General features: G+C 72.5%; 104 protein-coding genes, 2 tRNA genes, 3 pseudogenes and 1 riboswitch (1 of these 110 only partly in view). Of the genes and pseudogenes, 71 read left to right on the forward strand and 38 right to left on the reverse strand.

Going from position 1 to position 104,732, the window contains the following annotated elements; all coding sequences use genetic code 11:
• The 6 genes from ACZ6R9_RS24700 to ACZ6R9_RS24725 form a co-directional block, all read left to right on the forward strand.
• A protein-coding gene (locus tag ACZ6R9_RS24700; protein WP_380483552.1) for an FAD binding domain-containing protein crosses the window boundary here: on the forward strand, positions 1 to 650 show its 3' portion. Its footprint begins 250 nt before the window's first position; the window shows 650 of its 900 coding nt (coding positions 251–900); its start codon lies beyond the left edge, outside the window; it ends in the stop codon at positions 648 to 650.
• Positions 647 to 1,795: a (2Fe-2S)-binding protein gene (locus ACZ6R9_RS24705; protein WP_465540397.1), complete on the forward strand. Its 1,149-nt coding sequence runs from the start codon at positions 647 to 649 to the stop codon at positions 1,793 to 1,795. The genes ACZ6R9_RS24700 and ACZ6R9_RS24705 overlap by 4 nt, the downstream gene beginning before the upstream one ends.
• Positions 1,792 to 4,089 (forward strand): xanthine dehydrogenase family protein molybdopterin-binding subunit, encoded by a 2,298-nt coding sequence (locus ACZ6R9_RS24710; protein WP_465540399.1) that lies wholly within the window; start codon positions 1,792 to 1,794, stop codon positions 4,087 to 4,089. The genes ACZ6R9_RS24705 and ACZ6R9_RS24710 overlap by 4 nt, the downstream gene beginning before the upstream one ends.
• A gap of 188 nt (positions 4,090 to 4,277) precedes the next feature.
• A complete protein-coding gene (locus tag ACZ6R9_RS24715) occupies positions 4,278 to 5,639 on the forward strand; it encodes a S8 family serine peptidase (protein ID WP_465540401.1) in 1,362 nt (453 codons plus the stop codon).
• 130 nt (positions 5,640 to 5,769) lie between these two features.
• Positions 5,770 to 6,099 carry a hypothetical protein gene (locus tag ACZ6R9_RS24720; RefSeq protein WP_465540402.1) on the forward strand — a complete coding sequence of 110 codons (330 nt, stop codon included), beginning with the start codon at positions 5,770 to 5,772 and terminating at the stop codon, positions 6,097 to 6,099.
• Between the two features lies 1 nt (position 6,100).
• On the forward strand, positions 6,101 to 7,669 hold the full coding sequence (locus tag ACZ6R9_RS24725) for a WXG100 family type VII secretion target (protein ID WP_465540404.1): 1,569 nt from the start codon (positions 6,101 to 6,103) through the stop codon (positions 7,667 to 7,669).
• 226 nt (positions 7,670 to 7,895) lie between these two features.
• Here ACZ6R9_RS24725 and ACZ6R9_RS24730 read toward each other — a convergent pair.
• Positions 7,896 to 7,967: transfer RNA gene (locus ACZ6R9_RS24730), tRNA-Cys, on the reverse strand.
• A 276-nt stretch (positions 7,968 to 8,243) separates the two neighbouring features.
• Positions 8,244 to 8,310: riboswitch (guanidine-III (ykkC-III) riboswitch) on the forward strand.
• Between the two features lie 33 nt (positions 8,311 to 8,343).
• Between ACZ6R9_RS24730 and ACZ6R9_RS24735 the strand changes: the two genes are divergently transcribed.
• Positions 8,344 to 8,658, forward strand: coding sequence for a DMT family transporter (locus ACZ6R9_RS24735; RefSeq protein ID WP_465540406.1), 315 nt, complete (start codon positions 8,344 to 8,346; stop codon positions 8,656 to 8,658).
• 101 nt (positions 8,659 to 8,759) lie between these two features.
• Positions 8,760 to 10,202, forward strand: coding sequence for an MFS transporter (locus ACZ6R9_RS24740; protein WP_465540408.1), 1,443 nt, complete (start codon positions 8,760 to 8,762; stop codon positions 10,200 to 10,202).
• 521 nt (positions 10,203 to 10,723) lie between these two features.
• On the opposite strand, the gene ACZ6R9_RS24745 is transcribed toward ACZ6R9_RS24740, so the two are convergent.
• Complete coding sequence (locus ACZ6R9_RS24745) at positions 10,724 to 12,034, reverse strand: polysaccharide deacetylase family protein (RefSeq protein WP_380483566.1); 1,311 nt, start codon at positions 12,032 to 12,034, stop codon at positions 10,724 to 10,726.
• 285 nt (positions 12,035 to 12,319) lie between these two features.
• Here ACZ6R9_RS24745 and ACZ6R9_RS24750 point away from each other — a divergent pair, with 285 nt between their 5' ends.
• Together ACZ6R9_RS24750 and ACZ6R9_RS24755 are read left to right on the forward strand one after the other, a co-directional pair.
• Complete coding sequence (locus ACZ6R9_RS24750) at positions 12,320 to 14,854, forward strand: phosphatidylglycerol lysyltransferase domain-containing protein (RefSeq protein WP_465540410.1); 2,535 nt, start codon at positions 12,320 to 12,322, stop codon at positions 14,852 to 14,854.
• An 89-nt stretch (positions 14,855 to 14,943) separates the two neighbouring features.
• Positions 14,944 to 15,564 carry a class F sortase gene (locus ACZ6R9_RS24755; protein ID WP_465540412.1) on the forward strand — a complete coding sequence of 207 codons (621 nt, stop codon included), beginning with the start codon at positions 14,944 to 14,946 and terminating at the stop codon, positions 15,562 to 15,564.
• A 35-nt stretch (positions 15,565 to 15,599) separates the two neighbouring features.
• Here ACZ6R9_RS24755 and ACZ6R9_RS24760 read toward each other — a convergent pair whose 3' ends face one another.
• A complete protein-coding gene (locus ACZ6R9_RS24760) occupies positions 15,600 to 16,082 on the reverse strand; it encodes an SsgA family sporulation/cell division regulator (protein ID WP_380483571.1) in 483 nt (160 codons plus the stop codon).
• Positions 16,083 to 16,355: 273 nt separating this feature from the next.
• Between ACZ6R9_RS24760 and ACZ6R9_RS24765 the strand changes: the two genes are divergently transcribed.
• From ACZ6R9_RS24765 to ACZ6R9_RS24790, 6 genes are all read left to right on the forward strand, one after another.
• On the forward strand, positions 16,356 to 17,417 hold the full coding sequence (locus ACZ6R9_RS24765) for a cellulose binding domain-containing protein (protein WP_380483573.1): 1,062 nt from the start codon (positions 16,356 to 16,358) through the stop codon (positions 17,415 to 17,417).
• A gap of 184 nt (positions 17,418 to 17,601) precedes the next feature.
• Complete coding sequence (locus ACZ6R9_RS24770; RefSeq protein ID WP_380483793.1) at positions 17,602 to 19,425, forward strand: DEAD/DEAH box helicase; 1,824 nt, start codon at positions 17,602 to 17,604, stop codon at positions 19,423 to 19,425.
• A 226-nt stretch (positions 19,426 to 19,651) separates the two neighbouring features.
• Positions 19,652 to 19,885: a TM2 domain-containing protein gene (locus ACZ6R9_RS24775; protein ID WP_380483575.1), complete on the forward strand. Its 234-nt coding sequence runs from the start codon at positions 19,652 to 19,654 to the stop codon at positions 19,883 to 19,885.
• A gap of 80 nt (positions 19,886 to 19,965) precedes the next feature.
• On the forward strand, positions 19,966 to 20,343 hold the full coding sequence (locus ACZ6R9_RS24780) for a DUF2752 domain-containing protein (RefSeq protein ID WP_465540547.1): 378 nt from the start codon (positions 19,966 to 19,968) through the stop codon (positions 20,341 to 20,343).
• Positions 20,344 to 20,694: 351 nt separating this feature from the next.
• Positions 20,695 to 21,345, forward strand: a complete 651-nt coding sequence (locus ACZ6R9_RS24785; RefSeq protein WP_043914174.1) for an IclR family transcriptional regulator — start codon at positions 20,695 to 20,697, stop codon at positions 21,343 to 21,345.
• 49 nt (positions 21,346 to 21,394) lie between these two features.
• Positions 21,395 to 22,210, forward strand: coding sequence for a S16 family serine protease (locus ACZ6R9_RS24790; protein WP_465540415.1), 816 nt, complete (start codon positions 21,395 to 21,397; stop codon positions 22,208 to 22,210).
• A 24-nt stretch (positions 22,211 to 22,234) separates the two neighbouring features.
• Here the strand turns inward: ACZ6R9_RS24790 and ACZ6R9_RS24795 are convergent, their stop codons facing one another.
• From ACZ6R9_RS24795 to ACZ6R9_RS24805, 3 genes are all read right to left on the reverse strand, one after another.
• Positions 22,235 to 23,002, reverse strand: a complete 768-nt coding sequence (locus ACZ6R9_RS24795; RefSeq protein WP_380483579.1) for a helix-turn-helix domain-containing protein — start codon at positions 23,000 to 23,002, stop codon at positions 22,235 to 22,237.
• A 189-nt stretch (positions 23,003 to 23,191) separates the two neighbouring features.
• On the reverse strand, positions 23,192 to 23,686 hold the full coding sequence (locus tag ACZ6R9_RS24800) for an Lrp/AsnC family transcriptional regulator (RefSeq protein WP_380483581.1): 495 nt from the start codon (positions 23,684 to 23,686) through the stop codon (positions 23,192 to 23,194).
• Positions 23,687 to 23,779: 93 nt separating this feature from the next.
• Positions 23,780 to 24,373, reverse strand: coding sequence for a hypothetical protein (locus tag ACZ6R9_RS24805; protein ID WP_465540417.1), 594 nt, complete (start codon positions 24,371 to 24,373; stop codon positions 23,780 to 23,782).
• A 167-nt stretch (positions 24,374 to 24,540) separates the two neighbouring features.
• Between ACZ6R9_RS24805 and ACZ6R9_RS24810 the strand changes: the two genes are divergently transcribed.
• From ACZ6R9_RS24810 to ACZ6R9_RS24820, 3 genes are all read left to right on the forward strand, one after another.
• Positions 24,541 to 25,245, forward strand: a complete 705-nt coding sequence (locus ACZ6R9_RS24810) for a response regulator transcription factor (RefSeq protein ID WP_465540419.1) — start codon at positions 24,541 to 24,543, stop codon at positions 25,243 to 25,245.
• Between the two features lie 17 nt (positions 25,246 to 25,262).
• Positions 25,263 to 26,645: a sensor histidine kinase gene (locus ACZ6R9_RS24815; RefSeq protein ID WP_465540549.1), complete on the forward strand. Its 1,383-nt coding sequence runs from the start codon at positions 25,263 to 25,265 to the stop codon at positions 26,643 to 26,645.
• A gap of 277 nt (positions 26,646 to 26,922) precedes the next feature.
• Complete coding sequence (locus ACZ6R9_RS24820) at positions 26,923 to 28,338, forward strand: glycosyltransferase 87 family protein (protein ID WP_465540421.1); 1,416 nt, start codon at positions 26,923 to 26,925, stop codon at positions 28,336 to 28,338.
• A 116-nt stretch (positions 28,339 to 28,454) separates the two neighbouring features.
• Here ACZ6R9_RS24820 and ACZ6R9_RS24825 read toward each other — a convergent pair whose 3' ends face one another.
• Positions 28,455 to 28,874, reverse strand: coding sequence for an SsgA family sporulation/cell division regulator (locus ACZ6R9_RS24825; protein WP_380483589.1), 420 nt, complete (start codon positions 28,872 to 28,874; stop codon positions 28,455 to 28,457).
• A gap of 367 nt (positions 28,875 to 29,241) precedes the next feature.
• Between ACZ6R9_RS24825 and ACZ6R9_RS24830 the strand changes: the two genes are divergently transcribed.
• Together ACZ6R9_RS24830 and ACZ6R9_RS24835 are read left to right on the forward strand one after the other, a co-directional pair.
• Entirely contained in the window at positions 29,242 to 31,014 is a 1,773-nt protein-coding gene (locus ACZ6R9_RS24830) for an RDD family protein (RefSeq protein WP_465540423.1), read from the forward strand.
• Between the two features lie 120 nt (positions 31,015 to 31,134).
• Positions 31,135 to 31,827, forward strand: coding sequence for an RDD family protein (locus ACZ6R9_RS24835; RefSeq protein WP_380483593.1), 693 nt, complete (start codon positions 31,135 to 31,137; stop codon positions 31,825 to 31,827).
• 83 nt (positions 31,828 to 31,910) lie between these two features.
• Here ACZ6R9_RS24835 and ACZ6R9_RS24840 read toward each other — a convergent pair whose 3' ends face one another.
• Complete coding sequence (locus tag ACZ6R9_RS24840; protein WP_465540424.1) at positions 31,911 to 32,327, reverse strand: hypothetical protein; 417 nt, start codon at positions 32,325 to 32,327, stop codon at positions 31,911 to 31,913.
• 232 nt (positions 32,328 to 32,559) lie between these two features.
• Here ACZ6R9_RS24840 and ACZ6R9_RS24845 point away from each other — a divergent pair, with 232 nt between their 5' ends.
• The 8 genes from ACZ6R9_RS24845 to ACZ6R9_RS24880 all read left to right on the forward strand — a co-directional run bounded on the left by ACZ6R9_RS24845 (position 32,560) and on the right by ACZ6R9_RS24880 (position 41,033).
• A complete protein-coding gene (locus ACZ6R9_RS24845) occupies positions 32,560 to 33,249 on the forward strand; it encodes an endonuclease V (RefSeq protein WP_380483596.1) in 690 nt (229 codons plus the stop codon).
• Between the two features lie 139 nt (positions 33,250 to 33,388).
• Positions 33,389 to 33,847, forward strand: a complete 459-nt coding sequence (locus ACZ6R9_RS24850) for a hypothetical protein (protein WP_465540426.1) — start codon at positions 33,389 to 33,391, stop codon at positions 33,845 to 33,847.
• 73 nt (positions 33,848 to 33,920) lie between these two features.
• The gene (locus ACZ6R9_RS24855) at positions 33,921 to 35,366 is read left to right on the forward strand and encodes a WXG100 family type VII secretion target (protein WP_465540552.1); all 1,446 of its coding nucleotides are present in this window, start codon (positions 33,921 to 33,923) and stop codon (positions 35,364 to 35,366) included.
• 146 nt (positions 35,367 to 35,512) lie between these two features.
• Positions 35,513 to 36,868, forward strand: coding sequence for a S8 family serine peptidase (locus ACZ6R9_RS24860; RefSeq protein WP_465540427.1), 1,356 nt, complete (start codon positions 35,513 to 35,515; stop codon positions 36,866 to 36,868).
• A 103-nt stretch (positions 36,869 to 36,971) separates the two neighbouring features.
• Positions 36,972 to 38,384, forward strand: coding sequence for a type VII secretion-associated serine protease mycosin (gene mycP / locus ACZ6R9_RS24865; RefSeq protein WP_465540554.1), 1,413 nt, complete (start codon positions 36,972 to 36,974; stop codon positions 38,382 to 38,384).
• 157 nt (positions 38,385 to 38,541) lie between these two features.
• Positions 38,542 to 39,879, forward strand: a complete 1,338-nt coding sequence (locus ACZ6R9_RS24870; RefSeq protein WP_465540429.1) for a S8 family serine peptidase — start codon at positions 38,542 to 38,544, stop codon at positions 39,877 to 39,879.
• A gap of 83 nt (positions 39,880 to 39,962) precedes the next feature.
• Complete coding sequence (locus ACZ6R9_RS24875; protein WP_465540431.1) at positions 39,963 to 40,418, forward strand: HIT family protein; 456 nt, start codon at positions 39,963 to 39,965, stop codon at positions 40,416 to 40,418.
• A 75-nt stretch (positions 40,419 to 40,493) separates the two neighbouring features.
• Positions 40,494 to 41,033 (forward strand): DinB family protein, encoded by a 540-nt coding sequence (locus tag ACZ6R9_RS24880; RefSeq protein ID WP_465540433.1) that lies wholly within the window; start codon positions 40,494 to 40,496, stop codon positions 41,031 to 41,033.
• Positions 41,034 to 41,039: 6 nt separating this feature from the next.
• Here ACZ6R9_RS24880 and ACZ6R9_RS24885 read toward each other — a convergent pair whose 3' ends face one another.
• Positions 41,040 to 42,134, reverse strand: coding sequence for a DUF2332 domain-containing protein (locus ACZ6R9_RS24885; RefSeq protein ID WP_465540435.1), 1,095 nt, complete (start codon positions 42,132 to 42,134; stop codon positions 41,040 to 41,042).
• A gap of 218 nt (positions 42,135 to 42,352) precedes the next feature.
• Positions 42,353 to 42,805, reverse strand: a complete 453-nt coding sequence (locus ACZ6R9_RS24890) for a hypothetical protein (protein ID WP_380483611.1) — start codon at positions 42,803 to 42,805, stop codon at positions 42,353 to 42,355.
• Positions 42,806 to 43,329: 524 nt separating this feature from the next.
• On the opposite strand from ACZ6R9_RS24890, the gene ACZ6R9_RS24895 reads away from it, so the two are divergent.
• Together ACZ6R9_RS24895 and ACZ6R9_RS24900 are read left to right on the forward strand one after the other, a co-directional pair.
• Positions 43,330 to 43,488, forward strand: a complete 159-nt coding sequence (locus ACZ6R9_RS24895; RefSeq protein WP_465540437.1) for a hypothetical protein — start codon at positions 43,330 to 43,332, stop codon at positions 43,486 to 43,488.
• Positions 43,489 to 43,855: 367 nt separating this feature from the next.
• Positions 43,856 to 44,188, forward strand: a complete 333-nt coding sequence (locus tag ACZ6R9_RS24900) for a hypothetical protein (RefSeq protein WP_465540439.1) — start codon at positions 43,856 to 43,858, stop codon at positions 44,186 to 44,188.
• A 129-nt stretch (positions 44,189 to 44,317) separates the two neighbouring features.
• Here ACZ6R9_RS24900 and ACZ6R9_RS24905 read toward each other — a convergent pair whose 3' ends face one another.
• On the reverse strand, positions 44,318 to 44,863 hold the full coding sequence (locus ACZ6R9_RS24905) for a hypothetical protein (protein WP_465540441.1): 546 nt from the start codon (positions 44,861 to 44,863) through the stop codon (positions 44,318 to 44,320).
• A 316-nt stretch (positions 44,864 to 45,179) separates the two neighbouring features.
• On the opposite strand from ACZ6R9_RS24905, the gene ACZ6R9_RS24910 reads away from it, so the two are divergent.
• The gene (locus tag ACZ6R9_RS24910) at positions 45,180 to 46,205 is read left to right on the forward strand and encodes a hypothetical protein (protein ID WP_465540443.1); all 1,026 of its coding nucleotides are present in this window, start codon (positions 45,180 to 45,182) and stop codon (positions 46,203 to 46,205) included.
• A gap of 63 nt (positions 46,206 to 46,268) precedes the next feature.
• On the opposite strand, the gene ACZ6R9_RS24915 is transcribed toward ACZ6R9_RS24910, so the two are convergent.
• Together ACZ6R9_RS24915 and ACZ6R9_RS24920 are read right to left on the reverse strand one after the other, a co-directional pair.
• Positions 46,269 to 46,859, reverse strand: coding sequence for an isochorismatase family protein (locus ACZ6R9_RS24915; RefSeq protein WP_380483618.1), 591 nt, complete (start codon positions 46,857 to 46,859; stop codon positions 46,269 to 46,271).
• 116 nt (positions 46,860 to 46,975) lie between these two features.
• Positions 46,976 to 48,289, reverse strand: coding sequence for a nicotinate phosphoribosyltransferase (locus ACZ6R9_RS24920; protein WP_380483620.1), 1,314 nt, complete (start codon positions 48,287 to 48,289; stop codon positions 46,976 to 46,978).
• A gap of 144 nt (positions 48,290 to 48,433) precedes the next feature.
• Between ACZ6R9_RS24920 and clpS the strand changes: the two genes are divergently transcribed.
• The 9 genes from clpS (at position 48,434) to ACZ6R9_RS24965 (ending at position 54,540) form a co-directional block, all read left to right on the forward strand.
• The gene (gene clpS, locus ACZ6R9_RS24925) at positions 48,434 to 48,727 is read left to right on the forward strand and encodes an ATP-dependent Clp protease adapter ClpS (RefSeq protein WP_043914156.1); all 294 of its coding nucleotides are present in this window, start codon (positions 48,434 to 48,436) and stop codon (positions 48,725 to 48,727) included.
• A 43-nt stretch (positions 48,728 to 48,770) separates the two neighbouring features.
• Positions 48,771 to 49,346, forward strand: coding sequence for a DUF2017 domain-containing protein (locus ACZ6R9_RS24930; protein ID WP_465540445.1), 576 nt, complete (start codon positions 48,771 to 48,773; stop codon positions 49,344 to 49,346).
• Between the two features lie 159 nt (positions 49,347 to 49,505).
• A complete protein-coding gene (locus tag ACZ6R9_RS24935; RefSeq protein WP_380483624.1) occupies positions 49,506 to 50,945 on the forward strand; it encodes an amino acid permease in 1,440 nt (479 codons plus the stop codon).
• A gap of 20 nt (positions 50,946 to 50,965) precedes the next feature.
• Entirely contained in the window at positions 50,966 to 51,397 is a 432-nt protein-coding gene (locus ACZ6R9_RS24940) for a M67 family metallopeptidase (protein ID WP_387647455.1), read from the forward strand.
• 140 nt (positions 51,398 to 51,537) lie between these two features.
• Positions 51,538 to 51,651, forward strand: a complete 114-nt coding sequence (locus ACZ6R9_RS24945) for a putative leader peptide (RefSeq protein WP_338015809.1) — start codon at positions 51,538 to 51,540, stop codon at positions 51,649 to 51,651.
• Positions 51,652 to 51,767: 116 nt separating this feature from the next.
• Positions 51,768 to 52,046 (forward strand): MoaD/ThiS family protein, encoded by a 279-nt coding sequence (locus tag ACZ6R9_RS24950; protein WP_402507652.1) that lies wholly within the window; start codon positions 51,768 to 51,770, stop codon positions 52,044 to 52,046.
• Positions 52,047 to 52,236: 190 nt separating this feature from the next.
• On the forward strand, positions 52,237 to 53,205 hold the full coding sequence (locus ACZ6R9_RS24955; RefSeq protein WP_380483629.1) for a PLP-dependent cysteine synthase family protein: 969 nt from the start codon (positions 52,237 to 52,239) through the stop codon (positions 53,203 to 53,205).
• A gap of 234 nt (positions 53,206 to 53,439) precedes the next feature.
• The gene (locus ACZ6R9_RS24960; RefSeq protein WP_380483631.1) at positions 53,440 to 53,628 is read left to right on the forward strand and encodes a MerR family transcriptional regulator; all 189 of its coding nucleotides are present in this window, start codon (positions 53,440 to 53,442) and stop codon (positions 53,626 to 53,628) included.
• Between the two features lie 159 nt (positions 53,629 to 53,787).
• Positions 53,788 to 54,540 (forward strand): MBL fold metallo-hydrolase, encoded by a 753-nt coding sequence (locus tag ACZ6R9_RS24965; protein ID WP_380483633.1) that lies wholly within the window; start codon positions 53,788 to 53,790, stop codon positions 54,538 to 54,540.
• Here the strand turns inward: ACZ6R9_RS24965 and ACZ6R9_RS24970 are convergent.
• Positions 54,528 to 54,761, reverse strand: coding sequence for a hypothetical protein (locus ACZ6R9_RS24970; RefSeq protein ID WP_465540449.1), 234 nt, complete (start codon positions 54,759 to 54,761; stop codon positions 54,528 to 54,530). The two genes, ACZ6R9_RS24965 and ACZ6R9_RS24970, sit on opposite strands and share 13 nt — an antisense overlap.
• A 197-nt stretch (positions 54,762 to 54,958) precedes the next feature.
• Between ACZ6R9_RS24970 and ACZ6R9_RS24975 the strand changes: the two genes are divergently transcribed.
• Entirely contained in the window at positions 54,959 to 55,225 is a 267-nt protein-coding gene (locus ACZ6R9_RS24975) for a response regulator transcription factor (RefSeq protein WP_465540450.1), read from the forward strand.
• 54 nt (positions 55,226 to 55,279) lie between these two features.
• On the opposite strand, the gene ACZ6R9_RS24980 is transcribed toward ACZ6R9_RS24975, so the two are convergent.
• Together ACZ6R9_RS24980 and ACZ6R9_RS24985 are read right to left on the reverse strand one after the other, a co-directional pair.
• Positions 55,280 to 56,524, reverse strand: a complete 1,245-nt coding sequence (locus tag ACZ6R9_RS24980) for a PTS transporter subunit EIIC (protein ID WP_465540451.1) — start codon at positions 56,522 to 56,524, stop codon at positions 55,280 to 55,282.
• Positions 56,525 to 56,720: 196 nt separating this feature from the next.
• Positions 56,721 to 58,013 (reverse strand): PTS transporter subunit EIIC, encoded by a 1,293-nt coding sequence (locus ACZ6R9_RS24985; RefSeq protein ID WP_380483639.1) that lies wholly within the window; start codon positions 58,011 to 58,013, stop codon positions 56,721 to 56,723.
• A gap of 363 nt (positions 58,014 to 58,376) precedes the next feature.
• On the opposite strand from ACZ6R9_RS24985, the gene ACZ6R9_RS24990 reads away from it, so the two are divergent.
• The 4 genes from ACZ6R9_RS24990 (at position 58,377) to rdgB (ending at position 60,623) form a co-directional block, all read left to right on the forward strand.
• Positions 58,377 to 58,610: a PTS sugar transporter subunit IIB gene (locus ACZ6R9_RS24990; protein ID WP_380483641.1), complete on the forward strand. Its 234-nt coding sequence runs from the start codon at positions 58,377 to 58,379 to the stop codon at positions 58,608 to 58,610.
• A 125-nt stretch (positions 58,611 to 58,735) separates the two neighbouring features.
• Positions 58,736 to 59,461 (forward strand): ribonuclease PH, encoded by a 726-nt coding sequence (gene rph / locus ACZ6R9_RS24995; protein WP_380483643.1) that lies wholly within the window; start codon positions 58,736 to 58,738, stop codon positions 59,459 to 59,461.
• 100 nt (positions 59,462 to 59,561) lie between these two features.
• The gene (locus tag ACZ6R9_RS25000) at positions 59,562 to 59,990 is read left to right on the forward strand and encodes a hypothetical protein (RefSeq protein ID WP_380483645.1); all 429 of its coding nucleotides are present in this window, start codon (positions 59,562 to 59,564) and stop codon (positions 59,988 to 59,990) included.
• 27 nt (positions 59,991 to 60,017) lie between these two features.
• Positions 60,018 to 60,623: an RdgB/HAM1 family non-canonical purine NTP pyrophosphatase gene (rdgB, locus tag ACZ6R9_RS25005; protein ID WP_380483647.1), complete on the forward strand. Its 606-nt coding sequence runs from the start codon at positions 60,018 to 60,020 to the stop codon at positions 60,621 to 60,623.
• Positions 60,624 to 60,686: 63 nt separating this feature from the next.
• Here the strand turns inward: rdgB and ACZ6R9_RS25010 are convergent.
• Positions 60,687 to 60,770, reverse strand: a tRNA-Leu gene (locus tag ACZ6R9_RS25010).
• A gap of 322 nt (positions 60,771 to 61,092) precedes the next feature.
• Here ACZ6R9_RS25010 and ACZ6R9_RS25015 point away from each other — a divergent pair.
• Positions 61,093 to 63,483 carry a chitinase C-terminal domain-containing protein gene (locus tag ACZ6R9_RS25015; protein WP_465540556.1) on the forward strand — a complete coding sequence of 797 codons (2,391 nt, stop codon included), beginning with the start codon at positions 61,093 to 61,095 and terminating at the stop codon, positions 63,481 to 63,483.
• Between the two features lie 78 nt (positions 63,484 to 63,561).
• Here ACZ6R9_RS25015 and bcp read toward each other — a convergent pair whose 3' ends face one another.
• Positions 63,562 to 64,035 carry a thioredoxin-dependent thiol peroxidase gene (bcp, locus tag ACZ6R9_RS25020; protein ID WP_465540454.1) on the reverse strand — a complete coding sequence of 158 codons (474 nt, stop codon included), beginning with the start codon at positions 64,033 to 64,035 and terminating at the stop codon, positions 63,562 to 63,564.
• Positions 64,036 to 64,185: 150 nt separating this feature from the next.
• Here bcp and ACZ6R9_RS25025 point away from each other — a divergent pair, with 150 nt between their 5' ends.
• From ACZ6R9_RS25025 to ACZ6R9_RS25070, 10 genes are all read left to right on the forward strand, one after another.
• Complete coding sequence (locus tag ACZ6R9_RS25025; RefSeq protein WP_380483651.1) at positions 64,186 to 64,527, forward strand: DUF3618 domain-containing protein; 342 nt, start codon at positions 64,186 to 64,188, stop codon at positions 64,525 to 64,527.
• Positions 64,528 to 64,665: 138 nt separating this feature from the next.
• A complete protein-coding gene (locus ACZ6R9_RS25030; RefSeq protein ID WP_380483802.1) occupies positions 64,666 to 64,968 on the forward strand; it encodes a GroES family chaperonin in 303 nt (100 codons plus the stop codon).
• A 285-nt stretch (positions 64,969 to 65,253) separates the two neighbouring features.
• Positions 65,254 to 66,057, forward strand: coding sequence for an ABC transporter permease (locus ACZ6R9_RS25035; RefSeq protein WP_465540456.1), 804 nt, complete (start codon positions 65,254 to 65,256; stop codon positions 66,055 to 66,057).
• A complete protein-coding gene (locus ACZ6R9_RS25040; RefSeq protein ID WP_465540458.1) occupies positions 66,050 to 66,883 on the forward strand; it encodes an ABC transporter permease in 834 nt (277 codons plus the stop codon). The genes ACZ6R9_RS25035 and ACZ6R9_RS25040 overlap by 8 nt, the downstream gene beginning before the upstream one ends.
• A 15-nt stretch (positions 66,884 to 66,898) precedes the next feature.
• On the forward strand, positions 66,899 to 67,867 hold the full coding sequence (locus ACZ6R9_RS25045) for an ABC transporter ATP-binding protein (RefSeq protein ID WP_465540460.1): 969 nt from the start codon (positions 66,899 to 66,901) through the stop codon (positions 67,865 to 67,867).
• 61 nt (positions 67,868 to 67,928) lie between these two features.
• Positions 67,929 to 69,131, forward strand: coding sequence for a glycosyltransferase family 2 protein (locus ACZ6R9_RS25050; protein ID WP_380483658.1), 1,203 nt, complete (start codon positions 67,929 to 67,931; stop codon positions 69,129 to 69,131).
• A 50-nt stretch (positions 69,132 to 69,181) separates the two neighbouring features.
• Positions 69,182 to 70,507, forward strand: coding sequence for a nucleotide sugar dehydrogenase (locus ACZ6R9_RS25055; protein ID WP_465540557.1), 1,326 nt, complete (start codon positions 69,182 to 69,184; stop codon positions 70,505 to 70,507).
• A gap of 68 nt (positions 70,508 to 70,575) precedes the next feature.
• Positions 70,576 to 71,859 (forward strand): DUF445 domain-containing protein, encoded by a 1,284-nt coding sequence (locus ACZ6R9_RS25060; protein ID WP_380483806.1) that lies wholly within the window; start codon positions 70,576 to 70,578, stop codon positions 71,857 to 71,859.
• 114 nt (positions 71,860 to 71,973) lie between these two features.
• Positions 71,974 to 72,768 (forward strand): hypothetical protein, encoded by a 795-nt coding sequence (locus tag ACZ6R9_RS25065; protein ID WP_380483660.1) that lies wholly within the window; start codon positions 71,974 to 71,976, stop codon positions 72,766 to 72,768.
• A 122-nt stretch (positions 72,769 to 72,890) separates the two neighbouring features.
• Positions 72,891 to 73,892, forward strand: a complete 1,002-nt coding sequence (locus ACZ6R9_RS25070; RefSeq protein WP_380483808.1) for an adenosine deaminase — start codon at positions 72,891 to 72,893, stop codon at positions 73,890 to 73,892.
• Here ACZ6R9_RS25070 and yidC read toward each other — a convergent pair.
• From yidC to ACZ6R9_RS25115, 9 genes and pseudogenes are all read right to left on the reverse strand, one after another.
• Entirely contained in the window at positions 73,862 to 74,572 is a 711-nt protein-coding gene (yidC, locus tag ACZ6R9_RS25075; protein ID WP_465540462.1) for a membrane protein insertase YidC, read from the reverse strand. The two genes, ACZ6R9_RS25070 and yidC, sit on opposite strands and share 31 nt — an antisense overlap.
• Before the next feature lie 256 nt (positions 74,573 to 74,828).
• Positions 74,829 to 75,113, reverse strand: coding sequence for a DUF6412 domain-containing protein (locus tag ACZ6R9_RS25080; protein ID WP_380483663.1), 285 nt, complete (start codon positions 75,111 to 75,113; stop codon positions 74,829 to 74,831).
• Between the two features lie 96 nt (positions 75,114 to 75,209).
• Positions 75,210 to 76,277 carry a Gfo/Idh/MocA family oxidoreductase gene (locus tag ACZ6R9_RS25085; RefSeq protein WP_465540464.1) on the reverse strand — a complete coding sequence of 356 codons (1,068 nt, stop codon included), beginning with the start codon at positions 76,275 to 76,277 and terminating at the stop codon, positions 75,210 to 75,212.
• A gap of 9 nt (positions 76,278 to 76,286) precedes the next feature.
• Entirely contained in the window at positions 76,287 to 76,547 is a 261-nt protein-coding gene (locus ACZ6R9_RS25090) for a hypothetical protein (RefSeq protein WP_380483666.1), read from the reverse strand.
• A 141-nt stretch (positions 76,548 to 76,688) separates the two neighbouring features.
• Positions 76,689 to 76,841 (reverse strand): annotated as a pseudogene (locus tag ACZ6R9_RS25095) (CGNR zinc finger domain-containing protein); the annotation flags it as partial.
• Between the two features lie 84 nt (positions 76,842 to 76,925).
• A complete protein-coding gene (locus ACZ6R9_RS25100) occupies positions 76,926 to 77,705 on the reverse strand; it encodes an HAD-IIA family hydrolase (protein ID WP_380483668.1) in 780 nt (259 codons plus the stop codon).
• A gap of 150 nt (positions 77,706 to 77,855) precedes the next feature.
• Positions 77,856 to 79,319 carry a type VII secretion-associated serine protease mycosin gene (gene mycP / locus ACZ6R9_RS25105; RefSeq protein WP_465540466.1) on the reverse strand — a complete coding sequence of 488 codons (1,464 nt, stop codon included), beginning with the start codon at positions 79,317 to 79,319 and terminating at the stop codon, positions 77,856 to 77,858.
• Positions 79,320 to 79,427: 108 nt separating this feature from the next.
• Complete coding sequence (locus tag ACZ6R9_RS25110) at positions 79,428 to 81,023, reverse strand: WXG100 family type VII secretion target (RefSeq protein ID WP_465540468.1); 1,596 nt, start codon at positions 81,021 to 81,023, stop codon at positions 79,428 to 79,430.
• Between the two features lie 37 nt (positions 81,024 to 81,060).
• Positions 81,061 to 81,585, reverse strand: coding sequence for a hypothetical protein (locus ACZ6R9_RS25115; RefSeq protein WP_380483674.1), 525 nt, complete (start codon positions 81,583 to 81,585; stop codon positions 81,061 to 81,063).
• A 184-nt stretch (positions 81,586 to 81,769) separates the two neighbouring features.
• On the opposite strand from ACZ6R9_RS25115, the gene ACZ6R9_RS25120 reads away from it, so the two are divergent.
• Positions 81,770 to 82,894 (forward strand): low temperature requirement protein A, encoded by a 1,125-nt coding sequence (locus ACZ6R9_RS25120; protein ID WP_465540470.1) that lies wholly within the window; start codon positions 81,770 to 81,772, stop codon positions 82,892 to 82,894.
• A gap of 86 nt (positions 82,895 to 82,980) precedes the next feature.
• Positions 82,981 to 83,688, forward strand: a complete 708-nt coding sequence (locus ACZ6R9_RS25125) for a uracil-DNA glycosylase (protein ID WP_380483678.1) — start codon at positions 82,981 to 82,983, stop codon at positions 83,686 to 83,688.
• A gap of 59 nt (positions 83,689 to 83,747) precedes the next feature.
• Here the strand turns inward: ACZ6R9_RS25125 and ACZ6R9_RS25130 are convergent, their stop codons facing one another.
• Positions 83,748 to 84,389 carry a 3-oxoacid CoA-transferase subunit B gene (locus ACZ6R9_RS25130; protein WP_380483680.1) on the reverse strand — a complete coding sequence of 214 codons (642 nt, stop codon included), beginning with the start codon at positions 84,387 to 84,389 and terminating at the stop codon, positions 83,748 to 83,750.
• Positions 84,389 to 85,156 (reverse strand): CoA transferase subunit A, encoded by a 768-nt coding sequence (locus tag ACZ6R9_RS25135; protein ID WP_465540472.1) that lies wholly within the window; start codon positions 85,154 to 85,156, stop codon positions 84,389 to 84,391. The genes ACZ6R9_RS25130 and ACZ6R9_RS25135 overlap by 1 nt, the downstream gene beginning before the upstream one ends.
• 263 nt (positions 85,157 to 85,419) lie before the next feature.
• Here ACZ6R9_RS25135 and ACZ6R9_RS25140 point away from each other — a divergent pair, with 263 nt between their 5' ends.
• The 6 genes from ACZ6R9_RS25140 to ACZ6R9_RS25165 are packed head-to-tail and all read left to right on the forward strand — an operon-like array spanning position 85,420 to position 90,935.
• A complete protein-coding gene (locus tag ACZ6R9_RS25140) occupies positions 85,420 to 86,658 on the forward strand; it encodes a substrate-binding domain-containing protein (protein ID WP_380483684.1) in 1,239 nt (412 codons plus the stop codon).
• A 6-nt stretch (positions 86,659 to 86,664) separates the two neighbouring features.
• Positions 86,665 to 87,423, forward strand: coding sequence for an ABC transporter ATP-binding protein (locus ACZ6R9_RS25145; RefSeq protein ID WP_380483686.1), 759 nt, complete (start codon positions 86,665 to 86,667; stop codon positions 87,421 to 87,423).
• Positions 87,420 to 88,157: an ABC transporter ATP-binding protein gene (locus ACZ6R9_RS25150; protein WP_380483688.1), complete on the forward strand. Its 738-nt coding sequence runs from the start codon at positions 87,420 to 87,422 to the stop codon at positions 88,155 to 88,157. Before ACZ6R9_RS25145 ends, ACZ6R9_RS25150 begins: the two co-directional genes overlap by 4 nt.
• Positions 88,154 to 89,020, forward strand: coding sequence for a branched-chain amino acid ABC transporter permease (locus ACZ6R9_RS25155; protein WP_380483690.1), 867 nt, complete (start codon positions 88,154 to 88,156; stop codon positions 89,018 to 89,020). The genes ACZ6R9_RS25150 and ACZ6R9_RS25155 overlap by 4 nt, the downstream gene beginning before the upstream one ends.
• The gene (locus ACZ6R9_RS25160) at positions 89,017 to 90,090 is read left to right on the forward strand and encodes a branched-chain amino acid ABC transporter permease (RefSeq protein ID WP_380483691.1); all 1,074 of its coding nucleotides are present in this window, start codon (positions 89,017 to 89,019) and stop codon (positions 90,088 to 90,090) included. The genes ACZ6R9_RS25155 and ACZ6R9_RS25160 overlap by 4 nt, the downstream gene beginning before the upstream one ends.
• Entirely contained in the window at positions 90,087 to 90,935 is an 849-nt protein-coding gene (locus ACZ6R9_RS25165) for an alpha/beta hydrolase (protein ID WP_380483693.1), read from the forward strand. The genes ACZ6R9_RS25160 and ACZ6R9_RS25165 overlap by 4 nt, the downstream gene beginning before the upstream one ends.
• Positions 90,936 to 91,019: 84 nt before the next feature.
• Here the strand turns inward: ACZ6R9_RS25165 and ACZ6R9_RS25170 are convergent, their stop codons facing one another.
• The 4 genes from ACZ6R9_RS25170 to ACZ6R9_RS25185 all read right to left on the reverse strand — a co-directional run bounded on the left by ACZ6R9_RS25170 (position 91,020) and on the right by ACZ6R9_RS25185 (position 94,066).
• Complete coding sequence (locus ACZ6R9_RS25170; protein WP_380483695.1) at positions 91,020 to 91,754, reverse strand: choice-of-anchor P family protein; 735 nt, start codon at positions 91,752 to 91,754, stop codon at positions 91,020 to 91,022.
• Positions 91,755 to 91,903: 149 nt separating this feature from the next.
• On the reverse strand, positions 91,904 to 93,244 hold the full coding sequence (locus ACZ6R9_RS25175; protein ID WP_465540475.1) for a glycosyltransferase: 1,341 nt from the start codon (positions 93,242 to 93,244) through the stop codon (positions 91,904 to 91,906).
• Complete coding sequence (locus ACZ6R9_RS25180; protein WP_380483699.1) at positions 93,241 to 93,822, reverse strand: archaeosortase/exosortase family protein; 582 nt, start codon at positions 93,820 to 93,822, stop codon at positions 93,241 to 93,243. The genes ACZ6R9_RS25175 and ACZ6R9_RS25180 overlap by 4 nt, the downstream gene beginning before the upstream one ends.
• Positions 93,823 to 93,859: 37 nt before the next feature.
• A complete protein-coding gene (locus tag ACZ6R9_RS25185) occupies positions 93,860 to 94,066 on the reverse strand; it encodes a hypothetical protein (RefSeq protein WP_380483701.1) in 207 nt (68 codons plus the stop codon).
• 931 nt (positions 94,067 to 94,997) lie between these two features.
• On the opposite strand from ACZ6R9_RS25185, the pseudogene ACZ6R9_RS25190 reads away from it, so the two are divergent.
• Positions 94,998 to 95,207 (forward strand): annotated as a pseudogene (locus tag ACZ6R9_RS25190) (UDP-N-acetylglucosamine 2-epimerase); the annotation flags it as partial.
• A gap of 591 nt (positions 95,208 to 95,798) precedes the next feature.
• On the opposite strand, the gene ACZ6R9_RS25195 reads toward ACZ6R9_RS25190, so the two are convergent.
• Positions 95,799 to 97,058 (reverse strand): polysaccharide deacetylase family protein, encoded by a 1,260-nt coding sequence (locus ACZ6R9_RS25195; RefSeq protein ID WP_380483705.1) that lies wholly within the window; start codon positions 97,056 to 97,058, stop codon positions 95,799 to 95,801.
• A 227-nt stretch (positions 97,059 to 97,285) separates the two neighbouring features.
• Positions 97,286 to 97,903, reverse strand: a complete 618-nt coding sequence (locus tag ACZ6R9_RS25200) for a DedA family protein (RefSeq protein ID WP_380483707.1) — start codon at positions 97,901 to 97,903, stop codon at positions 97,286 to 97,288.
• 496 nt (positions 97,904 to 98,399) lie between these two features.
• Between ACZ6R9_RS25200 and ACZ6R9_RS25205 the strand changes: the two genes are divergently transcribed.
• A complete protein-coding gene (locus ACZ6R9_RS25205) occupies positions 98,400 to 99,482 on the forward strand; it encodes an LLM class flavin-dependent oxidoreductase (protein ID WP_465540478.1) in 1,083 nt (360 codons plus the stop codon).
• Positions 99,483 to 99,486: 4 nt separating this feature from the next.
• On the opposite strand, the gene ACZ6R9_RS25210 is transcribed toward ACZ6R9_RS25205, so the two are convergent.
• Positions 99,487 to 101,388, reverse strand: coding sequence for a putative bifunctional diguanylate cyclase/phosphodiesterase (locus ACZ6R9_RS25210; protein ID WP_380483710.1), 1,902 nt, complete (start codon positions 101,386 to 101,388; stop codon positions 99,487 to 99,489).
• Between the two features lie 312 nt (positions 101,389 to 101,700).
• Positions 101,701 to 102,126 (reverse strand): OsmC family protein, encoded by a 426-nt coding sequence (locus tag ACZ6R9_RS25215; protein ID WP_380483712.1) that lies wholly within the window; start codon positions 102,124 to 102,126, stop codon positions 101,701 to 101,703.
• A 317-nt stretch (positions 102,127 to 102,443) separates the two neighbouring features.
• Here ACZ6R9_RS25215 and ACZ6R9_RS25220 point away from each other — a divergent pair, with 317 nt between their 5' ends.
• Together ACZ6R9_RS25220 and lepB are read left to right on the forward strand one after the other, a co-directional pair.
• Positions 102,444 to 102,800, forward strand: a complete 357-nt coding sequence (locus ACZ6R9_RS25220; RefSeq protein ID WP_380483714.1) for a chorismate mutase — start codon at positions 102,444 to 102,446, stop codon at positions 102,798 to 102,800.
• Between the two features lie 88 nt (positions 102,801 to 102,888).
• Complete coding sequence (lepB, locus tag ACZ6R9_RS25225) at positions 102,889 to 103,578, forward strand: signal peptidase I (RefSeq protein WP_465540480.1); 690 nt, start codon at positions 102,889 to 102,891, stop codon at positions 103,576 to 103,578.
• A gap of 7 nt (positions 103,579 to 103,585) precedes the next feature.
• On the opposite strand, the gene ACZ6R9_RS25230 is transcribed toward lepB, so the two are convergent.
• A complete protein-coding gene (locus ACZ6R9_RS25230; RefSeq protein WP_465540481.1) occupies positions 103,586 to 103,780 on the reverse strand; it encodes a hypothetical protein in 195 nt (64 codons plus the stop codon).
• A gap of 167 nt (positions 103,781 to 103,947) precedes the next feature.
• On the opposite strand from ACZ6R9_RS25230, the pseudogene ACZ6R9_RS25235 reads away from it, so the two are divergent.
• Together ACZ6R9_RS25235 and ACZ6R9_RS25240 are read left to right on the forward strand one after the other, a co-directional pair.
• Positions 103,948 to 104,380, forward strand: a pseudogene (locus ACZ6R9_RS25235) (response regulator transcription factor); the annotation flags it as partial.
• A 9-nt stretch (positions 104,381 to 104,389) separates the two neighbouring features.
• The gene (locus tag ACZ6R9_RS25240) at positions 104,390 to 104,689 is read left to right on the forward strand and encodes a YciI family protein (RefSeq protein WP_380483720.1); all 300 of its coding nucleotides are present in this window, start codon (positions 104,390 to 104,392) and stop codon (positions 104,687 to 104,689) included.
• Positions 104,690 to 104,732: the final 43 nt, after the last annotated feature.

The following is a 104,732-nucleotide window of genomic DNA, read 5'->3' on the forward strand; positions in this document are numbered from 1 at the left end:
GGATGGACCGCCCCGACTTCGCCGCGCTGATCCCCGCCCTCGCCGACGCCGCCCGCACCGCGGGACCCCCGCAGGTGCGCAACGTCGGCACCCTCGGCGGCAACATCGCCACCGGCGCCCCCGCCGGCGACACCCTCCCGGTGCTCGCCGCCCTCGAAGCCACCGCCACCCTCGTCCGGCCCGGCACCGTCCGCGACGTCCCGATCAGCCACCTGCTCACCGGACTCGACCCGCTGCGCCCCGGCGAACTGCTCACCTGGGTGCGGGTGCCGCTGCTGCACGCCCCGCAGGTGTTCCTCAAATCCACCGGCCGCAGCGGACCGTCCCGCGCCGCCGCCTCCGTCGCGCTGGTCCTCGACCCCGCCCGGCGCGGCGTGCGCTGCGCCGTCGGCGCCGTCGCCCCCGTCCCGCTGCGGCCCCTGGAGGCCGAGAACTGGGTGGCCGGCTGCATCGACTGGGACGCCCGCGGCCAGGACGGCGCGGTCCTGATCGACCCGGCCGCGCTCGCCGCGTTCGGCGAATACGTGGCCGGCGCCTGCGTCCCCGAGGGCGGGGCACCCGAGGAGGGGGCGGGCCCGGCGGCCGCCCGCCTGCGGCGTACCGTGGCCGTGCTGGCCCGCCGGGCGTTGGGAAGGGCGCTGAAGAAGTGACCGACGAACTGCTGAACCACCCCGGAGCGCTCACCGGCGACGTGCGCCCCACCACCTCGTACACGCTGCGCGTCAACGGCGTCGAACGGCCCGTCAGCGAGGCCTGGATCGGCGAGAGCCTGCTGTACGTGCTGCGCGAACGCCTCGGCCTGGCCGGCGCCAAGGACGGCTGCGAACAGGGCGAGTGCGGGGCCTGCTCGGTGCAGGTCGACGGGCAGCTGGTGAACGGCTGCCTGGTGCCCGCCGCGCTCGCCGCCGACAGCGAGATCAACACCGTCGAGGGCCTGTCCGGCACCGGCGGCGCCAGCGACGTCCAGCAGGCACTCGCCGACTCCGGCGCCGTCCAGTGCGGCTACTGCACCCCCGGCCTCGCGATGGCCGTCCACGACCTGCTGCAGCGCAACCACCGCCCCAGCGAGATCGAGGCCCGCCAGGCGCTGTGCGGCAACCTGTGCCGCTGCACCGGCTACCGGGGCGCACTGGCCGCCGTCCAAGCCGTCGCCGACGCCCGCGAGGCCGCCCTCGAAGCGGAACTCGACGCCGCCGAACAGGCCGCCGCCACCGTCGCCGAGACGCCGCCGCCCGCGCCCGAACCCGCCCGGGCCACCGAACAGTCCTTCGCCGACCTCGCGCTGGCCGGCGAGCTGCCGCTCTACGCCGACTCCGAACTCTGGCACGAGGCCGACCAGTTGATCCCCCAACAGGCCCCGCCGCCGACCCCCGCGCACGGCACCCCCGTGCCCGGCGGCTGGGAGCCCACCCCCGCCCACGGCACCGCCGCCGACGCCGCCGTCCACGGCACCCCCGCGCACGGCACCCCGTACCTGCCCACCCCGCCGCACGGCACCCCGCAGCAGGACGCGGGTGTCTACGAAGCGGCCCCGGCGCACGCCACCCCGGCGCACGGCTTCCCGCCGCACGGCACCCCGGCACACGGCACCCCGGCACCCGGCTTCCCGCAGCAGGACGCGGGTGTCTACGAAGCGGCCCCGGCGCACGGCACCCCGGCGCACGGCTTCCCGCAGCAGGACGCGGGCGCCTACGACGGCACCGTCTACGCCACCGACGGCTACGGACACCAGTACACCGGCTACGACGCCACCACCGCCCACGGCATCAGGCTCCCCGAGGACGAGAACGCATGACCTCCGCCACCGAGCTCCCGGCGGCCGCCCCCGCGGACGACGAGACCGGCTCCACCGGCCTCGGCAGCTCCCCGCTGCGCACCGACGCCCTCCCCAAGGCACTCGGCATCTACCCGTACGCCGCCGACCTGTGGGCCGAAGGGCTGCTCTGGGGCGCCGTGCTGCGCTCCCCGCACCCGCACGCCCGGATCGTCTCCGTCGACACCTCCGCCGCGCTCGCCGTCCCCGGCGTGCACGCCGTGGTCACCGCCGCCGACCTGCCCGCCGGCGCCGACGGCGCGCCCGTCGTCGCCGACCGGCCGGTGCTCGCCTCCGCCGTGGTGCGCCACCACGGCGAGGCCGTCGCCGCCGTCGCCGCCGACCACCCCGACACCGCCCGGCTCGCCGCCGCCGCGATCCTGGTCGAGTACGAGGTCCTGGAACCCGTCACCGACCCCGAAGCCGCCTTCCACGCCCCGCCGCTGCACCCCGACGGCAACCTGCTGCGCCACCTGCCGCTGCGCACCGGCGACCCCGACGCCGTCGGCGAGATCGTCGTCGAGGGCCTCTACCAGGTCGGCCGGCAGGACCCCGCCCCGATCGGCGCCGAGGCCGGCCTCGCCGTGCCCCGCCCCGACGGCGGCGTCGAACTGCACCTGTCCTCCACCGACCCGCACGGCGACCGCGACCGCACCGCCGCCTGCCTCGGCCTCGAACCCGACCGGGTCCGGCTCGTCGTCACCGGCGTGCCCGGCGCCGACACCGACCGCGAGGACCTGTCCTTCCAGGTCACCCTGGCGCTGCTCGCGCTGCGCACCGGACGCCCCGTCAAGATGACCCTCACCCGCGCCGAGTCCTTCCAGGCGCACGCCACCCGGCATCCCGCGCTCCTGCGCTACCGCCACCACGCCGACACCGAAGGCAAGTTGGTGAAGGTCGAGGCGCAGATCCTGCTGGACGGCGGCGCCTACGCCGACGTCTCCGCGGAGGCGCTGGCCGCCGCCGTCGCCTTCTCGGTCGGCCCCTACACCTGCCCCAACGTCTTCGTGGACGCCTGGGCGGTGCGCACCAACAACCCGCCCGCCGGACGGATGCGCGGCGAGGGCGCCCTGCAGACCTGCTTCGCGTACGAGTCGCAGCTCGACCAGCTCGCCAAGCAGCTCGGCGTCGACCCGGTGGAGATCCGCCGCCGCAACGCGATGTCCACCGGCGACCCGCTGCCCACCGGACAGGCCGTCACCTGCCCCGCCCCCGTCACGGCCCTGCTCGACGCGCTCGCCGAGTCCCCGCTGCCGGCGCTGCCCCTCGACGACCCCGAGGCCGACTGGCTGCTGCCCGGCGGCCCCGGCGGAGCCGGCGACCCCGCCGCGGTGCGCCGCGGCATCGGCTACGCGGTCGGCATGGTGCACATGCTCGGCGCGGAGGGCGAGGACGAGGTCTCCACCGCGACCGTCCGGGTCTCCGGCGACCACGCCACCGTGATCTGCGCGGCCGTTGACGCCGGGCAGGGCTTCGCCACCCTGGCCCGGCAGATCGTCCAGTCGGTGCTCGGCGTCAGCGAGGTGTACATCGCGCCCGTCGATTCCGACCAGTCCGCGGCCGGCCCCGCCGCCCGCGGCCGGCACACCTGGGTCTCCGGCGGCGCGGTCGAACGGGCCGCGCTGATGGTCCGCCACCAGATGCTGCAGCCGATCGCCGCGGACTTCGGGATGTCCGTCGAACTGCTCACCATCAGCGACGGGAAGATCACCTCGTACGACGGTGTGCTCGGCATGCCGGTCAGCCAGGCGCTCGAAGGCCGCGAACTCTGGGCCACCGCCCAGTGCCGCCCGCACCCCACCGAACCCCTCGACCCCGAGACCGGGCAGGGCGACGCCTTCGTCTCCATCGCCTTCTGCGCGATGCGCGCCGTCGTCGACGTCGACATCGAACTCGGCGCCGTCCGGGTCGTCGACGTGACGGTCGCCCAGGACGTCGGCCGCGCCCTGAACCCCCGCCAGATCGAGAACCGGATCGAGGGCGCCGTCGCCCAGGGCGTCGGACTCGCCCTGCTGGAGAACCTCCGCACCGAACACGGCATCCCCCTCAACGCCTCCCTCACCGGCTACCGGCTGCCCACCGCCCTCGACACCCCCGACATCCGGATCGCCGCCCTCCTCGAAGAACGCGACGTGGTCGCCCCCTTCGGCGCGAAGGCCGTCAGCGCGGCCCCCGCCGTCGTCGCCCCCGCCGCCGTAGCCGCCGCCGTCCGCGCCGCCACCGGCCTCCCGGTCGGCCGCCTTCCCATCCTCCCGGAGGACGCCATCCTCGCCTGACGGGCGATCAACATCCGCGCAGGCCCCTCATGTCCGACGATTTGCGGCGAGCCTGTGGCGGGTGTCCGGCGTGCGGACGAGCGCCGGACGGTACCATCGGATGGTCCTGTGTTCCGGGGGCGTTGCGAGAACGAACGGGCTGTCACTCGACCGACGGGGTACTGATGAGGCTGACGAGACTCACGCGCGTGCTCGGCGCGACCACGCTGACCGCAGGCTTCCTGCTGACTGGCTTGCCGACGGCGTCCGCGGACCAGGTGCGTGACGGGCAATGGGCGAACCAGTACTTCAACCTCGACAAGGTGTGGTCGATCACCAGGGGCGAGGGCGTCACCGTCGCGGTGATCGACAGTGGAGTGAACGTCAACCACCCCGACCTTGCAGGTCACACGCTGCCTGGGTACGACCCGAGCGGTGGCAACAACGAGGTGGGAGCTTCCAACCCGCACGGCACCGGAGTGGCGAGCCTGATTGCCGGCCAGGGTCACGGCAGCGGCAATGGCGACGGCGTGGTGGGGCTGGCTCCCGGGGTCAAGATCCTGCCCATCTACAAGGTTGGCGCCGGAGGCGGCAGCGGGATCGCCGAAGGCATCAAGTGGGCGGTGGATCACAACGCGAAGGTGATCAACATTTCGCAGGGTGGTGACACGCTCAACCCGCGCGAGAGCGATGCGATTGCCTACGCCTATCAGCACGATGTTCTGGTCGTGGCCGGCACGGGCAACTCCGGAGCTTCGGTGTCGTATCCCGCCAAGATCCCAGGGGTTCTCGCTGTTGGTGCGATCTCCCAGGATCTGAAGGTCTGGTCGAGGTCCAACTTCGGCCCGGAGGTTCTTCTTACGGCGCCTGGAGTGCGCATCGTTTCCGCAGGCAACTGTGGGGCCAGTCAGTACTGCATGGACGACGGAACCTCTTACGCGACTCCGTATGTTGCCGCTGCCGCGGCTCTGGTGCGAGCGAAGTTCCCGAAGCTGACAGCTGGGCAGGTCGCAGAGCGGCTGGTCAAGTCGGCGGCACGGCCCGCCGGGGTGAGCAAGCTCCCTGACGAGCACTATGGCTATGGCATTGTCAACCCGTACGAAGCGCTGACCATGGACATTCCAGCTGGGGCTGCCCAGGGGCCGCTGGCGCTTCCGGAAGGTGTGGACGGTGGGAACGCCGGTCCTTCGGCCAGCGCTGGGGCGACTGCCAGCAGCCAGAGTTCCGCTGATCCCGGCTCCGGAGTGGGAGATCCCGGAGCGGCACCGGAGTTGAAGCAGCCGACCAGCTCGACCATGCCGCTGATCCTCGGTGCGGTCGGTGGCGCGGTGGTGCTGCTCATCGTGATCATCGCGATCGTGGTGGCGAACAGCCGGCGGCGGAGTCGGTCGCAGAGCGTGCCCGGTCAGCCAGGTGGTCCGGCCCCTTACGGTGCTCCGCCGGGCTGGCCGCCCGCTCAGCAGCCGCCGTACGGCCAGCAGCAGGGAGCCCCGCAGTACGGTCAGCAGCCGCCGCCCGGCTACCCGCCCCAGCCGCCGACGTCCTATCAGAACCCTTATCAGGGACAGTAATCAGTCGCGTCGAGGGCGTGTCAATACACCCTCTGAACGCGATACGATCGAACGCTCTGAGTAAACGGTCAGCCCACCCACCAGAGCGCTACCACGGGGAAGTTTCGACACTCCAGGGGGAGAGGGCCTCGTGTCCAACGGATTCAGCGTTAACCCGGATGAGCTGGAGGCAGTGGTCAAGCGACTGCGGGCCCTCCAGCAGAACATCAGCACGTGCGGCACCAACACGAAGTACAAGACCGACATCTCCCGAGATGCCTTCGGCGGTGACTTCGTCGAGGCGCAGGCACTGTATGACGCGCACGGCAAGATGCAGGCGTTCCTGACCAAGACGATCGCGGATCTTGACGCCCTGATCAACGAGTACGGCGACAAGACCCAGACCGCTCATGCCAGGTACACCGGTGTTGAGCTCGACAGGCAGACGACGATGAACCAGCTGAACCCGAGGACGGTCTGACATGGCGTCGCACAAGACTCCGTTCGACACGTACGCCCTCATCCCGCTCAAGAACATGGTCGGACACTCCAGCCCGGACCGGATCCGCGAGGTCGGCGAGCACTGGAAGAGCGTTCACCAGGAGCTGACCGAGGTCGCCGCAAAGCTGCAGGAGGCCGTGCAGCACGCGACCTCGAACTGGGAGGGCGCTGCGGCCCAGGGCTTCGCGCAGAAGGGCGGTCAGATCCAGCAGAGTCTGACCAACACCGCTGCGCATGCGTCGAACACCTCGGTCGCCATGGACTACGCGGCGACCGCGCTGCAGCAGACCAAGTCGACGATGTCGCAGATCAAGGTTCCCAGCTTGTGGGACCGGGCCGTCAAGACCGTCAACGACGGCTTCGCGTCCTCCGACGAAGGTCTCAAGCGGGACCTCGCCTCGGGGATGAACCGCATCGACGCGGTGAACAAGAACGCGCACGAGCTGTCGGCGACCGAGGTTGCGCATCAGTACGCGATCGGCGTCATGGAGCACCTTGGTCCCCAGTACACGCAGGCGGCAAGTTACCTGGACAATCCGCTGGAGGGGGATATTGGTGGTGGGGGCGGCGAGGCCTACCCGCCCCCGCCCACGGTCTGCCCCCCGCCCGGGCACACCCCGCCCACCGTCCCGATGCCGAAGTACCCAGAGGGGCACCCCAAGGACCTGCCCCCGCCCGGGTATGTGCCGCCGAACGAGCCGCGGGTTCCGATGCCCGGGATTCCGGGGCAGGTGGAGCCGATGCCGCCCGGGCATGGTGGGACCGTTCCTCCGCCGGGGCAGCCCTGGACGCCTCCGAAGCCTCCGTCGACGGGGCTTGACGGGTGGACTCCGCCGGACACCGGGATCGGTGGGGGCGGGCACGGCGGCGGGTTGCCTGGTGGGGTGGGAACTCTGCCGGGGCCCGGTACTGGTGGCGGTGGGTCCGGTGGTGGGCTCGGCGGTGGCGGCGGGTACGTGCCCGGCGTCGGCGGCGGCGGGTACCTGCCTGGTGGTGGGTCCGGCGGCGGCGGCCGTGGTGGCGGCGGGCTCGGGTCCGGTGGCGGCCGTGGCGGCGGGCTCGGGACCGGCGGGCTCGGGACCGGTGGCGCCGGCGCGGGCAAGGCCGGCGGTGGCGGCGCGGCCGGTGGCGCGGGCAAGGCCGGTGGTGTCGGCGGTGCCGGTGCCGGCGGCGCGGGTGCTGCGGGCGGCCGTGGTGCGGCCGGTGCCGGTGGTATGGGTGGCGGCATGCACGGTGGCGGCATGGGTGGTGCCGGTGGCGCGAAGGGCGGTGCCGGCGCCAAGGGCGGCAGCGGCCTGGTGCGCAAGGCCGGTGGCACGATCGGTGGCGCCAAGGCCGGCGGTGCCGGTGGCCGCGCGTTCACCGAGGGCGGTTCGGGCATCGGCAAGGGCCGGGGCGCCGGACAGGGCGGTGCGGCCGGCATGCACGGCGCGCCGGGTTCCGGGAGCGCCAACCGGAAGAAGAAGAACGAGGGTCACCGTCCCGACTACCTGATCGAGGACGAGGAGACCTGGCGCGGTGGCACGGCGAACCCGCCGGTCATCGAGTAGCAGAGACAGTAGGAAGCGGCGGGCGCCGGTGATGGTCCTGAGGGATCGTCACCGGCGCCCGCTGTCATGCGGCGCCCGCTGTCATGCGGCGCCCGTGTTCAAGAAGTGCCCGCACCATGAAACGCCCGTTGGCGCGGCCCGGTGGCATGGAAAGGGGAATGAAAAAGGGCAGCGGAATTCACCGGGCGCGGCGGTGCATAAATTGCGCCCGGTGAATTCCGGGGAGAGACCGTGACGGGGATCGAACCCGTGTCAACCGTTTTGCAGACGGTTCCCTGAACCACTCGGGTACACGGTCGTGAAGGGGTGCGCGCAAGCGTCAAGTGGCCTGTCAGCGCGGGGAGTTGCGGTCAAGCGCAACAGGAGAGGGAACACCGGCAGCCGGGACAGGGGGCACAGGTGCGGGGCGCTGCGAGGGCCGCCGTCTTCCTGTTCATCGCCTTCTCCTGCCGTCGGGGGCTGCTCCGGTTCGTTCCGGTGAATTCACTATAGCGGGCGGGAGTCGGGCGGCGTCAACGGAAAGCGGGAATTCGTTGATGAATTCCGTGTGTCGGCGCTGTGCTACGGTCGGGACCGAGGCGGGTGCTGGTGGCCCGTCCCGGACGAGGTGCGTCGTACCCGGTATGACAAGACGGCGCGGTAGGTGGTTCGACTACTGCGAGGAGTCCGTCGTCATGACGTGGGTGGTTCTGATCGTCGCCGGTGTGCTGGAGACCGTCTGGGCGGTGGCCCTGGAGGCCAGCAGGGGGTTCTCGCGGCTGGTGCCGAGTCTGGTGTTCGTGGTGGGGCTGGCGCTGTCGATGGGCGGGCTGGCGTACGCGATGCGGTCGATCCCGTTGGGGACGGGCTACGCGGTGTGGGTGGGCATCGGCGCGGTGGGGACGGCGCTGTACGGGATGGTGGCGCTGGGGGACGCGGTGAGTGCGGCCCGGATCACCTGCCTGGTGCTGATCCTGGCGGGGGTGGTGGGGCTGAAGGTGCTGCACTGAGAAGAGGCGCGGTCCCAGGGCCGACGGCGGAGGTCCCGTTCCGCCGAAGGGCCGTCGCAAGGTCAGGATCAAAAGGCAATGACGGCACTTACCATATCGAGGTGACCACCACCTCCCCGGCCGAAACGGCAACACCGCAGCAGATATCCGGCGACGACGGCACGGGAGGGGTGCTCAGCGGGCCCTGGCGGGCGTTGACGCTGGGCATCGTCTCGGTGGTGCTGCTGCTGGCGTTCGAGGCGACCGCGGTGAACACGGCGATGCCGACGGCGGCCCAGCAGCTCGACGGCATCGGCCTGTACGCGTTCGCGTTCTCCGCGTACTTCACCACCACGCTGCTGGCGATGGTGGTGTCGGGGCAGTGGTGCGACCGGCGCGGGCCGCTGGCGCCGCTGTTCACCGGGATCGCGGTGTTCGCGGCCGGACTGGTGACGGCCGGCACCGCCGTGAACATGTGGATGTTCGTCGCGGGCCGGGCGGTGCAGGGCCTGGGCGGCGGGCTGGTGATCGTCGCACTGTACGTGGTGGTCGGCCGGGCATTCCCTGAGCGGCTGCGGCCGGCGGTGTTCGCGGCGTTCTCGGCGGCCTGGGTGCTGCCGTCGATCCTCGGCCCGGTGATCTCCGGTGCGGTCACCCAGAACCTCGGCTGGCGCTGGGTGTTCCTCGCCGTGCCAGTGCTGGTGCTGCTGCCGCTCGCGGTGATGGGACCGGCACTGCGCCGCTCCGAGCGCCGCCAGCCGCCGCTGCAGGCGCAGCCGTACGACTGGCGGCGGACCCGGGACGCGGCGATGGTCGCGGTCGGGGCGGCGCTGCTGCAGTACGCGGGTCAGCGGCGGGACGTCTGGGCATTGCTGCTGGCGGCCGCCGGGGTGGCGCTGATCGGTCCGGCGGTGTTGCGGCTGCTGCCGAAGGGGACGCTGCGGGCGGCCCGCGGCCTGCCGACGGTGATCCTGCTGCGCGGGCTGGCGGCGGGCGCGTTCTTCGCGTCCGAGCTGTTCATCCCGCTGATGATGCAGACCCAGCGCGGCCTGTCGGTGACGACGGCGGGCCTGACGCTGGCGCCGGGCGGACTGTCCTGGGCGCTTGGGTCGTGGCTGCAGGGCCGACCGGGCGCGGAGCGCTACCGGGAGGCGATGATCCGGTACGGGTTCGTGCTGACCGCGGTGGCGATCGGCGCGGCGGCGCTGGTGCTGTTCTCGTCGGTGCCGGTGTGGGTGACGGCGGCGGCCTGGGCGGTCGGCGGCGTCGGCATGGGTCTGGCGATCGCCAGCATCAGCGTGCTGATGATGAAGCTGTCGGCGCCGGAGGAGACCGGTGAGAACTCGGCCGCGCTGCAACTGAGCGATGCGCTGGGCAACGTGCTGCTGACCGGCCTGGCGGGCGTGCTGTTCGCGGCACTGGGCGGCGGCGCGGTGAGCGCAGTGGCCCGGGACGCGGCCCTCCCGGCCGGAGCGTTCGCGGCAGTGTTCCTGACCATGCCGGTGGTGGCGCTGCTCGGTGCGGCGCTCTCCGGCCGGGCAGCGGTGGCGCGGACGAAGAGCTGACTGCTCGGGCAAAGAGCCGACGGGCCGATCGGAGAGCTGACGGCCCCGGCGAAAGCGGACGGGCCAGGCAGAGGGCTGACGGCTCGGCCGAAGGCCCGAGTGGCCGTTCGAACGGCCAGGCGCTGGCGAGCGGCCAGCCGGAGCATTCCGTGGCGGTGTTCCTGACCCTGCTGGCGGTGGCGCTGCTCGCCACGAGGCTCTCCGGCCGGGCAGCGGTGGCGCGGACGAAGAGCTGACTGCTCGGGCAAAGAGCCGACGGGCCGATCGGAGAGCTGACGGCTCCAGTGAAGAGCGGACAGGTCGAAGCCCCGAGTGCTGGGGAATGGTCGGTCGGCGGTGGCCCCGGCCGGGGAGTCGACGGCCCGGTCGAAGCCCCGAGTGCCGCCCGAACGGCCCGCGTGCCGAGGAACGGTCCGTCGGTGGCGGCCCGGCCGGAGAGCGCCGCACCGGAAGGTTGACGGCCGGGCCGAAGAGCTGACGACCCGGCCGGAGGCCCGAAGGCCCGAGGACCCGACAGGGAATTACTTGCCCCCGGCCACCGGCGGCACCGACGGCCGGGTGGTGGCGGGGGCGGAGGCCGCGGTGCCCGCTCCGCCGAGGTAGGTGCTCCAGCCGCCCTCGGGGTTCTGGCCGGGGGCGAGGGCCTGGAGCTTCTTGAGCACGGCCGGGTCCTGTGCCTCCAGCCACTCGACCAGCTGCCGGAAGGAGACCATCCGGACCCCGGGCTTGCCGGCGATGGCCTTCAGGGTTTCTTCGACGGCGTTCATGTAGATGCCGCCGTTCCAGCCCTCGAAGTGGTTGCCGATGATGAACGGCGCCCGGTTGCCGTTGTAGGCGCGGTCGAAGCCGGCCAGGTAGGCGTCGCGGGCCTGGGTCTGCCAGAAGGCGCGGCGGCCGGGGTCGCCCTTGGTGCTGCCGCCGGACTGGTTGTACATGATGTTGTAGTCCATCGAGAGCACCTGGAAGGTGTGCCCGGGGAACGGGATGGACTGCAGCGGCATGTCCCACAGCGCGCCGCCGGCGAATTTCTGCGGCCACATCTGCAGGCCGCCGGGGCCGGAACTGTCGTATTTCCAGCCGCGCTTGACGGCGGTGGGCAGCAGGCCGCGCTGGCCCTCCAGGCAGGGGGTGCGGCCGCCGATCAGTTCCTTGCGGTAGTCGAAGGGCAGCGCGGGCAGGTCGGTGATGCCGGTGTTGGTCTTCCAGTTCATGACGAAGTCCATCGCCTGCTGGATCTCGCTGTCCCAGTCCTCGGGGGACCAGCGGCCGCCGCCGTTGGCGCCGCAGAAGTGCCCGTTGAAGTGGGTGCCGATCTCGTGGCCGTCCAGCCAGGCCGCGCTGATCTGCTCGATGGTGGCGCGGATGTGCGAGTCGCTCAGGTAGCCGATGTCGGAGGCACCGACGGAGTGCTGCGGCGGGTGGTACATGGTCTTCTTCGACTCGGGCAGGGTGTAGATGCCGGAGAGGAAGAACGTCATGGTGGCGTCGTGGTCCTTGGCGAGCTGCCGGAACCGGCTGAACAGGTGGTCGTCGAGTTCGCCCGCGCCGTCCCAGGAGAACACCACGAACTGCGGGGGCTTCTGGCCGGGTTCCAGGGGTTCGGGGGTGGGCTGGCCCGGCTGCGGGCCGGTGTCGGAGGTGGAGCCGTCGCCGATCAGGGTGGCCGGGGGCCTGGGGACGGTGCCGGAGCTGCCGTTCGCGGCGACGCCGTCGGCCTGGGCGGGCGCGGCGGCGTTGCCCCCGTTCCCGGAGCTGCTCGCGCACCCGGCCGCGAGGGTGGCGGCGGTCGCCGCTCCGGCGGCCAGCAGCGTCCTGCGGGAGAGGGCGTCCATGTCTCACATCCGTTCACCAGGGAGTAAGGGGATGGCACCGGCCGGAGGGGCGGTCCATCCGATGGAATGGCCGGTGCGTCGTCCGGGGGAGTCGGCCCCAGCATCGCACGGGCCGCCGTGCCGTGCCGGGAAGCGAGGCCCGGGGTACGGATGACCGGGGGACGCCACGCCGGAGGGCTCACCTGTTAGGCGCACCGGGCCGGAGCGGCACCGGCATCCGCGAGCTGAGCTGACATCAGATGGCACGGACCGATCGGACCCTGGACACGGAGGTCGCACCCGCCGATGTGGCAGTCGCTGCTGGACGCCTACCGGGACCGGATCGTCGAGACCGGACGGGAGCCGCTGTTCCTGCTGCTGCTCGGCCTGGTGCTGTCGTTCCTGTTCATCCGGATCAGCACCCGGCTGATCCGCGCCCAGGTCCGCTGGTGGCCCGGCAACGTCACCCCCGGCGGGCTGCACATCCACCACATGGTGTTCGGCCAGGCCCTGCTGCTGATCTGCGGTGTCTCCGCGTTCGCGGTGCGCGGCGACGGCGGCTCCTGGTGGAACCTGCTCGGCTTCGGGTTCGGCGTCGGCTGCGGGCTGGTGCTGGACGAGTTCGCGCTGGTGCTGCACCTGAAGGACGTCTACTGGTCCACCCAGGGCCGCACCTCGGTGGACGCCGTGATGCTCGCCGTCGCCACCATCGGGCTGCTGCTGCTCGGCGAACTCCCGCTCGGCGGCTTCGTCCGCCACCCCGACGGGCCGACCCTGGCCGGGGCCTGCGGGCTGCTCGCCCTGGTGGTGGTCAGCCTGCTCAAGGGCAAGACCTGGACGGGGCTGCTCGGCATCATGCTCTGGCCGCTGGCCCTGGTCGGCGCCGTGCGGCTGGCCCGGCCGCAGAGCCCGTGGGCCCGCTGGCGCTACCGGTCCCGGCCGCGCCGGCTGGCCCGCGCCGAGCGGCGCGAGGAGCGCATCCACCGCCGCCTGGTCGCCGCCAAGACCACCGTCTACGACCTGCTGGCCGGCACCCCCGACGCCGACCACGAACCCGCCCCGCCCGCGGTGCCCGAGCCGTCGCCCGCTGCCGTCGAGCCGGCGCCCGCCGCGGCCGAGCAGCAGCAACGGCCGGCCGCGCCGTGGCGGTTGGGCTGCGCCGCGTTCGTCCAGTGGTACCTGCGGATCGCCACCCTGATCAACCTGCTCGGCGCCGTCGTCGCCCCGTTCCGCGCGCAGGTCCAGCGGATCGACCGCGGCGAGTACTTCGCGCCCGTGCTGGTCACCTCCGGGTTCACCACCGCGCTGCTGGCCGGGCTGCTCGCGGTGATGCTGCGCCGCCGCAAGCGGGCCGCCTGGATCGCCGCGCTGGCCGTCGTCCTGGTGCACGCCGCGCTGTACGGGCTCGCGATGGCCTTCCCCGAGTTCCGCGCCCACCCGTTCAACTGGTTCTCCCTCGCGCTCACCCTGGCCGTGCTGGTGACGCTGCTGCTGAGCCGCCCGGTGTTCCGGGTGCGGGGCGGGCGTGGCAACCTGCCGCTGGCCACCGCCGTGCTGGTGGTCGGCGGCGCGCTGCTCACCGGCCTCGGCGCGGTCGCCGTCCGGCTCGGGCACGCCGACGGTGTCCCGAGCTGGGGCGAGGCCGCGCGCTACGGCCTGCTGCGGCTGGTCACCCTGTCCGGCGTCGTCCGGGTCACCGATGTGGACGTGCCGCGCTGGATCGATCTCGCGCTGAACCTGCTCGGCACCGCCCTGCTGCTGCTCACCCTGCGGATCCTGCTGCGCTCCCCGCGCGGCACCGAATGGCAGAGCCCCGAGGAGGAGCTGCGGCTGCGTCAACTGCTGGCGCGGCACGGCGGGCGGGACTCGCTCGGCTACTTCGCGCTGCGCCGTGACAAGTCGCTGTGCTTCTCGGCCAGCGGCAAGGCCGCCGTCGCCTACCGGGTGGTGAACGGCGTGGCGCTGGCCTCGGGCGATCCGATCGGCGACCCGGAGGCCTGGCCACAGGCGATCGAGGAGTGGCAGCGGCGGGCCCGCGCGCATGCCTGGATCCCCGCCGTCACCGGCGCCGGCGAGCGGGGCGGCACCGTGTACGCCCGGGTGGCCGGGCTGCGGGCGCTGCACCTCGGTGACGAGGCGGTGGTCGAGCCGGCCCGGTTCACCCTGGACGGCCGGGAGATGCGCGGCCTGCGGCAGACCTGCCGCCGGGTCGAGCGGGCCGGGTACCAGGTGGTGATCCGCCGTCACCGCGACATCCCCGCCGAGGAGTTCGCCGACCTGGTGCGGCTCGCCGATGCCTGGCGGCACGGCCGCACCGAACGAGGCTTCTCGATGGCGCTCGGCCGGCTCGGCGACCCCGCCGACGGCGACTGCCTGATCGCCGAGTGCCGCGACGAGGCAGGCCGGACCGCCGCCCTGCTGTCCTTCGTCCCCTGGGGCGAGGACGGGCTGTCGCTCGACCTGATGCGGCGCGATCGGGAGTCCGACAACGGGCTGGTCGAGTACACCGTGGCCCGGCTGCTCGAACGGGCCCGGGGCGGCGCGCCCGCGGTGCGGCGGGTGTCGCTGAACTTCGCTAGGTTCCGCGAGGTGTTCGAGGAACGGCTCGGCGCCGGGCCGGTGCTGCGGCTGTGGCGCGGGGTGCTGCGGTTCCTGTCCCGGTGGTGGCAGCTGGAGTCGCTGTACCGGGCCAACGCCCGCTACCGGCCGCACTGGCAGCCCCGGTACATGCTGTACGAGAAGCCCTCCGAACTGCCCGCGATCGGCCTGGCCACCGCGCTCGCCGAGGGCTTCCTGACCCGCCCCCGGCTGCGCCGCGGCGGCCGGGCGGGCCGGTCCTGAGCGGCGGTCACCCGGGCGGAACGCCGGGGGTGCCGGGGCGGGCCGCGCTGGATTGACTGGGCCTGTCGAAGGGCGGACCGGAGGGCGCGGTGGGCGAACGGGCGTGGAACAAGGCGGTGCTGGCCGCGGGGGCGATCGTGGCCGGGGCCTGGCTGGTGCACGGGGGCCTGCTGGGCACGCTGCCGCCCGCCCCGGTCGCCGCGCAGGCGTACGACGGGACGCCGGTCGGGCCCGCGGTGCCCCCGCTGCCGTCCTCGCCGCCGGTGCGGATCCGGATCCCGGCCCTGGGCGTGGATGCCCCCGTGGGCCCGCTGGGCCTGGACGGCGAAGGACGCCTGCAGCCGCCGCCCGAGGAGGACGGCAACCGGGCCGGCTGGTACCAAGGCGGCGCCGCGCCCGGGTCGAGCGGCGCGGCGGTGCTGGCCGGGCACGTCGACACCGCGCACGGCCCGGCGGTGTTCTACCGGCTGGGCGCCCTGCGCAGGGGCGACCAGGTGGAGGTCGCCCGGGCCGACCGGGCCACCGCCTGGTTCCAGGTGGACGGCGTGGAGGTCTATTCGAAACGGAACTTCCCGGACACCAAGGTGTACGCGGCCACCCCGGATGCCCAGCTGCGGTTGATCACCTGCGGGGGCGCCTACACCCGCGAGGGTGGCTGGGAAGGGAACGTGGTGGTGTACGCACATCTGGTACGCACCCAACGGGCCTGACGGTTGCCCGATGGACACGTGCTGCCGTCGCGGACTCAGGCCAGCAGCTGGGCGAGCGCCCGGTCGCAGTCCAGGTGCCGCAGCTCCTGGCCCTCCGGGACGGCCAGGTGACTGCGCCACAGGAAGCGGCGCAGGTCGGCGCGGGCGAACTGGAGCAGGGCGACGCCCTCGGGGGAGCGCAGTTCGACCATGGTGCGCATCCCGTACGCGGGCCGGATCCGGACGTCGCCCTCGCCGGTCGCCGTGTCCAGGCCGGTGGAGAGCAGCTGGCGGGCGAACACCCACTCGATGTCGGGCGCGGACGGGTCGGCGGGGGCGGCGGTGTCGTGCGGGTCGTGCGCGCCCTGGGGGTCGTACGGGTCGGCGTCCACGGCGTACTCGGCGGGGAAGACCATCCGGACCGCCAGCGGGTCCTCGCAGTTGTAGCGCAGGGTGACCCGCAGCAGGACGGAGCGGTGGGTGCCGAGGATCAGTCGGGCCTGGGTGTGTTGTTCGACCGGCGCGGGTGCTGGGGACACGGGGGTTCCTCCGGGTGTGGGGGTGCGTTGCGCGGGGTGCGACCGGTGTCGCCTCCCGTGACTGAAGAGTCGGAAGGGCTGGGAGGAATTACACCGGTTTTGGGACCATTTTGAGTGATCTGCGCCACATTGGCAGGGATCAATCGGGCATTTCGGTTGCCGAGTGTGGGGGTCTTGTGTGCATCCGCACCATCGCCCGGGCAGGATCGCGGGAGCCGACCGGGCCGCCGCCGGTCCGGCCGGGCCAGGGAGGACAAGATCGTCGAGTCATCAGTGCGGACGGCCGGGCGCCCGCCGCTCGCCGCGTACACCGAGCTGTACCGGAGCCACCACCCGGGCCTGCTGCGCTACGCCGGCCTCCTCACCGGCGGCGACCACTGGCGGGCCGAGGACCTGGTCGCGGAGGCCCACCTGCGGGTGTGGCGGCGGCTGGCCGCCGGGCAGCGGATCGAGGACCCGCGCGCCTACCTGGCCACCACCGTCCGCCACCTGGCTGCCGCCCCGGTGCGCGAGCGGGCCGCCCCGGACGTGCCCGGTGGCGAGAGCGAGGACCCGGCCGCGGGCGTGGCCGAGACCGACCGGATGCGCCGGCTGCTCGCCCGGCTGCCCGAGCGGTGGGCGCACGCGCTGTGGCTGGCCGAGGTGGAGGGGCTGCCGCCGGGCGAGATCGGGGCCCGGCTCGGGGTGCGGCGCGGCGCGGCGACGGTGCTGGTGCACCGCGCCCGCGAAGGCCTGCGGCTGGCCTACCTGCGGGACTACCCGGGCAGCCCGTGCGACCCGGCCTGCGCCCTGCATTGGGAGACGCTGGCCGGGCATGCCCGCGGCCGGGCCGGACGGCGGGCCGAGCAGCGGGTGGAGCGCCACCTGCCGCGCTGCGCGGACTGCCGGGGCCGGCTGGCCCTGCTGCGCCGGATCAACCTGGGCCTGGCCGGGCTGGTGGGCGGCGCGATGGCGCTGCTGGCCGCGCTGCTGGCGCCCCCGGCGGGCGCCGCCGGGCAGCGCGGCGGCGAGCCCGCGTGCGCGGTGGAATACCGGATCACCACGCAGGCCGGCGGCCGGTTCGTGGCGCTGCTGACGGTCCGCAACACCTCCGACGGCCCGGTCGGCGGCTGGACGCTGCGCTGGCCGCTGGCCGACGGCGAGCATCTGGTGGCGCCCCGGCCGGGCACCGGGCGGGCCCATGAGGTGGCCGGGGCGGTGCTGCTCGAGGAGAGTGCCGCGCTGCTTCCCGGCGGCAGCGCGCAGACCGGGTTCACCGGCGCCGCGGCGCGCCCGCGCACCGTCCCGGGCACGATCACGGTGAACGGCCGGCCGTGCCGCGTGAAGGTGTGGTGAGGGCCGCGCGACGGGAGTGGGACGCACGCCACAGGGTCGCGCCAACGCCGCGGTCCGCCCCCCGGAAGGGGCTAGGCTGGGCAGGTTCCACGACCGCCCGCAGACCGCGGGAGAAGGGCCACACATAGGCCCTGACCTGCGACGACCCCGTTCGGAGACCGTGACTACCGCCGCCTCCTCCTCGATGGCCCCGCTGTTCTCGCACGCCGACAGCCTCCACCCCCGTCCCACCGGCACCTCCGCCGCCGCGCACCTCTCCCCGGCCTTCCCCGGCCGCGCCCCGTGGGGTACCGCGGGCAAGCTCCGCGCCTGGCAGCAGGGCGCGCTGGACAAGTACATCGAGCAGCAGCCCCGGGACTTTCTGGCGGTCGCCACCCCGGGCGCCGGAAAGACCACCTTCGCCCTGACCCTGGCGTCCTACCTGCTGCACAACCACCTGGTGCAGCAGGTCACCGTGGTCGCGCCCACCGAGCACCTGAAGAAGCAGTGGGCCGAGGCCGCCGCCCGGATAGGCATCCGGCTGGACCCGGCGTACTCCTCGGGCCCGCTGTCCAAGGACTTCCACGGCATCGTGGTGACCTACGCGGGCGTCGGCGTCAACCCGATGCTGCACCGCAACCGCACCGAGGCCCGCAAGACGCTGGTGATCATGGACGAGATCCATCACGCCGGTGACTCCAAGTCCTGGGGCGAGGCCTGCTTCGAGGCGTTCGAGCCCGCCACCCGCCGGCTCGCGCTGACCGGTACGCCGTTCCGCTCGGACACCAACCCGATCCCGTTCGTCGCCTACGACGCGGGCAGCGACGGCATCCGCAAGTCGGTCGCCGACTACACCTATGGCTACGGGCACGCGCTCGCCGACCACGTCGTCCGTCCGGTGATCTTCCTCAGCTACTCCGGCAACATGCGCTGGCGCACCAAGGCCGGCGACGAGCTGGAGGCCCGGCTCGGCGAGCCGATGACCAAGGACCTGATCGCCCAGGCCTGGCGCACCGCGCTGTCCCCGCAGGGCGAGTGGATCCCGGCGGTGCTGCAGGCCGCCGACCGGCGGCTGACCGAGGTCCGCAAGGGCATCCCGGACGCCGGCGGCCTGGTGATCGCCACCGACCAGACGGTGGCCCGCGCCTACGCCAAGATGCTGCGCGAGATCACCGGCGAGAAGGTCACCCTGGTGCTCTCCGACGAGAGCGAGGCCTCCAAGCGGATCTCCGACTACGCCGAGGGCACCTCGCGCTGGATGGTCGCGGTGCGCATGGTGTCCGAGGGCGTCGACGTGCCCCGGCTGTGCGTCGGCGTGTACGCCACCTCGATCTCCACCCCGCTGTTCTTCGCCCAGGCCGTCGGCCGCTTCGTGCGCGCCCGCAAGCGTGGCGAGACCGCCTCGGTGTTCCTGCCGACCATCCCGATGCTGCTCGGCTTCGCCAACGAGATGGAACTCCAGCGAGACCACGTCCTGGACCGCCCGAAGAAGGACGGCGAGGGGCTGTTCGACGAGGAGGACCGGCTGCTCGCCGAGGCCGAGAAGGCCAACGACGGGCCGGACACCGGGAGCGAGGAGTTCTCCTACGAGGCGCTGGGCAGCGACGCGGTCTTCGACCGGGTGCTGTACAACGCGATGGAGTTCGGCATGCAGGCACACCCGGGCAGCGAGGAGGAGGAGGACTACCTCGGCATCCCGGGCCTGCTCGAACCCGACCAGGTGCAGATGCTGCTGCAGAAACGTCAGCACCGGCAGATCCAGCGCTCCAAGGCCCGCCCCGCCGGGGAGGCCGACCTGCTGGAACTGCCCGCCGAGGAGCGCCCGGTGGTCACCCACCAGGAGCTGCGCGAGCTGCGCAAGGAGCTGAACGCGCTGGTCGCGGCCTGGCACCACCGCACCACCCAGCCGCACGGCACCATTCACAACGAGCTGCGCCGCCAGTGCGGCGGGCCGCTCACCGCGCAGGCCACCGCCAACCAGCTGAAGGCGCGGATCGGGCGGATCCGGGAGTGGGCGACGCAGGGCTGACGGAGCGATTGCCTGACGGAGCGTCAAGAACTCTCGGCCGAAGGGTTCGCGGAGGAAATTTGGCTTTCGATCAGAGAAAGTGTGCAGACATCTGGTCTTATCTTCCGTTAATCTTCCGCGTGCCAGCGCCTGGGCGCCTCACCCCGAGGTGCCCGTCCGGCGCCACTCATGTCGAGGCGGGCCGTCCACGCCCGCCCGGCCGTCTGCACCGAACGAGGAGCTTTCCGTGGCGTACACCGCCCAGCCCGAGCTGTCCGACAAGTCCAAGGTTGTCGCCGGCGTCCTGCAGATCCTGCTCGGCGGCTTCGGCGTCGGCCGCTTCTACACCGGCCACATCGGCATGGGCCTCGCCCAGCTGTTCACCTGTGGTGGTCTCGGTGTCTGGGCGCTGATCGACGGCATCATCTTCCTGGTCAGCGACGACCGCACCGACGCCCAGGGCCGCAAGCTGCGCGGCTGACCTTGCGCGCCGAGGCCAACGGCCGGCACCCCCGCCCCGCGGACACCCGCGGCGGGGGCGCCGGCCGTTGGCCGTTCGCCCTGCTGCGCCACCCCGCCGCCGGCCCGCTCGGACTGCTCGCCGCGGGCCTGGCCGGCGCCGCCTACCTGTACACCCGGAACCCGCACCTGCCCGGCCAGGCCCTGCCGTTCTGCCCCTGGCGCCGCCTGACGGGTCTTCAGTGCCCCGGCTGCGGCGGTACCCGGATGACCTGGGACCTGCTGCACGGCGACCTGGTCGCCGCCTGGCACGACAACGCCGCGCTGCTGCTCGCCCTCCCCTTCATCGCCGCCTGGTACCTGGTGCGGCTGCGCCACGGACTGGCCGGCCGGCACTGGAAGCTGCGGCTCTCGCCGCGCACCGTCGCCGCCATCCTCACCGCCGCCGCGCTCTGGACCGTCGGCCGCAACCTCCTGTGACCCCTCGCCGGGAAGGCCGCTGTCCGGCTACCGGTCAGATATCGAACACCAGTGCGGTGGCGGCCGGTGTTTTGCGTGTCTTGTCCGTTTTTACATCGCGACTTTCCAACGATGTGGATCGGATTTTGAACAACTACTTCCGTAGCGCGCCTCCCGTTCACTAGCGTCTCCCCAATCCGTCCGGGCCCCACCCCTCAGCTCGGCCGGGCAACCGCGGAGCCCTGCGACCGGACGACACCGCCGTGGCCGGACTCCCACGCCGGACACCCTTCTGGCGTGTGATCAATTCCGGTGTGGCCCACGGCAGTTGTGCCGTAGGGTCGGACTCGCCGCGGAAAGGACCTGGCGTTCGTGACTGCTGAGACCTCCCAGACCCTGGACCGGGGTGTCCGGGTACTGAAACTGCTCGCCGACTCCGAGCGCGGACTGACGGTGACCGAACTGGCCGCCCGACTGGCCGTCAACCGCACGGTGGTGTACCGCCTGCTGGCCACCCTGGAACAGCACGGGCTGGTCCGCCGCGACATCGGCGGCCGCGCCCGGGTCGGCCTCGGCGTGCTGCGCCTCGCCCACCGGGTGCACCCGCTGCTGCGCGAGGCCGCGCTGCCCGCCCTGCGCTCGCTCGCCGAGGACCTCGGCGCCACCGCCCACCTCACCCTGGTCGACGGCAACGAGGCACTCGCCGTCGCCGTGGTCGAACCGACCTGGACGGACTTCCACGTCGCCTACCGCACCGGCCTGCGCCACCCGCTCACTGAGAGCGCGGCTGGCCGGGCGATCCTGGACGCCCGCGGCTTCCCCGGCCAGCGCCGTCCCGAGCAGGGCTTCGTGATCACCCGTGCCGAGGAGCAGTCCGGCGCCTGCGGCGCCGCCGCCGCGCTGATCGGCCTGAGCGGCATCGAGGGCAGCGTCGGCGTGGTGATGCTCAACGGCCTGGTGCCGGAGCGGGTCGGCCCCCGGGTGGTGGAGGCCGCCACCGAGGTCGCCGACGCGCTGCGCTGAACCGGCCGATCCGCGCGGCCGTCCCTGGCGGCGGCCGCGGTGTGTTTGGATGCGGGGTGTGCCTCTCCAGAACCCGCCCACGGCCCTGACCGCCCCGCGCAGCCGCGCCCTCGCCCTGTGCGCGCTACCGGTGCTGGCACTGTTCGCGGTGGCCGCGTTCGTGCCGCTGCCCTACACCCTGGAGTCGCCGGGCCGGACCGCCGACACCCTGGGCGTGTACGAGGGCAACCCGGTGATCACGATCACCGGGGCGCCGCAGCGCCAGACCTCCGGGCAGCTGCGGGTGGTGACCGTGGAGGCCACCGGCCCGGGCCAGCGCAACAGCCTGTGGGACTCGCTGTCGGCCTGGGTGGACCGGAAGCAGGCGGTGGTGCCGACCGAGGAGGTCTACCCGCAGAGCGACCCGAACAAGGCCAACCAGGCGACGCAGCAGCAGATGACACAGTCCCAGGACAGCGCCACCATGGCCGCGCTGAACTACCTGCACCTGTCGCCGGAGCAGGTGAACGTCGAGATCCGGCTCGGGGAGATCGGCGGACCGAGCGGCGGCCAGATGCTGGCCCTGGGCATCGTCGACAAGATCGCGGGCGACGGCAACGGCGGCGACCTGACCGGCGGGCGGAACGTGGCCGGTACCGGCACCATCGACGCGGACGGGCGGGTCGGCCAGGTCGGCGGCATCCCGCTCAAGACCCAGGCGGCGCGCAACGCCGGCGCCACGGTGTTCCTGCTGCCGCGCAGCGAGTGCACCCAGGGCGAGGTCAACGCCCCCGACGGGCTGCAGCTCGTCCCCGTGGACACGCTGTCCGAGTCGATCGCCGCCCTCAAGTCGCTGCGCGAGGGCGGCGCCCTCCCGCACTGCTGAGCCGGTCGGCGGGCCGCCCGCGGCCTACATGCCGAATGCCGCGGTCACCAGGTCCTCGCCGACCCGGGCCTGCAACTGCTCGGCGACCGCCGTCAGCCGGTGCGCCTGCGCGGCCGGCAGGGCCACCGCGATCGCCGCGAGCTCACTGCCCAGCACGATCGGCACCGCCGCCCCCACCACGCCCAGCTGGTACTCCTGGTACTGGGTGATCGGCGCGGCCCGCTGCGGCCCCGGCCCGGGCAGCAGCGGCAGCTGGGACGGCTCGCGCAGGGTGTACGGGGTGAACGGCACCATCGGGTGGAGCGCCAGGTACGCCCGGCGCTCCTCGGCGGACATCAGCGCCAGCAGGGTCTTGCCGCTCGCGTGGGCGTGCGCGCCGATCCGGAAGCGCTTCGGGTCGGCGGTGGCGGCGCCGGGCGCGGCCCGGGCGGCGACCAGCTCGACCTCGCCGTCCTTGTAGCGGGCGTAGTGCACGGCCGCGTTCAGCTCGTGGGCGATCCGGCCGAGCACCCGGTCCAGCCGGATCCGCCCGGCCTCCGGACCGTCCAGCCGGTCCTCCAGGCTCAGCCCCGACACCGCCGGACCGGTGCGGTAGCGGCCCTCCCGGCGCTCCAGGTACTGGTCGTGCACCAGGGTGCGCAGCAGGTGGTACGTGGTGCCGAGGGCCAGCTCGGTGTCCCGGGCGAGCTGCTTGGCGGTGGCGCCGGCCGGGTGCCGGGCGGCCGCCTCCAGCAGCCGCAGGGCGCGCTGCGCGGAGGCGATCAGGGTGGGCTCCGGGGTGACCCGCCTCATCGCGGTGCCCGGGTGGCGGGAACGGCGGGCCGGCCGCGGCGGGCCGGCGGGGGGACGGCCGGCCGGCCCCGGGAGGGGGTGGCCCCGGGGGTCATGACGGCGTTCATTGCGTGCATGAGCTCTAGGCATATGCCAAAAATCGTCTGCCGTCATCCATGGACACGCCAGAAACGGCCCGCCGGCCCGCCGTCAGGCCCCGTCCGGCACTCCCGCGGCCTGTTCCACCAGCGGCAGGACCCGGAACGGCACCGGGTTCTCCAGGGCGATCGCGGTGGACGCCCGGACGATCCCGTCGAAGCCCACCACCCGGTCGATCACCCGCTGCAGATCCGCGTTCGACCGGGCCACGATCCGCACCAGCATGTCGCCGTGCCCGGTGATGGTGTGCAGCTCCAGCACCTCCGGCACCGCCGACAGGTGCGCCCGCACGTCCGCGCCCTGCCCCTGCGAGATCTCCAGAGTGGCGAACGCCGTCACCGGGTAGCCGAGCGCCGCCGGATCCACCTGCGGGCCGAACCCGCCGATCACCCCGCGGGCCTGCAGCCGGTCCAGCCGGGCCTGCACCGTACCGCGCGCCACCTGGAGGCGGCGCGAACACTCCAGCACCCCGATCCGCGGCTCCTCGGCGAGCAGCCGGATCAGTCTTCCGTCCAGCGCGTCGATGGCATCGGGCTGCGGGGGCACGGGCGGGCTCCTCGGTGGTGCGGGCGTCGACCGACATTGTGGGGTCGGCGCGGTCCGCCCGTCAGCCCCCGCCGGGCCGCGCGGGCGGTGTCGTCAGCCCGGGACGACCTGCACGTCCGGCTGGTAGCCGTTCCAGGTGACGTACACCTGGGAGACCCGGTCGTCCTTGGTGAACAGGACGCGGATCCACTGGTCGCCGTGCCAGACCTGCATCGCCCAGCCCGCCTCCGGGGTCGCCGACACCAACTCGGCGTCGTGCTCCCGCAGATCGACCGCGACCCGGCCGCCCGGCATCAGGTAGCTGTGCACCGACCCGGTCGGGCTCGGCGTACTGCGGGCCGTCATGGTGGTGCTGCGGGACGGGGAGGGCCGGCTGCGGCTCTGGCTCGGGCCCGGGTCCGGGCCCGCGGTCGGTCCCGGGTCCGCGCTCGGGTCCGGATCGGGGTGCGGGGCGGTCGAGGTGCCCGGGCCGCCCGAGGCGGCCGGCGGGGCGCCCGTCGCCGAGGGCGCGGGCGGCACCGTCACCGCCGGCCCGGTCGGCGAGGAGGCCGTCGAGGGCAGCGGCAGCGCCACCGGCCCTTCGTACACCGTGTCGGCGAGTACCGCGTGCACACCGAGCCAGGACAGCGCCACCGCCGCCCCGGTGGCCACCGTCCAGGCGCCCAGTTGAACCCATCCGCTCCGCATCGCGGGCCCATCCTGCCGTACTCGGGTCACGGGCAGGTCAGTGCCCCGGTCGTTCCTCAGCAAGCTTGCAGATCACGCTTCCAGAGGATCCGTCAGGTTTTCTCCCCGGCCCGCCCGGCCCCCCGAGGTACAGACCAATTGGTGGGGATGCCGTACCGTGCAGCCCCATGGCAACAGTGCTTGTGGTCGAGGACGACCCCTTCGTGCGTTCCGCCCTGATCCGCCATCTGGCCGACTCCGGCCACGCGGTGCGCTCCGTCGGCACCGCCCTGGAGGCGCTGCGCGAAGTCGCCCAGGTGGGCTGCGACCTGGTGATCCTCGATCTGGGCCTGCCCGATCTGGACGGCGGCGAGGCGCTCAAGATGATCCGCGGGCTGACCAACGTGCCGGTCATCGTCTCCACGGCCCGCGACGAGGAGGCGGAGATCGTCCGGCTGCTGAACGACGGCGCCGACGACTATCTGGTGAAACCTTTCTCCGGCGAGCACCTCACCGCCCGGATGGCCGCCGTCCTGCGCCGGCTCGGCGGCGGCTCCCTGATGGCCCCTCAGATCCTGCGGGTCGGCGGCCTCGCCATCGACCCGCAGCGCCGCGAGGCCCTGCTCGACGGAGAACGCCTCGACCTCACCCGGCGCGAATTCGACCTGCTGGCCTTCCTCGCCGCCAGACCCGGGGTGGTCGTCCCCCGCAAGGAGATCCTCGCCGAGGTGTGGCGGCAGACCTACGGCGGCGACCAGACCATCGACGTCCACCTGTCCTGGCTGCGCCGCAAACTCGGCGAGACCGCCTCCAGCCCGCGCTACCTGCACACCGTGCGAGGCGTCGGCGTCCGGCTGGAGGCGCCCTCGGGACCGGTCGGGTGCACCACATGAAGTGCCTGCTCCGCTCGCTGCGCTGGGCGATGGTCAAGGCGGCCGTCGCCGGCACCGTCATGGTCGCGCTGGCATTTCTGATCCCGCTCGGCCTGGTCGTCCAGCACACCGCCCGCGACCGGGCGTTCACCGCCGCCCAACGGCAGGCCGCCGCCCTCGGCCCGGCGCTCGCCATCACCACCGACCAGGACGCCGTCGCCCGCGCCCTGGCCTCCACCGAGGCCGGCGCCGAGGACCGCCTCGCCGTCCACCTGCCCGGCGGCCAGGTGGTCGGGCGCGGCCGGGCAGACACCGGGCAGCTCGGCTACACCGGGGACCCGAGCCGCGGGGCGCGGACCGGGACCGTCCGCATCCCGGGCGGCTACGCCCTGCTCCAGCCGGTCGCCGTCGACAACGGCCGGGTGGCCGTGGTCGAGGTGTTCGTCCCCGACGCCGAGCTGACGCGCGGCGTCGGCACCGCCTGGCTGGTGCTCTCCGGCGTCGCGCTCGCCCTGGTCGCGGTCTCCGTCGCGGTCGCCGACCGGATGGGCGCCCGGATCGTCCGCTCCGCCCGCCGCCTCGCCACCGCCGCCCGCTCACTCGGCTCCGGCAACCTCACCCTGAGAGTCCCGGTCGAGGGCCCCGAAGCGGCCGGCGCACCCGAAGAACTCCGCGAAGCCGCCTACGCCTTCAACGCCATGGCCGACCGCGTCGTCCACCTGCTCGCCGCCGAACGGGAACTCGCCGCCGACCTCTCGCACCGGCTGCGCACCCCGCTCACCGTGCTCCGCCTCAACGCCGCCGCACTCGGCGCCGGCGACGCCGCCGACGCCACCCGGCACGCCGTCGCCCAGCTCGAACGCGAGGTCGACCAGATCATCCGCAGCGCCCGCCGGGACCCGGTGCACGCCCCACCGGTCACGCTCGGCTGCGACGCCGTCGAAGTGATCCGCGAACGCGTCGCGTTCTGGTCCGCCCTCGCCGAGGACGAGGGCCGCCCCTGGCAGCTGGCCGGCGACACCGAACCGGCACCCGTGCCCGTGCAGCGCGGCGACCTGGCCGCAGCCGTGGACGCGCTGCTCGGCAACGTGTTCCGGCACACCGCCATCGGCACCGCCTTCGCCGTCGACCTGACCGTCACCGAGGACGGCGTGACCGTCCAGGTCGGCGACGCCGGACCGGGCTTCGGCGACCCGGCCCCCGAGATCCGCCGCGGCGCCGGCCACGGCGGCGAAGGCTCCACCGGGCTCGGCCTGGACATCGTCCGCAAGCTCGCCGAGAGCACCGGCGGCGAGGTCGCCCTCGGCCGCTCCGCCGCACTCGGCGGCGCCGAGATCGCGGTGCGGCTCAACACCCGCACCGAAGTCGAACTGCCGCGCCAGCAACGGCGCCGCCCCGGCCGCCTGACCCGCAAGGACTGACACCGGCCGATGACACCGACACAGCAGCTGTTACCGCGAGGGCGACAGCTGGTGTCGCTCCTCTTCCTCGACTACTCCCCAGTACATTCTCAGCGGCGCCTGATGCCGACCCGGCCGTGCCGCCCCCGGAGGGGAGCCCGGGGCGACCGCGAACGCCCACACCCGCCGTGACCGCGACCGGTGGAGCCCGGCGAACCGCGACCGGTGGCGTGAACCGGACGGTCAGGTAGTGTCGGCTGCTGGCCCAGCGCAGGTCGATGGCGGACGGAGCAACACAGTGACCACGGTGCAAGCAGAGCGCGCCACACCCTCCGGCGGACCCGAACAGCCCCCCGTCGTTCCCGCCTGGAAGCACGCCCTCACCGCACCCGCCCGCCTGCTTGCCGACGCCACCGCCGCCCTGCGCGCCGCCCCCCGGCGGCCGCTGCGCACCGCCACCGTGATCGCCCTGGTCTCGCTGTTCGGCTACGCGATCGTCCGGCACCTCGTCGGCACTTCGATGGTCGACATGATCGTCTACCGGGCCGAGGGCGCCGCCGTCGCCCACGGCCAGGACCTGTACGCGCTGCGGGTCACCGAGTGGGACCTGCCCGCCACCTACCCGCCGTTCGCCGCCATGCTGTTCGTGCCGACCACCTGGTTCGGCATCCCGTTCCTGCGGGTCGCCGTCACCGCCGGGAACCTGCTGCTGCTGGCCACCCTCGCCCACCTGTCCTTCAAACTCGTCGGCTGGCCGCGCCGCGAACTACGGCCGATCGGCGTGATCCTGATCACCGGACTGGGCGTCTGGCTGGAACCCGTCTTCACCACCCTGCGCTACGGACAGATCAACCTCGCCCTGGCCTGCCTGATCCTCTGGGACCTCACCCGCCCCGACCACGCCCGCTCCAAGGGCCTCGCCATCGGCCTGGCCGCCGGCATCAAGCTCACCCCCGGCCTGTTCGCCGTCTACCTGCTGATCACCGGCCGGATCCGGGCCGCCCTGGTCGCCGGCGCCGCGTTCCTCGGCACCTTCCTGATCGGGGCGCTGGCCCTGCCGGACGCCACCTGGGGCTTCTGGACCAAGTACCTGTTCGACTCCACCCGGGTCGGCAAGACCGTCATCGTCGACAACCAGTCACTGCGCGGCATGGTCGCCCGCCTGCTGCACACCGAGAACCCCGGACTGCCCGCGACCGCGCTCGCCGCCCTGGTCGCCGTCGGTGGCCTGGCCATCGCCGTCTGGGCCCACCGCAGCGCCCGCTGGTCACCCCGCGCCGAAGCCTGGAGCGTGTGCGCCGCACTGGTCACCGCCGTACTGATCTCCCCGATCAGCTGGACCCACCACTGGGTGTGGTGCGTGCCGATGCTGGTGCTGCTCGCCGCCGAGGCCGCCCACGAACGCTCCCGCCCCGCCGCCGAGCGGCGCTACCGCTGGCGGATCGTGTTCGGCCTCACCCTGCTGGGCTTCCTCTCCTTCGCGATGTGGATCATCCCGCACAAGGGCGACCTGGACCTGAAGCTGCCCGCCCTGAGCCAGGCACCCGCCTCCATCTACCCCCTGCTCGGCCTGTGCTTCCTGGCCGTCGCCGCCGTCAGCGTGCACTCCCGCCGCCGCGCCGCCGGTGCCCCGCCGGTTCGCCTCCCCGCCCCGCGCACCGGCTCCGACGGGCTGGGCAGGGCCGACACTCAGAAGGCCCCCGCCGCCCGCTGAACAACCCGGCCGGTTCGGGGGGTGCAGCCCCGGCCGGTTCCGGTGGGGGTGCGGCCCGCCGGTCCCGGTGCGGATGTGGCCCGGCCGGTCCCGGTGCGGACCCCGGCGCAGGCCCGTCACGCCAGCAGCTCGGCGAGCGAGCCGTCCAGGTCCATCGCCTCCAGCTCGGCGCCCGGCGGCACCAGCCGGTGCGCCCGCTCCAGCCACGCCGTCACGGTCGGCAGCGGCGCCTCCAGCAGCGCGTCGCCCGCCGGCGAGCTCAGCGCCATGCACAGCACGCTGCGCCGCCCCGCCCGGGTCGGCCAGATCCGCACATCGCCCTGACCGCACGGGCGGAACGTTCCCTCCACCAGCAGCTCACGGGCGAACACCCAGGTGACCGGCGTCCCGCTGTCCAGGTGGAACGTCACGTACACCGCGAACGGGTCGTGGCTCCCGTACGACAACCGCGCCGGCACCGGGACGCTGCGCTCCGGCGACAGCACCAGCTCCAGCTCCAGCTCCTGCTCCACCACTCCGGTCGACTGTCCGGCCACGGCCGCTCACCCTCTCGCCTCCGCGCGAGGCCGCCGATCGGCCCCACGCCAGGAGAGAGGGGCGGCGGCGCGCACTCTTACACGGGTTTCGGAGAACTTTCCGGCGGACTTTCCGCAGAACCTTTTGCCCGCCGCTCCGGTTGTTCCGGACGGGGCGGCGGGCGGTCCGGAGCACTGGACCCCCAGGACTCGTGCCCTACCACTCGGGCCCGTCCTGTTCCACCGGTTTCGTGAGTTCCGGCGAACCAGACGGGCCGGACCCCTCCAGGCGCTACCCTTTGTGACTGCCCGGCGACTCTCCGCCCGCGGCCCTGTTGCGCACATCCGCACACCTGCACGCCGCGGTGCCGGTACGAAGGAAGAGGCAATGACGGACCGGCCCCCCACCGCAGCACCGATGCTCGGCACGACCGTGCCCGCCGACGCCGGAGCACCCGGCTACTACCCCGACCCGTCGGTACCCGGCTTCGTCCGCTACTGGGCCGGCCACGCCTGGGTCCCCGGCACCAGCCGGGCCGCCCCCGCCCCCGGCGAACAGCTCCAGCCCCCGCGCTTCGTCGCCCGCTACATCGGTTCGCCGCCCTATAGCGTCCCGCCCGGCCTCGCCTTCGCCGCGCCCGCCGGCCCGCTGATCGAGACCGGCCCCATCTACCTCGACGAGACCGGCGCCCACACCGCCTTCAACATGCCCGCCCACCCCGACCCAATCGAGGCCCCGCCCGCCGCCGTCGAGGTCCGCCCGCGCACGTCGGCGGCGCCGCTGCGCCCCGTCGAACCCGCCCCCTGGGCCGTCACCGGCAACGGGCTCCAGCCCCCCGCCGCCGAATCCTGGGCCACCGCCGCCGCACTGCGCCTGGGCCCGGTGTCCGTCCCGGAGGCGGCGGTCGTGGCACCGCGACGCGGCGGCGCGGGCCGGGAGGCGCGCGAGCGCGGGCAGGCGCCGGGGGGTGCTTCGGTGCGCGAGGCTCGGGACGGCGGGGAGGCTTGGGAGGTTCGGGACGTTCGGGAGGCTCGGGACGTACGGGAGGTTCGCGAGGTTCGCGAGGCCTTGGGTGTTGAGGCGGAGGTGGAGGCCGAGGTCCGGGTCTCGGAGCCGGTGGTCGTGGAGGAGCTTGCGCCGCGCCCTGCCCAGCCGCTCGGTGGGACGCCCTGGCACGGCGCCGGAGGCGGGGCGGGCGGCGACGGTTCGGTGGGGATGTCGGCCGGGCCGGCGGCGCTGTACGAACCGCGTCCGGCGCCGGCGTACGAGCCCTTGCGTGGGCCGAGCGCGGACGTGTCTTCGGCGGCGCCTTCGGTGGCGCCTTCAGCGGCGTCTTCGGTGGAGGAGGTGCGGCGGGCCGCCGAGTCGGCTGCCGGTTCGGGCTGGCGGGCGGATCCGCGGGCGCAGCGCGGGCTGATGGACACCGGGGAGGCGCCGCGGCGAGTGTCCTGGGGCATCGACGCGGCGCCCGGCGAGGCCCCGGCCGCTGAGCCGCCGTCGCCCCTGGAGCGGGCCCTGCGGGAGCCGCGGGCGGCGCACGTCACCAGTGAGCGGGTGCGACCGCCGCGCGAGGCCGGGTCGTCCCGGGCCGCCCAGGCCGAGGAGCGCCCTGCCGTGCGGCGTGGTGGGGGCGGTGGCGAGCGGCGGCGCCCGGCCGTCCCGGCGCCCGTCCCGGCCGGGCTCGCGGCGCGGGCGTTCGGGTGGCTGGTGGACGGGGTGGTGACGGTGGTGGTCGGGGCGGCCGTCGCCGTGCCGATGGTGGCCACGGTCTCGGCGCACGTCCGGAAGAAGATCGAGCAGGCGCAGCTGGCCGCGCAGTTGACCGGACGCCAGCACCAGGTGTGGCTGCTGGACCAGGTGGTGCTGGGCCGGCTTGGCGTGGTGCTCGGGGTGCTGGTGCTGTTCGCGCTGCTGTACCAGGTGCTGCCGACCGCCCGGACCGGCCAGACCTTCGGCAAGCGGCTGGCCCGGGTCCGGGTGGTCGCCGCGGGCGGCACCCGCCCGCCCGGCTTCGGGCGTTCGCTGCTGCGCTGGTTGGTGGGCGGGCTCGGTACCGTCCTGCTGTTGGGTCTGTTCACGCCGCTGCTGGACCGTCCCGCGCGTCGTGCCTGGCACGACCGGGCGGCCCGGACCAGGGTGGTGCGGGTGGTGCGGCGTTGAGGGGCGGGCCGTCGCCGTGCTGGGTGGCGGTGCTGTCGGCTGCTGGCGAATGCCTCTGAAACGGGCAGAAACGTCGAAAATGTCCCAAAACCGTAGTAATCGCGGTGTTCTACTCGGGGAATGAGCACCAACGACCCCTCTGGGACCGAGCCGGAGGAGGAGGGCGGCAAGCCTTCCTTCGACAAGCAGCCGCCGTCGGCGGGCAGCCCGTACGACACGCCGCCCGGCTACGGGGGCCAGTACGGTGCGCCGCCCGGATCGGGCTCCCCCTACGACAACCAGCCGCCCGGCCAGACACCGCCCGGCCAGACACCGCCGGGCCAGACCCCGCCGCCCGGTGGCCCGTACGGTTCGCCCTACGGCGCGCCCGGCCCCGGTCCGGTTCCCGGGATGCCCGCGCTCGGCAGTTGGGGTGCGCGGATCCTCGCCACGGTGGTCGACTGGATCCTGGTGGAGGGCGTCGCCGTCCTGGTGCTGCTGCCGTTCGCCAACTTCGGCCGGCAGGACGGCTGGGTCGGCTCGGCCTGGCTCGGCTACGGCCTGTTCCTGATCTACCAGGGCCTGATGCTCAGCCGGGACGGCCAGACCCTCGGCAAGAAGCTGATGAAGGTCCGCGTCGCGATGCTCGCCGACGGTTCGTCCCCGACCTCCAGTGCCGCCTGGACCCGCGCCGCCACTTTCGTCGCCCCCGCACTGATCTGCTGCGGCGGCCTCTGGTGGCCCGTCGACGGCCTGTTCGGCGTCTTCGACAAGCCCTACCGCCAGTGCATCCACGACAAGGCCGCCAAGACGGTCGTGGTCTCCACCGCCTGACGGCGACTCGGTGCGGTGTGAGGTGGGCCCCGGGCCCGTGGCAGCCATCGACCTGCCGCGGGCCCGGGAGCTTTTTCGTCCGGCTACCGGGACTTGGCGTACTCGGGTCGGCGGGCGTGCTCCGGTTGGCGGGCGGCCGGTGCCGGGCCGGCGGGCGGTGTCGGGCCGGTGGGCGGTGTCGGGCCGGCGGGCGGTGGTGCTGCGGGCAGGCGCGGACGGGTGCTGAGCAGGACGGCGGACAGCGTGCCGAGCGCGATCGCGAACGCCACCAGCACCGCGACCCGCCACACCCCCGTCTCCCCGGACACGGCCAGCAGGGCCACGGCGGTGGCCGTCGCGACCAGGGCGCCGAGACCCACCTGGACCGGGGCGGGGCGGGCGGCGGTTCGCGCGGGGGCGCGCACGGGGCGGACGCGGCGGACGCGGCGGACGGCGTGGGCGGTGCGGGCGGCGTGGGCGGTGCTTTCGGTGCGGGGCGGTGGGGCGGCGAGGCGCGTCATGGCGGTCGACCCTTCGCGCGGGCGGGGAGGCCGAGGCCGGGACCGGTGGTGGTCCGGACCCGTTGGCCGGGGCGGTAAGTTCAGGCTAACTCTTGGGAGTTGAGCAGTCCGGGGGCACAGGGGGCGCACGGGCTCACAGTGCCGCCCGGCCATGAGCGGTAGCGTGCGCACGGACAAGGCCGGGGTGGGTGGCCGCCCCGCGCCACCTGTTTCCGACCCGTCCGGAGTCGCCGTGACCGTCCCGACCAACTGGCCCACCACCGCGGAAGCCGCCCGCGCCGAACAGGAACGCCTGCGCCCCCTGGTCGTCCCCGAGGGCCCCGAACCCCCGCGCCGCCCCGGCACCCTGATCGCCGGCGTCGACGTCGCCTACGACGACGAACGCGACGTGGTCGCCGCCGCGGCCGTCCTGCTCGACTACGCGACCCTCGACGTCGTCGAACAGGTCACCGCAGTCGGCCGGGTGGCCTTCCCCTACCTGCCCGGACTGCTCGCCTTCCGCGAACTCCCCGCCGTCCTCGACGCGTTGTCCCGGCTCACCCGCACCCCCGACCTGATCGTCTGCGACGGCTACGGCCTCGCCCACCCCCGCCGCCTCGGCCTCGCCAGCCACCTCGGCGTCCACACCGGCCTGCCCACCCTCGGGATCGCCAAGACCCCCTTCACCTTCACCCACGAACCGCCCGGCGAGCACCGCGGCGACTGGTCCCCACTCCTCGACGGCCCCGAGACGGTCGGCCGCGCCGTCCGCACCCGGCAGGGCGTCAAGCCCGTCTTCCTCTCCGTCGGCCACCGCATCGGCCTGCCCGAAGCCACCGCCGTCACCCTCGCGCTCACCCCTTCCTACCGCCTCCCCGAAACCACCCGCAGGGCCGACTCCCTCTGCCGCCAGGCCCTCGCCGCCACCGCCCCCACGCCCTGACTCCACCCCCCGTCAGCAGGGGGCGTTTTGACGGGCCGTCCCATGTGTTACACATATGGATTGGAGCCAACTATCCATCAGGCCCCAGGCGGCAAGCGGGCGGTCCAGCGGGCAGCAGGTACGGGGGAGGTACGAGTACATGAGCACAGGCGGCAAGGGCTTTCAGGTAGAGGTCGACAGCCTGCGTGCGTTCGCGGCGCAAGTCCGAGGACTGCTCAAGGAGTTCGAGGACGGCGCCGGCGGCGCGAAGGTCCACGGCCAGACCGGGCTGAGCCCGGCGGCGTTCGGCACTTTCGCGGAGGCCGAGGCGTTGCACAACAAGTACGGCGAGATGCGGGACGGGTTGAAGCTGGTCCTCGACCAGATTCAGCAGGCGATCGACGAGGCGCAGCAGAACGCCGACCGGACCGCGACCAACTATGAGGAAAACGAGCACGACACCAGCAAGCACCTGAAGCTGGCGAGTGACGGCTGGTCCACTGTGGCCCCTAGCCCCGTGACCTCGACTCAGCGCACTACCACGGCCGCGCCACAGGCCGCGTCGCCGACTGGAAACGTCTCTCCGGCGGGCAGTGGGGAGCCGAGGCCACAGTGGTGATCATTCGGAAGACAGCGGAACCGGGTGACAGCCGGGGCACTGTTCGGCCTGAGGGGAGCCAATCGTGACCGATATGACCAACTTCTACTCCTACAGCCATGGCCAGATGCGCAGCATGGTCCAGTCGATGGACTCCGGCGCGGTCATGGCTGCTGCCGACCCTTGGCGTCGCGCCACCAACACCCTGAAGCAGATCCGTACGGCGCTGAACACTGCGGCGGCCGATACGAGCGATTCCTGGCAGGGCGACACGAGCAACGCCTTCTACTCGCGCATGACCTCGCTGGCCAATGACGTCAACACCATCGCGGCCTACTCGAACGACGCTGCCAGCGCACTGGAGATGATGTCCGCGGCCATCGACAAGGCCAAGAGCGACATGCCTGAGGAACCCGGCTTCTTCGACAAGGTGGGCGACGCGATCAGCGACAGTGCCCAGCAGACAGTCGGCATCGACAACGAGGACACCCGTACTGCCATCGCGGACACGCGGAAGCAGGAGGCGGTTACGGTGATGCAGACGTTGGCTGCCAGCTATCGCGCCACTACCAACTACCTGAAGCCGCCGACCCCGCGCCGCGAGGATTCCAAGGAGTTGACGCCGCCGGACAATGGCGGCAGCTCTGCCCTTGGCGCCCTGATTATGGGCATCGGGGCCGGCGTCACTGCTCCGAACGGCAGTGGGGCGACAGGTTCCGCCGGATCGCGTATCTCCGGTCAGCGTTCGGCGAGCAGCCCCACGCCGCAGGCCCCAAAGCTGCAGCAGGCCGTGGTTCGACCGACCGATGCAGGCATTTCCGGAGGCACGGCCAACGCGGTCCCGCAGCCGAAGGGCCCGGGCACCAGCATTGACGGCATTCAGGGCGGGACCGGTGGTGTCCGCGGCGGCGCCGGGACGATCGGCGGCACTGGTGGAACCGGCGGGGTGCACGGCCCGTCCGGCACCGGCGGGCTCGGGCCGGTCGGCGGTGCCGGTGGCGGTCTCATCGGCCGCAGTGAGGGTGGCTTGCTCGGTGGCGGCTCCGGTATCGGTGGCAGCCGTGCCGGATTCAGTGGCAACAGCGTCTCCAAGGCCGGCACCTTCGGCTCCGGCGGCCTGGGCGGCAGCGGCGGCCCGGGTGGCGGTGCGGCAGGTGCCAACGGAATGGGGGCTCGCGCCGGTGGTGGCGGCCTGGGCGGCGGCGCTGCGGGCGGCAGCGGCATCGGTGCTCGTTCTGGTGGCGGCCTGACCAGCAAGGCTGGCGGTGCGATCGGCGAGGCGACCCATGGCACCGCCGGTGGACGGGCCTTTACCGAAGGCGGATCGGGTATCGGCCGCAATCGCTTCGGCCAGGGCGGCGCCGGAGGCCAGGCGGGTGGTCCAGGTCAGGCAGGTGCTGGACAGGCTGGCGGCATGGGCGGTCACGGACCGGCCGGAAAGAAGGACAAGAAGCGCGGCAAGGACCGTCCGGACTATCTCGTCGAGGACGAGGAAACCTGGGCACCCGGTGAGCAGGTCAATCCGAACGTGGTGGAATGACGTTCCGTCAGTAGAACAGTCGAACACGACCGGCCGTCCTGCAGATCCGATGGTCTGTGGGGCGGCCGCTTCAATGAGTGGGGTGACGAGGCTTGACGACCAGCCGATCCGTGCGCGGTCTGGCCGCGCTAGCTGCTGGAGCCCTGGTGTGGGGTGTCAGCGCCGGGCCAGCGGCTGCGGACGACATCCGTAATGGGCAGTGGGCGCTGAAGAACTACAGTGCGGCCGAAAAGGTCTGGCCGATCAGTCAAGGCGAGGACGTGATCGTCGCGGTCCTCGACACCGGCGTTGGAGAACACCCCGACCTTGCTGGCCAGGTTCTCCCTGGGACAGACCTCACAAGCCCTGGTAAGGATGGGAGAACTGACACCGACGGCCATGGAACTGGCATGGCCAGCATCATCGCCGGACGCGGACACGGCGACAGTGCCGGAATCATGGGCCTCGCACCCAAAGCCAAGATCCTTCCGGTGAAGATCCATGTTGGTAGCGCCACAAACATCCAGACCGGTAACGGAACGGAGTTTGGCGAGGCGATTCGCTATGCGGTCGACCACGGGGCCAAGGTCATCAACATGTCGTTTGGTGGTGGAAGCCCGTCCGACGAGGGCTACCGGGCGGCGATCGACTATGCCGTTCAAAAAGACGTCGTTCTCGTCGCAGCCAGTGGAAACGACCCAGACCTGCCGCTCGACTACCCCGGGAAATTCCCCGGAGTGATTGTGGTAACGGCCGTTAAAGAGAGCGGTGACCTATGGCCGAAGTCGGCCACGGGTGCCGAGGTGACGCTCTCGGCTCCGGGTGACAACATTTACCACGCAAATCAGAAACAGGGCTACAGTACCGGCAGTGGCACATCCGATGCTGCGGCATATGTTTCCGCGACGGCGGCGCTGGTGCGGTCGAAGTATCCGAACCTGTCGGCGGGCCAGGTCATCAACCGAATGATCAAGAGTGCAGTGAAGCCGCAGGGGAAGGGCTCGTTCCCGAATTCCCAGTACGGCTATGGAATCGTGTCTCCGTCCGGTTCGTTGGCTGCCAACCCCACGGTCGACAATGGGCCGAAGGAGAATCCGCTGCTCAATCGCTCGGGTGCGGGCGGCGGCAGCACGCCTGGCTCCTCCAAGGCTCCGAGCACCGGTGCCACGGATCCTGGGAAGCCGCCTGCGGCCGGAGGCGACTCGACCGGGTCTCAGGCGAGCAGCGACTCCAAGAGCAGCAACGGGATGCTTATCGCGGTCGGTGGCGGTGTTCTCGCGCTGGTCGTCATTGTGGTGATCGTGTTGCTGGTCCGCCGTTCCAAGGGCGGCAACGGTGGGGGGCCGGGCGGTCCGGGCGGGCCTGGTGGGGGGCCGGGATATGGCTACCCGCCGCAGCAGCCGGGGGATTACGGCCAGTCGCAGCCGGGGCAGGGGTATCCGCCGCAGCCGCCGTACCCGCAGCAGCAGGCGCCTTATCCGCCGCAGCAACCGCCTGCTGGCGGGAATCCGTATCAGCGCTGAGGGCGCGATGGTTTGACGGTCCCTCGATATCGGTGAGCCGATGTCGAGGGGCCGTTTCGTTGATTGAGCGCGGCGCTTGTAGCGTTGGTGGGGGGAGTTGAAGGTGATAGACGGACGTGGGGCGCGGCCGTGGTTGGTCGGGGCGGTGCTGGGGGCTTTGCTGGTCGGTGTCAGTGCCGGTCCTGCTGCTTCGGACACCATTCGCGCCGGGCAGTGGGCACTGAAGAACTACCGTGTGGCCGAGAAGGTTTGGCCCATCAGCCAGGGTGAGAACGTCATTGTTGCAGTCCTCGACACCGGCGTTGCGGATCACCCGGACCTGGCGGGACAGGTCCTCGCCGGTAAAGACTTCACAAGCCCTGGTGGGGACGGGCGATCTGACATTCAGGGCCATGGAACTGGGATGGCCAGCTTGATCGCCGGGCGCGGCCATGGTGACAACGCCGGAATCATGGGCCTTGCACCCAAAGCCAAGATTCTTCCCGTGAAGCTTCACGTCGGTGATGCCGAGCACCTTCAGAGCGGCAGCGAAGAAGAGCTCGGCCAGGCGATTCGGTACGCAGTCGACCACGGCGCGAAGGTCATCAACATGTCCTTCGACGGGGGCGGCAAGCTGGACGAGGGATACCAGGACGCGATCAACTATGCGATCAAGAAGGACGTTGTCCTCGTCGCAGGCTCCGGAAACATTCCAGACCTTCCGATCAGTTACCCAGCGGCTTTCCCCGGAGTGGTCGTGGCCTCGGCGGTTGGGGAGAATGGTGATCTGTGGCCGGATTCCGCCACAGGTCCCCTGGTGACGCTTGCCGCTCCGGGTGACAACATTTACCGCGCAAACCAGAAGCAGGGTTACAGCAAAGCCAGTGGCACGTCCGATGCCACGGCATACGTCGCTGCAACCGCGGCGCTGGTGCGGTCGAAGTACCCCAACCTGTCGGCGGGTCAGGTAATCAATCGGATGATCAAGAGCGCGGTGAAGCCCGAGGGCAAGGGGACCTTCCCGAACAACCAGTACGGCTACGGGATCGTGTCCCCGTCCGCCTCGTTGGCTGCCAACCCCGAGGTGGACAACGGTCCGAAGGAGAACCCGCTGCTCAAGCGCGACGGTGCCGACGGCGGTTCGTCCTCGAAGCCCTCCGGCTCGGGGGCCACGGACCCGGCGAAGACGCCTGCGGCCGGGGGCGACTCGACCGGGTCTCGGGCGAGCAGCGACTCCAAGAGCAGAAATGGGATGCTGATCGCGGTCGGTGGCGGTGTTCTCGCGCTGGTCGTCATTGTGGTGATCGTGTTGCTGGTCCGCCGTTCCAAGGGCGGCAACGGTGGTGGACCCGGCGGTCCGGCCGGGCCGGGCGGTCCTGGTGGGGGGCCGGGATATGGCTACCCGCCGCAGCAGCCGGGGGGTCACGGTCAGCCGCAGCCCGGGCAGGGGTACCCGCAGCAGCCGCCGTACCCGCAGCAGCAGGCGCCCTATCCGCCGCAGCAGCCGCCTGCTGGCGGGAATCCGTATCAGCGCTGAGAGCGCGATGGTTTGACGGTCCCTCGATATCGGTGAGCCGATGTCGAGGGGCCGTTTCGTTGATTGAGTGCGGCGCGTGTGGCGCTGCTGGGGGGAGCTGAAGGTGATAGACGGACGCGGGGCGCGGCCGTGGTTGGTTGGGGCGGTACTGGGGGCCGTGCTGTTCGGTGTCAGTGCCGGGCCGGCTGCTGCGGACTGGGTCCGCGACGGTCAGTGGGCGTTGAAGAACTACCGTGCGGCCGAGAAGGTTTGGCCGGTCACTCAGGGCGAGGGGGTGATTGTTGCGGTCATTGACAGTGGTGTTGACGCAGATCATCCAGATCTGACTGGGCAAGTTCTTCCTGGTCTTGATCTCACCCGTGCCGGCACGGACGGGCGGAGTGACAGCGAGGGCCACGGCACTGCCATGGCAAGTAATATTGCCGGACATGGCCACGGTAACAACGAGGGTGCGATGGGCCTCGCCCCCAAGGCGAAGATCCTCCCGATCAAGACCGATATGAATATTTTGGGAACGGATGTTTCCAAGGGAATTCACTACGCCGTTGACCACAATGCCAAGGTCATCAACATGTCTCTCGGTGGTGGCAGGTCCACCGAGGACGGGTACAAAGAAGCGATCGAGTATGCCATTAAGAAGGACGTAGTTTTGGTCGCCAGTAGTGGAAACACTGCGGGTATCCCGGTTGAGACCCCCGGCTGCTTCCCAGGAGTGGTGGCAGTTTCGGGGGTCGCGGAGAGCGGTGACCTGTGGGTGAAATCGACGACTGGCCCGCAGGTGACAGTGGCAGCACCTGCAGTGAACATTTACCATGCGAATCAGAAAAAGGGTTACAGCACGGGCGATGGCACCTCCGATGCGGCCGCCTACGTGTCCGGCATTGCGGCCCTGGTGCGATCGAAGTATCCCAACCTTTCGGCGGGGCAGGTCATCAACCGGATCACCAAGAGTGCGGTGAAGCCGGAGGGCAAGGGGTCGTTCCCGAACGACCAGTACGGCTACGGCATCGCATCCCCCTCTGGTGCGCTGGCGGCCAACCCTCAGGTGGACAACGGGTCGAAGGAGAACCCGCTGCTCAAGCGCGCGGTGTGTAGCGACCAGCCGACGAGCACCACCTCGGCGTCTCCTGGGACTGGTGCGTCGAATCCGGCGTCGGCGACTCCGACTGGGAGCAGCGCGACCTTGCCGCAGGCGAGCAGTGACTCCAAGAGCAGCAGCGGGATGCTGATCGCGGTCGGTCGCGGTGTTCTCGGGCTGGTCGTCATTGTGGTGATTGGGTTGCTGGTCCGTCGCTCCAAGAACGGCAACGGTGGTGGGCCGGGCGGTCCGGTCGGCCCCGGTGGTGGGCCGGGGTGCGGGTATCCGCAGCAGCAGCCCGGGCCCGGTTATGGGCAGCAGGCGGGGCAGGGGTATCAGCCGCAGCCGCCGTACCCGCAGCAGCAGGTGCCGTATTCGCCGCAGCAGCCGGGTGGGGGGAATCCGTATCAGCGGTGAAGGGGATCGTTGTCGACGGCCCCCTGGGGAGTGGCTTTGGCGTTCCTCGGGGAGTCGTTGGGTGTTTGGGAGATGGGGAGGGCATGGAGATGACGGAGTGTTACGCGTGTGAGCGGGAGGCGGAGTTCGATGGGCTGCCGCGGTATGAGCGGGTGGCGGTGGATGAGCACTGGCGGGTGGTGCATGCGGTGGACTGTGCGCTGCCGGGGTGGCTGGTGTTGTTGCCGCGGCGGCATGTGGAGTCGATGGCGGAGCTGAGTGGGGCCGAGGCGGCGTCGCTGGGTGGGTGGTTGGTGCGGTTGGCGCGGGCGGTGGAGGTGGTGACGGGGTGCGAGAAGGCGTATGTGGCGCAGTTCGGGGAGGCGGCGGGGTTCGCGCATGTGCACTTCCATGTGGTGCCGCGCGGGCGGGAGTTGGGGGTGGAGTTGCGTGGCCCGAAGGTGTTCGGTCTGTTGCGTGCGGGTGAGCGGGCTGTGTCGGCGGAGGAGATGAATGAGATCGGCGGGAGGGTCGCTGCTGCGCTCGGCGAACTGCGCTGAGGGTGGCGGGATCTCGATGGCCGGTGGCGGTGGTGGCCCTGGTGAGGTGGGGTGGGGGCGGGTGATGCTGGGCGCATGATGATCCCTGACACCAAGGACTGGACCTGGGTGCTTGAGCGCCCCTGCGCGGAGTGCGGGCTGGACACGCCGGGCGTGGCGTTCGAGCAGGTCCCGGGCATGATTCGGGCGAATGCGGCGGCGTGGACGGAGTTGCTGGCGGGTGATCCGGCGGTGCTGCGGGAGCGGCCGCGGCCGGAGGTGTGGTCGGTGCTCGAGTACGCCTGCCATGTGCGGGACGTGTTCCGGCTGTTCGACGTTCGGCTGCGGTTGATGCTGGCCGAGGACGACCCGCTGTTCGCCAACTGGGACCAGGACGCGACTGCCGTCGAGGAACGCTACGGCGAGCAGGACCCGGCCACCGTGTCCGGTGAACTCGCGGCCGGGGCCGAGCAGTTGGCACGCTCGTTCGAGGCGGTGCCGGACGCCGCCCGCCTGCGTACCGGACTGCGCAGCGACGGCGCCCGGTTCACCGTGGAGTCCTTCGCCCGCTACCTGATCCACGATCCGGTGCACCACCGCTACGACGTCACCGGCATGCTGCACGAGGCGGGTTGAGGCAGGTCAGAAGGCGTCGAGCGCGGGGTCGCCGTCCGCCAGGGTCCAGGCGGGCAGGCCGTGCGGCATGGCCTCGGCGAGGACCGTGGTGGGGCCGGCGCCGAAGCGGGCGGTGAGCAGGAAGCGGTGCCCGTTGCCGACCCGGCGCGGCTCCAGGGCGAGGTGGACGAACGGCGCGGACGGGCCGGACTCGGCGGCCAAGCGGTCCAACTCGGCCTCTACGGACCGCCATTCCTCGGCGGGGACGTACTGGCGCGTGATCGAGTGCCAGACCACGGTGAGGGTCCCGTCGGCGACCCGGACGTCGCGCAGGAACTCGGCCGCGCCGATCGGTGCGACGGGGGCGGGGAGCCGTTCGGCGAGGGCGAGTGCGCCGTTCAGCCGTTCCAGGCGCGGGAGTTGGTCCGCCCAGAGGTAGGCGCGCAGGGCGAGTGCGCCGTCTTCGGAGCGCGGGTCGATCGGCGTCGGGTCGCAGCCGCGCCGTTCCACCACCTGCTGGAGCGGAGCGTCCCGCAGCCAGGCGGGCGGCTCGCCCTGCCAGGCGTCGGCGAGCACCACGGGGGAGTCCGCAGGACCGTACGCGAAGCCGGGGGAGACGCAACGGAACTGGTCGGCAAGGAGGTTGAGGCCCGCGCTGGAGCCGAGTTCGTGCAGCCGCACCGGCAGCGGGGCGGCGAGCTGCTGCTGTGCCCAGGCGAGGCCGGTGAGCAGCAGGTTGGCGCGGCCGACCTCGTTGGTCTGCGGCGGGCGGGTGAGCCACTCGCGGATCCACGGCAGGTGGTCGGCGACGGTGGCGCGGAACGCCGGCCAGGGGGCGTCAGGGTCGGCGGGGTCGAAGGTGCCGCCCGCGCTCGGGTAGTGGACGGCGAGAGCGGGTGCCCGGCCGGAGATCACCAGGGCGTGGACGGCGCCGAGCAGGCGCAGCGCGACGGCCGACGGGCCGGGGGCGTCCTCGTGGCCGACGATCGCCTCGGCGCACGGGCCGCCGGCGGCAAGGTCCTCGGCGGCCCGGCGCAGCAGGGCGGCGGACAGCGGGGAGCCGAGTTCCGCGCAGGCGTCGGCCTGGTGCCGGAACATGGCCACGGCATGGTCGATGGGCATTCGGGAACTCCTCTGACGAAGGTGACAGGACGTCATCCTTCGCCGCAATGGGCGCGGATCGGTAGCGGCGTCGGCGGTGATCTCGCTCACGGGTGGTGCGGGTGCGACCGGCGTGGACGACCCGGGAGACCGGGCACGGAAGCACACCCCGGCAGCCGGGGCAACCTAGGGGCGTGCGACCAACGCTTCGCGCCCGCTGCTACGCGCCTTGGGAGCCGTCACCAGTCGGTGGTGCGCCGCCGGTGGGTCTGTCGGAGCTGGCTGGTGATGTTGGCGGTGTCGACGCCCACCACGTCGGCGATCTCGGGCGTGGCCAGGCCGACCACGTAGTGCAGGATCGCCAGGTCCTCCTCGGCGTCGACGTCCGGGCGCAACTGTTCGGCACCGGCCAGCGCGTGCTGCTCGGTGACGGTGTCGCGCAGGATCTGCCAGGCCGCGGCGGCCGGGTTGGAACTCCCCAGCACCGCGGGCCAGACCTCGGCCAGTTCACGCAGGGCGAGCCGGACCACCCGGTGGGCGGCGGCGGGTTCCTGGAACCAGACCCGGGCGTAGCTCCGGTACCGCGGCTCGTGCAGCTCGCAGAACGCCGCGAACTCGACGGAGACCTGCGGAAGTTCGGTGGACCGATCAGCGAATGCCGAGCCTGCGGCCGGGACATGACGATTGGTCACATCAGCTGCCTCTCGATCTGGGTCCGGACGGGGAGCGTCAGCGCTCACTCTAGGCCCTCGGGCGGGTGCTGTGGGTGACAAGTCTGCTGAGATGCCCGGGCGCGCGCCTGCTGCGGAGTGTTGTGTGACGACGCGTCAACAACGGTCGCCCGCCGGACGCGGCTGCGAGCGCATCGCACCTGGTCGGAGATGGTGGATCGGCAGTGGCTGCACGGCAGTTGGTGTGCCACTTGTAGGCCTCATGGGTGAACGCGGACACGGCAACGGGGCTCACCTGCACGGGCGAAACCCGGACCACGGGCATGACCACCATCACACATCGAACCGGCAGCACCACCACGAACACGCGCACCAACATGCGCATCTGGAGCGCGAGGGCCGGCCGGGCGGCCGGGGCACGAACACGGGCGCGAACGCGAGCGCGAAGACCGGCGCGGACGCGAACCTCAGCACGGGCGCCAGCCGGGATCGGGCACTGCCCGGCCCACCTGCTGCGCCCGCACTCGCGCGACGTCGCCGAGCGGGTGGACGCGGCGCCGGAGTCCTCGGCCGAGGGCCCGCGCACGCTGTGGGTTTCGCTGACGGTGCTCGGCCTGACCGCCGCCGCGCAGGCGGTGATCGCGGTGCTGTCGGGTGCGGCGGCGCTGCTCGGCGACACCTGCACAACACCGCCGACGCGCTGACCGCCGCCCCGCCGGGTGTGGCGCTTCTGCTCGGCCGGCGGGCGGCGAGCCGCAGTTGCAGGCGAGCTGCGGTTACGCGCACGCGTCCGGGCGGGCGAAGGGCCTGGCGGGCGTCGCGGTGGTGCTGGCGGCGCGGCGTCCTGGCTGGTGGCGGGCCGGACGGCGGTGGACCGGCTGCTGCACCCGCGGCTGGTGGGTCGGCTGTGGGTGGCGGCGGGGGCGGCCCTCGGCGGGTGTGTCGGCAACGAGTGGGCGGTCCGCTGCCGGATCGCCGCCGGGCGGCGGATCGGTTCGGCGGCGCCGGTCGCGGACGGCCTGCACGCCCGCGCCGACGCGCTGACCTCGCCGGCAGCGCGTCGGTGCGGGCGTGCCGGTGGTGGGGCTGCCGGTCACGGTGGCGGTCCTGCCGGTGCCGCGCGGCACGGCGCGCGAGGTGGGCCGACGGCTGGCGGACGCCGTCGGCCCGGCCTTGGTGGGCGTGGCGGAACGGGAGCCGGCCGCCGTGGACGGGGTGCGCGCGGTCGCGCGGTGGGCGGTACGGATGCGCGGGATCGGGCACGCGCTGCGCGCCGAGGGCGGACGTGGTGGTGGAACGCACCCTGACGGTGGCGGCCGGTGCCGCCGAGCGGGCGCCGATCTGCGCCGTCCCCCGACCGCCAGCGGCCACCGTGCACAGACCACGCCCCGCGTCGTGGTCTGAACCACCGCAGGCGCGAACCGGCACGCCGGACCGCCGGATCGGCCTCGATCACCGACCCGGGGCCCTGACGACCCGTCAAAAACCGCCCCAGGGAGCCCAGAAGGGCTCCCTGGCGACCTTGCGGGGCGGTCAGTGACCCTCGGGGCCACCCGCCTCCCGAACGGGCGGCACAGCGGCTCTGGCGCCTTCGACCTTCCCGCCGGCCTTCCCACCGGCCTGCGCCGCCGCCGCGCTCACCGCCGCCGCGTTCGCCGCCGCCGCGCTCGCGGCCTCGGCGGCAGCCGCCTCGGCGGCCCGCGCGGCGGCGGCCACGCTGTCGGGCTCGCGCCGCGACTGCTCGGGGATGCCGGAGGTGCGGCGGATCCGGCCGGTCTCCTCGGCGGCCTCGCGGGCGGCGAGGTAGGCCTGCACGGCGGCGATCCCGTACACCGGCTGGATCAGCTGGTGGCCCTTGAAGAACGGCCGCGCGGGGGCGAACCCGGCGGCCGCGACCAGCTCGCGGATCTCGGTTATCTCTTCTTCGCTGCGCGCCGTGAAACGGACTTCCCAGCCCTTCTTGTACGCACGTCCGTCCTCTCCGCCGCGCCGGGCGGGATCGGGTTGGCGGACGTAGCCGGGCAGGCGGCCGAGGCGCAGTCTGGCGGCGCGCTGGGCGGATGACTCGTCGCGGGACATGTGCCTGATGGTAGGCAATTCGGAACGCCCGCCGACGCCGCGGGGCGTGCCGCTGTGTGTGGGATCGGTCACGGTCGGTCAGATTGCGCAGGTGGGCGGCCGGTTGTGGCCGGATCGAAATGCGGTGCCGATCCAATGAAAATCGGATTGTAGGCGGTAAGTCCGACCTGATCCGACAACAGTTCGAACGTCCGATCCGCCGAATGGGTGGGGGTATGGGGACTTTAGTGCAGGGCAGTCCTGGTTTGACGACGGTTGGGTAACAGGCCGTCAGGTAGGGAGTCGACTGTCGGAGGCGAAGGGGAGTGTTGTCGGTATGAGCTACCGGATTCCGCAGCAGCCCACCTCTCTCGAAGAGCTTGCCCGGCGCCAGCAGAATGTGGTGACGGCCAGCCAGTTGCGCGCCCGGGGCGTGCCGGCCCGCCTGGTGAGCGAACACTGCCGGCAGGGCGGTCCGTGGCAGCGGCTGCTACCGCGGGTGTACCTGTTGCAGGAGGGGCCGCCGACCCCGGAGCAACGGATGTGGGCGGCGCTGCTGTACGCGGCGCAGAGCGGCCGGGCGGAGGGCGGCCGGGAGCGCGCGGTGATCACCGGGGCGGCGGCACTGGCGCTGTACGGATTCGTGTCGATGCCGCGGCTGCCCGCGGTGTTCGGGGTGGAGGTGCTGGTGCCCCGGCAGCGCCGGCTGCGGGACGCCGGGCAGGTCCGGATCCGGCGCACCGAACGGGAGTTGGTGGCACGCGAGGTGCACGGACTGGTCTGCGCACCGGTCGCCCGGGCGGTGGCGGACGCGATCCGCGAATGGTCCGAGCAGGGCGCGCTGGAGGCCGGTCTGGTCGGCCCGGGGGTGCTGCGGGCGGTGCTGCGCGAGGCGCTGGCGCGCGAGGGCGGGAGCGGCGCGGCCGAGCTGCTGGCGGAGCTCGCCGAGGCGGGCCTGCTGGCGGAGCCGCGGGTGCGCGCGGCGGTGGACGAGCTGCTGGCGGCGCAGCGGGAGTCGGCGCTGGCCTCGCTGGTGGAGCTGGCCGCCGAGCTGGGCCTGCCGCTGCCGCTGTCCGGCCCGGAGCTGCGGATGCGCGGCGGCACGTACATCGCGGTGCCGGACCTGTTCTGGCCGGAGGCGGCGGTGGCGGTCGAGGTGGACTCCGAGGTGCGCTGCGTCAGCGAGGGCGAGGCGGCCTGGGTGCGGGCCGGGCAGCACCGGATGGAGTACCTGGGCGTGCGGGTGGTGTACGTCGGCTCGTCCCGGCTCGCCGCCGAACGGGACGCGGTCGGCGGCGAGTTGGCCGAGGCGTACCGGATCGGCGGCGAGGACGTGGTGGCGCTGGTGGTCACCGAGCGGTGAGCGGCGCGGGGTCGGTGGCCGCGGTGCTCAACGGGCGCCGTGGCAGCGGGAAGTGGCGCCCGGTCAGCTGCGGACCACCGGGGTGCCGGTGAGTTCGACGCCGGCGGCGCGCAGTTCGTCGAGCGCGGCGGTGGTGGTGGCGGGTGCGACGCCGGCCGTCAGGTCGAGCAGGACGCGGGTGGCGAAGCCCTCCCGGGCGGCGTCCAGGGCGGTGGCCCGGACGCAGTGGTCGGTGGCGATGCCGACCACGTCGACGTCGGTGACGCCGCGTTCGTTCAGCCAGTCGGCGAGGGTGCCGCCGTGCTCGTCGAGGCCCTCGAAGCCGCTGTAGGCGGCGGCGTACTCGCCCTTGGAGAACACCGCTTCGATCGCGCCGGAGGTCACCGAGGGCGCGAAGTTGGGGTGGAAGCCCACGCCTTCGGTGCCGGCCACGCAGTGCGCGGGCCAGGAGCGGACGTAGTCGGGTTCGGCGGCGAAGTGCGCCCCGGGCTCGATGTGGTGGTCGCGGGTGGCGACGATGTGGGCGTAGCCGGGCGCGGAGTCGGCGATCAGGTCGGTGATCGCGGCCGCGACCTCGGCCCCGCCGGCGACGGGAAGGCTGCCGCCTTCGCAGAAGTCGTTCTGCACGTCGACGACGATCAGGGCCCGGTGCATGGCTGGTCTTCTCTCGTTGGGTGGTGCGGTCCGAAGGCCGGGGTCTCGGCCGCGTCGGTGTCGGGGACGGTGGGGCGGTTGGCACTCTAGGCAGTGCCGGGCGGCGGCGGAAGGGTTCAGCCGGTGTAGCGCTCGGTGCCGAGCACCGGTTCGCCGCGGGACAGCTGGGTGGCGGACAGCGGCAGCGTGGCGCGGGCGCGGCGGTGGCGTTCGCGGGCGGCGTCCAGTGGTTCGCGGCCGACCACCTCGCCGGCGGTGATCAGCGGGACGTGCAGCAGGTGCGGCTCCAGGTCGGCGGGCACCGGGCCGGTGCCGACCACCTCGGTCTCGGCGACGCCGTCGGCGTCGGGGCGGCGGGCGGCCCACTTGCGGCCGCCGATGCTGATCTTGCCGCCGGCCGAGCGCTTGGCGACGGGGACGAGTTCGCCGCCGCCGGCGGATTCGCGGGCGACCAGCTTGTAGACCATCGCGCAGGTCGGGTGGCCGCTGCCGGTGACCAGGCTGGTGCCGACGCCGTAGCCGTTCACGGGGGCGGCGGCCAGTGCGGCGATGGCGTACTCGTCGAGGTCGGAGGTGACGATGATCTTCGTGCCGGTGGCGCCGAGCTCGTCGAGCTGGCGGCGGACCCGGTGGGCGAGCAGCGTCAGGTCGCCGGAGTCGATCCGGACGGCGCCCAGGTCGGGGCCGGCCACCTCGACGGCGGTGCGGACCGCCTCGGCGAGGTCGTAGGTGTCGACCAGCAGGGTGGTGGCGCGGCCCATCGACTCGATCTGCGCGGTGAAGGCGTCCTTCTCGCTGTCGTGCAGCAGGGTGAAGGCGTGCGCGGCGGTGCCGGTGGTGGGGATGCCATACGTGAAGCCGGCCTCCAGGTCGGAGGTGGCGGAGAAGCCGGCCAGGTAGGCGGCCCGGGAGGCGGCGACGGCGGCCTGCTCGTGGGCGCGCCGGGCGCCCATCTCGATCACCGGGCGGTCCCCGGCGGCGGCGGTCATCCGGGAGGCCGCGGCGGCGATCGCCGAGTCGAAGTTGAGGATCGACAGGATCACCGTCTCCAGGATCACCGCCTCGGCGAAGCTGCCCTCGACGGTCAGCAGCGGCGAGCCGGGGAAGTACACCTCACCCTCGGGGTAGCCGTGGATGTCGCCGGTGAAGCGGTAGTCGGCGAGGTAACGCAGCGTGTCCTCGTCCACCACCCGCTGGTCGGCGAGCCAGTCCAGCTGGGGCGTGGTGAACCGGAAGTTCTCCACGGCGTCCAGCACCCGGCCGGTGCCGGCCAGCACGCCGTAGCGGCGGCCGTTCGGCAGGCGGCGGGTGAACACCTCGAAGACCGAGCGGCGGTGGGCGGCGCCGCTGCGCAGGGCGGCCTGCAGCATGGTCAGCTCGTAGCGGTCGGTGAGCAGCGCGGAGCTGCGCTGCGCGGTGATGGCGTCCATGGGAATGATGCTACTACCACTTAGCGTCAGAGTGACGATTTCCCTCCGGGGTCACGTGTCGGACGACCCTGATTCGCTCCGGAGTCCCTCGGATGGAAGCATGGGCCGAGGGGAAAGATCGAGGTCGACGAGGAGAGACGGACTGTGAGTGTCGCGCCGGTGGAGATCGAGCGCCCGGAAGTGGAGGGGGTTCCGGTCACGGAGCCGGACACTCCCTGGGTGACCATCGTCCACAACGACCCGGTCAACCTGATGACCTACGTGCAGTACGTCTTCCAGAGCTACTTCGGCTACCCGAAGGACAAGGCGCGCCAGCTGATGATGGACGTGCACACCAAGGGGCGGGCGGTGGTCTCCAGCGGCACCCGCGAGGAGATGGAGCGCGACGTGCAGGCGATGCACGGCTACGGCCTCTGGGCCACCCTGCAGCACGACTGACGGCCCGCCACCCACCGATCCACGAGGGACTGATCCGAAACACATGGCCGGTTTGTTCGAGAGCGCCGCGAGCGGCGGCGCGGCGATCCCGCTGGACGAGTTCGAGGCCTCCATCCTGCGCTCGCTGGAAGTGCAGATGCTGGAGCTGATCGGCCCGCCGCCCGGCGGCGAGCACGAGGACCCGCTGGCGGCGCTGTTCGCCGAGGGCCCCAGCGAGGCGCCCGATGACCCGGCGCTGCTGCGGCTGTTCCCCGACGCGTACGGCGGCCCGGGCGCGCCCCAGGATCCGCAGACCGCCGAGATGGCCTCCGAGTTCCGCCGCTACACCGAGCTGGACCTGCGGGCCCGCAAGCGGGAGGACGCCCTGGCGGTGGTCCGGGCGCTGGACGGGCTCGGTGGCGAGGGCGGCGTGGTCGCGGTCGGCGCCGGGGACTGTCCGCGCTGGCTGGGCGCGCTCAACGACCTGCGGCTGACCCTGGGCTCCCGGCTGGAGGTCACCGAGGACGACGAGGACGGCCTGTACGACCTGCCGGAGAGCGACCCGCGCAAGCCGCTGGTGATCGCCTACCTGTGGCTGGGCGCGATGCAGGAGAGCCTGCTGGAGGCGATGGCCGGCTGAGCCATCGGGACCACCCGTTCGCTCGTATTGTCCGATTATTTCGGGAGTGCTCGCATTCGCGCTGCTACGGCGCATTTCGCGTGATTCACTGCTGCTTCACCCGTATGACGGGGCGCGTCGGCCGACCGGTCGGCGCGGACCGGGAGGCGAGGCGGGCAGATGACCGAGGCGACCGACGAGACGACCGACCCCGTCCCCGACGACGAGGGCTACCAGCGGGGGCTCGGCGGCCGGCAGATCCAGATGATCGCGATCGGCGGTGCGATCGGCACCGGCCTGTTCCTCGGCGCCGGCACCGCCATCTCCAAGGCCGGCCCGAGCCTGCTGCTCGCCTACGCGGTGGCCGGCGTGGTGATCTTCGTGATCATGCGGGCCCTCGGCGAACTGCTCACCTACCGCCCGGTGTCGGGCAGTTTCGCCGAGTACGCCCGGGAGTTCCTCGGCCCGTTCGCCGGCTTCGTCACCGGCTGGACGTACTGGCTGTTCTGGGTGGTCACCGGCATGGCCGAGACCACCGCCGCCGCTGTCTACGTGCGGTTCTGGGAGCCGGGCGTCCCGCAGTGGGGCACCGCGCTGGTCTTCCTGCTGCTGCTGTACGGCGCCAACCTGATCTCGGTGAAGCTGTTCGGCGAGATCGAGTTCTGGTTCTCCATGGTCAAGGTCACCGCGATCGTGGGGATGATCCTGATCGGCGTCGGTGTGCTGATCTTCGGCTTCTCCTCCGCCGGGGAGACCGCCTCGATCAGCCACCTGTGGAACGACGGCGGCTTCTTCCCCAAGGGCTTCGGCGCCACCGTGATGTCCCTTCAGATCGTCATGTTCGCCTACCTGGGCGTGGAGTTGGTCGGCGTCACCGCCGGCGAGAGCGAGAACCCCGAGAAGACCCTGCCGCGCGCGATCAACACCCTGCCGGTGCGGATCGCGCTGTTCTACGTCGGCGCCCTGCTGATCATCCTGTCGCTGGTGCCGTGGTCCGAATTCGAGCCCGGCGTCAGCCCGTTCGTCGCCGCCTTCGGCAAGGTCGGGATCCCCGCCGCGGCCGGCATCATCAACTTCGTGGTGCTCACCGCGGCGCTGTCCTCCTGCAACTCCGGGATGTACTCCACCGGCCGGATGCTGCGCGACCTGGCGCTGCGCCGGCAGGCCCCCGGCCGGCTCACCCGGCTCACCGCCCGGCGCACCCCCGCCGCCGCGATCACCGTCTCGTGCCTGCTGATGGGGGCCGGCGTGGTGCTCAACTACCTCGTGCCGGAGCGGGCGTTCGAGTACATCACCTCGGTCGCGACCGTCTGCGGCCTGTGGACCTGGGGGGTCATCCTGGCCAGTCAGCTCCGCTACCGCGCCGCCTGGAAGGCCGGCCGGCTGCCCGAGCCGACCTTCCGCGCCCCAGGCGGGAACTGGAGCCGCCAAGTGGCGCTGGCCTTCCTGGCGATGGTCCTGGTGCTGATCGCCCTCGACCCGACCGCCCGGATCTCGCTGTACGTCTTCCCCGGCTGGGCGCTGCTGCTGATCGTCGGTTACCGGGTGCTCAGCCGCCGCGACCCGGCCGCCGTGCACGGCGATCCGCACGCACACCTGCACGCCCGAAGCGGCGAATGACGCCTCGCTATCCTGGCCGCATGCTGACCATCACCCGAGAACTGCGCGACCGGATGGTCGCCCACGCCCGCGCCGACCACCCGGACGAGGCATGCGGCGTGATCGCCGGACCGGCCGGCACCGGCCGGCCCGAGCGGTTCATCCCGATGCTCAACGCTGCCCGCTCGCCCACCTTCTACGAGTTCGACTCCGGTGACCTGCTGAAGCTCTACCGCGAGATGGACGACCTGGACGAGGAACCGGTGGTGATCTACCACTCGCACACCGCCACCGAGGCCTACCCGTCCCGCACCGACGTGAGCTACGCCTCCGAGCCGTTCGCCCACTATGTGCTGGTCTCCACCGCCGAGGGCACCGGCGAGGACGACCCCTACCAGTTCCGCTCGTTCCGCATTGTGGACGGTGTGATCACGGAGGAAGACGTCGAGGTGGTCGAGGCCTACCAGGTCTGAGCCCCACGGCCCGCCGACGGGCCCGCCCCGGCCGCGCAGTGCGCGGTGGGCGGGCCCGTTTTCTCATTCGGCGGGACGCTTTCGACCGAATGGCGAGACATGCATGTCAAAGCGGGGGCGGGAATCTATACGATGAGTCCATGCGTTCCGTCGATGTGAGCATTCAGGCCCCAGGCACCCGCCTCGTGGCGCGCCTGCACGTCGACCTGTGCCGGCTCGCCAGCGCGATCTGTCCCGGCACCGCCGCGCGCTGACCGGCAGAGCCGACCCACAGTCTCCCGATCCTTCCGCCCCGGCCGCCCCGGGGCTCTTCCTCCTGCCGTGCCCCGCCCGGCCCGGCAAACCGACTTCACTCCACAGGAGCGCAGCCATGGCCATCGAGGTCCGCATCCCGACCATCCTCCGCACCTACACCGACGGCGCCAAGGCCGTGGACGGCAACGGCGCCAACCTCGGGGAGCTGTTCACCGACCTCGACGCCCGCCACCCCGGCATCGCCGCCCGCCTGCTGGACGGCGGCGAGCTGCGCCGCTTCGTCAACGTCTACCTGAACGACGAGGACGTCCGCTTCCTGGACGGCGTGGCCACCGAGCTCGCCGACGGCGACAGCGTCACCATCCTCCCCGCCGTGGCCGGCGGCATGAAGTAGAGGGCCACCGGCGGCCGGGCGCGGCGTCGCGTGCCGACAGCTGTCGCCCGGCCGCACGTCCCCTGTCGCGCGCAGCGCCGCTGCCCTCCCTTCCCAGCCCTGGCGGCGGGGAGGCGCCCCCACGCGATGCCCGCCCGGACTCGGCTCTCGCCCCGCTCCTTCTTCCACCCCAGACCCGCCGGAGGCCCCCATGCGCTACGACAGCCCGATCGAGGCCGTCGGCAACACCCCCCTGGTGCGGTTGCCGCGGCTGTCCGCGGCCGTGCCCGGCAATGACGACGGCCTGGTCACGCTGTGGGCCAAGCTGGAGGACCGCAACCCCACCGGCTCCATCAAGGACCGTCCGGCGCTGCACATGATCGAGCGTGCCGAGGCCGCCGGCCGGCTCACCCCGGGCTGCACCATCCTGGAGCCGACCAGCGGCAACACCGGCATCTCGCTCGCCATGGCGGCCAAGCTCAAGGGCTACCGGATGGTCTGCGTGATGCCGGAGAACACCAGCGAGGAGCGCCGCGAGCTGCTGCGGATGTGGGGTGCGGAGATCATCCCCTCGCCGGCCGCCGGCGGCTCCAACACCGCGGTGCGGATGGCCAAGGAGATCGCCGCCGAGCACCCCGACTGGGTGATGCTCTACCAGTACGGCAACCCGGACAACGCCGGCGCGCACTACTACGGCACCGGCCCGGAGATCCTCGCCGACCTGCCCACCGTCACCCACTTCGTGGCCGGCCTGGGCACCACCGGCACCCTGATGGGTGTCGGCCGGTACCTGCGCGAGAAGGTCCCCGGCGTGCAGATCGTCGCCGCCGAGCCGCGCTACGACGACCTGGTGTACGGCCTGCGCAACCTCGACGAGGGCTTCGTCCCCGAGCTGTACGACGCCGAGGTGCTGACCACCCGCTTCTCGGTCGGCTCCGCCGACGCGGTCGCCCGCACCCGTGAACTGCTCCAGCAGGAAGGCATCTTCGCGGGTGTGTCCACCGGGGCGATCCTGCACGCCGCGATCGGGGTGGCCCGCAAGGCGGCCCGGGCCGGCGAGCGGGCGGACGTGGTCTTCGTGGTCGCCGACGGCGGCTGGAAGTACCTGTCCACCGGCATCTACACCGCCGAGTCCACCGAGGCGGCGGTCGAGGCACTGCAGGGCCAGCTCTGGGCCTGACGGAACGTCAACTCGACGGCGCGGCAACCCTTTCGGGTGCCGCGCCGTCGGCGTTCGGATGGTGGGACGGTCGGATCATCGGCCTGCTGTGACATCCCGGTATTTGTCCGTTCCCGGTGACCGCTCTGTCACGGAACCGCGACCGCGCCACGTCGTGCACCCGCCCGGCGTGCCCGCCCCCCGAGGCTGGCGGGCGCACCGCTTGGTTCACCGTCACCGTGGAGGTGGGCATCCATGCCCGGCCGGAAGCTCTGGTCCTACGTCGAGATCGCCCGCCACATCGGCGTGCAGGCCGAGACCGTCCGCCACTACAAGCGCCACGGACTGCTCCCGCACCCCGACCGGATGGACGCCGGCGGCCGTCCCCGCTGGTACCCGCAGACCATCAGGCACTGGGCCAGGGCCCGTCCCGGGCGGCGCTGAAACTGCCCGCCCCGTCCTGGTGATTCCGCCCACAGCGCGGCACGGGAGAGGGGGCAAAGTGCTGCCCGGCCCTTACCCTCGACACTCAAAGAAGCCGCTCCGCCCCCGGCGGCGCGGACGGCCGCGGACGATGGCCCGACGGGGCGGGAAGGGCTCGGCATGAAACTGACCGTGGTGGGGTGCTCGGGGAGCTTCCCGTCCGTGGACTCCCCGTGCTCCAGTTACCTGGTGGAGGCCGACGGCTACCGCCTGGTCGTCGACCTCGGCAACGGCGCCCTCGGCAACCTGCAGAAGTACACCGGCCTGTACGAGGTGGACGCGGTGCTGCTCAGCCACCTGCACGCCGACCACTGCATCGACCTGTGCGCCTACTGGGTGGCCCGCAACTACCGGGTCGAGGGCTGCCCCGAACTGCTGCCCGTCTACGGCCCGACCGGCACCGCGGACCGCCTGGCCCGCGCCTACGACATGCCGGAGAAGCCCGGTATGACGGAGGTCTTCGACTTCCGCGACCTCACCGACGGCGCCCGCCTGGAACTCGGCCCGCTCACCGTCACCGCGGTTCTCGTCAACCACCTGGACTCCGAGGCCTACGGCTTCCGGATCGAGCACGACGGCCGCAGCGTGGTCTACTCCGGCGACACCGGCGTCTGCCCGGAACTGGTCGAACTCGCCCGCGGCGCCGACCTGTTCCTGTGCGAGGCGGCGTACACGCACGGCAAGGAGACCTTCGACTCCATCCACCTCAACGGCCGGCAGGCCGGCGAGCACGCCGCCCGGGCCGGCGCCGAGCGCCTGGTGCTCACCCACATCCCGCCGTGGACCGACGCCGAACGCAACCGCCGCGACGCCGCCGCCGTCTACCCCGGCCCGGTCGACCTGGCTCGCGCCGGAGCCGTCTACGAGCTGTGAACCGGCGTCAGCCAGTGCCGGTATCGGGCGTCCTCCCCGTGCACCGCGGCCCGGTACGCCTGGGCCAGTGTCTTCGTCAACTCGCCTTCCTGTGAAGGCAGTTCGCGGTTGTCCAGGGAGCCGACCGGGACCACCCCGGCGGCCGTTCCGGAGAGGAACACTTCGTCCGCCGCGTACAGGTCCGAGCGCGGCAGCGGCTCGATCCGGACCTCCGCCCCCACGGCGCTGGCCCGCCGGGAGGCGACCGACGCCCTGTACGCCCGTCTGCTCGCCGACCCCGGCTGCCCGCTGGACTCCCTGCGCGCGGAACTCGACTGCGAGGAAGCCGAGTTCGCCCGGGCCCTGGACGACCTGCGGACTCTCGGACTGGCCCGGGGAGCCGCTGGGCAGTGCGGCGGTGGTGGTGCGCGATCCGGCGGTGGTCTCGGTGGTGCGGGAGCTCTTCGAGCACTTCTGGGCGGCGAGTTGGGTTCCGTCGGAGCTGCTCGGCCGTGCGGCACCGGACGACCGGCACCGGGAGGTGCTTCGGCGGCTGGCGGCGGGGCTGACGGATCAGGCGATCGGGCGGAAGCTGGAGATCTCGGATCGGACGGTGCGGCGGTTGGTGGCTGATCTGACGGCGGCGCTGGGGGCGCGGTCGCGGTTTCAGGCGGGGGTGCATGCGAGTCGGTTGGGGTGGATCTGAGGGGCGCTTCCGCGTTCAACCGGCTGTCGGATGCGCGCCTCCGGGGGCGCAGTTCTATGTCTCGTCGAAGTCCTCTTCCTCGCGGCCGGGGGTTTTCAGGTCGAAGCGGAGGATGACGAAGCGGAAGGCGGTGTAGTAGATCACCGCGATCACGAGTCCGATCGGGACGATCAGCCAAGGTCTGGTGGCGTAGCCCCAGTTGAGGACGTAGTCGATGACGCCGGCGGAGAAGGTGAAGCCGTGGTGGACGCCGAGGGCCCAGGTGGCGGCCATGGACAGGCCGGTGAGGAGGGCGTGGGCGACGTAGAGGGCGGGGGCGATGAAGACGAAGGCGAACTCGATGGGTTCGGTGATGCCGGTGGCGAAGGAGGTGAGGGCGAGGGAGATCATCATGCCGAGGACGGCGCGGCGGCGTTCGGGGCGGGCGCAGTGGGCGATGGCGAGGGCGGCGGCGGGCAGGCCGAACATCATGACGGGGAAGAAACCGGACATGAACTGGCCGGCGCTGGGGTCGAGTTGGAAGAAGCGGGTCTGGTCGCCGTGGAAGGTGCGGTCGCCGACGGTGTAGTTGCCGGCCTGCTGCCAGAAGAAGGTGTTGGCGATCTGGTGCAGGCCGAACGGCAGCAGGGCCCGGTTGATCAGGCCGAATATGCCGGCGCCGAGCGCGCCGAGGCCGATCACCCAGTTGCTGAACTCATCGACGGCGGAGCCGATCGGGCCCCAGCAGAGGCCGAAGAAGACGCCGAGGCCGGTGCCGGCGAAGGCCATCACGATGGGGACCAGCCGGCGCCCGTTGAAGAAGCCGAGCCAGTCGACCAGCCGGGTGCGGTGCAGGCGCTGCCAGAGCAGGGCGGAGAGCAGGCCGACGACCACTCCGCCGAGTACCCCCGGGTCCTGGTAGGTGGCCTCGACGTCCTTGCCGGGGAGTTCCTGGTAGGCGGTTTTGGGGAAGGCGGTGAGCACCTGGTGGTAGGTCAGGAAGCCGACCAGTGCGGCGAGTGCGGTGGAGCCGTCGGACTTCTTGGCGCAGCCGATCGCGATGCCGACGCAGAACAGCAGCGGCATCCAGTCGAAGACGGCGTGGCCGGAGGCGGCGAAGACCTCGGCGACCTTGGTCCAGCCGAGGCCCTTGGGGCCGAACACGTCGTCCTGGCCGAGTCGGAGCAGGAGGCCGGCGGCGGGCAGGACGGCGATCGGGAGCTGGAGGCTGCGGCCGATCTTCTGGAGGGCGGGGAAGACCCGGGGGAGCAGGGCCCGTCCGCCCGGTGCCGCCTGCGAGTTCGGTGCGGTCGTACTCATAGCGGGCGGTTCCTCACGGCAGCGCGATCCTGGTCTAGACCACTGGTGGCCCGTTTCAGTTTCTAGCACGCGCCGAACAGGCTCCGGAACCCTCCGAAGGCCCGCCCCGCCGAGCGCCGCGGAATCGAAACCCAGGACAACAGCGCGCCCCCGGGCGGGAATTGTCTCCCATCGGGGGCGCTCCGGGCGAATCCCGTCAGGCCTTGGTGGGGTCCTCGATCTCGCCCTCCTCCTCGCGTCCCGGTGTTTTCAGGTCGAACTTGGCGATGACGAACCGGAAGACCAGGTAGTAGACCACCGCGAAGCACAGGCCGATCGGGATGATCAGCCAGGGTTTGGTGGCCAGGTTCCAGTTGATCACGTAGTCGATCAGGCCGGCCGAGAAACTGAAGCCGTCGTGGACGCCGAGCCCCCAGGTGATCGCCATCGAGGCGCCGGTGAGCAGGGCGTGGATGCCGAACAGCAGCGGGGCCACGTAGGCGAAGGAGTACTCGATGGGTTCGGTGACGCCGGTGACGAAGGAGGTCAGTGCGACCGAGGTCATCAGGCCGTAGATCTCCTTGCGGCGGTGCGGCTTGGCGGACGCGGCGATGGCCATCGCGGCGGCGGGGAGCGCGAACATCATGATCGGGAAGAAGCCGGAGAGGAACTGGCCGGCCGTCGGGTCGCCGGCCAGGAAGCGGCCGATGTCGCCGGTGGCGGTCTTGCCGGTGTGCGGGTTGGTGTAGGTGCCGAACTGGAACCAGACGAAGGTGTTCAGCAGCTGGTGCATGCCGACCAGCAGCAGGGCGCGGTTGGCGACGCCGAAGATGCCGGCGCCGCCGGCGCCCAGGTCGGACAGCCACTTGGAGAAGTCGGCCAGGCCGGTGCCGATCGGCTGCCAGATCCACACCATCAGCGAGCCGAACAGCAGGCCGACCAGGGCGGTGATCATCGGGACCAGGCGGCGCCCGTTGAAGAAGCCCAGCCAGTCGACCAGCCTGACCCGGTGGTAGCGCACCCACAGCCAGGCCGAGAAGAGGCCCATCAGGATGCCGCCGAGCACGCCGGGGTTCTGGAAGTCCACCTTCACCGCCGTCTTGGCCTCGAAGTCGATGCAGACCGTCTGCTCCAGCACCGAGGGGGCCGGGCAGGGCTTCGGGAAGGCCCGCAGGACGGCGTAGTAGACCAGGAAGCCCGCCACCGCGGCGAGCGCGGTCGAGCCGTCCGCCTTCTTGGCCATGCCGATCGCCACGCCGATGCAGAACAGCAGCGGCAGGCCGAGGGCCGGGTCGAGGAGCGCGCCGCCGGCGGCGGCGATGGCCTTGGCGACCCGGTCCCAGCCGAGGCCGTCCTTGCCGAAGATGTCGTCCTGGCCGAGGCGGGTGAGGATGCCGGCGGCGGGCAGGACGGCGACCGGCAGCTGGAGGCTGCGGCCCATCTTCTGCAGGCCGCCGTAGAAGGTGTGCCACCAGGTGCTCTGATGAGCGGTGGCGCCTGTGGAGCTCATGTGTCGGCCCTCCCTGCGCTGCGTGCCCGGTCCGTCCGTGGGTGGGGCCAGGAACACCGGCGGACCGTCCGGCGTTGTCGGAGTACATCTACAATTGGTGTAGACCATTTCCGAGGCCCGAGGCGGTCCGCGGGGTCTCGGGGCCCGGTGATCGTCATCCTCGGGCGGCCCCCGAGCGGACCGCGCGCGGAGCTGGTCCGAACGTGAACCAACGTGGCATATCGTCCGGAATCGGGTGATGCTGGTCGCGCCGTCGGAAGGCGCGGCAGACTGATCCCGAGTCACTTCCGGCCGGCACCACGCACACGCAGTACGGCACCCGGCGACCGACCGCCGATGCGCCGAGACAGAGGGAGAAAGACCATGGCCAGCAAGGCTGAGAAGATCGTCGCCGGTCTCGGCGGAATCGAGAACATCGACGAGATCGAGGGCTGCATCACCCGGCTGCGCACCGAGGTCCACGACGCCTCCAAGGTCGACGAGGCGGCGCTCAAGGCGGCCGGCGCCCACGGTGTGGTGAAGATGGGCACGGCCATCCAGGTCGTCATCGGTACCGACGCCGACCCGATCGCGGCCGAGATCGAAGACATGATGTGAGCCGAGGCCCCCGCCGGCCCGCTCCACCGCCACGGCCCGCCCCGGACGTCCGGAGGCGGGCCGTCGTGCTGGAGCGGGGCCGGGGACGGGACGGGTGGGGACCCGGACGGGATACGCTCGTTCGCATGTCACGCATCGACGGCCGCACCCCCGACCAGCTCCGCCCCATCACCATCGAACGGGGCTGGAGCAAGCACGCCGAAGGCTCCGTCCTGGTCTCCTACGGCGACACCAAGGTGCTGTGCACCGCCAGCGTCACCGAGGGTGTCCCGCGCTGGCGCAAGGGCAGCGGCGAGGGCTGGGTCACCGCCGAGTACGCCATGCTGCCGCGCGCCACCAACACCCGCGGCGACCGCGAGTCGGTGCGCGGCAAGATCGGCGGCCGCACCCACGAGATCAGCCGGCTGATCGGCCGCTCGCTGCGCGCCGTGGTCGATCACCGCGCGCTCGCCGAGAACACCATCGTGCTGGACTGCGACGTGCTCCAGGCCGACGGCGGCACCCGCACCGCGGCGATCACCGGCGCCTACGTGGCGCTGGTCGACGCGGTCTCCTGGGCCCGCGAGAAGAAGCTGCTGCGCGCCAAGGGCCGGCCGATCACCGGCGGGGTCAGCGCGGTCAGCGTCGGCATCATCGACGGCGTCCCGATGCTCGACCTCCGCTACGAGGAGGACGTCCGGGCCGAGACCGACATGAACATCGTCTGCACCTCCGACGGGCGTTTCGTCGAGGTCCAGGGCACCGCCGAGGGCGCCCCGTTCGACCGCGACCTGCTCAATCAGCTGCTCGACCTGGGCAGCCTGGGCTGCGCCGAGCTGGACGAGATCCAGCGCAAGGCGCTGGAGCTGTAGCGTTCCCCGGGGAACCGCGGTGGGCCGAACGGCCGTCAGAAGCGGAGGGCGGGCCCGCGTGTGCTGTACAGACACGCGGGCAGACCCTTAACGTTCCGCTGTGGGCCCGCACACCCTCCTGGAGGACTCGCCGATGCAGCAGCCGCTCAGCATCAACCGCTCCACCGCGCTGGCCGTCGCCGCGCTGGTGCTGATCCTGCCGCTGAGCGCGGTCAGCTGCTCCGCCGCGGAGAAGGCGGTGAGCTGCGCCAACACCGCCGTGCAGCTCTCCACCGACGTGGCGCAGCTCGGCACCGCGTACAACAACGCGGACAAGGACCCGGCCGCCGCCGGGAAGGCCGTGCAGAAGATCAAGGGCGACCTGGACAAGATCGGCCGCAACTCCAGCGACGCCGACCTGGCCAAGGCCGTCGGCGACCTGCAGACCCAGGTCGACAAGGTGCAGAAGGCCATCGACAACAACGAGACGCCCGACCTCGGCCCGCTCGGGGACGCCGCCGGGCGGATCAGCAAGGTGTGCGCAGGCTGATTCCGGCGGGTGGATAGGCTTGCGGGCATGACCAAGCGCCTCGTTCTCGCCACCCGTAACCAGCACAAGGTCGCCGAGCTGCGCGACATCCTCGGCGCGGCCGGGCTGGACGTCGAACTGGTGGGCGCGGACGCCTACCCCGAGGTGCCGGACGTGCCGGAGACCGGCGTGACCTTCGCCGAGAACGCCCTGCTGAAGGCGCACGCGCTGGCGAAGGCCACCGGACTCCCCGCGGTCGCCGACGACTCCGGGCTGTGCGTGGACGTGCTCGGCGGGGCGCCCGGCATCTTCTCCGCCCGCTGGGCCGGCCGGCACGGCGACGACAAGGCCAACCTGGACCTGCTGCTCGCCCAGCTCGGCGACATCGCGGCCGAGCACCGTGCCGCGTCCTTCGCCTGCGCCGCCGCGCTGGCCCTGCCCGACGGCACCGAGCGGGTGGTCGAGGGCCGGCTGCACGGCACCCTGCGCACCGAGCCGGCCGGCAGCGGCGGCTTCGGCTACGACCCGATCCTGCAGCCGCTCGGCGAGAGCCGGACCTGCGCCGAGCTGAGCGCCGAGGAGAAGAACGCGATCAGTCACCGCGGCCAGGCGTTCCGCTCGCTCGCCCCGGTGGTCGCCGAACTGCTCGGCTGAGACGCCGCGTTGACAGACAAGGGGCCCGCCCGGAATGTTCCGGGCGGGCCCCTTGCCGTGGGGTGCGGCCTGAGGGACTCGAACCCTCACGAGATTGCTCTCACGGGCACCTAAAACCCGGGCGTCTGCCAATTCCGCCAAGACCGCAGGCAGCGACTTCCCCGTCATGCTACTTGTCCGTCACCTCGGCGTGCACCATCCTTTCGGGCGGCGTCCGGGCCGCCGGGGTGGCGTGCTGGGGGGAGCCGGTGGCGGCGGGGTGCGGACGGTTCGGCCTTTCTTGCCAAGTTGGTACAGACCTGTTGACATGAGTGGTCCAGACCTTTTAAGTTCGGCGGAACTTCCCCCACATGTGCGTGCCCTCCCACAGGCATGTACGCGACACTCTCTCCCGGAGGACCGAGTGTTGATCCGACATGCGACGGCGCAGCGTCCCACCGCTGCCGGCCGTCAGAAGACCGGACGCAAGGTGGCGTTCGCCGCCACCGCGGCGGCAGGGCTCGCGGGCCTGCTGATGGGCACGCTCGGCGTCGCGCCGTCCGCCGCCGCCGTCGACAGCCAGGCCTGCCGCCCCGACGGCATGTACACCACGCCCGGCGTAGACGTCCCCTACTGCAACGTCTACGACACCAGCGGCCGCGAGCAGATGGGCGCCGACCACCAGCGCCGCGTCATCGGCTACTTCACCGGCTGGCGCACCGGCAAGGACGGCACGCCCGCCTACCTGGTGAACAACATCCCCTGGGACAAGGTCACCCACCTCAACTACGCGTTCGCGCACGTCGCCGGCGACAACACCCTCTCGGTGGGCACCGACAACGCGGACAACGCCGCCACCGGAATGACCTTCCCTGGCGTGGCCGGCGCGGAGCTGGACCCGTCGCTGCCCTACAAGGGCCACTTCAACCTGCTCAGCAAGTACAAGAAGCAGTACCCGAACGTCAAGACCATGGTCTCGGTGGGCGGTTGGGCCGAGACCGGCGGCTACTTCGACGACTCGGGCAAGCGGGTGGGCTCCGGCGGCTTCTACTCGATGACCGTCAACGCGGACGGGTCGGTCAACCAGGCCGGCATCAACACCTTCGCGGACTCCGCCGTCAACTTCATCAAGAAGTACGGCTTCAACGGCGTCGACCTCGACTACGAGTACCCGACCTCGATGAAGGACGCGGGCAACCCGCTCGACCACTCCCTCTCCAACGCCAAGCGCGCGTCCCTGATGAAGGGTTACGCGGCGCTGATGAAGACCATGCGCGAGAAGCTCGACCGGGCCTCCGCCGCCGACGGCAAGTACTACCTGCTGTCGGTCGCCGCCCCGTCCTCGGGCTACCTGCTGCGCGGCATGGAGACCTTCCAGGTCACCCAGTACCTGGACTACGTCAACATCATGTCGTACGACCTGCACGGCGCCTGGAACCAGTACGTCGGCCCGAACGCCGCGCTGTACGACGACGGCAACGACGGCGAGCTCAAGGCCGCCAACGTGTACGGCACTTCGCAGTACGGCGGGATCGGCTACCTGAACGGCGACTGGGCTGTCCACTACTTCCGCGGCGCGATGCCGGCCGGCCGGATCAACCTCGGCGTGCCGTACTACACCCGCGGCTTCCAGAACGTGCAGGGCGGCACCAACGGCCTGTGGGGCACCGCCTCCACCACCAAGTGCCCGGCCGGCTCCGGCCTCACCACCTGCGGTGACGGCGCCGTCGGCATCGACAACATCTGGCACGACCTGGACGACAACGGAAAGGAGTCGCCGGCCGGCTCCAACCCGATGTGGCACGCCAAGAACCTGGAGAACGGCGTCGTCCCGGACTACCTGGGCAAGTACGGCGTCACCGACACCGCGCTCAACGGCAGCTACACCCGCAACTACAGCTCCGCGCTGGCCTCCCCGTGGCTGTGGAACGCCAACAAGAAGGTGTTCCTGTCCACCGAGGACGACCAGTCCATCGCCGCCAAGGCCGACTACGTGGTCAACCAGGGCGTCGGCGGCGCGATGATCTGGGAACTCGCGGGCGACTACAAGTGGGACGCCACCGCCAACGGCGGCAAGGGCGAGTACGTCCAGGGCAACACCATGACCTCGCTGCTGTACGACAAGTTCAAGTCGGCCTCGGCGTACGGCGCGACCCGCTCCACCGTCCCGCTGCCGCAGCAGACCCTGCCGATCGACGTGTCGTTCACCAACTTCGCGCTGGGTGACAACAACTACCCGATCAACCCGAAGATCCACATCGTCAACAACTCGACCGTCACCCTGCCGGGGGGCACCGAGTTCCAGTTCGACTACTCGAACTCGGCGCCCGGCAACGCCGCCGACCAGTCCGGCTTCGGCTCCAAGGTCATCCGGGCCGACCACACCGGGAACAACATCGGCGGCCTGAAGGGCACCTACAACCGGGTCTCGCTGAAGCTGCCGACCTGGCAGTCGCTGGCGCCCGGCGCCTCGGTGGACGTCGCGTTCGTCTACTACCTGCCGGTCTCCACCCCCGCCAACTGGACCGTCAACGTCGGCGGCACGCTGTACGGCATCGCCGGGGACTACACCCGCGGGGCCACGGCGGGCACCGGCTCGCCGTCGCCCAGCACCTCCGCCTCCGCCTCGGCGTCCGCGTCGGCCTCTGCTTCGCCCTCGCAGTCGGCCTCGCCGTCCGCTTCGCCCTCGCAGTCGGCCTCGCCGTCGGCGTCCGCCGGCAGCTGCTCGGGTGCGCCGAGCTGGAACGCCGGAACCACCTACGCCACCGTCACCAAGGTGTCGTGGAAGGGCCACTACTACCAGAACAAGTGGTGGACCGCGGGCGAGGACCCCTCGTTGAGCGGCGCCTGGGGCGTCTGGACGGACCTCGGGGCCTGCTGATACCGAACCCATGAACGGCGGTGGCGGTCGACCCGGTCGGGGGGTCGGCCGCCACCGCTGCCGTGCTGCCGGGTGCGGCTACTGGCCGACCTTCAGGTCCTTCAGCAGCTTCGCGACATGGCCGGTGGCCCGGACGTTGTACAGCGCCCGCTCGACCTTGCCCCGCTCGTCCACGATCACCGTGGAGCGGATCACGCCCTGGTAGGTGCGGCCGTAGTTCATCTTCTCGCCGTACGCGCCGTACGCCTCCAGCACCTTGTGCTCCGGGTCGGACAGCAGCGTCACCTTCAGGTGCTCCGTCTCACGGAACTTGCCGAGCTTCTCCGGCTTGTCCGGCGAGATGCCGATCACGTCGTAGCCCGCGCCCGCGAAGACCTCCAGGTTGTCCGTGAAGTCGCAGGCCTGCTTGGTGCAGCCCGGGGTCAGCGCCGCCGGGTAGAAGTAGACGATCACCTTGCGGCCCAGGTGGTCGGCCAGCGACACCTCGTTGCCGTCGGCGTCGGGCAGGGTGAAGGCGGGGGCGGTGTCGCCCGCCTGCAGGCGCTCGCTCACGATGGTGCTTCTCTCCTCCGGTCCAGGACAGGGTGGTGCTGCCAGCCAACCTACCTCCGTTGGTGGGTGGCGCTGCGCGAGCGCGACGGCGAGCTGACAGACTGTCGGTGCAGAGACGTACCTAGCGGTAACAGAGATGGGGTGGCCCCAGTGGCAGCGAGCAGCAAGGACACGTCGGCACCGCGCACGACGGCCCAGATCGAGGCGGACATCGCCGGGACCAGGGACAGGCTCGCCGCGACTCTCGACGAGCTCGCCATGCGCGTGCACCCGGCGACCGTCGCCGCCCAGACCAAGGCCAGGCTGCGCGCCACGGTCGAGCAGAAGGCCGGCAAGGCGTACGTCGCCGCGAGCGGCGCCGTCGAGCAGGTCAAGTCCAAGTTCGTCGACGAGGACGGGCGGCCGCGGCCCGAGCGGATCGTGCCCGCGGCGCTGGTCGGCGTCGGCGTGGTGCTGCTCATCGCGTCCGCGAAGCGGCGGCGCAAGGGCTGAAACGCTCTTCGCGGACGGCGGAGCCCCGGGGCGGGTGCCCGGGGCTCCGCCGTTTCCCGTGTCCGGTACCGTCGGGGCGTGAGTGAGAACGACACGCAGAGCAGACACGACCGGCTCGGGGAGAAGCTTCCGATTCGGATGCTGCACGACCGGGTCCTCGTCAAGACCGAGACCGGCGAGGGCGAACGCCGCTCCACCGGCGGCATCCTGATCCCGGCCACCGCCGAACTGTCCCGCCGCTGCACCTGGGCCGAAGCGGTGGCCGTCGGCCAGAGCGTCCGCTCCGTGGAACCCGGCGACCGGGTGCTCTACGACCCGGAGGACAAGCTGGAGGTGGAGGTCCGCGGCGCGACATATGTTCTGCTCCGGGAACGCGACCTGCACGCGGTGGCGGCGGGGCGTTTCGGCGACCTGGAGGGCTCGACGGGGCTGTACCTGTAGGGGTACGAAACCAGGGTGAGCACACTCAGGGGCGCGGGGAACTGCGCGCAGCGGAAGGCACCCCACCGCAAGATCGCGACGCGGGCAATGACTTGCCTTTGAGCGCGACCTGGCCGGCGGTGCATGGCCCCTCCGCTCGCGCGAGCCTCCCCGCGCCCCTGTTTTCGCACCCCTCCGCTCGCGCGAGCCTCCCCGCGCCCCTGAATTCCGTACCCCTGCGGCCCTCCCGGTTGTACGCTCGCTGGTTTCGCACCCATCTGCGTTCGCGTAACAAGGAGACAGTGCATGGCCGGGGTCTACTCAGCCGTCGCCCGAGGCGCGTTTCGGCGGTACTCGACGTACCGGGCCGCGACGGTGGCCGGGGTGGTGACCAATTCCGTCTTCGGGGGGATCCTCGCGTCGGCGATGCTCGCGTTGTGGCGTGCGCGGCCGGGGTTGGGTGGGTATGACGCGCGGCAGGCGGTGACGTACGTCTGGATCAGCCAGGCGCTGTTGGTGACGGTCGCGGTGTGGGGCGGCGGGTTCCAGGACGATGTGCAGGCGCGGTTCCGGAGCGGGGACATCGCGATCGACCTGTACCGGCCGGTGGACTTCCAGGGGTGGTGGCTGGCGACGGACCTGGGACGGGCGGGGTTCCAGCTGATCACCCGGGGCGCGGTGCCGCTCGTGCTGGGGGCGCTGGTGTTCGAACTTGCGCTGCCGTCGAGGCTGTTGGTGTGGGTGGAGTTCCTGCTGGCGGTGGTGCTGGCCGTGGTGGTGAGTTTCGGGGTGCGGTTCCTGGTGTCGTTGGCCGGGTTCTGGATGCACGACTCGGAGGGGGTGCGGGCGGCGGTGATGGTGGTGTCGATGTTCTTCTCCGGGACGCTGCTGCCGCTGGCCCTGTTCCCGGGCGTGCTGGGGGAGTTGGCCCGGGTGCTGCCGTTCTCGGCGATGGTGCAGCTGCCGGCCGACGTGCTGCTGCAGCGACGTACCGGGCACAGTCTGCTGACCCTGTACGGGTTCCAACTGGCCTGGGCGGCAGCCCTGTTGGGGGCGGGCCAGGTGGTGCAGGCGCTGGCGGTGCGCAAGGTGGTGGTGCAGGGTGGTTGAGAGCGAGTCGCTCGCCGCCCGGGCGGGCTGGGCGGTGCGTTCGTGGTGGCTGATCGCCGCGATGTGGGGCCGGTCGGGGTTGACGTACCGGACGTCGTTCGTTCTGAGCCTGGCCGCGAACATCCTGGTCACGTTCCTGGACTTCGTGGTGCTGATCCTGATGTTCCGGCACACCGGCCGGCTGGCGGGCTGGACGCTCGCGGAGACCGGGTTCCTGTACGGGACGAGTGCGGTGGCGCTCGGCGCGGCCAACTTCCTGGTCGGCTCGGTGAGCGCTCTGGGCGAGCGGGTGCGTTCCGGGGCGCTGGACACCATGCTGATCCGGCCCGCCCCCGCGCTGGCCCAACTCGCGGCCGAGCGCTTCTCGTTGCGGAGACTGGGCCGTCTGGTGCAGGCCTTCGCGGTGCTCGGCTGGTCGCTCACCGCGCTGGACGTGCGGTGGACCTGGGACCGGGTGCTGATGGTGCCCGGTCTGCTGCTGTGCGGCACGGTGATCTTCTGCGCGGTCTTCGTCGGCTGCTCCTGCGTGCAGTTCTGGTGGGGCGACGCCGCCGAACTGCAGAACTCCGTCACCTACGGCGGCGGCACGCTGCTGCGGTACCCGCCGGCGGTGTTCGCCAAGGAGGTCGTCGCGGGCACCGTCTTCGGGGTGCCGCTGGCGTTCGTCAACTGGCTGCCCGCGCTGCACATCCTGGGCCGGCCCGACCCGCTCGGGCTGCCCGTCGGGTTCCGGTTCGCCTCGCCGCTCGCGGCCGCGCTGTGCGTGCTGGCGGCGGCGCTGACCTGGCGGGCCGGGCTGCGCGCCTACCGCTCCACCGGAAGCTGAGAGAGGGAGAAGAGCGTGGCGGTGATCGAGGTCGAGGACGTCCGGCGGACATTCACCGTCCGGGCCAGGAGCGGCCGCCTGCGGCGCGAGAAGCGCGAGGTGCGGGCCGTGGACGGGCTGACCTTCCAGGTCGAGGAAGGGGAGTGCGTCGGCTGCATCGGGCCGAACGGGGCCGGCAAGTCGACGACGGTGAAGATGCTCACCGGCATCCTGGTGCCCAGCGGCGGGCGGCTGCGGGTCGCCGGGATCGATCCGGCCGCCAGGCGGGCCGCGCTGGCCCGGCGGATCGGCGTGGTGTTCGGCCAGCGCACCACCCTGTGGTGGGACCTGCCGCTGCGCGACAGCTACGAGCTGGCCCGCAGGATCTACCGGATCCCCGACGCCCGCTACCGGGCCAACCTCGACCGGTGCGTCGAACTGCTCGACCTGGGTGGCCTGTTGGACACCCCCGTGCGGCAGCTCTCGCTCGGCCAGCGGATGCGCGGAGACCTCGCCGCCGCCCTGCTGCACGACCCGAGCGTGCTGTACCTGGACGAGCCGACCATCGGACTCGACGTGATCAGCAAGACCAAGGTCCGCGAGTTCCTCCGCGAGATCAACCGGGAGCAGCGCACCACCGTGCTGCTCACCACCCACGACCTCACCGACATCGAGCAGCTGTGCGGCCGGGTGATGGTGATCGACCACGGCCGGCTGGTGCTGGACGGCCCGCTGGAGGAGCTGCACGCGGCCGGCGAGAGCGAACGCACCCTGGTGGTCGACCTGGCCGCCCCGCACCCGCCGATCGACCTGCCCGGGGTGCGCACCGTCAAGGTCGAGGGCCCCCGGCAGTGGCTGGCGTTCCCGGCCCGGCAGAGCGCCGCCCCGCTGGTCGCCGCCGTCGCCGAACGCTACCCGCTGGTCGACCTGTCGGTGCGCGAACCCGCCATCGAGGACGTGATCGCCCGGATCTACGCCGGCGCCGCCACCGAACCCGCCGTCTGAGCCGCTCACCCGAACGGGTGGGGGAGGTGACCGAACGGCCGGTGCGGGAGTTGGCATTCTTGTGACCGAGCCCGAACCGGACGTCAGTGTGGTGATCGCCGTCCACGACACCATGCCGTACCTCACCGACTGCCTGAACTCGCTGGCCGAACAGACCATCGGGGCGGCCCGGATGGAAATCGTCGCCGTCGACGACGGGTCGAGCGACGGCAGCACCGAGGAACTCGCCCGGTTCGCCGCCACCCACCCCGGGCTGCTGCGCACCGTGCGGCAGCCCGCGTCCGGCGGCCCCGCCAAACCCACCAACCGCGGCACCGACCTGGCCCGCGGCCGCTACCTGATGTACCTCGGCGCCGACGACTGGCTCGGCCCCGAGGCACTGGAGCGGATGGTCGACACCGCCGACCGCTGGCAGTCCGACGTGCTGATCCCCAAGCTCGTCGGCGAGAACGGCCGGATCGTCCCGCAGGGCATCTTCGAGCGCACCGCCGAACACGTCGGCTTCACCGACTCCGCGCTCGCCTGGGCGCTCGCCGACACCAAGATGTTCCGCCGCTCCCTGGTGCTCAGCCACGGCCTGCGCCGCCGCGAGGACCTGCCGGTCTGCTCCGACCAGCCATTCACCCTCGGCGCACTGCTGAACGCCCGCAAGGTGTCCGTGCTCGCCGACTACGACTACTACCACCTGGTGCTGCGGCAGGACCGCTCCAACGTCACCCACCGCGCCGGGCCGATCGACCGGCTGCGCGCCATGGACGCCGTCCAGGAGGTGCTGGAACGGGGCACCCGCCCCGGGCCGGTCCGCGACGCCGTCCGGGAACGCTACTTCAGCTGGGACGTCCCACAGGTGCTGCAGGAACAGTTCCTCGCCGAACCGCCCGCCATGCAGCGGCGCATCCTCGGCGAGATCGGCCGGCTGCTCGACCGGCACTGCCCGCCCGCCGTGTTCGGCGCCGTACCGGTGCCCGCCCGGCTGCGCCTCGCGCTCGCCCGGCGCGGCGAACTCGCCACCCTGTGCGAACTGATCGACTGGGAACGGCAGTACGGCCCCGCCCCCGTCGAGCGCCGCGGCGGCCGGCTGTACGCCCGCTACCCGATGTACCGCGACCGGCGGCTCGGCCTGCCCGACACGCTGTTCGACGCCGGCCGCGCCCCCGGCCCCAGCGGCTGGCGGCGACTCGTCCCCGCCCCCGCCCGCCGTGCGCTGCGCCGCGCCCGCCGGGCCTGGCGCGGCCGCCCCGGAACGCTGCGGGCCGCCCGATGACGCGGCCGCGGACCCCCTCGCCGAGCCCCGAAGGTGACCGAGTGACGGCACTGCACATCTGCGTGGTCGGACTGGGCAAGATCGGCCTGCCGCTGGCCGTCCAGTTCGCCACCAAGGGACACCGGGTCACCGGCGCCGACATCGCCCCCGCGGTGGTCGCCGCCGTCACCGCCGGGCGCCCGCCGTTCCCCCGCGAGGCCCGCCTCGGCGAACTGCTCGCCGAGACCGTCGCCGCCGGCCGGCTGCACGCCACCACCGACACCGCCGCCGCCACCGCCGCGGCCGACGCCGTGGTGATCGTCGTCCCGCTGCTCACCGACGCCGAGGGCCGACCCGACTTCGCGCTGCTGGACGCCGCCACCGACGCGGTCGCCGCCGGGCTGCGGCCCGGCACGCTGATCAGCTACGAGACCACGCTGCCGGTGGGCACCGTGCGCGGCCGGTTCGCCCGGCGGCTGGAGGCCGGCTCCGGGCTGACCGCCGGCCGGGACTTCGCCCTGGTGTTCAGCCCCGAACGGGTCCGCACCGGGCGGGTCTTCGCCGACCTGCGGCGCTACCCCAAGCTGGTCGGCGGCATCGACGAGGAGTCCACCCGGCGCGGCGTCGCGTTCTACCGGGCGGTGCTGGACTTCGACCCGCGCCCCGACCTGCCGCGCGGCAACGGCGTGTGGGCACTGAGCGGGGCGGAGGCCGCCGAGTTCTCGAAGCTCGCCGAGACCACCTACCGGGACGTCAACATCGCGCTGGTCAACCAGTTCGCCCGGCTCGCGGACCGGGTCGGCGTCGACCTCGTCGAGGTGATCGACGCCTGCAACTCGCAGCCCTACAGCCACCTGCACCGCCCCGGCATCGCGGTGGGCGGGCACTGCATCCCGGTCTACCCGCGGCTGTACCTGTGGAACGATCCGGAGGCGACCGTGGTGCGCGCCGCCCGGGAGGCCAACGAGCAGGTCCCGGCGTACGCGGTCGGCCTGCTGGCGGGGGCGCTCGGCCCGCTGGACGGCGTCGCCGTCACCGTGCTCGGCGCGTCCTACCGGGGCGGCGTCAAGGAGACCGCCGTCTCCGGGGTGTTCCCGCTGGTCGAGGCGCTGCGGGCGGCCGGCGCCGTGGTCGGCGTCAGCGACCCGCTGTACACGCCGGAGGAACTCGCCGCGCTCGGTCTGCCGCCCGACGAGGGCAAGCCCGCCGCCGCCCTGGTCGTGCAGGCCGACCATCCCGAGTACCGCGACCTCGGCGCCGTCGACTTCCCGGGCGTGCGGGTACTGCTCGACGGCCGGCGGGTCACCGACCCGGCCCGCTGGGCGGGCGTGCGGCGGATCGTCCTCGGCGGAGGCGGGGGCGGACGCGCAGGCGGAGGCGGAGGCGGCGCGGCCTGACGGCCCGGGCGGATTCGCGGGGCGGCGATCGCTTCGCGCGACTCGTGTGCCAGGCTGACGGGGTGAGTGTGGACGAAACGGCACCCCCCGGAGTCAGCTTCACCGCCGCCGACGAGGCCAAGCGGCAGGGCGTACGGCGGATGAAGACCATCGCCACCGGCCTGCTCGGCCTGGCCACGGTGGTCTTCGCGCTCGCCACCTGGGCGGGCGCCGCCGGCGCGGGCAGCTGGGCCGGCTACGTGGCGGCCGCCGCCGAGGCCGGCATGGTCGGTGCGCTCGCCGACTGGTTCGCCGTCACCGCGCTGTTCCGCCGCCCGTTCGGGCTGCCGATCCCGCACACCGCGATCATCCCCACCAAGAAGGACGCGTTCGGGCGTTCGCTCGGCGACTTCGTCGGCGACAACTTCCTGTCCCCGACGGTGGTCCGGTCCCGGCTCGGCCGGATCGGGGTGGCCCGGCGGCTCGGCGAGTGGCTGTCCGCGCCCGGCAGCGCCGAACGCGTCACCCACGAGGCCGCCGCAGCGCTGCGCGGCGTCCTCGCGGTGCTGCGCGACGAGGACGTACAGGCCGTGGTCGCCGAGGCGATCACCCGGCGGGCCGCCGCCACCTCGGTCGCCGAACCCGCCGGCCGGCTGCTCGGCAAGATCGTCGCCGACGGCGGCCACAAGGGCGTGGTCGACCTGGTCGCGGTGCGGGCCCGCGACTGGCTGGTCGAGCACCACCTCGACGTGGTCTCCCGGGTCACCGCCAAAACCCCCGGCTGGACGCCCAAGTTCATCGACCACCAGGTCGGCGAGCGGGTCTACAAGGAACTGCTGCGCTTCGTCACCGACGTCCGCGACGACCCGGAACACCCCGCGCGCGGCGCCCTCGACAACTTCCTCGCCGACTTCGCGCAGGAACTCCAGCACGACCCGGAGACCATCGCCCGGGTCGAACGCGCCAAGTCCGACCTGCTGGCCCGCCCCGAGGTGCAGGACCTGATCGCCTCCTCCTGGTCGGCGGTGCGCACCCTGGTGATGAGCGCCGCCGAGGACCAGGACAGCGAACTGCGCCGCCGGATCACCGTCGCCCTGCGCTCGCTCGGCCGCCGCCTCGCCACGGACGCCAAACTCCAGGCGAAGACCGACGGTTGGCTGCTGGACGCCGCCGAGTACGTGGTCTCCACCTACCGGCAGGAGATCACCTCGCTGATCTCCGACACCGTGGCCGGCTGGGACGCCGACGACGCCTCCCGCAAGATCGAGGCCAACGTCGGCCGTGACCTGCAGTTCATCCGGATCAACGGCACCGTGGTCGGCGCGCTGGCGGGCCTGCTCATCCACACCGTCAGTACCGCGCTGGGTGGTTGACGAACCGTCCGGTCCGCCCCCGGCGGGTGCGTGTCCGAGCCGTTCGGTAGGGTGATCGACCGATCGGGCACGGCCAGGGGGGTCGAGGCCTTGTATTCCATGGGGGAATTGACTGTGAAGACGGTTCACGCACGCACGCTCGGACTGCGCATCGCCGCACTGGCGGCGGCCGGCCTGGTGCTGACGGCCTGCAACGAGGACGACCTGGACACCGGGGCCACCGGCCAGACCTCGCCCTCCGCATCGGCGCCGGCCTCGGCGTCCGCCGGCAGCAAGGTCAAGGACCCGGCGAAGCCCAGCGCCCGTTCGAGCAACTCCGCCCCGGCCGGCAACGCCGCCGCCGCGCAGGCGAAGACCAACAAGCTCGCGCTGACCCCGGCCGACTGGGGCGCCGGCTTCGAGAGCAACGCGGAGGACGACACCGCCATCACCGACTTCACGATGGACAAGTCCTGCGTGTACAAGGACTCCGGGACGGTCAAGTCGCTCGTCGCCTACACCGGCCGGTTCGTGAAGGCGCCGCGGCCCGACGGCGATGAGGTCCAGGGCACCAGCATCGCCTCGGAGTTCACCAGCGCCGACGTCGCGCACCAGAACATGCTGGAGCAGGCGGCCAACATGCGGCGCTGCGCCAACTACAAGGACGCGGACGGCAACTCGTTCATCTCCGTGCACGACATCGAGTCGCCCAAGGTGGCGGGGGCCGACGAGGTGTACTCGGAGGAGGGCCTGGCCGTGTACCGCACGACCGACGGCGGCAAGACCGAAGAGCGGCCGTTCTCCCGCATCGTCGCGCGCAAGGGCTCGGTCACGGTGTCGGTGCTCGTCGACCTCACCCCGAAGCAGCAGGTCTTCGAGGGCCGCGCCCAGGTCCGGGCGCTGCTGCAGAAGGCGACCGCCAAGTGGTGACACCGCCGTTCGCGGCAGCGGGTTAGCATGCGAGGTCTGTCCGGATCCGGGTGAGAAGACGGGAGCGTGCCGTGGCCGAGGGAGTTCAGCGGAACCAGGGGATCGAGGCGTTCATCGCCGGAATGCCGAAGGCGGAACTGCACGTGCACCACGTCGGCTCGGCCTCACCGCGGGTGGTCGCCGAGCTCGCCGCCCGGCACGCCGGGCACACCGAGGTTCCGGCGGACCCGGCGGCGCTCGCGGAGTACTTCACCTTCACCGACTTCGCGCACTTCATCGAGGTGTACCTGAGCGTCGTCGACCTGATCCGGGACGCCGAGGACGTCCGCTCCCTCACCTACGGCGTCGCCGAGGACATGGCCCGGCAGAACATCCGCTACGCCGAACTGACCGTCACGCCCTACTCGTCGGTCCGCCGCGGCATCCCCGACGTCGCCTTCATGGAGGCGATCGAGGACGCCCGGCTGGCCGCCGAGAAGGAACTCGGCGTCGTCCTGCGCTGGTGCTTCGACATCCCCGGCGAGGCCGGGCTGACCTCCGCCGAGGAGACCGCCCGCCTCGCCCTCGACCTGGCGCCCGCCGGACTGGTCTCCTTCGGCCTCGGCGGCCCCGAGATCGGCGTGCCGCGCCCGCAGTTCAAGCCGTACTTCGACCGGGCCCGGGCGGCCGGCCTGCACAGCGTGCCGCACGCCGGCGAGTCCACCGGGCCGGAGACGGTCTGGGACGCGATCCGGGAGCTCGGCGCGGAGCGCATCGGCCACGGCACCCAGTCGGTCAAGGACCCGGCCCTGCTCGACCACCTCGGCGAGCACCGGATCCCGTTGGAGGTCTGCCCGACCTCCAACCTGGCCACCCGGGTGGTCGAGCGGATCGAGGACCACCCGATCCGACAGATGGTCGACGCCGGGCTGCTCGTCACCGTCAACAGCGACGACCCGCCGATGTTCGGCACCGACCTGAACACCGAGTACGCGGTCGCCGCGAAGCTGCTCGACCTCGACCGGGCCGGGATCGCGGCGCTCGCCCGCAACGCGGTGGAAGCCTCCTTCCTGGACGCCGCGGGCAAGCGGCGGCTGACCGGCGAGATCGACGCCTACTTGGCGGGCTGGGGCACCACGGCCTGAGAGCCGCGTGCCGGACGGGCGGTCGGGCGGGTGAGGTACCAGCGCTCGGCCGCCGTCCACGCCGTGCTGGTCAGCAGGTGGATGCCACCGGCCAGCGGCAGCAGCAGCGCGAACAGCGGGGTGCCGAACGCCAGCCCGCGCAGGAACCCGAGCCCGGCGGGGGCCTCGGCGGGTGCCGGGGCCTGCTTGGCGCGGCGGACGTTCCACCAGGCCAGCGCGAGGAGCGCGCCCTCCAGGGCGGCGAACACCCCGAACTGCGCGGGCGTGTGCGCGGCGGTGGGGTGCGTGCCGAGCGGGACGCCCACGAGAGTGGCGTCCAGCAGGGTGCCCGGGGCGGTGGTGAACAGGCGGTACATCACCGAGAAGAACGGCGCCTGCAGCAGCACCGGCAGCAGACCGGCGAACGGGGAGATGCCCTCGGCGCGGTTCAGCGCGATAAGTTCGCGGCCGAGCCGCTCACGGTCCTTGGCGTAGCGCTTCCTCAGCTTCTCGACCTGCGGCGCGATGCGCGCGCGGGCGCGCTCGCTGCGGGCGGCGGAGCGGGCGAGGGGGTGCAGGGCGGTGCGGACGGCGAGGGTGAAGACGACGATCGCCGCAGCGGTGGGGATGGTGGTGGCGAGGGCCGCGACGGCGGCGTGGGCGAGACGGACTGCGGGATCGAGAACGCTCAGGACTGACATGGGTCGGCTCTCCGGATTCGCGCGTGGATGGCGGGACTGTTCGGAGGGCGGACGCGAGAGGGGCATCTCCCGACGGCGCCACGGGATGCGGCGTGCGCGGCGGGAGTTGACGGCAGTGGTGGCTTGCTCGCGCAGGTCTCCCGAGCCCCTGGCGGAGCACGGGACTTCCGTGCCCCCGGCGGGGCGCGGTGGTTCCGTGCCCCGAGGGCATGGCAGAGCGCCGGGAACGCGAGAGCGGTAAAGCGAGAACTGCCCCTCAGGCGGCGGCCGCCAGGCGCCTGCCCGGGGCTCGGGGGCGGGGGCGGCCGGGGGCGGCGGGGTCGCGCGGGGGGAGGTAGGCCGTGCGGTAGGCGCGGCGGCGGAGGGCCGCGGCGTGGACGGCGGCCGGGGTTCCGGCGACGGGGAGGCGGGCCGAGGTGAGGGCCAGGGTGACGGCACAGGCCAGCACGAGGAGAGCGGCCGTGGTGACGGCGCCGGGGCCGGTCGGCAGGTCTCCGGTGAGGACCCGGAACAGCGCGAGCAGGAGGGGAGCGACGAGCACGGTGTGCACCTCCTTCGATCGGGTCCGACGCCGATGCTACGTCACCGGCGGGGCAGAGCACGGAAGTTGGCCCGTCCCGCCGGTGACGGCAGTGGGTCAGGGAAGGCGGACGACGCTCGCCGTGGCGGCGGAGGCGCGGGCGCCCTCCAGGACGGCGAGGGTGGCGACGGCGTCCCAGGGATCGACCGGCGGCGGGGTGCGGTCGGTGAGCGAGGCCGCGATGCCCGCGTAGAAGGCGGGGTAGTCGCCGGGGTCGGTGGCGACGGTCTCGGCGTTGCCGTCACTGCCGAGCAGGCCGTACGCGGCCGGGTCGTCGTCGCCCCAGTGGCTGTCCGGGCCGGGGCGGCGGCCGGCCCGCAGCGCGGCCTCCTGCGGGTCCATGCCGAACTTCACGTAGCCGGCGCTGTCGCCGAGGACCCGCAGCCGGGGCCCGGCGAGCGGGGCGAGGGCGCTGGTCCACAGGTGGGAGCGGACGCCGCCGGTGTGGGTGAGGGCGAGGAAGGCGTCGTCGTCGACCACCGCGCCGTCCCGGCGGACATCGATCTCGGCGTACACCGTCTCGACCGGCCCGAACAGGGCGAGGGCCTGGTCGACCAGGTGACTGCCCAAGTCGTACAGGGTGCCGCCGACCTCGGCGGGGTCGGCGAGCTCGCGCCAGCCGGGCTTGGGCTTGGGGCGGAAACGTTCGAAGCGGGACTCGAAGCGGTGCACCCGGCCGAGCCGGCCCTCCTCGATCAGGCGGGCGGCGGTGCGGAAGTCGCCGTCCCAGCGGCGGTTCTGGAACACCGACAGCAGCAGGCCGGACTTCTCGGCGAACTCGCACAGGTCGCGGGCCTCGGCGCTGGTCGCGGCGAGCGGCTTGTCGACGACGGTGGCCAGGCCGGCCAGCAGGGCGGTGCGAGCGAGCGGCACGTGGGTGCGGTTGGGGGAGGCGATCACCACCAGGTCGAAGCTGTCGGCGTTCTCGAACAGCTGCTCAGGGGTGTCGAGGGCGCGGGCGCCGGGGTGTTCGCGGTTCAGCTGGGCGCGGCGGTCGGGGTTGGCGGTGACCACCGCCTCCAGCCGGAGCCCGGGGGTGGTGGCGATCAGCGGGGCGTGGAACGCCGAGCCGGCCAGGCCGTAGCCGATCAGGCCGACGCGGAAAGGGGCGGGGGGCGTGCTCATGACCCCCACTCAATCATCCCCGTCCCCCGGAGCGACGGAGGCCGTCCGCTCCGCCCGGCCCGGCCGGGACGGCCCGGTGCCGCAGCGGCGCACGGTGGCGGCGGCCGCGCCGGTGAGCAGCAGCACCGAGCCGAGCGACAGCAGCACGCCGTCGGCGGCGCCCCCGTCCGCGAGGGCGGCGGCGGTCCCGGTCGCCGCAGCGGGCGCGGCGGCGCCGCCACCGAGCAGGGCGGCGGCCAGCAGGACGGCGGTGCGGCGGAGCGGGGCCACGGGCGGGCTCCTTGCGTCGTGCGGAGGATGTGTCCGGGACGCTAGCCGTACAGCGATAGGCAGTTGACGTTACGTCAGTTCCGTTAGGTGCCACTTAAGGCTGTCTTGAGGCGGCCCCGGTGCCCAGCTGTGCGGCCGGGGTCAGGCGTTCTTCTGGCGCGCGTAGTGGCGTCGGGCCTTCGCCCGGTTTCCGCAGCCGGCCACCGAGTACCAGCGCCGGGTGCCGTTCTCGGAGACGTCGCAGAAGCGCAGGACGCACTCCGGGTTGCCGCACACCCGGATCCGGTCGGGGCGCTGACCATCGGGCGGGCGGCACGGCCGGCGTCGTACCGCTCCGCCCTCGGGGAACGCCTGACCGCTCGCGCGGTGTGAGCTTCGTCAGATCAGCTCGACCAGGTCCGCGATGGACTCCACCACCCGGGTCGGGCGGTACGGGAAGCGGTCCACGTCGGCGGCCTGGGTGAGACCGGTCAGCACCAGGAAGGTCGACATGCCGGCCTCCATGCCGGAGACGATGTCGGTGTCCATCCGGTCGCCGATCATCGCGCTGTTCTCCGAGTGCGCGCCGATCGCGTTCAGACCGGCCCGCATCATCAGCGGGTTCGGCTTGCCGACGAAGTACGGCTCCACGCCGGTGGCCTTGGTGATCAGCGCCGCGACCGCGCCGGTCGCGGGCAGCGCGCCCTCGGCGGACGGGCCGGTCTCGTCCGGGTTGGTGGCGATGAACCTGGCGCCCGCGTCGATCAGCCGGACCGCCTTGGTCATCGCCTCGAACGAGTAGGTGCGGGTCTCGCCGAGCACCACGAAGTCCGGGTCGCTGTCGGTCAGCACATAGCCGACGTCGTGCAGCGCGGTGGTCAGACCGGCCTCGCCGATCACGTACGCGGTGCCCTCCGGGCGCTGGTCGGCGAGGAACTTCGCGGTGGCCAACGCGGACGTCCAGATGTGCTCGGCCGGCACGTCCAGGCCCATCCGGGACAGCCGGGCGTGCAGGTCGCGCTGGGTGTAGATGGAGTTGTTGGTGAGCACCAGGAAGGGCTTTCCGGACTCACGCAGCCGCTTGATGAAGGCGTCGGCCCCCGGGATCGGCACGCCCTCGTGGATGAGGACTCCGTCCATGTCGGTCAGCCAGGTATCGATGGGCTTGCGGTCTGCCACGGTGGGTCACTCCTAGGTCTTGCGACGGTCGAACGATCAATGTGCATCGCTCCGACCGGACACCCGCTGGCCGGCCGGGCGCCACAGGCTGCCCCAACGCCGCTCAGCCTAGTGCGCCCCACCGGCCGACCACAGGGGCGGCCTTCCCCCTCAGCCCGCGTACGGGTTCCCACCCCCGGGCGGGGGCTGCTGGCCGTAGGGCGGCTGCTGACCGTATGGCTGCTGGCCGTACGGCGGTTGACCGTACGTCTGCTGCGGCTGGCCGTACGGCGGCTGCTGGGGGGCGGCCTGGCCGTACGGCGGCTGCGGCTGGCCCGGGAGCGGCATGGGGGGCACCGGCGGCATCGGGCCCGCGGCTGCTGTCCGGCGGTTGCGGAGCAGGATCGCCGCCACCACGAGCAGCAGCACCACGCCGGCCACCCCGCCGCCGATCAGCAGGGGCGTGTTGTTCGTCTTCGAGGAGGTGTCGGCGGTGGCGGACGGCTGCGACCCTGTCGAGTCCTGCCCCTGCGGGGAGTCGGCGGGCGCACTAGCGGTGCCGCTCGGCTGCGCCGCGCCGCTCGACTTCCCGGGGGCGGGCGAGGACCCAGCTGCGGCGGGCAGCGGGCTGACGTTTGCCGGGCCCGGGTCGCCGGGGTCGGTCAGTGCGATCCGCGGCCGGACGATGCCGTAGCCGAGGTAGTCGCTGCGCTCCTTCGGGTTGCTCGCGGTGTTGATCAGCACCCGCAGCACCTGGTTGCCCGACCAGTCCGGGTGCGCGGACCAGATCAGCGCGGCCGAGGCGGAGGCCAGCGCGGTGGCGCCGGAGGTGCCGTGGCCCTTGCAGTAGCCCGACGAGCCGGTGCATGCCTCGTACAGGTCCTGGCCCGGCGCGGCGAGTGTGACCTGCGGGCCGTGCTCCGACTCCGCCGTGACCTTTCCGTCCTGGTCGGTGGCGCCCACGCCGACCACGCCGCTCATCGAGGCGGGGTACTCCAGGCGGTTGTCGGTGTTGCCGGTGTTGCCGACTGCGGCGAACAGCAGGACGCCCCGGGAGACGGCATGGTCGACCGCAGCCCGGAGTTTGGCGACGTCGGCGGGCTGCACCGCAGTCACGGGGACGCCCAGTGACATGTTGACGATCTTCGCGTTGTGGTCGGCCGCGTAGGTGATCGCTCGGGAGACCTGGTCCATGAGCGCGCTGTCGTGGCCCCCGCCCGTCTCGCCGTCGACCTTGATCGGGAGGATCTTCGCACCGGGCGCGAGGCCGTACGCGCCCTTGCCGCCCAAACCCTTGCCGGTGCCGGCGATGGTGCTGGCCATTTCCGTCCCGTGGCCACTGCTGGGGGAGAGTTCCCCGCCGGACTGGGTGCTGAAATCCGTTCCGGTCACCAACTGCCCGGCCAGGTCGGGTGCGTCGGCCTTCACGCCGGAGTCGATCAGGGCCACGGTGATCCCGGATCCGGTGGTGGTCCGCCACATCTCCTCGGCGCGCATCACGTCCAGGTGCCACTGCTGTGCGCGGATCGAGTCCACCGCGAGCGCGGGCCCCGTCGTCCACCCCCACAGGACGCCGACGACCGCTGCCGCCGCGGCAAGCCGCCGCCCCTGTCCTGCCCCGCCCGTTCGCCGCATCACACGCTCCTCGCACGCCGTCATGTCTGCCGGGTGTCGTTCCCCGATCGCACGGTGCTGCCCGGCCGCAGGAGAAGTGGCTCCTGCGGCCGGGCAGCCGATGCGGTCCTACTCGATCACATTCGGGTTGACCGGACCCATGCCGGACGTCCAGGTGTCCTCGTCCTCGGTCAGGTAGTCGGGACGCTTGCCCTGCGGCTTGCCCTTGCGGCTCGCACCGCCGTGGCCGCCGCCGAACCCGCTCTGACCGGCCCGCCCGTCGGCGCCCCGTTCGGCGCGGCCGCGCAGCCCGGTGCCGCCCGGTGTGACTTCGCGGCCCGAGGCCGACCCGCGCTGTCCGCCGATGGTGCCGCCGGCCCGGCCGACCAGCCCGCTGCCGCGTGCTGCGCCGCCGCCGGCGGCCCCGCCACGGGCACCGCCGGCCCCCATGCCGCCGGCGCCCATGCCGCCCATGCCCGGGGCGCCCGCGCGTCCCGCCTGGCCGGCCTGTCCCGCGCCGCCGGACGTCGCGGTGGTGCCGCCGGCCCGGTTGCCCGCACCCGTGGCGCCACCGGTGCCCGGGGCGCCGCCGCCGGTCCGGCCGGTACCGCTCGCTCCGCCACCGCCCAGGCCGCCGCCGATCGGGCCACCGCCGATCGGGCCGCCCGGGTAGCCGCCACCGCGCCCACTGCCGGAGGAGCCGCCGCCCGTGTCGCCGAGGCCGCCCCCGCCGATACCGCCACCACCGGTACCGCCGCCATGGCCCGGAACCGTCGGGTTCGGGGAGGTCGGGGCGGGCGGCGGCGTGTGGTCGATGCGGGTACCCGGATCCTGACCCGGAGGCAGGGGAGTCGGCGGATGCGGGGGATTCGGGGCCGGCGGCTGCGGCGGATGCGGAACCGGCGGCGGTACGGGTGTCGGTGGCTGCGGCGGACGCGGGGACGGCGGCGGTCCCACCCTGGGCGGCTGCGGAAGGGTGGTTCCGCCGCCGGGGTTCCGCCCGGTGCTGCCGTCGCCCCCGCCGATCGGGACGTCCACCGAGCCGTCATGCCAGGCCTTGCCGTCCGGCAGCGGCGGAAACACCGGCGGCTGCACCGCGTTCAGCTGCGTCGTCGACTGCTCGTACGCCTGCGCCAGCTTGTTCATCTGCTGGATGGCCTCGTTGTGCGCCTGCGCCACTCGCTGCTGCGCGGCCTTGGCCTCCGCGGAGGTGACCCAGTCGGAGTCCACCGCGTCGGCGACCTGGTCGGCCGCCCAGCTGCCGAGCCCCGCGCCGACGCCCGGGATCACGCTGCCCAGGATGGCGCCGCCGGTGCTGACGGCGTCGTTGGGCTGGTCGTCGTAGCGGCTGACGGTCTGCATGTCGGCGTGCGGTACCGGAGGCATGCCCGACTTGACCTCGGCGAGGGTCTGGCCGGCGGACGCCATGTACTCACCGGCGTTCCGCGAGTAACTCGCCAGGTCCATGGTGGACTTGGAGACCTGGCTGCCCCAGGCCTTGAAGCTGTCGGCCGCGGCGCCCTCCCAGTCGAGGCCGCTCATGTGCGCGTGCAGCTCTTCGCTGACCTCGTCCATCTTGTTCGCGGCGAGTACCAGCCGCTGGGCCACCTGCATGACGGCGATCGGGTCCGTGTGCTGGACCATGGCCACCAGTTGCTCGTGGCTGGCGCCGTCGATCTCGCCGCTCGCGTCGTGGACCGCCCGGACAAAGCGCTTGTTGATCATTTTTCATCTCCCCCGTTCTCCGTCGCCGGAGACGTCGTCAGTACGCGCCCTGCTGGGTGCCGGTGGACGGGGCCTGCGGCCGGTAGGCGGTCCTCGGGTCGGCGGTGCCGGTGACCGGGGCCGGGGCCGTCATCGACCTGAACCGGGACTCCTGCTCGGCGTCCGCGTTGCTGTAGGTGCCGGCGGCCTTGCCGATGCTCGCGCTCATCGCGGCGATCTGGGCGGCGAGGGTCTGCGAGAGCCGTTCCAGGTTGCCGTGCACGGTGTTGTACGCGGTCATCAGGTCGCCGGCCTGGCCGAAGTTCTGGCCGAGCTGGCCGGCCGCCAGCGTCTGCTGGGAGACCTGGCCGTGGCTGGCGTCGGAGCCGTCGAGTTCGCGCAGGATCTGGTCGACCTTGTTCTTGAAGGTCTGCAGGTTCTCGACCTCGACCTGGACCGCCCCGCTGCCGACCTGGCCCGCCAACGCCTGCGAGGCGGCGACCATGGCACTCGTCACCACGGACGTCACGTTCGCGACCGTGTCGTACACAAACCCTGACATCCCGCTGCCGACGTCACTCATCGCCGATCCCCCTCCCCCTGAGCGGACCCACCCCCGTGGTGGTCCGCCGGTGGCACTGACCGCCTTTCAAGATAGCGGTACGAACGGACGGTCCGTCAGGGGGCGGGGGGAAACGGGCCCGGTAGCCTGTGCCGTCGTTCGCCGATGGGTGGCGTCAAAAGGCTTGGGGTGCGGGGGAGTTCGGATGGGGGAGAAGCGCGTCACCTGGGCGGAGCTGTACTTCGACCTGGTGTTCGTGTTCGCGGTGACGCAGGTGTCGGCGCTGCTGCACCACCACCACGACTGGGTGGGCTGCGGGCGGGCCCTGGTGGCGTTCGTGCCGGTGTACTGGTGCTGGGTGGGCACCACGGTGCAGGCCAACATCCGGGACGTGGACAACCCGCGCGACCGGATCGGGATCTTCGCGGTGGGTCTGGGCGGGCTGTTCCTGGCGCTCGCCCTGCCGGGGGCGTTCGGCGAACGCGGCGTGCTGTTCGGCGGCGCGTACTGGGCGGCCCGGCTGGTGCTGATCGGGCTGCTGGCCCGCCGGGTGCGGCGGATCTGGATCGGCCCGTACGGGGTGGGCGCGTTCTTCAGCGGGCCGCTGCTGGTGGTCGGCGGTCTACTGCCGTCCCCCGCACGGGAGTTGCTGTGGGCGCTGGCCGCGACGGCGGACCTCTCGGCGCCGCTGGTGTTCCGCCGGCGGCTGGCGAAGGTCGAGTACCACCCGGGCCACCTGCCGGAGCGCTTCGGCCTGTTCCTGCTGGTGGCGCTCGGCGAGTCGATCGTCGGGATCGGCGCCCCGGTGGCCGGCGCCCCGCTGCACCCGGGCCAACTGGTCTCGGTGGCGGTGGCGTTCGTGATCTCCTGCGCGCTGTGGTGGCAGTACTTCGGGTACGCCGCCGACGCGATGCGGCACGCCCTGGAGACCGCGAGTTCGCGCCGCGACGTGCTGCGACGGGTCTTCTCGTACGGGCACCTGGTGCTGATCGCCGGGGTGATCACCGTCGCGGTGGGCTTCGCCGAGACGGTGGCCCGCCCCGGGGCGGCGCTCGGCGGCGGCGCGCTCGGACTGCTGTACGGCGGCAGCGCGCTCTACCTGCTGACCTTCAACTACACCCGGTGGATGATGTTCCGGAAGCTCTCGCCGACCCGGCTCGCGGCCGGTCTGCTGGTCGCCGCGCTGCTGGCGCTGCTGCTGCTCACCCCGCTGCACCGGCTGCCCGCACTGGCCGTACTGGGCCTGCTGGCGGCGGTACTGGTCGGCGTGAGCGGCTGGGAGTCGCTGCGCGTGCGAAGGGCGGAGCGGGCTGTCGGCGCGACTGTGTAGCGTTCTTCGCAGCGGGTCCGGCACGGGCCCGGAACGTTCGAGAGCGAATGCGGCCGCCGTGCGGCGCGGCCGGTGGGAGGTACAACGTGACGGAGCTGGCCGAGGCGTCCGTGGGTGGCGCGCTGGAGCTGCCGGAGTCCTGGCGCGCGGTGCTCGCCGAGGAGACCGGCAAGCCGTACTTCGCGCAGCTGTCGGAGTTCCTGGCGGCCGAACGGGCCGAGCACGAGGTGTTCCCGCCCGCCGGGCAGGAATTCTCCGCGCTCGCCGCCACGGCGTACCAGGACGTCAAGGTGCTGCTGCTCGGCCAGGACCCGTACCACGACAACGGGCAGGCGCACGGGATGAGCTTCTCGGTGCTGCCGGGCGTCAAGACCCCGCCGTCGCTGCGCAACATCTACAAGGAGCTGAACACCGACCTCGGCCTGCCGGTGCCCGACAACGGCTACCTGATGCCGTGGGCGGAGCAGGGCGTGCTGCTGCTGAACGCGGTGCTCACCGTGCGGGCGCACGAGGCCAACTCGCACAAGAACAAGGGCTGGGAGAAGTTCACCGACGCCGTCATCAAGGCGGTCAGTGCCCGCGAGGAACCGTGCGTGTTCGTGCTATGGGGCGGCTACGCGAAGAAGAAGCTGTCGCTGATCGACACGGACCGGCACGTGGTGGTGCAGAGCGGGCATCCGTCGCCGCTGTCGCAGAAGACCTTCCTCGGTACGAAGCCGTTCTCGCAGATCAACGCCGCGCTGGAGGGCTTCGGGCAGAAGGCGATCGACTGGACCATCCCGAACGTGAAGTAGCGGGCGGCACAGGGGCGGTGGGCACGAGAGGTGCGCACCGCCCCGGTGGCGTCCCGGGCTCAGGGAGCGAGCACCTCGGGCTCCGTCGCCTCGCGGAGCTGCTCCAGGCTCACGCCGTCCGCGAGTTCGACCAGGCGGAGGCCGTCCGGGGTGACGTCGAGGACGGCGAGGTCGGTGACGATGCGGTGGACGACGGCGCGGCCGGTCGCGGGGAGGGTGAGCTCGTTCACGATCTTCGGGGTGCCGTCCTTCGCGGTGTGCTCCATCACCACGATCAGGCGGCGGGCCCCGTGGACGAGGTCCATCGCGCCGCCCATGCCCTTGACCATCTTGCCGGGGATCATCCAGTTGGCGAGGTCGCCGCTCGCGGAGACCTGCATCGCGCCGAGCACCGACACGTCGATCCGGCCGGAGCGCACCATGCCGAAGGAGAACGCCGAATCGAAGTACGCCGCACCGGGGTTGACGGTGACGGTCTCCTTGCCGGCGTTGATCAGGTCGGGGTGGACGTCGGCGTCCGCGGGGTAGGGGCCGACGCCGAGGATGCCGTTCTCCGAGTGCAGGACGACGTGCACGCCCGCCGGCAGGTGGTTGGGGATCAGGGTGGGCAGGCCGATGCCGAGGTTGACGTACTGGCCGTCGCGCAGCTCGCGGGCGGCCCGCGCGGCGAGCAGGTCGCGCGCATCCAGCAGGGTGCTCATCAGGACTCCTTCGGGGCGGGAGCGCTGACGGTGCGGCGCTCGATCCGGCGGTCGGCGGGGTCGGCGGCGACCACCCGGTCCACGTACACGCCGGGCAGGTGGACCGCGTCCGGCGGGATCTCGCCGGGTTCGACGATCCGGTCGGCCTCGACGACGGTGATCCGGCCGGCGGTGGCGCACAGCGGGTTGAAGTTGCGGGCGGCCGCGTGGAAGACGCAGTTGCCGTGCCGGTCGGCGATCTCGGCGCGGATCAGGGCGAAGTCCGCGACGATGGCCTCCTCCAGCAGGTAGCGGCGCCCGCCGAACTCGCGGACTTCCTTCGGCGGGGAGGCCAGCGCGACGGAGCCGCCGCCGGGCGCGTACCGCCAGGGCAGTCCGCCCTCCTCGACCTGGGTGCCGGCGCCGGCGGGGGTGTAGAACGCCGGGATGCCGGCGCCGCCGGCCCGCAGCCGTTCGGCGAGGGTGCCCTGCGGGGTCAGTTCGACCTCGAGTTCGCCGTTCAGGTACTGGCGGGCGAACTCCTTGTTCTCGCCGACGTAGCTGGAGGTCATCCGGGCGATCCGGCCCGCGCCGAGCAGCAGGCCGAGGCCCCAGTCGTCCACTCCGCAGTTGTTGGAGACCACCCGCAACCCGGTGGTGCCGGCGGCCACCAGCGCGCCGATCAGGGTGGACGGGATGCCGCACAGGCCGAAGCCGCCGACCGCGAGCACCGCGCCGTCGGGAATGTCCCCGACCGCGCGGGCGGGGGAGTCCAGGACCTTGTCCAAGGGGGCCACCTTCTCGAAGGGGGAGGGCTGACTGCGACCACCACACTCGCCGCAGGCCCCGGCGCTTTCCATGGCGGGCGACGCCATGGAGCAGGGCGGATCCATGTGTCCGCCGCACATCTCGGGGCAGCTGGCGCCGCAACATGTTGCGAGCCGACACAGAAGGGGCCGCCGATGCGTGCTTCCGCCACATGTCGCCTTCCGGGCGGCCCCCCTACGGTTCCCGCATCCCACCAGCACAGGTACGTCAGGAGCCCCCCACCATGTCAGTCACGGACGCCACCCCCAGACGACCCGCCCGCAAGCTCGCCGCGCTGGCCGCCTGCGTGCTGCTCGCGGCCGGCTGTGCCAAGGCCGGTACGGCGGGTACCTCGGCCGAGACGGGCGGGGGCGACAAGAGCCCGGTCAAGGTCGGCCTGGTGTACTCCAAGACCGGCCCGCTGGCGGCGTACGGCAAGCAGTACCTGGAGGGCTTCAAGGCCGGTCTGTCGTACGCCACCAAGGGCACGAACGCGGTGGACGGCCGCCCGGTGGAGATCGCCGAGCAGGACGACGCCGGCGACCCGGCGAAGGCGGTCTCCGCCGCCAAGGACCTGATCGGCAAGAACTACAAGATCCTGGCGGGCTCGACCGCTTCCGGCGTGGCCCTGCAGGTCGGCCCGATCGCGGCGCAGAACAAGGTGCTGTTCATCAGCGGCCCGGCCGCCGCCGACAAGGTCACCGGCCTGAACAAGTACACCTTCCGCTCCGGCCGGCAGTCCTACCAGGACACCAAGGCCGCCGCGTCCTTCATCGGCGACGCCAAGGGCAAGAAGGTCACCGTCCTCGCTCAGGACAACGCCTTCGGCCAGGCCAACGTGGCCGCCGTCAAGGAGGTCCTCGGCGCCGAGGGTGCCACCGTGGACGCGGTGCTGGCCCCGCCGTCCGCCACCGACCTGACGCCGTTCGCCACCCAGGCCAAGGGCGCCAAGCCCGACCTGCTGTTCGTCGCCTGGGCCGGCGAGACCGCCTCCGCGCTGTGGACCTCGCTCAACCAGCAGGACGTGTTCTCCTCGACCAAGGTCGTCACCGGCCTCGACGTGGCCGCCTCCTACCCGCTGTTCGGCCCCGCCGCCGAGAAGATCGACTTCCTGAACCACTACTTCTCCGGCGCGGCCGGCGGCACCGAGGCCGAGCTGGCGATGAACGAGTTCGTCACCAAGAACGGCTCCAAGTCCGACCTGTTCACCCCGGACGGCTTCACCGCCGCGCAGATGGTGGTGCACGCGCTGGAGGCCAACAAGGGCTCCGACGCGGACACCGACGCGCTGGTGAAGTCCCTGGAGGGCTGGAGCTTCGACGGCGTCAAGGGCAAGCTCACCGTCCGCGCCGAGGACCACGCGCTGCTCCAGCCGATGTTCCAGGTCAAGCTGACCGGCACCGGCGCCGCCGCCAAGCCCAAGGCGGAGAAGACGCTGCCCGCCGAGCTGGTCGCCCCGCCGGTCGCCAAGATGGCGGGCTGACCGCACATGAGCACCTCCGCCCCGGTTCTGCGGCTGGACGGCCTCGGCTGGTCCGTCCGCGGCGTCCCGATCGTCCAGGACGTCACCCTCGACGTCGCCGAAGGCGAGTTCGTCGCCTTCATCGGCCCGAACGGGGCGGGCAAGACCTCCCTGTTCAACCTGATCTCCGGGATCTATCCGGCCAGCCACGGCACCCTCCACCTGGACGGCGCCGACATCACCGCCCTGCCGGTGCCCACCCGGGCCCGGCGGGGCCTCGGCCGGACCTTCCAGACCTCCTCGCTGTGGCCCGGCCTGACCGTCGCCGACCACGTCCGTCTCGCCGCCCAGGCGGCAGCCGGCCCGTCCGCCTCGTACCGGATCTGGCGGCGCGCCGAGCGCTACCGGCAGCAGGTCGAGGAGACCCTGGAGCGCACCGGCCTCGCCGACCAGGCCGACGACCTGGCCGGCTCCCTCTCGCACGGCGGCAAGCGCAAGCTGGAGCTCGCCGTGCTGCTGGTGGGCGACCCCCGGCTGATCCTGCTCGACGAGCCCATGGCCGGGGTGAGCGCCGAGGAGGTGCCCGCCCTGGTCGAGCTGATCCGCTCCGTCCACCAGGAACAGGGCCGCACCGTCCTGATGGTCGAGCACCACATGGACGTCCTGCTGGGCCTGGCCGACCGGCTCGCCGTGATGCACCACGGCACGCTGCTCGCACTCGACACCCCCGAGGCCGTGATGGCCGACGAAACCGTCCAGGGGGCCTACCTCGGGGAGGCGTTGTGACCGAAACCCTGCTCGCGGTGCGCGAGTTGAAGGTGGTGATCGACGGACTGCACATCCTGCACGGGGTGGACCTGGACGTCGCCGCCACCGGAGTCACCGCCCTGCTCGGCCGCAACGGCGCCGGCAAGACCACCACCGTCAAAGCGGTCATGGGACTCGTCCCGCGCACCGGTTCGCTGGTCTTCGACGGCACCGACATCGGCAGGATGCCCACCCACCTGGTGGTCCGCCAGGGCATCGGCTACGCCCCCGAGGACCGCGGCATCTTCGCCGGCCTCAGCGTCGCCGAGAACCTGCGCCTCGCCGAACGCGACGCCAACCCCGCCTACGACCTGGTCTTCGAGCTGTTCCCCGAGCTGAAGCAGCGCCACAAGCAGGCCGCCGGCACCCTGTCGGGCGGCCAGCAGCAGATGGTCGCGATCGCCCGCACGCTGCTCAACGGCAACCGGCTGATCATCGCCGACGAGCCCACCAAGGGCCTCGCGCCGAAGATCGTCACCGAGGTCGCCGACGTGCTCGCCCGGGCCGCCGAGACCGTCCCCGTGCTGCTGGTCGAACAGAACCTGGCCCTGGTCCGCCGGGTCGCCGGCCACTGCGCCGTCCTCGCCGACGGCCGCACCGCCCACCAGGGCGACGCCGGTGAACTGCTCGCCGACGAGGACGCCGCCCGCCGCCTGCTCGGCGTCGGCAGCCACCGCCCCACCGCCCCTGATCCCGAGGTGTCTCCCCGATGAACACCGTCGTCCTGCTCGCCTGCACCGGACTCGGGCTCGGCGCGCTGTACTTCCTGGTCGCCTCCGGCCTCTCACTGATCTTCGGCCTGATGGACGTCCTGAACTTCGCCCACGGCGCGCTGCTGTCCATCGGCGCGTACGCCGCCTGGTGGGCCGCCACCGACGGCGGGCTCGGCTTCTGGCTGGCCGTCCCGTTCGGCACCGCGGTCGGCACCGCCGCCTCGGTGCTGCTCGAACTCGCCCTGATCCGGCCGCTGTACTCCCGGCCGCGCGACCAGATCCTCGCCACCGTCGGCGTCGGACTCGCCCTGCCCGCCCTGATCATGGGCATCTGGGGCGCCGACGCCCGGCCGTTCCCGCAGCCCGAGGCGCTGTCCGGCACGGTGCGGCTGCTGGGCGCGACCGTGCCCGTCAACCGTTTCGTGCTGATGGCCGCCGCGCTGATCGTGCTGGTGCTGCTGCGGCTGTTCCTGGCCAAGACCCGCTACGGGCTGATCGTCCGGGCCGGCGTCGAGGACCGGGCCATGGTCACCGCCCTCGGCATCGACGTCCGCAAGGCGTTCACCCTGGTCTTCGCCATCGGCGGCGCCGCCGCCTCGCTCGGCGGCGCGCTGGCCGGCCTGTACTTCGGCTCGATCAACCCCGGCCAGGGCACCGGCCTGCTGATCTTCGCCTTCGTGGTCGTGGTGATGGGCGGCATGGGCTCCGTCACCGGCGCGGCCGTCGCCTCGGTCGGCGTCGGACTCGTCCAGCAGTTCGCCAACTACTACACGGCAGCCGGCCTCGGTGACCTCTCCGTGGTCGTCCTGCTCGCCGTGCTGCTGCTCGTCAAGCCGCGCGGACTCACCGGGAGACTCGCATGACCACCCACCTCAAGCGCTGGTGGCCGCTCGCCCTGCTGATCGTCCTGGTGATCGCGCCGTACAGCACCCTGCCGCTGCCCGGCCTGCTGGACGGACCGCTCGGCAGCCCCGGCAGCCTCCAACTGATCGCCCTGTGCCTGGTCTACGGCGGCCTCGCCACCGGCTACGACCTGCTGCTCGGCCGCACCGGGCTGCTCTCCTTCGGCCACGCCCTGTACTTCGCCACCGGCCTGTACGCCACCGACCTGGCGATGCTGGAGTTCGGCATGGGCTTCGTGCCGGCCGCGGCGTTCGGCATCGTCTGCTCGATCGCGCTGGCGATGCTGCTCGGCTCGGTGTCGCTGAAGGTCACCGGCATCGGCTTCTCCATGGTGACGCTGGCGTTCGCGCAGGCCGGGGCGATCCTGGTGCAGCGCAACCCCGGCGGCCTCACCGGCGGCGAGGAGGGCCGCTCCGCGCCCGCCGAGCACCTGCCCGACGCGCTGATCGGCATCCAGAACACCGCCAACCTGTACTGGATCGCGGTGCTCTACCTGGTCGTCACGCTCGCCGTGGTGCACTGGACGGTCTCCTCGCCGACCGGCCGGGTCTGGGCCGGCATCCGCGAGAACGAGCGCCGGGTCGAGGTGCTGGGCCTGCGCCCGTACGGCTTCAAGCTGGTCGCGTTCACCGTGTCCGGCGGCCTGGCCGGCGCCGGCGGCGTGGTCTACCTGCTGCTCACCGGCGGCGCCACCCCGCAGGCCGCGAGCTCGGACGCGACGCTGGCGCTGCTGGTGATGGTGGTGCTCGGCGGCTCCGGCACCCGGTGGGGCCCGCTGCTCGGCGGCGTGCTCTACACCTGGGCGGCGCACCGGCTCGGCGACCTCGCCAACTCCGCGTCCATCGCCGAACTCCCGTCCGTGCTGCGGGTCCCGCTCTCCCAGCCGCTGTTCCTGCTCGGTACGCTCTTCGTCGCCGTGGTCTACCTGCTGCCCGGCGGTCTGGCCCGGCTGCCCGCCCGGCTGCGTGCGGGCCGGGCCGCCAAGGCCGCCAAGGTGTCCGTCACCGCCGTTCCGGAAGGCGCCGCATGACTCTCCCTCAGCACCTCACCGTCCCCGTGGACGGCGGTGACCTCGCCGTCCTGCACTGGCCGGCCGCCGCCCCGGACGCGCCCGTGGTGGTCGCCGTGCACGGCATCACCGCCAACGCGCTGGCCTGGGCCGGCCTGGCCCGTCTGCTCGCGGGCCGGGTCTCGCTGTACGCCCCCGACCTGCGCGGCCGGGCCGCCAGCCGCGAGCTGCCGGGCCCGTGGGGCCTGGGCCGGCACGCGGAGGACGTCGCCGCGCTGATCCGCCACCTGGACGCCGGCCCCGTCCGGCTGGTCGGCCACTCGATGGGCGCCTGGGTGTCGGCCATCGCCGCCGCCCGCCACCCCGAGCTGCTCGCCGACCTGGTCCTGGTCGACGGCGCGGTGACCTTCCCGTTGCCCGAGGGCGTCAGCGAGCAGGACGCGCTGGCCGCGGTGCTCGGCCCGGCGCTGGCCCGGCTCTCGATGACCTTCGAGAGCCGCGAGGCCTACCGCGCGTTCTGGCAGGCGCACCCCGCGTTCGCCGACTGGAACGACGAGCTGGACGCCTACACCCAGCGCGACCTGGTCGGCGAGGCCCCCGCACTGGTCTCCTCCTGCGTCCACGAGGCGATCACCACCGACGGCACCCAGGTCCTGCTCGACCCGGAGGCCGCCGACGCGATCCACCGCCTGACCGTCCCGACCCGCTTCCTGTACGCCGAGCGCGGCCTGCTGAACGAGCCGCAGGCGCTGTACGACGAGAGCCGGCTGGCGGCGGCGAAGGTCAGCGTCCCGACCGAACTGGTCGCCGACACCAGCCACTACTCGATCATCTGGGACGACCGGCTGGCCGAACTGCTGGTCTGAGCACGGCAGTTCGACGCCGGACAGCCGGGTGCCCGCTCCCTCCGACCTTGGAGACGAGCGGGCACCCGGCTGTCGGGCTTCCGGTCAGGCGCGGCGCCGCAGGTACATGGTGCCGAGCACGGCCGCGGCGGCCAGCGAACCGCCGATCACCCCGACCTGGGGGTTGACCATCGGGACGGTCGCGGCCGCCGGCGCGCCGCCGCACTCGACGTGGCCGACGATCACGTTGGCGCCACCGAGGGTGGGCAGCAGGGTGAGGTGCACGGCGTTGACGGTGAGCACCCCGTTGGCGTCGGTGGACTGCTCGTTGAGAATCACGTCGCCGAGGCCGGGCACGGTGACGCTGGTGTTCTTCGGGGCGTTCGCCTGCAAGGTGGTCGGGACGCCCAGGACGGTGACCGTGCCGCCCGCGATGACACCGTTGCCGGTGGCGCCGCCGGGGTCCGCGCTGCAGGTGGAGCTGACGCCGGTCAGGTCACCGGTCAGGGCCGGGCCGAGGGTGAGGCTCAGCCGGTCGACGGTGGCGGAGGCGGACGAAGTCCCGGTGGTCGGGTCGCCCGCGGTGGTGGCGGTGAGCGTGGAGTTGGTCGCGAACGGTCCGACCGTCAGGCCGATCTCGGTCTGGGTGCCGCCCGGCGGGTAGGTGGACAGCGGTTGCGGCGGGACGGCCACGTTGTTGTTCAGCGCGTCGGCCGAGACCACGTACGCCAGTGCCTCGGGGGAGGTGAGTGCGGCGAACGCGGGTGCGGCGGAGCAGAACAGTCCGCCGACGAGGGCCGCGCCGGCCAGGACGCGGGTTCGGGTGGAGACGGTGGTCACGGACGGACCGCCTTTCTGGTGGAGGGATGCCGTTTCCGATGGCTGGTGATCAATTCCCTGATGCGGCAAGGGATTTATGTGAAAAGTTGGGAAATCCGGTCGAATGGAGCAGCTGACCGGACCGCGGTGACGACATGTCTGACGCCACATCAATTCGCCGTGTCCGCAGCCGTCCGGGCGGTCTTGTGCCACCCCTGGTCCCCGCGCACCAGCCGCCAGAACGCCCGCATCGCGACCAGGTACGTCCCAGCCGCGTAGACCGCCAGCGCCAACCCGTAACCCAGCGCCGAACCCCGGCCGATGTCCCGCTCGCAGCGACGCCGGTACAGCGGCCCCCACACGGCGAACTCGGCCACCCCGAGCAGCAGGTACAGGCTCAGCAGCAGCGCGCCGCCGTGGGTGAGGAAGCCCACGGTGAACTCCGGGTAGGCCCAGGCGTGGTAGCCGAAGACCCCGATCGGCAGCAGGTAGGCGAACATCCCGACCACCTGCAGCCAGGGCTGCGCCATGAAGTAGCCCACCTCCAGGAAGCCGATCGCGCTGAACTCCCGGGAGCTCCAGATCCGCGGCAGGTACCGCGCGCACTGCATCGAGCCCTGCGCCCAGCGCACCCGCTGGGTGAGCAGCTGGCGCACGCTCCACAGCGCCTCCTGCTCGACCCAGGCGGTGGTGGTGTAGGCGTTGCGACGGCCGGCCAGCATCATCCGCAGCCCCAGCTCGAAGTCCTCCAACAGGGCCTGCCCCCAGGGGCTTCCGGTCTCGGCGGCGACCGCGCGCAGCGCGCTGAGCCGGTTGGCCTGCCCGTTGCCGCCGACGTTGACGGTGCCGGTGCGGCGGCGGGTGATCTGCATGGCGGAGATCGGCCCGCGGAATTCCAGGTCCTGGAGCCGGGCCAGCAGCCGGGCGCGGGCGTTGGCGACCCGGCCCCGGCCGGGCAGCGGCGCGGCCACCGACCGGTTGGACATCCGGACCTCCACCTGGACGGCGCCGATCGCCGGGTCGCCGAACGAGGAAGGCCCGGCCAGTACGTGCAGCAGGTTGGGCGAGGGGCGGCCGTCCGCGTCCACCACGGTCAGCACCACCCGGTCCGGGTCGGTGCCGGGCGGCAGCCAGTTCTCCAGCGCGTGGTAGGCGGCGTTCAGCGCGTCGCCCTTCCCGGTGCGGGCGGCCGGCAGCCGGCGCCGCACCAGGTGGACGGGCAGCCCCGCGGCGGCGCGCCGCAGCGCCACGTCCGCGGTGCGGTCCGCCGAGTGGTCGTCCACCACCCACAGCCGGGCGGTGGGGAACCGGTGGAGCAGGTGGTCGAGGGTGGCGCCGAGCACCGCCTCCTCGTCGCGGCACGGGATCACGAAGTGCCACTGGTAGTCGGACGGGTCGCCGGGGGCGTCGGGGCGGGCGCGCAGGAAGCCGGTCACGATCACCCCGACGTAGCCGAGGAAGCCGACGCCGAGGATGAAGGACAGGCACACGGAGAGGTCGAGCAGGCTCACGGGGCGACCTCCTCGGCGGAGCGGGAGCCACGGGCGACCACCGCGAGGCAGAGCAGCAGGGCCGCCAGCGCCGCGGCCATCATCAGCAACGAGCCGAACAGGACGTGCGTCCACTCGAAGCCGGCGCTGCCGTAGCGGTGCTGCATGGCGACGATCAGGGTGAGCCGGCCCAGGTTGGTACCGGCGATCAGCGTGAAGGCCAGCGCCAGGGCCAGCAGCAGCCGTCCCGGACGGCGGTGGCCGAACACCAGCAGAAGGCCGAGGACCAGGGCGAACGGCGCGATCAGCAGGGCGCTGCTGCACCCCGTGGTCAGCGCGATGCCCTGCTCCAGGTGGTCCGGCCCGCCCGCGTACAGCACCGGTGCGCTCGGGCTCGGCAGCAGCAGGGTGCGCAGCCCCAGCAGGTGGGCCGCCACCTGGGCGACGGCGGTCAACTCCAGGTTGCGGTACATGTGTTCGCCGCCGACCAGCAGGCCGGCCAGGGCGAGGGAGAGCGGGCCGCACACCATGCCGAGGCGGCCGGGGCGGGAACGGGCGGTCGGCCGGGCCGGCAGCCCGGAGAGCGCGGTGGCAGGCATGGGCGGCTCCACACGAGGGGCGGACGGGCGGAAGCGGTCAGGGGCGGCGGCCGGGGCGTTCGGCGTCGGGGCGTTCGGATCCGGGGGTGGCGGCCAGCCGGCCGCGCCGCACCAGCAGCACCCCGATCAGCAGCAGGCCGGTGGCCGCGGCGGCGGCCAGGCCGAGCCCGGGCGATCCGGTGGAGGCCAGCACCCCGCCACCGGCCGCGACCGGCGGGATTCCTCCGACATGGGGTCCGTACACGGCTGTCTCCTCTCGTCCCGGCCCGGCGGGTTCCAGGCCGACGCCAAAGGTGACTGCCGGGCCGATGATCAGACCGCCTTGACGCGCGGGTCGGCGGGAAGTCCACACGGACGCCGCACCCGGCGGCGCCCACCGACGCCCGGCCGTTGCGCCGGGCGGGTGGTCCCGGGGCGCGGCCGAAAGGCAAAGGCGCGCGCGTGGCGCTCATTGACGGGGCGTCACGACCACGGACCGCCGTTCAAGAGCCCGCCCGCCGATAGCTCGACGCTCGGTTCCGCCGTCCCGTCCCACCCGCGAGTGGCACGACCTCCCGCGACCCCCGGAACCCGGCCGGAAGTCGTCAACTCGGCGTCCTCGCCCGAGTGTTGGGTTGGCGCGCCTGCCTGATGCGGACCGGGCGGCGCGGGCGGATGGGCGGTGTGGGCGGCGGGCCGCGCGGCGGGTAGATTGGCCCGGAAATCGCCAACTCAGCCTCATAGCACGGCTGTTGGGTTCCTGTGCCTGCCTGGTGCGGGCCGGGCAGTGCGGGGATCCGCCCTGCGCCACTGGCTGGGCGGTGTGGGCGGCGAATCGTGCGGCGGGTAGATCGGCGGGAATCGTCAACTCGGCGCCCTCGCGCGGCTATTGGGTTCCTGTGCCTGCCTGGTGCGGGCCGGGCAGTGCGGGGATCCGCCCTGCGCCACCGGTTGGGCGGTGTGGGCGGCGAATCGTGCGGCGGGTAGATCGGCGGGAATCGTCAACTCGGCGCCCTCGCGCGGCTATTGGGTTCCCGTGCCTGCCTGGTGCGGGCCGGGAAGTACGGGGATCCGCCCTGCGCCACCGGTTGGGCGGCGTGGGCGGCGAACTCGGCCGGCACTTCGCCGCACACCCGCCCGCCGCCGCGAGCGCCGTCGCCGGGGCGCTCGGCGCGCGCTGCGCGGGTGTCCCGGTCGTGCACGTCGAAGCGGGCCTGCAGTCCTTCGACTCCGCGATGCCCGAGGAGGCGAACCGGCGGGTCGTCGCCCCGCTCGCCGATCTGCACTGCGCGCCCACCCGGACCGCCGCCGACCACCTGGCGCGCGAAGGTATCGACCCGCGGCGGATCCTGATCACCGGTTGCACCGTGGACGAGCTCGCCGCCCGCGCCGTGCCGGCCCGGTACGGCGTCCGGCCCGAGAACTACCTGCTGGCCATCGTCCACCGGCCCGAGAACACCGGCGACCTGGGCGGCTTCGCCCGGTCGGGCCGCCCGCCCGTGCCGCGTTCCCGGCGTCGGCCCGGTACTGCCAGCTGCTGGTCTCCGACTCCGGCGGCGTCCGGGAGGGGTGCGCGGTACTCAAACGGCCCCCGGCGGTGGTCCCGCGACTCCACCGGGCGCCCGGAGGCGGTGCGGGCCGGGGGGTCCGACCGGCCCGCGCCGGGGCCGAACTCGCTGCCGTACTGCGCGAGTTGCTCGCCGAGGTGCCCTCCCCGTGCGGCGATGGGCAGGGTCCTGGGCGAGCGCCACCGCCCGACTGGCCCGTGCCGGGGCCGAACTCGCTGCCGCGATACGCGAGTTGCTCGCCGAGGTGCCCTCCCCGTACGGCGACGGGAAGGCGTCCCGGGCGAGCGCCACCGCCGTCCGGGCCCGCTACCCGCAGCGCGCCCCGGCCGCCGTACCGCGCGCCCCGGCCGCTGTAGCGCGTGCCCCGGCCGCCGTAGCGCGTGCCCCGGCCGCCGTATCGCGCGGCCCGGTGCCCGGGGCGAAGGGGCGTCAGGCGGTGCCGAGGAAGCTCTGCCAGCCGGCGGCCGGGGCCTGGCCGACGCCGAGGGTGCGCAGCTTACGGAGCGTGGACTGGTCCTGCGCCTCCAGCCACTCGACCAGCTGCTTGAACGAGACCAGACGGACGTCCGGCTTGCCGGAGATCTGCTTGAGGGTCTCCTCGACGGCGTCCATGTAGATGCCGCCGTTCCACTGCTCGAAGTGGTTGCCGACGAAGAACGGCGCGCGGTTGGTGGTGTAGGCGCGGTTGAAGCCCGCCAGGTAGGAGTCCCGGGCCTGGTCGCGCCACTCGTTGTACTTGGCCGGGTCGCCCTTGGTGGTGCCGGCGGACTGGTTGGCGAGGATGTTGTAGTCCATCGACAGCACCTGGAAGCTGTGCCCGGGGAACGGGATGCCCTGCAGCGGGAAGTCCCAGATCTTGGCGTCCTGCACCTTCTGCGGCCAGATCTGCTGCCCGCCGGGCGAGCTGGCGTCGTACTTCCAGCCGAGCTTGGCGGCGGTCGGCAGCAGCGACTTCTGGCCCTCCAGGCACGGGGTGCGGCCGCCGATCAGCTCCTTCTTGTAGTCGAAGGGCAGCGGGTCGACGTCGGTGAAGCCGGTGTTGGTCTTCCACTGGGTGACGAAGGAGACCGCCTGCTCGATCTCGCTCTCCCAGTCCTCCGGCGACCACTTGTTGACGCCGTTGCCGTCCGAGCGGGTGGAGCAGAAGTGCCCGTTGAAGTGGGTGCCGATCTCGTGGCCGGCCAGCCATGCCTGGCTGATCAGCTTCAGCGTGTTGCGGACGGCGTTCTCGGAGAGGAACGGAATGTCGGAGGCGCCCTGCGAGTGCTTCGGCGGGTGGTACAGCGAGGCCTTCTCCTTCGGCAGCGCGTAGATGCCGGAGAGGAAGAACGTCATGGTCGCCTTGTGTTCCTCGGCGAGCTTGAGGAAGCGGGTGAACTGGCCGTCGTCGGTGCCGCCCGCGCCGTCCCAGGAGAACACCACGAACTGCGGCGGCGCCTCGCCGGGCTTCAGCTTCTCGGGCTTCGGCTGGTTGGGCTGCGGGCCGGTGTCGGCGTTGGAACCGTCGCCTATCGGGGTGCCCTTGGCGCTGGACTGGCCGGGCGCGGGCTTGCTGCCGCCCGTGCCGGTGCCCGCGTCCGAACCCGGGCGGCCGCCCGCACCGCCCCCGCCGGAACAGGCCGCGACGGCCCCCAGGGCCGCGGTGGCCGCCGTGGCGGACAGCACTGTCCTGCGCGAGATGGTGCTCATGGTCTCCCCTGCCGCAGTGGGCCCGGCCAGAAGAAGATCCGGACGCCGGCCGCGGCTCCGGATGGTCAACTTCTGGCAAACTCGGACAATTTGACGGTTTCGCCATCCAAGGATGGCATGCCCGGGACGGGCGGTCCAACGCCGCCCGCCCTCAACCGGTCACCACGCGGGCCGGGTTCGCCCGGCTCCCGCCAGGGCCGTCCTGTTGCCGTCCTGGGACACAGACCCTAGACGAGTTCGCCCTCGACCAGTACGGCCAGGCGGCGGCGCCGTCGCACCAGTTGGACCACCAGGGTGCTGATCGCCGTCGCCGCCAGGCTGGAGATCGCCAGGCTCAGCCACTCGGTGTCGAACCAGTGAAGGTTCAGCCAGCCGAGGCTGACGATGTACGCCGCCCACACCACCGCGGACACCGCCGACCAGCGCAGGAAGGTCCATGGCCGGTGCGGGGAGTGACCGACCGCCAGGTCCAGCACCGTCCGCCCGGCGGGGACGAAGCGCGCCACGATCACGATCGCCGCCGCCGTCCGGCTGGTGGTGCGGGCGGTCAGCGCCCGCTGCACCCGGCTCACGTTGGCCGCCAGCCGGGGGCGGCGCGCCAGCCGCCGGTTGACCGCGGGCGCGCCGCGCCGGGCCAGGTTGAGCAGCAGGATGTCGCCGAGGAAGGACGACACCGCCACGCCTGCGGCCAGCGGCAGCGGCGAGCCGCCCATCTGGCCGGTCTTCAGCACGGCCAGGATCACCAGCGTCCCGCTGGGCAGGAACGGCAGGAAGGCGTCGCCGAGCACCGCGACCAGAGCGACGGCGCAGTACCACGCCGGTGCGATGACGGCGTTGGCGTCCAAGGTTCTCTCCCTCCAGCCCGCCCGGGGGAGAGGCAGCTGCAACGAGGGTCAACGCTAGCGCGGACACCTTTCATCACCTGAAGCACCCCCGTGTGGCATGTCGCACACGCGTCCGGGAATGCTGAGAGCCCCCGGCGGGGTGCCGCTGCGGGGGCCCGGGGAGGACCGGCGGAGCTGGTCGAGCCCGCCGATCCGTGCGAATGCGCGGAGCCGGTAGGTTCTCCGCCGCGATGCACCAGCCTGCCGCATCCCCCGGGCCCGGCTCGATCCTTCCGGCTGGCGACTTCCCGCGCTGGCGCGAACTCGCCAGCCGATCGGGATCCCCCGGGCCCGGCTCGATCCTTCCGGCTGGCGACTTCCCGCGCTGGCGCGAACTCGCCAGCCGATCGGAGGCCGGCACATTCGCGGCGGGCGGCGGGAACAGCCCGGCCGGCCGGCGGGTTGTGCTCCGACGAACGCCCGGGCGCCCGGCCGGGGCACCAGGAGGACGCACCGCATGAGCAGCGCACCGGAGCCGACCGAACAGCACCCCGGCGAGGACGACCGGATCCGCGGCCGGGCGGCCGGCACCGCCCCCGCCCCGCTCTCCATCCTGGACCTCGCCACCGTCGGCACCGGCCACACCGCCGGCGAGGCACTCGCCGCCACCACCGAACTCGCCCGCAGCGCCGAGAGCTGGGGCTACCACCGGTTCTGGGTCGCCGAGCACCACGGCATGCCCGGCGTCGCCTCCTCGGTGCCCGCCGTGCTGCTCGCCCACCTCGGCGCGCACACCAGCACCCTGCGGCTCGGCTCCGGCGGCGTGATGCTCCCCAACCACGCCCCGCTCTCCGTCGCCGAACAGTTCGGCCTGCTGGAGGCCCTGCACCCCGGCCGGATCGACCTCGGCCTCGGCCGCGCCCCCGGCACCGACCAGGCCACCGCCCGGGCGCTGCGCCGCGGCCTGGCCGACGGCGCCGAGGACTTCCCCCGTCAACTCGCCGAACTCACCCACTTCCTGGACGGCGACTTCCCCGACGGCCACCCGTACGCCCGCCTGGAGGCGGTGCCGCGTTCGGCCGCCCGCCCGCCGATCTGGCTGCTCGGTTCCTCCGGCTTCTCCGCGCAGCTCTCCGCCGGGCTCGGCCTGCCGTTCGCCTTCGCGCACCACTTCAGCGCCGCCAACACGGTGCCCGCGCTCGACCTGTACCGGGACACCTTCCGCCCGTCCGAGGTGCTGGCCGAGCCGTACGCGCTGATCGGGGTCAGCGCCGTCGCCGCCGAGAGCACCGAGCGGGCGCTGTGGCTGGCCCGCTCGGCCGGCCTCGGCATGCTGCGGCTGCGCCAGGGCCGGCCCGGGCCGATCCCCACCCCGGAGGAGGCCGCCGCGCACCCGTACACCCTGGCCGAGGCGGACTTCCTGGAGTCCTGGCTGGCCAACGTGGTGCTCGGCACCCCGGCCGAGGTGGCCGAGGGCCTGGAGGCGCTGCGCCGGCGCACCGGGGCGGACGAGCTGATGGTGACCTCGCACATCCACGGCCACCGGAACCGGCTGACGTCCTACGGGCTGATCGCCGAGGCGTACGGGCTCACCGGCTGACGGTTCACGAACGGGGGCACTCCCGCAGTATCTCGGCGATCCGCTCGGCCGTGCCCGGGCGGGCGAAGTACCAGCCCTGGGCGGTGTCGCAGCCGGTCTGCCGCAGGCGCTCCGCCTGGGCGGCGTTCTCGATGCCCTCGGCGGTGACGGTCAGGCCCAGCGCGTGCGCCAACTGCACGACGGCGCCGACGATCTGCTCGTCGGCGGCGCGCCGCCGTCCGCCGTCGCCGGGGGAGCTCTCCCGGAACGCCTCGATGAAGGTGCCGTCGAGCTTCAGCGCGTGCACCGGCAGCCGGGACAGGTAGGCGAGGTTGGAGTAGCCGGTGCCGAAGTCGTCGATGGCGATCCGCACGCCCATCTCGGCGAGCGCCTGCAGTGCCTGCAGCGGACGTCCGCTCGGGCCGAGGATCGCGCTCTCGGTGATCTCCAGTTGCAGCAGCCGGGCGGGCAGCCCGGTGCGCTCCAGCACCTCGGCGACGTCGGCGACCACGTCGGAGTCCCAGATCTGCCGGGCCGCCAGGTTGACCGACACGAAGGTCTCCGCGTCGGGGAACTCGGCCAGCCAGCGCCGGGCCTGACGGCAGGACTCCTCCAGCACCCACTTGCCGAGCGGCACGATCGCCCCGGACTCCTCGGCGAGCGGGATGAAACGGTCCGGCGACAGCAGCCCGTAGCGGGGGTGGCGCCAGCGCACCAGGGACTCCGCACCGTGCACCGTGCCGTCCGTCAGGCCCACCAGCGGCTGGTACTCGACGGTGAACTCGCCGCGCTCCACGGCCGGGCGCAGCGCCGTCGCCAGCAGGTGCCTGGTCAGCTGGTCGGCGCCGCGGTCGCGGTCGTACAGCGTCCAGCGGGCGCGGCCGTCGGCCTTCGACCAGTACAGGGTGGAGTCGGCGTCGCGGATCAGGTCGGTCGGGGTGGAGCCGCGTACCGGGCGCTCCACCACGCCGATCGAGGCGGTCACCGTCAGGCGGTGGCCGGCCACCTCGAAGGGCCGCTCCAGGGCGTCCATCAGCCCGGCCGCGAGGTGGGTGAGCTGCTGGTCGCCGCCGCTGTCGGTGACCAGCACGGCGAACTCGTCGCCGCCGAGACGGGCCACCAACTGGCCTTCGCCGTCGCCGAATCCGTGCTCCAGCCGGGCGGCGACGGCGACCAGCAGCTGGTCGCCGATGTGGTGGCCGAGGGTCTCGTTGATGGCGGCGAACCCGTCCAGGTCGACGTAGCACAGACCGATCCGGCGCTCGCCGTCCCGGACGCCCGGCCCGGCCTGTCCGTCCGGCTTGAACGCCGCCTCGAGGCGCTCGTAGAACAGCGCCCGGTTGGGCAGCCTGGTCAGCGGGTCGTGCAGCGCCTGGTAGGCGAGCCGGTCGCCGAGCTGTCGCTGCTCGGTGATGTCCTCGACCATGACCAGCGTGTAGTAGGGGTGGCCGGCCCCGTCGCGGATCAGCGAGACGGTGACCCGGCCCCAGACCTCGCGCCCGCTGCGGTGCTTGAGGCGTTTCTCGGTGCGCATCCGGTCGCGTTCGCCGCGCACCACTTCGCGGTAGCGCTTCCGGGACGGGTCCTCGGGGTCGATGATCCGGTGGATGTGCATGCCGGGCAGCTCGGCGGTCTTCCGGCCGAGCATGGCCGCGAACGCCGGATTGCCCTCGATCACCAGGTCGTCGGCGTCGATCAGCGCCATGCCGAAGCCGGCGTCGGAGAACGCGGCGCGGAAACGCGACTCGCTGGCCCGCAGCGCGTCGGCCAGGTGCACCGCGTCGGCGCTCAGCGAACTGCCGCAGGCGGCGCAGGTCTGGGGCGGGCCCTCGGCCACCCCGGCGGAGTGCGCACCGCTCTGCGGGTGCGGCGCTTCGGGCCGCCCACCCCGATGGTGTGCGTCGGCCCCGACGTTCCGGCCCGGCACGGCACGCTCCCGTCCGCTGCTGCCACTGACTCACGGCCGACACCCATTGCGGGCGGAGACCGGCCCGCGGCCCCGCTCCGTCCGCCGGACCCCGGCCGGCGACCGGGGAGCTGTCGGCGGCCTCGGGCCACGTCCGCCGATCATAGGCCGCCGGTGTAACTGTGCGCGACCGGCGGCGGGACGATTTGGTTGAAATGCCCGCAGATGTGACCCGACATTACGTGCGAGACCCCCGGCGGGCACCGGATTCGGTGCACGCCGGGGGCGTACGCCCCTGCTCACCCGCCGTGACGGAGGGCAGGTCGGGGCAGGTCAGCCGAGGGTGGCGCTGAGCGTGATGGTGGTGCCGGTGAGCGCCTGGCTGACCGGGCAGTTCGCCTTCGCGTCCTCGGCGGCCTTCACGAAGCCCGCCTCGTCCAGGCCCGGGACGGTGCCGATCACGGTCAGGTGGATGCCGGTGATGCCGGTGCCCGGCTGGAAGGTCACGTTCGCCGTGGTGGTCAGCTTCTCCGGCGGGGTGCCCGCACCGGCCAGGCCGTGCGAGAGCGCCATCGAGAAGCACGCCGAGTGCGCGGCCGCGATCAGCTCCTCCGGGCTGGTCTTCCCGTTGGCCGCCTCGGCCCGGGACGGCCAGGACACCGGGTACTCGCCGATGCCCGAGGAGTCGAAGGTCACCAGGCCCTTGCCGTCGAGCAGGTTGCCCTCCCACTCGGTGTGCGCGATGCGGGTCGTTGCCACGATCAGGTACCTCCTGTTGGGGGAACTGCCGGTCGAACTGCTCCACCCACGACCGCACTTGCGGCCGCGGCCCGCCCAGCCTACGGCGCGCACCGCCGCCCGGTGGGCGAACGGCGCGCCGCCGCGCCCGGGGGGCGTCCGGTGGCCGTCCGGGGGGTTGTCCGGGAGCCGTCCCACATCGCGGAACGCGGCGGTGATCAGGGCGAAAGCGACGGGTTTGCCCTGTTAGATTGGCCGTTCGCCCGCGCCCGGGACGGCCCGTCCGCCGCACCCCGCCGCGCCCGGAGCCCACCCGCACCCGCATCGGAGCCGCCCCCATGACGGACCAGCCCACCACCTCCCCGGCGGAGACCTCCTCGGCGGAGATCGACGGTGCCGTGCGGGCGGAGCTGACCCGCCTGCGCGAGTCGATCGACAACATCGACGCCGCCGTCGTCCACATGCTCGCCGAGCGCTTCAAGGCCACCCAGCAGGTCGGCCGCCTCAAGGCCGAGCACCGGCTGCCGCCCGCCGACCCGGAGCGGGAGCGCCGGCAGATCGCGCGGCTGCGCGAACTGGCCGTCAGCGCCCACCTCGACCCGGTGTTCGCCGAGAAGTTCCTGAACTTCATCATCGCCGAGGTGATCAGGCATCACGAGGCGATCGCCGGCGACAGCGGCCGCCCCGAGAACTGAACGGGTGTGTCCGGTCCGCGTAAGGGCCGGATTTCCTCCCGCCCGGCGCGCGGGTTAGCGTGCTGTTCCTCGTAAGGAGGCGGTGTCGGTGTCGGTTGCGGTGACCGAGGAGACCACGGCGCAGGAGCAGGGCTGGCGCAGGCGCCGGCCCTGGTACGTGGAACTGCCCGTGATGATCGCCGTCGGCCTGGTGGTCGCGGTGGTGATCAAGTCCTGCCTGTTCCAGATGTTCTCCATCCCGTCCGGCTCCATGGAGAACACCCTGCAGGTCGGCGACCGGGTCGCGGTCAACAAGCTTGCCCCGCTCACCGGTTGGAAGCCCGAACCGGGCGAGCCCGTGGTCTTCAAGGACCCGGGCGGCTGGCTGCCGCCCGCCCCGAAGGACAGCAACGCCTTCACCGGCGCCGTCCACTCCGGCCTCAGCGCGATCGGCCTGCTGCCACCCGGCGACGACTACCTGGTCAAGCGGGTCATCGCCACCGGCGGCCAGACCGTCGCCTGCCGCGGCACCACCCTCAGCGTCGACGGCCAGCCCGTCTCCGAGCCCTACCTGCACCCCGGCGACGACTCCTGCGCCGGCCTGGACTTCGGCCCCATCACCGTCCCCGCCGGCCACGTCTGGGTCGAGGGCGACCACCGCAGCGACTCCGCCGACTCCCGCTACCACCGCGACGGCCCGGCCGGCGGCGCCGTCCCCGTCGACAACGTGGTCGGCCCGACCGCCGCCGTGGTCTGGCCCCTCAACCACTTCACCTGGTTCGGCTGGACCGGCCGCTGACCGCCCGTCAGACCGGCACGCCGTGTCGCAGCCGGACTGCGCAGCCCGCCACGACGGCCGCCGACAGCAGCACCGGCGCCCCGGTCTCCGCCCACTGGAACGCCCGGTAGCGCCCGGCCGGCTGACACGCGACGCGCTGCGACAGGTGCATCGCGTCGATCGCGTCCAGGCACCGCTCGGCGGGGCGGCGGACGGCCCGCACACCTCGGGGGCGGTCGGCGTGAACGGCCGGCCGTCGGCGCCCAGCGTCCGCACCGACACCACCCGGGCGCCCGGCAGCGCCACGTCCGGGCGCAGCCGGGCAGCCCGCTGGAGTCGTACAGGTCCGCCAGCCGGCGGCCGGTGGGCAGCAGGACGGCGCAGGCGGCGTTTCTGGTGCTGACCACCTTCGACCTGGACGACTACGCGTTCGCGGCGCTCCGCGCGGGCGCGGCCGGGTTCCTGCTCAAGGACACCCGGCCGGCCGAACTCCTGGAAGCGGTACGGGTGGTGGCCGCCGGGCAGGCGCTGCCGGCACCCCGGGTGACGCGACGGCTGATCGAGGAGTACACCCGCCGCCCCGCCTCCGCGGTGGTCCCGGCGGCGCTCGCCGGGACCACCGAACACGAACGGGAGGTGCTCGTCCTGGTCGGGCTTCGGCCTCTCCAACGAGGAGATCGCGGCCCGCCTGCACGTCAGCCTGTCCACCGCGAGGACCCACCTCGGGCGGCTGCTCCAGAAACTCACCGCCCGGGACCGGGCCCAACTGATGACCGCGGCCTACGAGTCGGGCCTGATCCGGCCCGGTGCCGCCGCATCCTAGGATGATCGGGTGTTCATTCTTGAGCTGACCTACACCGCCCCGCTGGAGCGCATCGACGCGCTGCTGCCCGCCCACGTCGCCTGGCTGGAGCAGCACTACGCGACCGGCACCTTCCTCGCCTCCGGCCGCAAGGTTCCCCGAGACGGCGGCGTCATCATCGCCGTCGCCGAGAGCCGGGACGCCATCGAGGCCCTGGTCGCCACCGACCCCTTCAGCCAGGGCAACGCCACCGAATACCGCATCACCGAGTTCATCCCCACCACCACCGGCCCCGCCCTCGCCCCCCACCGCCAGACCCTCCCGGCCTGACGCCGGCAACGCCTTCGGCGGGTGGCCGGGCGGAGTTCGGGAG

This window comes from Kitasatospora sp. NPDC048662 (genome assembly GCF_055587065.1).

Excerpts from the sequence above, each read along its gene's own strand:
- ACZ6R9_RS24710 (WP_465540399.1), top strand. The coding sequence starts at position 1,792 with ATGACCTCCGCCACCGAGCTCCCGGCGGCCGCCCCCGCGGACGACGAG.
- ACZ6R9_RS24725 (WP_465540404.1), top strand. The coding sequence starts at position 6,101 with ATGGCGTCGCACAAGACTCCGTTCGACACGTACGCCCTCATCCCGCTC.
- ACZ6R9_RS24735 (WP_465540406.1), top strand. The coding sequence starts at position 8,344 with ATGACGTGGGTGGTTCTGATCGTCGCCGGTGTGCTGGAGACCGTCTGG.
- ACZ6R9_RS24745 (WP_380483566.1), bottom strand. The coding sequence starts at position 12,034 with ATGGACGCCCTCTCCCGCAGGACGCTGCTGGCCGCCGGAGCGGCGACC.
- ACZ6R9_RS24750 (WP_465540410.1), top strand. The coding sequence starts at position 12,320 with ATGTGGCAGTCGCTGCTGGACGCCTACCGGGACCGGATCGTCGAGACC.
- ACZ6R9_RS24770 (WP_380483793.1), top strand. The coding sequence starts at position 17,602 with ATGGCCCCGCTGTTCTCGCACGCCGACAGCCTCCACCCCCGTCCCACC.
- ACZ6R9_RS24790 (WP_465540415.1), top strand. The coding sequence starts at position 21,395 with ATGCGGGGTGTGCCTCTCCAGAACCCGCCCACGGCCCTGACCGCCCCG.
- ACZ6R9_RS24795 (WP_380483579.1), bottom strand. The coding sequence starts at position 23,002 with ATGAGGCGGGTCACCCCGGAGCCCACCCTGATCGCCTCCGCGCAGCGC.
- ACZ6R9_RS24805 (WP_465540417.1), bottom strand. The coding sequence starts at position 24,373 with ATGCGGAGCGGATGGGTTCAACTGGGCGCCTGGACGGTGGCCACCGGG.
- ACZ6R9_RS24810 (WP_465540419.1), top strand. The coding sequence starts at position 24,541 with ATGGCAACAGTGCTTGTGGTCGAGGACGACCCCTTCGTGCGTTCCGCC.
- ACZ6R9_RS24830 (WP_465540423.1), top strand. The coding sequence starts at position 29,242 with ATGACGGACCGGCCCCCCACCGCAGCACCGATGCTCGGCACGACCGTG.
- ACZ6R9_RS24835 (WP_380483593.1), top strand. The coding sequence starts at position 31,135 with ATGAGCACCAACGACCCCTCTGGGACCGAGCCGGAGGAGGAGGGCGGC.
- ACZ6R9_RS24840 (WP_465540424.1), bottom strand. The coding sequence starts at position 32,327 with ATGACGCGCCTCGCCGCCCCACCGCCCCGCACCGAAAGCACCGCCCAC.
- ACZ6R9_RS24850 (WP_465540426.1), top strand. The coding sequence starts at position 33,389 with ATGAGCACAGGCGGCAAGGGCTTTCAGGTAGAGGTCGACAGCCTGCGT.
- ACZ6R9_RS24855 (WP_465540552.1), top strand. The coding sequence starts at position 33,921 with ATGACCAACTTCTACTCCTACAGCCATGGCCAGATGCGCAGCATGGTC.
- ACZ6R9_RS24875 (WP_465540431.1), top strand. The coding sequence starts at position 39,963 with ATGGAGATGACGGAGTGTTACGCGTGTGAGCGGGAGGCGGAGTTCGAT.
- ACZ6R9_RS24880 (WP_465540433.1), top strand. The coding sequence starts at position 40,494 with ATGATGATCCCTGACACCAAGGACTGGACCTGGGTGCTTGAGCGCCCC.
- ACZ6R9_RS24885 (WP_465540435.1), bottom strand. The coding sequence starts at position 42,134 with ATGCCCATCGACCATGCCGTGGCCATGTTCCGGCACCAGGCCGACGCC.
- ACZ6R9_RS24905 (WP_465540441.1), bottom strand. The coding sequence starts at position 44,863 with ATGTCCCGCGACGAGTCATCCGCCCAGCGCGCCGCCAGACTGCGCCTC.
- ACZ6R9_RS24910 (WP_465540443.1), top strand. The coding sequence starts at position 45,180 with ATGAGCTACCGGATTCCGCAGCAGCCCACCTCTCTCGAAGAGCTTGCC.
- ACZ6R9_RS24915 (WP_380483618.1), bottom strand. The coding sequence starts at position 46,859 with ATGCACCGGGCCCTGATCGTCGTCGACGTGCAGAACGACTTCTGCGAA.
- ACZ6R9_RS24920 (WP_380483620.1), bottom strand. The coding sequence starts at position 48,289 with ATGGACGCCATCACCGCGCAGCGCAGCTCCGCGCTGCTCACCGACCGC.
- ACZ6R9_RS24930 (WP_465540445.1), top strand. The coding sequence starts at position 48,771 with ATGGCCGGTTTGTTCGAGAGCGCCGCGAGCGGCGGCGCGGCGATCCCG.
- ACZ6R9_RS24935 (WP_380483624.1), top strand. The coding sequence starts at position 49,506 with ATGACCGAGGCGACCGACGAGACGACCGACCCCGTCCCCGACGACGAG.
- ACZ6R9_RS24940 (WP_387647455.1), top strand. The coding sequence starts at position 50,966 with ATGCTGACCATCACCCGAGAACTGCGCGACCGGATGGTCGCCCACGCC.
- ACZ6R9_RS24945 (WP_338015809.1), top strand. The coding sequence starts at position 51,538 with ATGCGTTCCGTCGATGTGAGCATTCAGGCCCCAGGCACCCGCCTCGTG.
- ACZ6R9_RS24950 (WP_402507652.1), top strand. The coding sequence starts at position 51,768 with ATGGCCATCGAGGTCCGCATCCCGACCATCCTCCGCACCTACACCGAC.
- ACZ6R9_RS24955 (WP_380483629.1), top strand. The coding sequence starts at position 52,237 with ATGCGCTACGACAGCCCGATCGAGGCCGTCGGCAACACCCCCCTGGTG.
- ACZ6R9_RS24960 (WP_380483631.1), top strand. The coding sequence starts at position 53,440 with ATGCCCGGCCGGAAGCTCTGGTCCTACGTCGAGATCGCCCGCCACATC.
- ACZ6R9_RS24965 (WP_380483633.1), top strand. The coding sequence starts at position 53,788 with ATGAAACTGACCGTGGTGGGGTGCTCGGGGAGCTTCCCGTCCGTGGAC.
- ACZ6R9_RS24980 (WP_465540451.1), bottom strand. The coding sequence starts at position 56,524 with ATGAGTACGACCGCACCGAACTCGCAGGCGGCACCGGGCGGACGGGCC.
- ACZ6R9_RS24985 (WP_380483639.1), bottom strand. The coding sequence starts at position 58,013 with ATGAGCTCCACAGGCGCCACCGCTCATCAGAGCACCTGGTGGCACACC.
- ACZ6R9_RS24990 (WP_380483641.1), top strand. The coding sequence starts at position 58,377 with ATGGCCAGCAAGGCTGAGAAGATCGTCGCCGGTCTCGGCGGAATCGAG.
- rph (WP_380483643.1), top strand. The coding sequence starts at position 58,736 with ATGTCACGCATCGACGGCCGCACCCCCGACCAGCTCCGCCCCATCACC.
- rdgB (WP_380483647.1), top strand. The coding sequence starts at position 60,018 with ATGACCAAGCGCCTCGTTCTCGCCACCCGTAACCAGCACAAGGTCGCC.
- ACZ6R9_RS25030 (WP_380483802.1), top strand. The coding sequence starts at position 64,666 with ATGCTGCACGACCGGGTCCTCGTCAAGACCGAGACCGGCGAGGGCGAA.
- ACZ6R9_RS25035 (WP_465540456.1), top strand. The coding sequence starts at position 65,254 with ATGGCCGGGGTCTACTCAGCCGTCGCCCGAGGCGCGTTTCGGCGGTAC.
- ACZ6R9_RS25070 (WP_380483808.1), top strand. The coding sequence starts at position 72,891 with ATGCCGAAGGCGGAACTGCACGTGCACCACGTCGGCTCGGCCTCACCG.
- yidC (WP_465540462.1), bottom strand. The coding sequence starts at position 74,572 with ATGTCAGTCCTGAGCGTTCTCGATCCCGCAGTCCGTCTCGCCCACGCC.
- ACZ6R9_RS25085 (WP_465540464.1), bottom strand. The coding sequence starts at position 76,277 with ATGAGCACGCCCCCCGCCCCTTTCCGCGTCGGCCTGATCGGCTACGGC.
- mycP (WP_465540466.1), bottom strand. The coding sequence starts at position 79,319 with ATGCGGCGAACGGGCGGGGCAGGACAGGGGCGGCGGCTTGCCGCGGCG.
- ACZ6R9_RS25110 (WP_465540468.1), bottom strand. The coding sequence starts at position 81,023 with ATGATCAACAAGCGCTTTGTCCGGGCGGTCCACGACGCGAGCGGCGAG.
- ACZ6R9_RS25115 (WP_380483674.1), bottom strand. The coding sequence starts at position 81,585 with ATGAGTGACGTCGGCAGCGGGATGTCAGGGTTTGTGTACGACACGGTC.
- ACZ6R9_RS25120 (WP_465540470.1), top strand. The coding sequence starts at position 81,770 with ATGGGGGAGAAGCGCGTCACCTGGGCGGAGCTGTACTTCGACCTGGTG.
- ACZ6R9_RS25130 (WP_380483680.1), bottom strand. The coding sequence starts at position 84,389 with ATGAGCACCCTGCTGGATGCGCGCGACCTGCTCGCCGCGCGGGCCGCC.
- ACZ6R9_RS25140 (WP_380483684.1), top strand. The coding sequence starts at position 85,420 with ATGTCAGTCACGGACGCCACCCCCAGACGACCCGCCCGCAAGCTCGCC.
- ACZ6R9_RS25145 (WP_380483686.1), top strand. The coding sequence starts at position 86,665 with ATGAGCACCTCCGCCCCGGTTCTGCGGCTGGACGGCCTCGGCTGGTCC.
- ACZ6R9_RS25155 (WP_380483690.1), top strand. The coding sequence starts at position 88,154 with ATGAACACCGTCGTCCTGCTCGCCTGCACCGGACTCGGGCTCGGCGCG.
- ACZ6R9_RS25160 (WP_380483691.1), top strand. The coding sequence starts at position 89,017 with ATGACCACCCACCTCAAGCGCTGGTGGCCGCTCGCCCTGCTGATCGTC.
- ACZ6R9_RS25165 (WP_380483693.1), top strand. The coding sequence starts at position 90,087 with ATGACTCTCCCTCAGCACCTCACCGTCCCCGTGGACGGCGGTGACCTC.
- ACZ6R9_RS25180 (WP_380483699.1), bottom strand. The coding sequence starts at position 93,822 with ATGCCTGCCACCGCGCTCTCCGGGCTGCCGGCCCGGCCGACCGCCCGT.
- ACZ6R9_RS25195 (WP_380483705.1), bottom strand. The coding sequence starts at position 97,058 with ATGAGCACCATCTCGCGCAGGACAGTGCTGTCCGCCACGGCGGCCACC.
- ACZ6R9_RS25205 (WP_465540478.1), top strand. The coding sequence starts at position 98,400 with ATGAGCAGCGCACCGGAGCCGACCGAACAGCACCCCGGCGAGGACGAC.
- ACZ6R9_RS25220 (WP_380483714.1), top strand. The coding sequence starts at position 102,444 with ATGACGGACCAGCCCACCACCTCCCCGGCGGAGACCTCCTCGGCGGAG.